Source organism: Citrobacter sp. Ca225 (assembly GCF_030337175.1).
Lineage (GTDB): Bacteria > Pseudomonadota > Gammaproteobacteria > Enterobacterales > Enterobacteriaceae > Citrobacter_A > Citrobacter_A amalonaticus.
This window is the reverse complement of the sequence record NZ_JAOWCD010000072.1, coordinates 1-111,705: the sequence shown is the minus strand read 5'-3', so window position 1 is coordinate 111,705 and position 111,705 is coordinate 1. Positions and strand designations below refer to the sequence as shown.

Annotated in this window: 129 protein-coding genes and 1 pseudogene (1 of these 130 only partly in view); 104 read left to right on the top strand and 26 right to left on the bottom strand. The window is 50.1% G+C overall.

Annotation, left to right across the window (positions count from 1 at the left end; translation table 11 throughout):
* Nucleotides 1–231: the 5' portion of a hypothetical protein gene (locus tag OGW13_RS11845; RefSeq protein ID WP_057057112.1), read on the bottom strand. It extends 150 nt beyond the left edge of the window; only the first 231 of its 381 coding nucleotides appear in the window; its start codon is at nt 229–231; the stop codon falls past the left edge of the window.
* Nucleotides 232–492: 261 nt separating this feature from the next.
* Between OGW13_RS11845 and OGW13_RS11840 the strand changes: the two genes are divergently transcribed.
* From OGW13_RS11840 to OGW13_RS11820, 6 genes and pseudogenes are all read left to right on the top strand, one after another.
* Nucleotides 493–705 (top strand): hypothetical protein, encoded by a 213-nt coding sequence (locus OGW13_RS11840; RefSeq protein ID WP_057057113.1) that lies wholly within the window; start codon nt 493–495, stop codon nt 703–705.
* A gap of 51 nt (nt 706–756) precedes the next feature.
* Nucleotides 757–3,126 carry a cobaltochelatase CobT-related protein gene (locus OGW13_RS11835; protein WP_353622478.1) on the top strand — a complete coding sequence of 790 codons (2,370 nt, stop codon included), beginning with the start codon at nt 757–759 and terminating at the stop codon, nt 3,124–3,126.
* Between the two features lie 97 nt (nt 3,127–3,223).
* Nucleotides 3,224–4,447 (top strand): AAA family ATPase, encoded by a 1,224-nt coding sequence (locus tag OGW13_RS11830; RefSeq protein WP_287116155.1) that lies wholly within the window; start codon nt 3,224–3,226, stop codon nt 4,445–4,447.
* A 175-nt stretch (nt 4,448–4,622) separates the two neighbouring features.
* Entirely contained in the window at nt 4,623–6,980 is a 2,358-nt protein-coding gene (gene dnaE / locus OGW13_RS11825) for a DNA polymerase III subunit alpha (protein ID WP_502874026.1), read from the top strand.
* A 99-nt stretch (nt 6,981–7,079) separates the two neighbouring features.
* Nucleotides 7,080–8,222, top strand: a pseudogene (locus OGW13_RS25865) (helix-hairpin-helix domain-containing protein); the annotation flags it as partial.
* Entirely contained in the window at nt 8,219–8,602 is a 384-nt protein-coding gene (locus tag OGW13_RS11820; RefSeq protein WP_072931884.1) for a hypothetical protein, read from the top strand. The pseudogene OGW13_RS25865 and the gene OGW13_RS11820, both read left to right, overlap by 4 nt.
* A 27-nt stretch (nt 8,603–8,629) precedes the next feature.
* Here the strand turns inward: OGW13_RS11820 and OGW13_RS11815 are convergent, their stop codons facing one another.
* From OGW13_RS11815 to OGW13_RS11805, 3 genes are read right to left on the bottom strand one after another with little or no spacing between them, the layout of a single operon-like run.
* Entirely contained in the window at nt 8,630–9,430 is an 801-nt protein-coding gene (locus OGW13_RS11815; RefSeq protein WP_079205299.1) for a PD-(D/E)XK nuclease domain-containing protein, read from the bottom strand.
* Nucleotides 9,431–9,467: 37 nt separating this feature from the next.
* The gene (locus OGW13_RS11810; protein WP_072931883.1) at nt 9,468–10,241 is read right to left on the bottom strand and encodes a hypothetical protein; all 774 of its coding nucleotides are present in this window, start codon (nt 10,239–10,241) and stop codon (nt 9,468–9,470) included.
* Nucleotides 10,238–10,807, bottom strand: a complete 570-nt coding sequence (locus OGW13_RS11805; protein WP_072931880.1) for a Pycsar system effector family protein — start codon at nt 10,805–10,807, stop codon at nt 10,238–10,240. Before OGW13_RS11805 ends, OGW13_RS11810 begins: the two co-directional genes overlap by 4 nt.
* A 212-nt stretch (nt 10,808–11,019) precedes the next feature.
* Here OGW13_RS11805 and OGW13_RS11800 point away from each other — a divergent pair, with 212 nt between their 5' ends.
* The 14 genes from OGW13_RS11800 (at nt 11,020) to OGW13_RS11735 (ending at nt 19,315) form a co-directional block, all read left to right on the top strand.
* On the top strand, nt 11,020–11,448 hold the full coding sequence (locus tag OGW13_RS11800; RefSeq protein WP_287116154.1) for a hypothetical protein: 429 nt from the start codon (nt 11,020–11,022) through the stop codon (nt 11,446–11,448).
* A 121-nt stretch (nt 11,449–11,569) separates the two neighbouring features.
* The gene (locus OGW13_RS11795) at nt 11,570–12,577 is read left to right on the top strand and encodes a T4-gp32 family ssDNA-binding protein (RefSeq protein WP_072931876.1); all 1,008 of its coding nucleotides are present in this window, start codon (nt 11,570–11,572) and stop codon (nt 12,575–12,577) included.
* 60 nt (nt 12,578–12,637) lie between these two features.
* A complete protein-coding gene (locus OGW13_RS11790) occupies nt 12,638–13,588 on the top strand; it encodes a 5'-3' exonuclease H3TH domain-containing protein (protein ID WP_072931874.1) in 951 nt (316 codons plus the stop codon).
* Entirely contained in the window at nt 13,585–13,845 is a 261-nt protein-coding gene (locus OGW13_RS11785) for a hypothetical protein (protein WP_057057123.1), read from the top strand. The genes OGW13_RS11790 and OGW13_RS11785 overlap by 4 nt, the downstream gene beginning before the upstream one ends.
* Before the next feature lie 5 nt (nt 13,846–13,850).
* On the top strand, nt 13,851–14,930 hold the full coding sequence (locus OGW13_RS11780) for a recombinase RecA (RefSeq protein WP_072931872.1): 1,080 nt from the start codon (nt 13,851–13,853) through the stop codon (nt 14,928–14,930).
* Between the two features lie 114 nt (nt 14,931–15,044).
* Nucleotides 15,045–15,233, top strand: a complete 189-nt coding sequence (locus OGW13_RS11775) for a hypothetical protein (protein WP_072931870.1) — start codon at nt 15,045–15,047, stop codon at nt 15,231–15,233.
* The gene (locus OGW13_RS11770; RefSeq protein ID WP_057057126.1) at nt 15,230–16,075 is read left to right on the top strand and encodes an SPFH domain-containing protein; all 846 of its coding nucleotides are present in this window, start codon (nt 15,230–15,232) and stop codon (nt 16,073–16,075) included. Before OGW13_RS11775 ends, OGW13_RS11770 begins: the two co-directional genes overlap by 4 nt.
* A gap of 318 nt (nt 16,076–16,393) precedes the next feature.
* A complete protein-coding gene (locus OGW13_RS11765) occupies nt 16,394–17,095 on the top strand; it encodes a hypothetical protein (protein WP_246814627.1) in 702 nt (233 codons plus the stop codon).
* Nucleotides 17,088–17,444: a hypothetical protein gene (locus OGW13_RS11760; RefSeq protein ID WP_256064034.1), complete on the top strand. Its 357-nt coding sequence runs from the start codon at nt 17,088–17,090 to the stop codon at nt 17,442–17,444. Before OGW13_RS11765 ends, OGW13_RS11760 begins: the two co-directional genes overlap by 8 nt.
* A 179-nt stretch (nt 17,445–17,623) precedes the next feature.
* The gene (locus OGW13_RS11755) at nt 17,624–17,788 is read left to right on the top strand and encodes a hypothetical protein (RefSeq protein WP_154816450.1); all 165 of its coding nucleotides are present in this window, start codon (nt 17,624–17,626) and stop codon (nt 17,786–17,788) included.
* A complete protein-coding gene (locus OGW13_RS11750) occupies nt 17,785–18,231 on the top strand; it encodes a DUF7238 family protein (protein ID WP_063160643.1) in 447 nt (148 codons plus the stop codon). The genes OGW13_RS11755 and OGW13_RS11750 overlap by 4 nt, the downstream gene beginning before the upstream one ends.
* 144 nt (nt 18,232–18,375) lie before the next feature.
* Complete coding sequence (locus tag OGW13_RS11745) at nt 18,376–18,561, top strand: hypothetical protein (RefSeq protein ID WP_287116152.1); 186 nt, start codon at nt 18,376–18,378, stop codon at nt 18,559–18,561.
* Between the two features lie 99 nt (nt 18,562–18,660).
* Nucleotides 18,661–19,128, top strand: coding sequence for a hypothetical protein (locus OGW13_RS11740; protein WP_287116151.1), 468 nt, complete (start codon nt 18,661–18,663; stop codon nt 19,126–19,128).
* Entirely contained in the window at nt 19,115–19,315 is a 201-nt protein-coding gene (locus OGW13_RS11735) for a hypothetical protein (RefSeq protein ID WP_057057132.1), read from the top strand. Before OGW13_RS11740 ends, OGW13_RS11735 begins: the two co-directional genes overlap by 14 nt.
* Nucleotides 19,316–19,591: 276 nt before the next feature.
* Here the strand turns inward: OGW13_RS11735 and OGW13_RS11730 are convergent, their stop codons facing one another.
* Nucleotides 19,592–20,596, bottom strand: a complete 1,005-nt coding sequence (locus OGW13_RS11730; protein WP_287116150.1) for a RepB family plasmid replication initiator protein — start codon at nt 20,594–20,596, stop codon at nt 19,592–19,594.
* Nucleotides 20,597–20,938: 342 nt separating this feature from the next.
* Between OGW13_RS11730 and OGW13_RS11725 the strand changes: the two genes are divergently transcribed.
* The 14 genes from OGW13_RS11725 (at nt 20,939) to OGW13_RS11660 (ending at nt 34,731) form a co-directional block, all read left to right on the top strand.
* Nucleotides 20,939–21,583: a hypothetical protein gene (locus tag OGW13_RS11725; protein WP_072931860.1), complete on the top strand. Its 645-nt coding sequence runs from the start codon at nt 20,939–20,941 to the stop codon at nt 21,581–21,583.
* 216 nt (nt 21,584–21,799) lie between these two features.
* Entirely contained in the window at nt 21,800–22,885 is a 1,086-nt protein-coding gene (locus OGW13_RS11720; RefSeq protein WP_287116149.1) for a metallophosphoesterase family protein, read from the top strand.
* Between the two features lie 229 nt (nt 22,886–23,114).
* Entirely contained in the window at nt 23,115–25,031 is a 1,917-nt protein-coding gene (locus OGW13_RS11715; protein ID WP_057057139.1) for an AAA family ATPase, read from the top strand.
* Nucleotides 25,021–25,737 carry a hypothetical protein gene (locus OGW13_RS11710; RefSeq protein ID WP_287116148.1) on the top strand — a complete coding sequence of 239 codons (717 nt, stop codon included), beginning with the start codon at nt 25,021–25,023 and terminating at the stop codon, nt 25,735–25,737. The genes OGW13_RS11715 and OGW13_RS11710 overlap by 11 nt, the downstream gene beginning before the upstream one ends.
* A gap of 9 nt (nt 25,738–25,746) precedes the next feature.
* The gene (locus OGW13_RS11705) at nt 25,747–26,316 is read left to right on the top strand and encodes a RuvC family protein (protein ID WP_287116146.1); all 570 of its coding nucleotides are present in this window, start codon (nt 25,747–25,749) and stop codon (nt 26,314–26,316) included.
* Nucleotides 26,317–26,393: 77 nt separating this feature from the next.
* The gene (gene nrdA / locus OGW13_RS11700; RefSeq protein WP_287116145.1) at nt 26,394–28,718 is read left to right on the top strand and encodes a class 1a ribonucleoside-diphosphate reductase subunit alpha; all 2,325 of its coding nucleotides are present in this window, start codon (nt 26,394–26,396) and stop codon (nt 28,716–28,718) included.
* A 90-nt stretch (nt 28,719–28,808) separates the two neighbouring features.
* On the top strand, nt 28,809–29,942 hold the full coding sequence (nrdB, locus tag OGW13_RS11695) for a class Ia ribonucleoside-diphosphate reductase subunit beta (protein ID WP_287116144.1): 1,134 nt from the start codon (nt 28,809–28,811) through the stop codon (nt 29,940–29,942).
* 82 nt (nt 29,943–30,024) lie between these two features.
* Nucleotides 30,025–30,882 (top strand): pyrophosphohydrolase domain-containing protein, encoded by an 858-nt coding sequence (locus tag OGW13_RS11690; protein WP_057057144.1) that lies wholly within the window; start codon nt 30,025–30,027, stop codon nt 30,880–30,882.
* Nucleotides 30,883–31,077: 195 nt separating this feature from the next.
* Complete coding sequence (locus OGW13_RS11685) at nt 31,078–32,163, top strand: thymidylate synthase (RefSeq protein ID WP_287116143.1); 1,086 nt, start codon at nt 31,078–31,080, stop codon at nt 32,161–32,163.
* Nucleotides 32,136–32,582 carry an HAD family hydrolase gene (locus tag OGW13_RS11680; protein WP_127353347.1) on the top strand — a complete coding sequence of 149 codons (447 nt, stop codon included), beginning with the start codon at nt 32,136–32,138 and terminating at the stop codon, nt 32,580–32,582. The genes OGW13_RS11685 and OGW13_RS11680 overlap by 28 nt, the downstream gene beginning before the upstream one ends.
* A 2-nt stretch (nt 32,583–32,584) precedes the next feature.
* Nucleotides 32,585–33,088, top strand: a complete 504-nt coding sequence (locus tag OGW13_RS11675) for a dihydrofolate reductase (RefSeq protein ID WP_287116142.1) — start codon at nt 32,585–32,587, stop codon at nt 33,086–33,088.
* Complete coding sequence (locus OGW13_RS11670; RefSeq protein ID WP_287116141.1) at nt 33,076–33,711, top strand: AAA family ATPase; 636 nt, start codon at nt 33,076–33,078, stop codon at nt 33,709–33,711. Before OGW13_RS11675 ends, OGW13_RS11670 begins: the two co-directional genes overlap by 13 nt.
* Before the next feature lie 61 nt (nt 33,712–33,772).
* Nucleotides 33,773–34,192, top strand: coding sequence for a hypothetical protein (locus tag OGW13_RS11665; protein ID WP_287116140.1), 420 nt, complete (start codon nt 33,773–33,775; stop codon nt 34,190–34,192).
* Nucleotides 34,189–34,731, top strand: coding sequence for a 3'-5' exonuclease (locus tag OGW13_RS11660; protein ID WP_287116139.1), 543 nt, complete (start codon nt 34,189–34,191; stop codon nt 34,729–34,731). The genes OGW13_RS11665 and OGW13_RS11660 overlap by 4 nt, the downstream gene beginning before the upstream one ends.
* Nucleotides 34,732–34,758: 27 nt before the next feature.
* Here the strand turns inward: OGW13_RS11660 and OGW13_RS11655 are convergent, their stop codons facing one another.
* Nucleotides 34,759–35,148: a hypothetical protein gene (locus OGW13_RS11655; protein WP_127353348.1), complete on the bottom strand. Its 390-nt coding sequence runs from the start codon at nt 35,146–35,148 to the stop codon at nt 34,759–34,761.
* 160 nt (nt 35,149–35,308) lie between these two features.
* Between OGW13_RS11655 and OGW13_RS11650 the strand changes: the two genes are divergently transcribed.
* The 12 genes from OGW13_RS11650 (at nt 35,309) to OGW13_RS11595 (ending at nt 42,906) form a co-directional block, all read left to right on the top strand.
* A complete protein-coding gene (locus OGW13_RS11650; RefSeq protein WP_287116138.1) occupies nt 35,309–36,112 on the top strand; it encodes a hypothetical protein in 804 nt (267 codons plus the stop codon).
* Between the two features lie 35 nt (nt 36,113–36,147).
* The gene (locus OGW13_RS11645; protein ID WP_287116137.1) at nt 36,148–36,672 is read left to right on the top strand and encodes a hypothetical protein; all 525 of its coding nucleotides are present in this window, start codon (nt 36,148–36,150) and stop codon (nt 36,670–36,672) included.
* Nucleotides 36,673–36,760: 88 nt separating this feature from the next.
* Nucleotides 36,761–37,375 (top strand): phage N-6-adenine-methyltransferase, encoded by a 615-nt coding sequence (locus OGW13_RS11640; RefSeq protein WP_287116136.1) that lies wholly within the window; start codon nt 36,761–36,763, stop codon nt 37,373–37,375.
* Between the two features lie 183 nt (nt 37,376–37,558).
* Nucleotides 37,559–37,792 (top strand): hypothetical protein, encoded by a 234-nt coding sequence (locus OGW13_RS11635; protein ID WP_057057155.1) that lies wholly within the window; start codon nt 37,559–37,561, stop codon nt 37,790–37,792.
* A gap of 606 nt (nt 37,793–38,398) precedes the next feature.
* On the top strand, nt 38,399–38,989 hold the full coding sequence (locus OGW13_RS11630) for a hypothetical protein (RefSeq protein ID WP_287116135.1): 591 nt from the start codon (nt 38,399–38,401) through the stop codon (nt 38,987–38,989).
* A gap of 179 nt (nt 38,990–39,168) precedes the next feature.
* Complete coding sequence (locus tag OGW13_RS11625) at nt 39,169–39,474, top strand: Thoeris anti-defense Tad2 family protein (protein ID WP_072931993.1); 306 nt, start codon at nt 39,169–39,171, stop codon at nt 39,472–39,474.
* The gene (locus tag OGW13_RS11620; protein ID WP_287116134.1) at nt 39,471–39,992 is read left to right on the top strand and encodes a hypothetical protein; all 522 of its coding nucleotides are present in this window, start codon (nt 39,471–39,473) and stop codon (nt 39,990–39,992) included. Before OGW13_RS11625 ends, OGW13_RS11620 begins: the two co-directional genes overlap by 4 nt.
* Nucleotides 39,993–40,266: 274 nt before the next feature.
* On the top strand, nt 40,267–40,692 hold the full coding sequence (locus OGW13_RS11615; RefSeq protein WP_250128431.1) for a TerB family tellurite resistance protein: 426 nt from the start codon (nt 40,267–40,269) through the stop codon (nt 40,690–40,692).
* Nucleotides 40,692–40,844: a DUF3927 family protein gene (locus OGW13_RS11610; RefSeq protein WP_127353352.1), complete on the top strand. Its 153-nt coding sequence runs from the start codon at nt 40,692–40,694 to the stop codon at nt 40,842–40,844. The genes OGW13_RS11615 and OGW13_RS11610 overlap by 1 nt, the downstream gene beginning before the upstream one ends.
* A 147-nt stretch (nt 40,845–40,991) precedes the next feature.
* Entirely contained in the window at nt 40,992–41,531 is a 540-nt protein-coding gene (locus OGW13_RS11605) for a hypothetical protein (RefSeq protein WP_287116133.1), read from the top strand.
* 42 nt (nt 41,532–41,573) lie between these two features.
* Complete coding sequence (locus tag OGW13_RS11600) at nt 41,574–42,176, top strand: HD domain-containing protein (protein ID WP_287116132.1); 603 nt, start codon at nt 41,574–41,576, stop codon at nt 42,174–42,176.
* Nucleotides 42,166–42,906: a hypothetical protein gene (locus OGW13_RS11595; RefSeq protein ID WP_287116131.1), complete on the top strand. Its 741-nt coding sequence runs from the start codon at nt 42,166–42,168 to the stop codon at nt 42,904–42,906. Before OGW13_RS11600 ends, OGW13_RS11595 begins: the two co-directional genes overlap by 11 nt.
* Here the strand turns inward: OGW13_RS11595 and umuC are convergent.
* Nucleotides 42,883–44,148 (bottom strand): translesion error-prone DNA polymerase V subunit UmuC, encoded by a 1,266-nt coding sequence (gene umuC / locus OGW13_RS11590; RefSeq protein WP_287116130.1) that lies wholly within the window; start codon nt 44,146–44,148, stop codon nt 42,883–42,885. The two genes, OGW13_RS11595 and umuC, sit on opposite strands and share 24 nt — an antisense overlap.
* A 91-nt stretch (nt 44,149–44,239) precedes the next feature.
* Complete coding sequence (locus tag OGW13_RS11585) at nt 44,240–44,890, bottom strand: DUF8377 family phage-derived protein (RefSeq protein WP_072931984.1); 651 nt, start codon at nt 44,888–44,890, stop codon at nt 44,240–44,242.
* A gap of 441 nt (nt 44,891–45,331) precedes the next feature.
* On the opposite strand from OGW13_RS11585, the gene OGW13_RS11580 reads away from it, so the two are divergent.
* Nucleotides 45,332–47,017 carry a DUF4942 domain-containing protein gene (locus tag OGW13_RS11580; RefSeq protein ID WP_287116129.1) on the top strand — a complete coding sequence of 562 codons (1,686 nt, stop codon included), beginning with the start codon at nt 45,332–45,334 and terminating at the stop codon, nt 47,015–47,017.
* A gap of 166 nt (nt 47,018–47,183) precedes the next feature.
* The gene (locus tag OGW13_RS11575) at nt 47,184–48,341 is read left to right on the top strand and encodes a hypothetical protein (RefSeq protein WP_287116128.1); all 1,158 of its coding nucleotides are present in this window, start codon (nt 47,184–47,186) and stop codon (nt 48,339–48,341) included.
* A gap of 455 nt (nt 48,342–48,796) precedes the next feature.
* Here OGW13_RS11575 and OGW13_RS11570 read toward each other — a convergent pair whose 3' ends face one another.
* Nucleotides 48,797–48,976 carry a hypothetical protein gene (locus OGW13_RS11570; RefSeq protein WP_287116127.1) on the bottom strand — a complete coding sequence of 60 codons (180 nt, stop codon included), beginning with the start codon at nt 48,974–48,976 and terminating at the stop codon, nt 48,797–48,799.
* A 744-nt stretch (nt 48,977–49,720) separates the two neighbouring features.
* Nucleotides 49,721–49,909 (bottom strand): hypothetical protein, encoded by a 189-nt coding sequence (locus OGW13_RS11565; RefSeq protein ID WP_072931979.1) that lies wholly within the window; start codon nt 49,907–49,909, stop codon nt 49,721–49,723.
* 129 nt (nt 49,910–50,038) lie between these two features.
* Here OGW13_RS11565 and OGW13_RS11560 point away from each other — a divergent pair, with 129 nt between their 5' ends.
* The 9 genes from OGW13_RS11560 to OGW13_RS11520 all read left to right on the top strand — a co-directional run bounded on the left by OGW13_RS11560 (nt 50,039) and on the right by OGW13_RS11520 (nt 53,580).
* Complete coding sequence (locus tag OGW13_RS11560; RefSeq protein ID WP_072931977.1) at nt 50,039–50,245, top strand: hypothetical protein; 207 nt, start codon at nt 50,039–50,041, stop codon at nt 50,243–50,245.
* A 10-nt stretch (nt 50,246–50,255) separates the two neighbouring features.
* A complete protein-coding gene (locus OGW13_RS11555; protein ID WP_287116126.1) occupies nt 50,256–50,498 on the top strand; it encodes a hypothetical protein in 243 nt (80 codons plus the stop codon).
* Nucleotides 50,499–50,659: 161 nt separating this feature from the next.
* Nucleotides 50,660–50,998 (top strand): hypothetical protein, encoded by a 339-nt coding sequence (locus tag OGW13_RS11550; protein ID WP_287116125.1) that lies wholly within the window; start codon nt 50,660–50,662, stop codon nt 50,996–50,998.
* 161 nt (nt 50,999–51,159) lie between these two features.
* Entirely contained in the window at nt 51,160–51,498 is a 339-nt protein-coding gene (locus tag OGW13_RS11545) for a hypothetical protein (RefSeq protein ID WP_287116124.1), read from the top strand.
* A 100-nt stretch (nt 51,499–51,598) separates the two neighbouring features.
* Nucleotides 51,599–52,021 (top strand): hypothetical protein, encoded by a 423-nt coding sequence (locus tag OGW13_RS11540; RefSeq protein ID WP_287116123.1) that lies wholly within the window; start codon nt 51,599–51,601, stop codon nt 52,019–52,021.
* A gap of 110 nt (nt 52,022–52,131) precedes the next feature.
* On the top strand, nt 52,132–52,413 hold the full coding sequence (locus tag OGW13_RS11535; RefSeq protein WP_256064094.1) for an ABC transporter: 282 nt from the start codon (nt 52,132–52,134) through the stop codon (nt 52,411–52,413).
* Nucleotides 52,414–52,422: 9 nt separating this feature from the next.
* Entirely contained in the window at nt 52,423–52,611 is a 189-nt protein-coding gene (locus OGW13_RS11530) for a hypothetical protein (RefSeq protein ID WP_287116122.1), read from the top strand.
* 2 nt (nt 52,612–52,613) lie between these two features.
* A complete protein-coding gene (locus tag OGW13_RS11525) occupies nt 52,614–52,916 on the top strand; it encodes a DUF5983 family protein (protein ID WP_287116121.1) in 303 nt (100 codons plus the stop codon).
* A 184-nt stretch (nt 52,917–53,100) separates the two neighbouring features.
* A complete protein-coding gene (locus OGW13_RS11520) occupies nt 53,101–53,580 on the top strand; it encodes a hypothetical protein (protein ID WP_287116120.1) in 480 nt (159 codons plus the stop codon).
* A gap of 645 nt (nt 53,581–54,225) precedes the next feature.
* On the opposite strand, the gene OGW13_RS11515 is transcribed toward OGW13_RS11520, so the two are convergent.
* The gene (locus OGW13_RS11515) at nt 54,226–54,429 is read right to left on the bottom strand and encodes a hypothetical protein (protein ID WP_287116119.1); all 204 of its coding nucleotides are present in this window, start codon (nt 54,427–54,429) and stop codon (nt 54,226–54,228) included.
* A 46-nt stretch (nt 54,430–54,475) separates the two neighbouring features.
* The gene (locus OGW13_RS11510) at nt 54,476–55,129 is read right to left on the bottom strand and encodes a hypothetical protein (RefSeq protein WP_287116118.1); all 654 of its coding nucleotides are present in this window, start codon (nt 55,127–55,129) and stop codon (nt 54,476–54,478) included.
* A 427-nt stretch (nt 55,130–55,556) separates the two neighbouring features.
* Here OGW13_RS11510 and OGW13_RS11505 point away from each other — a divergent pair, with 427 nt between their 5' ends.
* The gene (locus OGW13_RS11505; protein ID WP_287116117.1) at nt 55,557–55,979 is read left to right on the top strand and encodes a hypothetical protein; all 423 of its coding nucleotides are present in this window, start codon (nt 55,557–55,559) and stop codon (nt 55,977–55,979) included.
* A gap of 41 nt (nt 55,980–56,020) precedes the next feature.
* On the opposite strand, the gene OGW13_RS11500 is transcribed toward OGW13_RS11505, so the two are convergent.
* From OGW13_RS11500 to OGW13_RS11485, 4 genes are all read right to left on the bottom strand, one after another.
* Nucleotides 56,021–57,034, bottom strand: coding sequence for an SMEK domain-containing protein (locus OGW13_RS11500; protein WP_287116116.1), 1,014 nt, complete (start codon nt 57,032–57,034; stop codon nt 56,021–56,023).
* Between the two features lie 114 nt (nt 57,035–57,148).
* Complete coding sequence (locus OGW13_RS11495; protein WP_287116115.1) at nt 57,149–57,673, bottom strand: transcriptional regulator; 525 nt, start codon at nt 57,671–57,673, stop codon at nt 57,149–57,151.
* Nucleotides 57,674–57,775: 102 nt separating this feature from the next.
* Nucleotides 57,776–58,081: a hypothetical protein gene (locus tag OGW13_RS11490; RefSeq protein WP_287116114.1), complete on the bottom strand. Its 306-nt coding sequence runs from the start codon at nt 58,079–58,081 to the stop codon at nt 57,776–57,778.
* A 3-nt stretch (nt 58,082–58,084) separates the two neighbouring features.
* Nucleotides 58,085–59,659: a DEAD/DEAH box helicase gene (locus tag OGW13_RS11485; RefSeq protein ID WP_287116113.1), complete on the bottom strand. Its 1,575-nt coding sequence runs from the start codon at nt 59,657–59,659 to the stop codon at nt 58,085–58,087.
* Nucleotides 59,660–59,741: 82 nt separating this feature from the next.
* Between OGW13_RS11485 and OGW13_RS11480 the strand changes: the two genes are divergently transcribed.
* The 26 genes from OGW13_RS11480 to OGW13_RS11355 all read left to right on the top strand — a co-directional run bounded on the left by OGW13_RS11480 (nt 59,742) and on the right by OGW13_RS11355 (nt 85,528).
* Nucleotides 59,742–60,422, top strand: coding sequence for a ParB/RepB/Spo0J family partition protein (locus OGW13_RS11480; RefSeq protein ID WP_502874025.1), 681 nt, complete (start codon nt 59,742–59,744; stop codon nt 60,420–60,422).
* The gene (locus OGW13_RS11475; protein ID WP_057057288.1) at nt 60,422–61,099 is read left to right on the top strand and encodes a ParB/Srx family N-terminal domain-containing protein; all 678 of its coding nucleotides are present in this window, start codon (nt 60,422–60,424) and stop codon (nt 61,097–61,099) included. Before OGW13_RS11480 ends, OGW13_RS11475 begins: the two co-directional genes overlap by 1 nt.
* Complete coding sequence (locus OGW13_RS11470) at nt 61,096–61,737, top strand: ATP-binding cassette domain-containing protein (RefSeq protein WP_057057287.1); 642 nt, start codon at nt 61,096–61,098, stop codon at nt 61,735–61,737. Before OGW13_RS11475 ends, OGW13_RS11470 begins: the two co-directional genes overlap by 4 nt.
* Nucleotides 61,727–62,266: a hypothetical protein gene (locus tag OGW13_RS11465; protein ID WP_287116112.1), complete on the top strand. Its 540-nt coding sequence runs from the start codon at nt 61,727–61,729 to the stop codon at nt 62,264–62,266. Before OGW13_RS11470 ends, OGW13_RS11465 begins: the two co-directional genes overlap by 11 nt.
* Entirely contained in the window at nt 62,263–63,153 is an 891-nt protein-coding gene (locus OGW13_RS11460; protein WP_072931960.1) for a hypothetical protein, read from the top strand. The genes OGW13_RS11465 and OGW13_RS11460 overlap by 4 nt, the downstream gene beginning before the upstream one ends.
* A 12-nt stretch (nt 63,154–63,165) precedes the next feature.
* Nucleotides 63,166–63,432 carry a hypothetical protein gene (locus OGW13_RS11455; protein WP_287116111.1) on the top strand — a complete coding sequence of 89 codons (267 nt, stop codon included), beginning with the start codon at nt 63,166–63,168 and terminating at the stop codon, nt 63,430–63,432.
* 173 nt (nt 63,433–63,605) lie between these two features.
* A complete protein-coding gene (locus OGW13_RS11450) occupies nt 63,606–64,244 on the top strand; it encodes a hypothetical protein (protein WP_063160593.1) in 639 nt (212 codons plus the stop codon).
* A 2-nt stretch (nt 64,245–64,246) separates the two neighbouring features.
* Nucleotides 64,247–65,503 carry a phage terminase large subunit gene (locus tag OGW13_RS11445; RefSeq protein WP_287116110.1) on the top strand — a complete coding sequence of 419 codons (1,257 nt, stop codon included), beginning with the start codon at nt 64,247–64,249 and terminating at the stop codon, nt 65,501–65,503.
* A gap of 54 nt (nt 65,504–65,557) precedes the next feature.
* Nucleotides 65,558–67,126, top strand: a complete 1,569-nt coding sequence (locus OGW13_RS11440; protein WP_287116109.1) for a phage portal protein — start codon at nt 65,558–65,560, stop codon at nt 67,124–67,126.
* 18 nt (nt 67,127–67,144) lie between these two features.
* On the top strand, nt 67,145–68,044 hold the full coding sequence (locus OGW13_RS11435) for a DUF6651 domain-containing protein (RefSeq protein ID WP_287116108.1): 900 nt from the start codon (nt 67,145–67,147) through the stop codon (nt 68,042–68,044).
* Nucleotides 68,045–68,070: 26 nt separating this feature from the next.
* The gene (locus tag OGW13_RS11430) at nt 68,071–68,943 is read left to right on the top strand and encodes a major capsid protein (RefSeq protein WP_072931956.1); all 873 of its coding nucleotides are present in this window, start codon (nt 68,071–68,073) and stop codon (nt 68,941–68,943) included.
* Between the two features lie 83 nt (nt 68,944–69,026).
* Nucleotides 69,027–69,497, top strand: coding sequence for an Ig-like domain-containing protein (locus OGW13_RS11425; protein ID WP_287116107.1), 471 nt, complete (start codon nt 69,027–69,029; stop codon nt 69,495–69,497).
* 36 nt (nt 69,498–69,533) lie between these two features.
* The gene (locus OGW13_RS11420; protein WP_072931954.1) at nt 69,534–69,968 is read left to right on the top strand and encodes a hypothetical protein; all 435 of its coding nucleotides are present in this window, start codon (nt 69,534–69,536) and stop codon (nt 69,966–69,968) included.
* Nucleotides 69,968–70,798 (top strand): hypothetical protein, encoded by an 831-nt coding sequence (locus tag OGW13_RS11415; protein WP_353622481.1) that lies wholly within the window; start codon nt 69,968–69,970, stop codon nt 70,796–70,798. The genes OGW13_RS11420 and OGW13_RS11415 overlap by 1 nt, the downstream gene beginning before the upstream one ends.
* A 109-nt stretch (nt 70,799–70,907) precedes the next feature.
* Complete coding sequence (locus tag OGW13_RS11410) at nt 70,908–71,252, top strand: hypothetical protein (protein WP_072932025.1); 345 nt, start codon at nt 70,908–70,910, stop codon at nt 71,250–71,252.
* Nucleotides 71,243–71,713 (top strand): hypothetical protein, encoded by a 471-nt coding sequence (locus OGW13_RS11405; protein ID WP_072931953.1) that lies wholly within the window; start codon nt 71,243–71,245, stop codon nt 71,711–71,713. Before OGW13_RS11410 ends, OGW13_RS11405 begins: the two co-directional genes overlap by 10 nt.
* A 1-nt stretch (nt 71,714) precedes the next feature.
* The gene (locus tag OGW13_RS11400; protein WP_072931951.1) at nt 71,715–72,095 is read left to right on the top strand and encodes a minor capsid protein; all 381 of its coding nucleotides are present in this window, start codon (nt 71,715–71,717) and stop codon (nt 72,093–72,095) included.
* Nucleotides 72,096–72,203: 108 nt separating this feature from the next.
* On the top strand, nt 72,204–72,965 hold the full coding sequence (locus tag OGW13_RS11395) for an Ig-like domain-containing protein (protein ID WP_072931949.1): 762 nt from the start codon (nt 72,204–72,206) through the stop codon (nt 72,963–72,965).
* Between the two features lie 46 nt (nt 72,966–73,011).
* The gene (locus tag OGW13_RS11390) at nt 73,012–73,329 is read left to right on the top strand and encodes a hypothetical protein (RefSeq protein WP_287116105.1); all 318 of its coding nucleotides are present in this window, start codon (nt 73,012–73,014) and stop codon (nt 73,327–73,329) included.
* A gap of 128 nt (nt 73,330–73,457) precedes the next feature.
* Nucleotides 73,458–73,682: a hypothetical protein gene (locus OGW13_RS11385; RefSeq protein ID WP_175558187.1), complete on the top strand. Its 225-nt coding sequence runs from the start codon at nt 73,458–73,460 to the stop codon at nt 73,680–73,682.
* Between the two features lie 7 nt (nt 73,683–73,689).
* Complete coding sequence (locus OGW13_RS11380) at nt 73,690–78,288, top strand: tape measure protein (RefSeq protein ID WP_287116104.1); 4,599 nt, start codon at nt 73,690–73,692, stop codon at nt 78,286–78,288.
* A gap of 10 nt (nt 78,289–78,298) precedes the next feature.
* Nucleotides 78,299–78,631: a phage tail protein gene (locus OGW13_RS11375; protein WP_063160605.1), complete on the top strand. Its 333-nt coding sequence runs from the start codon at nt 78,299–78,301 to the stop codon at nt 78,629–78,631.
* A gap of 47 nt (nt 78,632–78,678) precedes the next feature.
* Nucleotides 78,679–79,377: a phage minor tail protein L gene (locus tag OGW13_RS11370; RefSeq protein WP_079205303.1), complete on the top strand. Its 699-nt coding sequence runs from the start codon at nt 78,679–78,681 to the stop codon at nt 79,375–79,377.
* A complete protein-coding gene (locus tag OGW13_RS11365; RefSeq protein ID WP_139300343.1) occupies nt 79,374–80,150 on the top strand; it encodes a C40 family peptidase in 777 nt (258 codons plus the stop codon). Before OGW13_RS11370 ends, OGW13_RS11365 begins: the two co-directional genes overlap by 4 nt.
* Nucleotides 80,151–80,159: 9 nt before the next feature.
* Nucleotides 80,160–80,789, top strand: coding sequence for a tail assembly protein (locus OGW13_RS11360; RefSeq protein ID WP_057057269.1), 630 nt, complete (start codon nt 80,160–80,162; stop codon nt 80,787–80,789).
* Nucleotides 80,790–80,941: 152 nt separating this feature from the next.
* On the top strand, nt 80,942–85,528 hold the full coding sequence (locus tag OGW13_RS11355) for a TipJ family phage tail tip protein (protein ID WP_287116103.1): 4,587 nt from the start codon (nt 80,942–80,944) through the stop codon (nt 85,526–85,528).
* Between the two features lie 564 nt (nt 85,529–86,092).
* On the opposite strand, the gene OGW13_RS11350 is transcribed toward OGW13_RS11355, so the two are convergent.
* Entirely contained in the window at nt 86,093–87,112 is a 1,020-nt protein-coding gene (locus OGW13_RS11350) for a hypothetical protein (protein ID WP_287116102.1), read from the bottom strand.
* A 28-nt stretch (nt 87,113–87,140) separates the two neighbouring features.
* Here OGW13_RS11350 and OGW13_RS11345 point away from each other — a divergent pair, with 28 nt between their 5' ends.
* From OGW13_RS11345 to OGW13_RS11300, 10 genes are all read left to right on the top strand, one after another.
* A complete protein-coding gene (locus OGW13_RS11345) occupies nt 87,141–89,384 on the top strand; it encodes a phage tail fiber protein (RefSeq protein WP_287116101.1) in 2,244 nt (747 codons plus the stop codon).
* Nucleotides 89,384–89,869, top strand: coding sequence for a hypothetical protein (locus OGW13_RS11340; RefSeq protein ID WP_287116100.1), 486 nt, complete (start codon nt 89,384–89,386; stop codon nt 89,867–89,869). Before OGW13_RS11345 ends, OGW13_RS11340 begins: the two co-directional genes overlap by 1 nt.
* 80 nt (nt 89,870–89,949) lie before the next feature.
* Complete coding sequence (locus OGW13_RS11335; RefSeq protein WP_072931940.1) at nt 89,950–90,240, top strand: hypothetical protein; 291 nt, start codon at nt 89,950–89,952, stop codon at nt 90,238–90,240.
* Nucleotides 90,241–90,634: 394 nt separating this feature from the next.
* A complete protein-coding gene (locus OGW13_RS11330) occupies nt 90,635–90,961 on the top strand; it encodes a hypothetical protein (RefSeq protein ID WP_057057088.1) in 327 nt (108 codons plus the stop codon).
* Nucleotides 90,962–90,975: 14 nt separating this feature from the next.
* Nucleotides 90,976–91,668, top strand: a complete 693-nt coding sequence (locus tag OGW13_RS11325; protein WP_287116099.1) for a hypothetical protein — start codon at nt 90,976–90,978, stop codon at nt 91,666–91,668.
* Complete coding sequence (locus OGW13_RS11320) at nt 91,668–91,919, top strand: hypothetical protein (RefSeq protein ID WP_287116098.1); 252 nt, start codon at nt 91,668–91,670, stop codon at nt 91,917–91,919. The genes OGW13_RS11325 and OGW13_RS11320 overlap by 1 nt, the downstream gene beginning before the upstream one ends.
* A gap of 391 nt (nt 91,920–92,310) precedes the next feature.
* Nucleotides 92,311–92,709, top strand: a complete 399-nt coding sequence (locus OGW13_RS11315) for a hypothetical protein (RefSeq protein WP_287116097.1) — start codon at nt 92,311–92,313, stop codon at nt 92,707–92,709.
* Entirely contained in the window at nt 92,694–93,449 is a 756-nt protein-coding gene (locus OGW13_RS11310; RefSeq protein WP_287116096.1) for a hypothetical protein, read from the top strand. Before OGW13_RS11315 ends, OGW13_RS11310 begins: the two co-directional genes overlap by 16 nt.
* Before the next feature lie 162 nt (nt 93,450–93,611).
* Nucleotides 93,612–94,277, top strand: a complete 666-nt coding sequence (locus tag OGW13_RS11305) for a division plane positioning ATPase MipZ (RefSeq protein WP_287116095.1) — start codon at nt 93,612–93,614, stop codon at nt 94,275–94,277.
* Nucleotides 94,277–94,669, top strand: a complete 393-nt coding sequence (locus OGW13_RS11300) for a hypothetical protein (protein ID WP_072931927.1) — start codon at nt 94,277–94,279, stop codon at nt 94,667–94,669. Before OGW13_RS11305 ends, OGW13_RS11300 begins: the two co-directional genes overlap by 1 nt.
* A gap of 29 nt (nt 94,670–94,698) precedes the next feature.
* Here the strand turns inward: OGW13_RS11300 and OGW13_RS11295 are convergent, their stop codons facing one another.
* Nucleotides 94,699–95,286 carry a hypothetical protein gene (locus OGW13_RS11295; protein ID WP_287116094.1) on the bottom strand — a complete coding sequence of 196 codons (588 nt, stop codon included), beginning with the start codon at nt 95,284–95,286 and terminating at the stop codon, nt 94,699–94,701.
* Nucleotides 95,287–95,566: 280 nt separating this feature from the next.
* Here OGW13_RS11295 and OGW13_RS11290 point away from each other — a divergent pair, with 280 nt between their 5' ends.
* The 10 genes from OGW13_RS11290 (at nt 95,567) to OGW13_RS11245 (ending at nt 102,995) form a co-directional block, all read left to right on the top strand.
* A complete protein-coding gene (locus OGW13_RS11290) occupies nt 95,567–96,304 on the top strand; it encodes a hypothetical protein (RefSeq protein WP_287116093.1) in 738 nt (245 codons plus the stop codon).
* An 85-nt stretch (nt 96,305–96,389) separates the two neighbouring features.
* On the top strand, nt 96,390–97,730 hold the full coding sequence (locus tag OGW13_RS11285; RefSeq protein WP_287116092.1) for a DnaB-like helicase C-terminal domain-containing protein: 1,341 nt from the start codon (nt 96,390–96,392) through the stop codon (nt 97,728–97,730).
* A 168-nt stretch (nt 97,731–97,898) separates the two neighbouring features.
* Complete coding sequence (locus OGW13_RS11280) at nt 97,899–99,014, top strand: DNA primase (RefSeq protein WP_287116091.1); 1,116 nt, start codon at nt 97,899–97,901, stop codon at nt 99,012–99,014.
* Between the two features lie 71 nt (nt 99,015–99,085).
* Nucleotides 99,086–99,862: a hypothetical protein gene (locus OGW13_RS11275; protein WP_287116090.1), complete on the top strand. Its 777-nt coding sequence runs from the start codon at nt 99,086–99,088 to the stop codon at nt 99,860–99,862.
* An 80-nt stretch (nt 99,863–99,942) separates the two neighbouring features.
* Nucleotides 99,943–100,401, top strand: coding sequence for a hypothetical protein (locus OGW13_RS11270; RefSeq protein ID WP_287116089.1), 459 nt, complete (start codon nt 99,943–99,945; stop codon nt 100,399–100,401).
* The gene (locus OGW13_RS11265; RefSeq protein ID WP_072931917.1) at nt 100,398–100,802 is read left to right on the top strand and encodes a hypothetical protein; all 405 of its coding nucleotides are present in this window, start codon (nt 100,398–100,400) and stop codon (nt 100,800–100,802) included. The genes OGW13_RS11270 and OGW13_RS11265 overlap by 4 nt, the downstream gene beginning before the upstream one ends.
* Nucleotides 100,802–102,124: an ATP-dependent DNA ligase gene (locus OGW13_RS11260; RefSeq protein ID WP_072931915.1), complete on the top strand. Its 1,323-nt coding sequence runs from the start codon at nt 100,802–100,804 to the stop codon at nt 102,122–102,124. The genes OGW13_RS11265 and OGW13_RS11260 overlap by 1 nt, the downstream gene beginning before the upstream one ends.
* Complete coding sequence (locus OGW13_RS11255; protein WP_287116161.1) at nt 102,121–102,291, top strand: hypothetical protein; 171 nt, start codon at nt 102,121–102,123, stop codon at nt 102,289–102,291. The genes OGW13_RS11260 and OGW13_RS11255 overlap by 4 nt, the downstream gene beginning before the upstream one ends.
* Nucleotides 102,284–102,574, top strand: coding sequence for a hypothetical protein (locus OGW13_RS11250; RefSeq protein ID WP_287116088.1), 291 nt, complete (start codon nt 102,284–102,286; stop codon nt 102,572–102,574). The genes OGW13_RS11255 and OGW13_RS11250 overlap by 8 nt, the downstream gene beginning before the upstream one ends.
* Nucleotides 102,575–102,653: 79 nt before the next feature.
* Nucleotides 102,654–102,995 (top strand): DUF6283 family protein, encoded by a 342-nt coding sequence (locus OGW13_RS11245; RefSeq protein ID WP_287116087.1) that lies wholly within the window; start codon nt 102,654–102,656, stop codon nt 102,993–102,995.
* 832 nt (nt 102,996–103,827) lie between these two features.
* Here the strand turns inward: OGW13_RS11245 and OGW13_RS11240 are convergent.
* The 8 genes from OGW13_RS11240 to OGW13_RS11205 all read right to left on the bottom strand — a co-directional run bounded on the left by OGW13_RS11240 (nt 103,828) and on the right by OGW13_RS11205 (nt 111,562).
* The gene (locus OGW13_RS11240; protein ID WP_174501489.1) at nt 103,828–105,225 is read right to left on the bottom strand and encodes a DUF4158 domain-containing protein; all 1,398 of its coding nucleotides are present in this window, start codon (nt 105,223–105,225) and stop codon (nt 103,828–103,830) included.
* 2 nt (nt 105,226–105,227) lie between these two features.
* Nucleotides 105,228–105,785 (bottom strand): recombinase family protein, encoded by a 558-nt coding sequence (locus OGW13_RS11235; RefSeq protein ID WP_001162010.1) that lies wholly within the window; start codon nt 105,783–105,785, stop codon nt 105,228–105,230.
* 130 nt (nt 105,786–105,915) lie between these two features.
* A complete protein-coding gene (locus OGW13_RS11230) occupies nt 105,916–107,403 on the bottom strand; it encodes an efflux transporter outer membrane subunit (protein WP_088244041.1) in 1,488 nt (495 codons plus the stop codon).
* Complete coding sequence (locus OGW13_RS11225; RefSeq protein WP_016236502.1) at nt 107,390–107,863, bottom strand: cytochrome c; 474 nt, start codon at nt 107,861–107,863, stop codon at nt 107,390–107,392. The genes OGW13_RS11230 and OGW13_RS11225 overlap by 14 nt, the downstream gene beginning before the upstream one ends.
* 28 nt (nt 107,864–107,891) lie before the next feature.
* Entirely contained in the window at nt 107,892–108,602 is a 711-nt protein-coding gene (locus tag OGW13_RS11220; RefSeq protein WP_004393997.1) for an ABC transporter ATP-binding protein, read from the bottom strand.
* Between the two features lies 1 nt (nt 108,603).
* Nucleotides 108,604–109,809, bottom strand: a complete 1,206-nt coding sequence (locus tag OGW13_RS11215; protein WP_022652303.1) for an ABC transporter permease — start codon at nt 109,807–109,809, stop codon at nt 108,604–108,606.
* Nucleotides 109,806–110,957, bottom strand: a complete 1,152-nt coding sequence (locus OGW13_RS11210; RefSeq protein ID WP_022652304.1) for an efflux RND transporter periplasmic adaptor subunit — start codon at nt 110,955–110,957, stop codon at nt 109,806–109,808. Before OGW13_RS11210 ends, OGW13_RS11215 begins: the two co-directional genes overlap by 4 nt.
* Complete coding sequence (locus OGW13_RS11205) at nt 110,954–111,562, bottom strand: TetR/AcrR family transcriptional regulator (RefSeq protein ID WP_004393990.1); 609 nt, start codon at nt 111,560–111,562, stop codon at nt 110,954–110,956. Before OGW13_RS11205 ends, OGW13_RS11210 begins: the two co-directional genes overlap by 4 nt.
* Nucleotides 111,563–111,705: the final 143 nt, after the last annotated feature.

Here is a 111,705-nt window from a genome sequence, read left to right as displayed (position 1 = left end):
GTATCGTTCTTCCAGCACCAGCATCATAAAGCGGGTCTCATCTGTGCTAAGAGCTTCAGCGAGAAGGGATACTTTTTCCAATGGCATCGGCAGTCGGCCGGTTTTGATATTGGAAAGGTTGTTTGCGTTTTCGTAGCCAATCTCAGATGCGATCTGAGTCTGGGACTTTGGGGAGGTCAAAATTAGCCCCTCAATAAACGCTGAAATGCGGTTACCTTTTTTAGCGACCATAATATATTTTTTTCCTGCTTACTTATGCGAAATAATTCTTAATAGAGAGGTGTCATTTGCACCATTGCCCTGAGTGTATTACCGGCTAGAAAGTAAGTAAAGGGTTATCCCTGCATAACGATAAGTAACCCACTAACTATTCAGAATACGTCCATATCTCAAGGCGTAATGAGAATTATTTTTGATATAAAACCTTTGATTTTTGTTACATACCGTATAAGATGCCGCCTCATTAAATAAGAACTGTCTCAAAGGTTGTTTATGGATGATCTAATCGCCTCCTTGAAGGCACTTGGCGTAGGTATGATTATCGCCGTTCCTTACCATTTAGTTTCTGACATTATCCTTCGCTGCAACGGTATTGACATTGACTGCGGAGACGACGCCGTCGCATGTTTTCACATCAGCATTGCGCAAATGAAGTACACCCTTGCCTGCACTGGCGAAACCAATCTGGTCACACGTTTTCTTTAATTCTCTTTAGCCTTTCTTAAAATCCAAACCTTGTTACTAGCCTGCGCGTTAATGGTCTCATTCATTGCGCGCAATGTTATTATCAACACTCAGAAAACAAATTGTTTTCATAAACAAGAAATGGAAAAGCACATGAAAAACAAACAAAAAATTAGAAAAGAGGTTCAGATATTTCGCGAAAGTGTTCGCAAGGTTGTTGTCATGCTCTCCGGTAAAGACATTCCTGTGGCAGAACGTGGAAGCCGCGCATACGTCGAATACAACAAAGATGGGACGCCTTGCATGGTGAACCTACCTTCTCTGCCAGATGATGCCACTGATGGCCTCATGAACGCGATCCGTGGCTTCCTTGACCATGAAGTCGCCCACCTCCTTTTCACCGACTCGAAGCTAGCATTTAAGCTACTCGAAAAGAAAGACAGCCCAGCTTTTCACCTCTGGAACGCTGTTGAAGACACCTTCATTGAACGACGCATGGGTGAGGTTTTTTCTGGCTCTAAACGCAACCTTGTCAACACGCAACGGCATGTAATTGAAAAACTTTTCGTTCCGAAAGTGGATGATGCACTAAAGGCTTTATCACGTAACCCGCGGGATCTCTTTCTAAAGTTCCTGTTAATGCCAGCTTTACGTGCCTGGGCGGGACAAACGCCTTTTATTGAGTTCATGGAGCCGTATTGGGCTTATGTTCGCGATCCTGTATCAAAACTAAGTAAAGGTGGTGTGCCGGCTGCTGTGCCAATGTTGATGAGCACCGAAGATTGCATCAAGCTGGCAGGCCGCATTTCACTGGCTTTAAAGGAAGAAATGGAGAAACCAGAAGGTGAATCTGGACATGGTGATTCGGAGGAAAATGATTCGCCTGATCATGTAGGTAGTGAACAACCTACTAAATCAAATGATGAATCTGTTAGTGATAAGCCTGGCAGTGATGATGAGACGCAGGAAGAAGAAGAGCCTGCTCCTGTAAATAATAGTAATGAAGATAATATAAAAGATAAGGAAGAAGGCTCTGAATCAGATACTGACTCCAGCAACGCTAATGACTCCCAGCCTAAAGATGGTGACGCTCACGAGGATGACGCCCCAGCTACATCAGGTGATGGTGATGGTGATGGTAAACCAGAAGGTGAAGAGGAATCTGATCAGTCTGAAGGGTTTGGTGGATTTGAGGGCGAGTCGGACGACAATGAACCAGATAATGAGCAGCCTGAAAGTGGTTCGGGCGGTGCAGACGATACTGATTCAGCGGCCAACTCAAATGACCAACAAAGCACACCAGGTGATCTAGAAAGTGATGGTCGTCAGGAAGCCACCCAGGGCGATCTAAACGAAGAAGATGGCGGTACTGGTGAAATTCCATTGGACGCAGCGTTTAAGGCGCTGGAAGGCACTGAGGTGGCTCCAGAGCAAGGCATGGAGGAAGCGCTCAACGAGGTAATGGCCAACGAGCTGAAAGGTGTGCCAAAAGGCTCATATCGCCCATATCAACGCTCCTACGACTTTATTGGCCCGATTGATGAAGTTGAGAACCATCTCCGCAAAACTCATAAAGCTTTTGGCCGCATCCATCTTAACCGTGGTTTAAAGAACTGGCGTATCGACGACGAAGGCACCAGTTTATTTGCCTCGAATGTCGAGCGTCGTCTCGCTGATGGATCGGCTTCAACACTGGCTAAAGACCTTGAACGTGCCATTGCGAGCCGTAACAAAGTCCAGTTCGTACCTGGTCAACGTCGTGGAAAAGTGCATAGCGCTAATTTGTACCGACTGTCTATGAACGATGACCGCGTATTCCGTCGCAAGGAAGACCATAAGGCAGTAAACGCTTGTGTGCAGCAGGTTATCGACTTGTCTGGCTCGATGCAGGGTTCGAAAATTTGTCTCGCACTGGCCTGCGCCTACACAATTTCTGACGCGCTCGATCGCATAAATGTTCCGAACATCATTACCGGGTTTACAACTGCAGGCTGTGACATCGATGCAGCAAGGAAGATGGGTCGCGGCTACAACCGCTATGAATCATTGATGCTCCCCACTATCAAGGGTTGGCACGAACGAGCAAACACGCCCACCACACGCAAACGCTTAGGCTGCTTGTCAGAGAGATTCCCCCTTGAAGACAACATTGATGGTGAATCAATTATGGCTTTAGCTCAGCACTTTGCTGGCCGCACTGAGGATAAAAAAATCATGCTTGTCATGAGTGACGGTGCGCCAGCTGGCATCGGCCATGATTTCAGCGACCATCTGAAAGCTGTGGCGGAGTCAATCGAAGGCAGTGGTCTTATCGAATTGATGGGCATCGGCATTCTCACGGATGCTCCCAGCCGGTTCTACAAGAACAACGTTGAGGTTAAAAAAGTGGAAGACCTTGGCGCCACCGTCGTGAGGAAATTGTCTCAATTGATACTTGGCTAAGTCATGCCGATGAAGATAAGTAGGCAGCTACTTATCTTTTTATCTTAAAATAATTACTATAAGCACCAGATAAACAAAAACGAGAAAGGAAAAGCACATGAGCGCCGTCCAAGTCCAAGACACCCCAGCGAAGGAAACCATCACCTGCCATTGGTGTTCTTGCGAGTTCCACCACCTTAAATCGCATCTTCAGAGCAAATGCACCGGCATTCCTGATGAGCACAAGAATAGCGCGGTAGAAGACATCATCGCGGCGTACACATCTCAGTTCCCCGATGCGCCAACGATTTCACCCCTGGCCATCAAGACAATTCAGGCTCGCAAGCAGGAAATGCAAGCAGCTGAGACAAAAGCACCGACCGTTAAGGTTGGGTACATCGGCACTGAGGAATACAAGGTCGAGATGGTGGCCGCGCACGAACTGCTTGGCGTCGATCTGAAAAACCTGTCCACCGCACTGAACCAGCCGCTCAAGGTGTCGGTGAACGTAAACACGCCATTCCCAGAGTTCGTTCCGGTGGCCAAAGACAATTACGTATACGGTGACTTTGAGCTTATCAAAGATGTCCTGATGATGATGGAGCTGGGCATTCCAGGCTATCTGTGGGGTCACGCAGGCACTGGCAAAACCTCTCTCCCAACCCAGCTTTGCGCTTTGATGAATCGACCGGTCATCCGCTCTCAGCACACCGCTTCGACGGAAGAAGCGCATATCTCCGGGCAGATTCTGGCACGAGACGGTTCAACTTATTTCGAGCCTGGCTTATTGGCTCTGGCAATGCGTCACGGCTGGGTATATCTGGCAGATGAATACGACTTCGCATTCCCTCAGATTTTGGGCATCTACCAGCCAGTGCTGGAGGGTGAAGGGCTTGTCATCAAAGAAGCAACCCCAGAGTGGCGCCGCGTAGCACCTCATAAACGCTTTGCATTCATCGCCACCGGCAACACCAACGGATCTGGAGACGAAACAGGACTGTACCAGGGCACAAACCTGCAGAACGCCGCCAACTTCTCACGTTTTGGGATTGTCTCGAAAGTTCATTACATGAGCCAGCGCGCCGAAACCAACATGCTGATCAAAGCAGGCGCTACAGATGATTTCGCTCAGAAGCTGGTGCGCTTCGCAACTCTTATTCGTGAAGGCTACGAAACCAGCGTGATCTCACAACCAATTGGGCCGCGCGAGCTGCTGCTGTCTCTTCAGGTTGGTATTCGCCGCGGTGACATTCCAGCTGGTCTGCAACGCGCATTCATCAACAAACTCCCTTCAGCGTCTGCCCAGGCAGCGCGCGAGATTGCGGATCGCATTTTCGTATGAGCAAAGGCTGCTTTGGTTCACTGATAGCAGCCTCTGAAACTAATCCCGTTTGCATGGCATGTTCCAGCAAGCGGGATTGCTTCGTTAAGGCACAAGAGACCGCTATCAAGATTTACGGGAAGTTCGCTGGCTTCCCAAACGACAAAATAAAAAAAGACAAGTAAGGCAAAAGCACATGAAAGCATTAATGGTACGAACTGACTTCTCCCTGGGTGAGTCGTCTTTGAAGGCAGAGCGCGCCGTAGAGAAAGCCCGCGAAATGGGTTACTCGTCGGTGATCTCCGCTGACAGCATGAATCTGGCATCCGTAATCCCCTTGCAGATGGCGGCTGGTGACGATGTTGCGGTCATTTGTGGTGTGAAGCTGAATCTGGTTGACGATCCTACATACGAGCACCGCGCTCGACTCGCGAAGGAGTCTAAAGGATGTATGGAATCATTAACGCGCGCGCGTAACTACAGCTTCACGGCGCTAATCAAGAACGAGCAGGGCTATGTCGATCTCTGCGAACTGATGACGCTGGCAAACACACGCGAGCAGTTTTATCACGTTCCCCGTCTTGAGCTGGCGCAGCTGCTGGCTACGTTCGCCAAAGGCAACATCATCCTGCTGACCTCGGACATGGGAAGCGTATTCCAGCGCCCGGACTTCGCGAAGATTATCGCCCAGCTGGTTCACGCTGGCGGCCGTGAGAACTTTTACTGCGCCGTTTATCCGATTGCCACCCCACTCTATGACCAGCTGAATAGCAAAGCGCTCAAGGTGGCCAGTGCTCTTAAGATTGAGCCGGTGGCGTTCTACCCTGCTTACTACGAGGCACCCACTGACGCTGACATCAAAGACATCGCGCATATGGTGCTGAACAACATCAAAATCGACCAGCTGCACCGTATGCGAATCCCGTATCAACGTGACAATGGCGTTAATGATCGCCGCCACTTACTCCAGCTATTGAAGGAGTTTGCGGTGCGGATGGGTGTCAACGTCACGCCAGCAATGGTCTCAACAACTCAGGACGCGATCATTGATGCGTGTACATGGCGCTGGCACCCGCTGGAACCCGCTTTACCAACCATGGCAGATGATGAGCCAGCCACATTGCGTAAACTCGCTGTAGAGGGGCTGAGGAAGCGCCTTAGCACCAAAGAGTTCGGCTATGCACCACCAGCCACAATGCACCGTGATTATGTTGAGCGCCTGAAGTACGAACTTGATGTTTTAACTCGCCTTGGCTTCTGTGGCTACTTCCTTATGGTTCACGACCTGATGAATTACGCTCGCGGCGCCGGGATTCCTGTTGGGCCTGGCCGCGGTTCATCCGCTGGCTCTCTTGTCGCCTGGTGCGTGGGAATCACAAACGTAGACCCTATTCGCCATGGATTGCTGTTCGAACGTTTCATTAACCCTGAACGTCTCGACTTGCCCGATGCTGATCTGGACTTTAGCCAGGCACGTCGCCACGAGGTCATTGAGTACCTGGGTGAGCGTTACGGGGAGGATTACGTCGCTGGTATTCCCAACTTCACATACCTCGGTGCAGCTTCAGCACTGCGCGACACCGCACGTATATTTGGCGTGGATTCAGCTGATATGGCGGTATCGAAAGACCTGCGCTTTGTCGATGACGATTCATTGTCACTCGAAGAGATGCGCGAAGAGCTTTCCAGCCTGGACAAATACGCAGCCAAATACCCGGACGCTTTTAATGCGGCCACCAAACTGCAAAGCCTCATGCGCGGATTCGGCCGTCACGCAGCTGGCATGATCGTAGCCGGTGTGAAACTGACAGAGCGCACACCGGTTGAGCGACGCGGGGATGCGCGTGTAATCGCTTTTGACAAGCGTTACTGCGAATCCATGGGATTGATTAAGTTGGACGTGCTCGGCCTCGCTACGCTCGATCTGCTGGCTTATGCGCAGCAATACGTGAAAGAAGCCACGGGCAGCGTGATTGATCTCGATGCAATTCCACTAACTGACAAAAAGGTTCTTGATGGCTTTGCCGGTGGCCACACTCAGGGCGTGTTCCAGCTTGAATCAGGTTCGATGCGTAAGCTGCTAAAGGATCTGGGCGGCGGCATTGATCCGATGAGCTTTGAAACAGTTGTCGCCACGACAGCATTATTCCGACCTGGCCCGATCGAATCTGGAATGTTGGACAGCTACGTTTCGGTGGCCAAAGGCTTCAAAGAGGCTGATTCCATCCACCAGGTGCTCGATGAGCTGACCTCTGAGACCAATGGGGTAATTCTCTATCAGGAACAAACCATGAAGGCCACGCAGCTGCTGGCCGGCTTCACGCTCGCGGAAGCTGATGGCGTCCGTAAAGCGATCGGTAAAAAAGACATGGAGAAGATGAAGAAGGTCGGTAGCCAGTTTATCGAGCAAGCCCAGGCTGGCTGGATAGAGGTGAAGCTAGAAGACGGAACCACTCGCCAGTTCCACCGCGCGGAGCACTTCAAATGTGCCGATGGCAAGCTGCGAACCATCGAAGAAGCAATGCACGATGGCGCCGACGTTCTGGGCATCTAACCGTTTAACGCAGCTTGGATGCCGTATCTGAGCTGCGAAAATTAATACATGGATTGTGATTAAGAGGCACCAATGAAAGTTTTAGAGACGATTTCCACGAAGCCCGGACTAAGTGATAGCAAAGCAAAAGAGATCTGGGAAGCGTTTGAGAAAAACGGGGCGTACCAGTTCAACAAATCTCACTCAGTGGCTTACTCGCTGATTAGCTATCAGTCGATGTTCATGAAAACGCACTACCCTGCCCAATTCTTCGCAGCAGCGCTGACTATTTTGGGCGATGACAAGCATCAGGGGCTGGTTAAAGACGCGCTGAGCTTTGGCATTCGCATCTTGCCACCAGATGTAAACATTTCGACCAACCGCATTGAGATCCGTCAGATGGAAGATGGTACGCAAGTGCTGTATGCGCCCTTCTCAGCTGTTAAAGGATGCTCAGAGAATGGATGCCAGGCGATCATGCGCGCCCGGGCGAAAGTGGGAGGCCATTTCACCGACATCATGCAGTTTGAAGAGGCGGTTGAGAAGCGCGCCTGCAACAGCCGTGTTCGTGATTCTCTCGATCGTGTCGGTGCATTCGCCAGCATCATTCCCGGTAGCGTACCCGCAACTTCCGAAGAGCGTCGCCGTGACCAGGCGGAGCTGATGGGTAATCTGGTGATCGATGCGGTAAAAGCGACACGCCAGTTTGAAATGAACCCGAAACGCCAGGCTGAAGTAAACGTGCTGATGACCAATATGGCCGCTGAAATGGGGCTGGGTGATGAGCTTATTCGTCCGAGCATCGGCATCAAGCCGCGTCTGATGATCATCCTCGACAACGCCAACGGTAACGATGGCAAAACCGGTTACTTCATGGAGAACGGTTACGACGACTTCAAGGCGAAGTTGCTGGTTGCCGGTGATCTGAAGATGGGCGATCTGTACGTGACCGGCGTCTGCAAGAAGGTGAAGGACAAGGAAAAGGACTACACCAAAGACGAGTTAGGCCAGTTTAACGAGTTCATCAAAGCAGAAGTGGCTTTGGTGCGACCAACGTACATCCTTACGTGCGGTGCTAAGTCCACCAGCCTGTTTAACAACAAGTCGAAGCCATCAGATCTTGTTGGCCGCAAGGAGTATCTGTCGGAGCTAGATGTCACGGTTTTTTATGGCTTCAACCCTAACATCCTCCACTTCCGCCCGGAAGAAGGCGAAAAGCTGGAGCAGATCCTCGTTGACGTTGCGGAGGCAGTTAACTCATGAGTTCAAGCACTGAATTATCACCAGAGATGATCGAGAAAGCGCGTGAAGCTATCAACCGCTCTAACTTCTGGGAGTTTATCGACCGCACCATGACACTTGAGCTGGCCGTGGCCAGCGCCAAATACGATGGCGAACGCGTCCCTAATCGTTTACGCAAGGCAGCCAAAGCAATGCTCAAAGTCGCTTACGATCCTCTTATGCGTCGATTCGTTGACAGCATCGGTAATTCTGGCAAGGCATTAGAAAAGCTGGACGAGTTGAAAGCGTACCGCGACAGCCTGGTAACAAAGGTGGCTAATGAGTTTACTGAGGCTGAGAAGTTTGGCAACGTTGCCGAGTACCGCCGTCAAAGAGCTGCGAGAATGATACAAGCAGTGTAAGCAAAAGGCGCTGTATAGCGCCTTTAATTATTTAACTCTTAGGAACGTTGTACTCAATACATTTTTATAATTATCTAAGTCGTTTTGTATCCCTATTTCATTTACTATTAATCCTGCAGGGTCATATACAAGGCAAATTAAATGCCCACAATCTGGATGTTTTGTATACTTCAGAATATCCTCTATTAACTGTTTTCCAATCTCTTTATCATTTAGACCCACCCTCGTCATTTTGCATTCGATTACAATTTTTTCTTTATGTAAAACAAAATCGATGCGGGCATTCCGATTAAATGTTGAAGAAACGCCATCCTCACTTCTAATATCATCAAATTCAATTTTTAGAAGAGCATGGAGTAGGTCTTGCACATCATATTCATCATTCATCAACAATGGTGGTCTTGAAGCATATCTGTTTTTCATAACATCCACGACCAGACCGAATCGCCTACATATATTTATGGCTTTTGAAAGCGAGTCAACATTAGCAGAACCAAACAGTTTGCCTCTATATTTATTATAATCAGATGTTATTTTATTGATTAATCCAATGGTGTTTTTTATTATATCATCGCGAACGACATTATAGTCCAGGGCTCTATCGTAAGATTTCATATCGGTTTTTTTAATAACCACTGAGATCTCCTTCCACTCACTAACAAAATCATGATCTGAAGGATATAAAGCCCTTATAGCCACCTCAATTTCATCAAAGGTCCTTTGAGTAACACGGCTTCCAAAACAAATATCTTCTTTATTTTTAATGATATTCTTTCGAGAAATCAACTCATTTATTGCCCGCACTTTGGCTTCAGAACTCAGTTCCATTATAACCTCTAAAAATAGGGGCTTCCGCCCCTTTTATTTATCCGACGTTGATCCGATAACCTTGAACGCCACCTCTGCCTATATCACTTGGTACAAATGACAACCTGCCGCCTTTTGAGGAAGGCCAGGCTGCTCTCAAATTGCTATCAATAAGAATAACATTGTTGCCACCTGAAAGTTTAGTTGCTCTGAACACGCATTCCCCATATGCTTTAGCATGTCTAGCTCCTTCAATTCCAGAAAGGCTTACCAGCGCCTTGCTAAGTGCCAATCCAATACCAATCTTCAAGGGCGGAAGGTCGTATCTATTTTCTAAGGCAGTGTTTACAATATCTAAAGTATTATTTAAGCAATCTTTAGCCGCATTGTGAGCATCGTAAATGTACTGATCCGGTTTTTCTTCTTCTTTTTTGAAAAAACCAAGCACACCATCACCTAAATATTCAGTGACACCACCTTTATATATATTTATTGTTTTTTCAAGAGCAGGCAACAGAGCAGATGTTTCATAAAAAACACGCTGTATTCCCTCAAGCCTAATCGAATTACTGGCAGTAAGCATGTGATCTGTAGAATTGCGCATGTCGGCAACAATAGCTATGAAATCGTCTACTATCGTCTCGCCTTCCATAACTATTTCATGCCCAGGTATTTGACTTGGGGCAGAGTCCATAGCACTCTTATTGAAGGCTTCGGTGCCGACTCTACTCTCTGCTATTAATTTATATCCACCATTACCCCAATGGTATTCAGCTTGATTTAGAGACCTATCAACTAAGTTAGCGATTATTGCCCGCTGATCATTATTCATGCCTGAACTCCAAAATTGAAGTAATATACAGTAGATAGAAACATACCTAAAGTAAGCCATCCCAAAGTCAAGTTAGTGCATACATTGACACGAAGATTTTTAACATTACGAATTAAAGATACTTTCATCTTTTCACTAGCTAGTTCTTCAAGTAATTTCTGTTCATCTTGAGGTAAAGCTGATAGATAAGTTTGAACATCTTGAGTTGCTCTAACATCACTGATGCTAAAGAAATCCTTCTTCCCTATGAGAGGCATGCCCCCCATATAAAAAGTATCAGCTGGAACTATGCCGATCATATGTTTTTTTATATCAGTTATTGGCGACAAACTTTTGAACAAAACAAATACCGAGGCAAGCCACAAGAGTGCTGTAATTACTGAAACAAATCCCAAGTGGTATGGAGAAGTCCAAAGCTTTGCCACCGCTTTGGAAAGACCTTCAACTGAAGTCAAAGGAAGGAAGATAACGACAAACAAGAAGCCAATCTTGACATCTGTTGCACGAATAGTGGCTTGGGTATCATTAATCGATTGATAAAGAAACTCTATCTGTTTTTCTTTCATTTTTTTTACTTAGCGCCATCCGTATTGACAAGTTAAATTTATTGAGAAAAATCCCATAGATTTAACAACTTTTTCTGACTCGAGACAACACCTTATGTTTCGTACCTAAAGTCAAAGCAACACTGATCGGCAAATCTCCAACAAATTATTAAATGCAGATCAATTATGGTAAATTTTTCAAACCATAAAATAGCTAATGAGCTACCTTAAATATGAACAATATTCTTGACCAAATTATCATCGACCTTGAGTTTAATCGCGACGACCTTGAGGCAGTCTGGCAACGACAACCAGTGCTGCTTATGCAGTACGGTGCAAGACTGGCGCAGGCTGAAAGACATGTGGCTGATGCTAAGCGCGGTCTCGATGCGGTTGAGGCCAAACTTTATGACACTCACCGTAAAGACTTGAGTATGAACGGCATCAAGTTTAACGAGTCAATCCTCGATGCCAAGGTAAAGACCAGCGTCAGCTACCTATCTCATCGACAAAAGCTGGATGATGCTCGCTACCTGGCTGACATGTACAAACATGCTGTTGCAGCCTTCAACCACCGAAAAGACATGATCGTGCAGGCATCTAAGCTCGCCATTATTGAAATCGAACGCATGGGTGCCGAACGTTTTAATCGTCCCTCTTGATACCCTGTTTTTATATCTGGATTATAGCTAGTTAACTAGCTATTATGCGCTTGCTCGTTAGCGAGTCACGACTGCCCAAAGTGCAATGCACCCTCGGCCAAAAACAATAATGGAGAAACACATGTCATCAGCATTAATGAACCTTCTCAGCAAAGCTCGCGGCGACATCGCAGCTAAGCGTGGTAACAACGTCGATATGGCTCGCCTGAAGGATGGCGATAACTACCTGCGTCTGTTCCCAAACAAAGACGATCCTGACGGCGTCTTCTATCAAACGTGGGGTATGCACTTCGTTAAGTACCAGAACGACGAAGGCAAAGAAGCAACCACCGCCTACGTGTGTGATCAGCACACCCATGGTCGTGCTTGCCAGCTGTGCGAAATGGTGATGGAAGGTAAAGCTCGTCACAAAGGAAACAAAGCAATGGAAGACCGCATTCAGGCAATGCGCGCCACTCCACGCTATCTGGTTAACGGCGTACTTTCTGCTCGTGAAGATTTCGCTGATGCGAAAGAAACCCAGCTGATTGAACTGCCAGCAACCGTGTTCGATGACATTCTGAAAGTTATCGGCGAAGACCTTTCCGATGAAATTGGTAACCCGCTGAGCAAAACTGAAGGCTATGCGTTCTGCATTACCCGTACCGGTTCTGGTCGCGACACCAAATACAGCGTCTCTCCTAAGCGCAAAGTCTTCAAAGGCAACATCGAAGACAAGTTCTGGAACAAGCAGCATGACCTGATTGCTTTCGCAAACCAGGCTGACGAAACCAAATTGCTGGCTACCACGCGTCACATGAGCCGTCAGATTGGAATCGCTGCACCTTCTGCGATTGCCGCTGTTAAATCAACAACCACCTCAGCAGCAGCACTGCCAGGTTTCGGCTCCATCACCGGCCACGACGACGCCCCAGCGACTACTCACGGTGCAGCAGCTGTTGCGCGTGAGGAGACCCCGGCGCCATCGTCCATCGTTGATGAAGAAGTTGCTCGTGCGGTTGAAGCTGAGTTCGTGCCAGAAGCTGAAAAAGTTGCTGAGCCAGTGGCGGCAACAACGCCAGCGGCAGAAGCACCTGCAGCAGCAGATCCGGCACTGGATTCACTTCTGGCTGAGCTGGAAGGTCTGTAATCGTCGAATAGACGGAAAGTAGGCGTCTTCGGACGCCTTACTTTTTGGAAGGAGCATACCTTGAACTACTTATTCGTCGATGGTAACAGCCTCGGCTACTACCACCAGCAGCAGAAAGAGAAACTTCACAACGGTGAAATGGAAGTGCAGGCGATTTTCGGCTTCGTCAAAAACGTTCGTCGTTACGCCTCCATCCTTCGCGCGCGGCCAATTGTCTTTTGGGATGGATTCAGCGATCGCCGCCGTTCATTTTACCCAGAGTACAAAGCCAACCGAGACGACAACCCAGAAATGCTGAAGATGAAAGAAGGCTTTTCCAAGCAAAAGCCTTACATCGTCAACATGATGAAAGTGCTGGGCGTAAACCAGTTCACGGCCAAAGATGGCGAAGCTGATGATCTGGCCGGCATGTTCGTTGAGAAGTTAGTTGATTCACCTGCAGTCGAGCACATCTATCTGCTCACTGGCGATCAGGACTGGCTTCAGCTGGTTAGTGAAAAGGTTACATGGGTGACAGTACGAGCCGATGCCCAGCATAAACAGATCAACTTCGAACAGTTTTCGGAGCTTACTGGCTATGCAACTCCCCGCGGCTTTCTCGAAGGCAAAGCACTCCAGGGCGACAAGTCCGACAATATTGCTGCTGTAGGTGGCATTGGTGACGGTGGCGCCAAGGAGATCATTGCGGAGTACGGCAGCGTTGTAACGATGGTGCGGGGCATTATGGACGGCAGCATTGTCATCGACAAAGGTCGCCATAAAACAGCATTTAACAACTTGGCCAAGAACGCTTTCAACGAGAAAACCAAATGTCGGATGCTCGAAGCCTTCAAGCGCAACATGTCACTGATGAACCTCATCAAAACTCAATTCCCACCGACTGTAATCGAGCCAGTAAAAGCTGAGCGCGACCAGAAAGCATTTGAGCAAATGTGCCTGGAGCTTAACTTCCGGTCGTTCCTTGAAGATATGGACGTGTTCAAGCTGCCATTCGAAAGGTACTGCGCATGATCCGCTCTTTGTTCACCGGACACCCATCAACCTACACCGCGCTGGCCAAAGAGGTCGTTTTCCTTCATGGGGAAAGCGCAGTGACCTGTCTGCCAACAATTCTGTCACGCGCCGGGATGAGCGTTACCAAACGCGAGCTGGGGCAGGTTTCAGATCAGGTTGTGAAAATGCTGTCACGCGTAAAGAAAAACCTTAATTGCGACTCGATTGAGTGGAACGAGGCGAAAGCCGCAGAACGTATAAAACCACAAGGATAAAACACATGGCTAAATCAAAACTCGCTCAGGCGCTGAATAAAGCGATGGGCAAAAATGACACTATCCAGAAAGTCGAGCAGTGGCTCGATACCGGATATGCTCCGCTGAATCGCGCCATTTCTGGCCGCTACGATGGAGGTATGCCAGCTGGTCGCATCGTTGAGATCTTCGGTCCACCTTCTGCCGGCAAAACGTTTCTCGCCACCAGAGCGATGATTGCTGCTCAGCGTATGGGTGGCGTTGCAGCCTTCTTTGACCACGAAAACAGCTTTGATGTTGGCCTAGCGGTGGGCATGGGATTAGATGCTGACGAAGATGAAGGCTTTTGGGTGTACAAACAGCCAAACACCTTCGAGGACTCAGTGGAAAACATCGGCATCCTGCTTAACACCATCCGTAGCAACGAGCTGATCCCCAAAGATGCGCCGATCGTCATCGTGACCGACTCACTGGCATCAATGGTGCCGCGCTCGAAAGCAGAGAAGTTCACCAAGATGGCTGAAGGTACTGCGAAGGATAAAGACGAGCTGAACATGAACGACAACACGGCTCTGGCGCGCGCAACTTCAGCGAACTTCCCTACCCTTGCCCAATGGTGCCGCCAGTACAACTGTCTTCTGATCGTGCTGAACCAGGTGCGTACCAAGATTGGGGTGATGTTTGGCGATCCGACCACTTCACCCGGTGGTGATTCACCGAAGTTCTACGCTTCTGTGCGCATCCGTTTGGGTGCAAGCCAGCTGAAGGATGGCAAAGAGAAGATCGGCCAGTGCGTAGGTGCTGAAGTCGTTAAAAACAAAGTGGCGCCGCCATTCGAGAAATGCAGCTGGAATTTCTATTACGACACTAACCGCGGCCTCGATGTGGTGGAGTCACTGGTTGAGCATATGCTTGAAGAAGGCTTGCTACCAAAGAACTCTTCTGGCCGCGTTGAGATTGGCGATAAGAAATACACCAAATCTCAGATCGTCGATATGTACCGCCAAAAGCCGATGGAAGAAATCGTTGCGGCGCTGGCCAAGATCGACAGCGATAAGCGCGCCAAAGTCGAGGCCGCGAAAGAGACCGCTGAAGTAGAGTCATAAGGCTAACAAATAGCCATTTAATCGAGGGGAGCTAACGCACCCCTTCTTTTTTGATTGCAATTAGGTAGGTAACTACCTATTTTATATAGACATTATAAAACATCGGAAAAACACATGATTAAGTTCTACACCTTCACAATTGGAGTGATTGCATCTGCCTTAGCGGTGTATCGATTCATTGTGCCAGCACTGTTCTCACTGAGTGATGATTTCGCCATGGTTTTGGCCGTTGTTATCGCTCTTTCTTATCCGGTCGCCCTGGTGACCATTTCTAAAAATGTATGGAAACGCAAAAAGAAATGAAAAAGGTAATTGTCGCGCTGCTATTAGCAGCATCCGCATTCACGCTGACAGGGTGTGATCGTGAAACCGTACCTGCGGGCTACGTTGGTGTGAAAGTCGATCTGTATGGCACTGAGAAGGGCGTACAGCAGCAGGTTGTTGGTGTTGGCCGCTACTGGCTGACCATTAACGAAGAGCTGTACAAGTTCCCAACATTTAACCAGCTGCACACGTATCAAGACCCGTTCGTCTTCCAGACTTCGGACAGCATGACCATCTCCGCGCATGTTGGCGTTGAGTACGCTGTCGAGCCTGACAAGGTGGCCAAAGTCTTCCAGACGTACCGCAAAGGCGTTGATGACATTACCACCAGCAATCTACGTCAGAACATTTCGGACGCACTGATTAAGCACTCCACCGACATGAACATAACTCAGCTGGCTGCCGGTGGAAAAACCAAGCTGCTCGATGAAGTGACCAAGGATCTGCGCGCCGGCCTTGAGCCTATTGGCATTCACATTGTGAAACTGAGCTGGACGACTGACCTGGATTATCCAAAGCAGGTTAAAGACTCCATTAACGCCAAGATCGAAGCAAACCAAAAAGCAGCGCGGGTAGAGAACGAAGTCGCTCAATCCAAAGCTGAAGCCCAAAAGGCTATCGAGTTGGCGCGAGGTGAAGCCGAATCCAATCGCATTCGTGCTGAAGCGGAGGCTAACGCTATCACCCTGCGCGGCCAGGCGCTTCGTAGTAATCCTGAAGTGCTGCAACTGGAGGCGATCAATCGCTGGGATGGTAAGACGCCGGTTTATGTCGCTGGAGGCGGCAACAGCGCCCCACCATTCGTACAGTTCAAGCCGTAACAAACACAAGGCGTCCATTTGGACGCCTTTTTCTTTCTGTCATTATGACCCATAAGAAAACAACTTGTTTGCTGAGTGAATATGAAATTCAAACACATACCACTTATTGACGTTACAACGCCCCGCTCCTTTCGGATCGCGATAGTTGACTGCTATTGGCTGACCAAGGGAGAGAACGTTGTAACTAATGAGCGTTACGGGAACTACATGTACAACTCAGACAGACGCGTTGTGGAACGAGTATTCGAACGCCACATTCAAGAGGATGGTTACAGTGTCACACATATCCCCCTCGCGTTTATTGAAAGGAGAGATTAAGTGTCTTTTGCATTAGAACCCATTGAACCAGAAATGACCCAGGTTCGGGGCGATAACGTTTCAAATCACCCTGCTTTTGGGATGGTTTCAGTAAACCGCATCCACTCAACCGGCACGACCTTATTCGCTTCTGACCTTCGCCATGCTGAAATCATAGAGCTGGAGATCTACGAAGGCCAGATGGTTGAAAGGGATGGTGTGCAAAACCCGGCGCGCGCTACACGACGCCCTATAACATCCATCAGCCTCAGTTCAGCTCAATGGGCGACTCTGGTTTGCAGCTTTGGCCTCGGCGAAGGTGTTCCATGTACGCTCAATCGCACTAAAACCGGCGATAGCGTTCGCATCCCTCCCATCAAACGGATGGAGTCCACACGGCAGCGATTTGACCGGAACATTGAAGAAGCAGCCCAGCGCCAGCTGGCAAACCTTGCTGAAGATCTGCAATCCCTCAGAACTTTAATGGCCAAGGGAAAAGCCGGTAAGCGCGAGCTGGAAGAATTGTACCGTTCAATGTCTGCCCATCTGGGCAACCTGCCTAAAAACCTATCGTTCTCAACCCAACTAATCCAAGAGTCGATGGACAGCATTGTGTCTGCCGGAAAAGCCGAATTAGAAGCGTCAGCCGTTGGCGTGGCACTTCGCCTGGGGATCAAAGAAATTGGCCGCCTGGCCGAACTGGAGAACAAAACTGATGAGTAACATCGAAGGTATCAAATGGGTGGCTGATGGTGAGCCGAATTTCTACACGCTGCTTTCAGACAAGAACTGGTTCGGGAAACTCCAGCTGAACGGAGAGATGCACCCCGTCGCGCAGGAGAAGTTTTTAAATGGCCTGTTCCCACACTTGAAAGAAGAGGCGAGTAAATCAGTAACGCCGCTCACACCGGTAAAAATCATCGAAATCATGATCGATTGGCTGGAGTGCAACGTGGATATGGGCACACCGATCATCTTTGACAATGATGATGACAAAACTGATTCGGCAAAAGCCTTACCTGCCATGTACGAAGCTCTGCGCGTACTTCGAGGTATAGGGGGGCAATCTTGACTGTTGTATGCGAAAGCGTGTGGCCGGGTGTCGATTGGTTTACTCCGGGTAAGGAGTATAGCGGTGTGTCAGATTCTGATGGCCAGGCGCTGCATACCACTGACGACTTTGGTGACGATGCCCTGATCTTCATTGACCACTCTCATCACGGCATCTTCAAAACCAAGAAGGATTAACCGATGGTAAGCCAGCAGAAAGATGACAAGGCAGCTGAGCACCAGAGATGGATTGCGGAAGGCGTAGAACTAGCCATAAGTCACCTTGAAAGGTCTGACTTTGGTGAAGAAAACGACATTCGCCTACTTCGCGAATTGTCTCTAAAACTCAAAAAGGAAATGCCATGACCAGTAAACCAAAGGGAAGCGCTCTGACAGCGCTATACAGCGCTTCTAACGCTGCGCTTGATGAAGTAGACCAGCTAAGAGCGGATGGCTTCCCGCAGCCATTGTGGGCTGAATCCATGCGCACTGCGATTGGGGAAATGGGCGCCCCCGATGTGGCTGAGAATGAGCAGCCCTGGCAAAAGCTGATCCGCGTGTATGCCGAAGAGATTGGGCCGACACCAGAACCAGAGCAGGCATTGCTGCTGAAGCTGTTCAAGGAGGCAGGTGAGAACTTACCAATTTGGCCAGGCACTTGCCACGAGGTTTTTCATTCGCAATTTAGAAAGATCGACATCTTTGAAAATTCAGTAGATGGCAAAGAGGCGATCGTCTGGTTCCTCCTTCACCTGGATGATTGCTTCCCCCGAGTAGCCGCGAAGATGTGGCCTGTAGATAACAATTAATCGCCTATTTAAGTCAAATATAATTAAGTAACCAACAACTTATAACAAGGGTATAAACACATGATAATGCTTGTCAGAATCCACTCAAGTTGTGATTTCTCAGTCTTCCCTCTGTTCATTGTTGAAGCAGAGAATGAGGAACTGATGGACGAGGCCATTGAACGCGCTATTAACAAATGCACCGGCTATGACGATGACCAGATAACCATCGACGAGAGCAATGTACGCTGGCGCGGCAGCCAATGTTGGTATCAGGAAGATACCCAACCGCTCTCCAATGAGGATGCAGAAACACTGGTGAGGATCTTATCGTTAGAAACCTACAGCTAACGCTTTCCTTACATTTCAAAAATAGGTTACTATCTACCTATCTTATGGAGTTCGCATGACAGTAGCTTTGCAATTAACCTCTCTCCTTCTGGTAGTTTTATGCCGTCAGATGAAGAAAGCCTTCGAGCCAATGCCCGGGCGCGTTTATTACGCCTTCATGCTCAGCACCGCATTATTCATGTTCCTGTCGCCGGTGCTGAAATGAAACGGATCTCGTTAATCGCATTATTGATGCTTCCCACTTTAGCCCAGGCTAACAGTCTGAAAACGTTGCAGTGTCACGCTGCCATCGTTCATTCAGTTGGAGAGCGAATTACTGGAGTTTCAGAGCGGATGACCGGTGTGCTGGTCGTTGACAGCGGTATGGAGTTTTACGCCCTGCTCGGCTCTACGATTTACAAGTCTCCCCCGCTGAAATCGCGGAAGAAGATGAAATTTGGTGTTGGCTCGGATGGCCAGACATTTATTAAAAAGGATGCCGTGTACAGCGTGTCTTCTCAGGACACCAGTATCATATTTGACGAGTGTTCCGAGGTTAGTAATGATTTACACCATGCAGAAAAGTGAGATCCAAAAAGAGAGCGGTTACTGGCGCGCAAAGGGCTTTAAGCGTGAAGGGAACGAAGAGCTTCTGGATCGCTGGGACTGCACCATCACCTTCAAGCGCAAGCAGTGGCAGCACTTCGATAAGCTGAAAAACGAAATGACGATCACAGCACCGACACTCTTTGGGCTTCTTAAGAAAATCATCTAATTGGTTATCAAGAATTGACTGAGGTATGTAGCTTTTGCATACCGCAGTCAATGGCATTTGCCGAAGTACGCAACTCTACATACCGCAGTCAAGAAATCACATATTCTGGTTGGTTCAGGGTGGTTTTCATTGACTGCGGTATGCGTATTACGTATCGCAGTCAAGATGGGATGTGAGACGCATATCTCAGTGAAGATTGCATACCGCAGTCAATATTACATACCGCAGCAAACAAACCGCATATCGCAGTCAATAAACTGCATACCTCAGTCAATTTTAGGGTTTGGATTTAGCGAGAGCTTCTGCCAGTTTGACGGGATCTATACCTGCAGTTTTCAAAGCCTTAATGACTTCGTCGTAGTTCTCTTCTGACGGCGGCTGCTCTTCAACCTTTTGTTTAGGCAGCTTAGAAGTCTGGATCAGCTTAGGATTGCGGTAGTGAACGACGAAGAAGGTGGAGTTTCCGCGTTTGGTTTCGGTGTATTCGAGGTACCCGATTTCTTTCAGTTGCTCCATGGCCTTTCTAACAGTGTGATTTTGCGTGTAAACGCTTGAAGTCAGGTTAAGCCGGTCACGAAGGCGCTTCATCGAAATGGGAGCGTGGTTCTGGGGTAGACTTTCAATGAAGGTGTACAGAGCCTGGGCTGATTCTTTACGTGGCAGTGCATCAATGGCTTTAAGTCGAAGCAGCACACGCCTGTCCATGTCATAGAGTTCGAAAAGCTTAGGCTCAGCTTCTATTTCAACAACGTTTTCAACGACATCGTATGAGGCTGATTTTACCAGGTGTGTCACCCACCCTTTCGTATCGTTCTGGAACTTAAGCGTTACGGATGCCAATTTAAACAGGGAGTTACTGATACGATCTCGCATCTTCTGGTTGGAACGTCGGCTATCGAACCCACACATCTTAACGAACTCGACAAACGTGAGCTTAAGCGCACTTCCCTGCACCCCATGCTCAGCCATTGAGCGAACGATCCCCAGCCATACCTTGAAATCAGTGTCCATATCCAAACGTGACCCTGTAATTTTCACGTCGTTGTAGCCTTCGCTCTTGGCTATGGACAACTGGACAAGTTCTTCGGTCGCATCTGTGATATTTTTACGGTTGGTCTTGCTCTTACTCGTTGATTTTAGGGTAGGAACAAACAGGCCGAGACGCATGAGAGGAACCGGCTGAACAGTGCTGGAGCTGTTAATATCCAGTGAAACGATCTCACCTGTCGATTTGTTTGTTTCTTCCAAATTCATCGGTAAGGTTTTGGATTTCTTGACCATTTTATGCACCAGCAGTTGTTCACATGCCGTAAGTGTAACTGCATATCTCAGTCAAGGTAAATACATACCGCAGTTAATGGATTTGCATACCGCAGTTGGTAGGTTCACATGTCGCAGTCATGATTCTGCACACTACAGTCAATATCGATCCTGTCTCAGCCCTGTGGTGGCGTGGGTTTGCGGCGATCGGGGATCTCTTTTGGATCTCCGTTGGGATCACTTTAGGATCAATTTATTGGATCGACACTGTGGAAATTGGGGATAAACAAAACAGGCAGTTACAGCCTAACGCCAAATTTATGCGCTACAGTCGCAAATATTTCCACCGGCAAGAGTAGACCAATGGATCTGAAACGTACACGCTGGGTTCGCCGTCTCGAAGATGGCACCTATACCATTGAGCCAGATAGCAAACTTAACTCCCAGAAAGAACTATGCGACCTCTGTGGCATTGCGTCAAAATGCCCAATCAATGAGGCACGGCACAAGTTCAAGGCTACAGGGGCTGACTTCCACTTAAATTCTTGTCTGCGGTATGTGCCACTTATCGCGTTTCGTAAACCGATCATCGGATTGAATGAGCCTTACTTCAACACGCTCCGCAGCGGAGTAACCTGGGTTAACCGTGTAGAGCCAGGCAAAATCGTGTGTCTGGTAGACGCAGCGAACGGAGAGCGAATCAGGTTCGCAAAAGTGGATCGAGTCTGTTCGGGGCCATACGAAGAAATGCTTCGCAAACATAGCCGATTCAATCACCTTTGCATGGGTGGAGAAAGCGTGGAAAAGGTTTCTGAAGTGATCCGCAAGTCCTATGGGCATTTTCTGAAGCCTGATAGTCAGTTGACGGCCATTTATCTGCGGAGCATCAACCGTGAACATGACGTTGAGTATCACACGGATCATGAGCTTGAATTAGAAGATCCTCGTGCAAAAGCACCAGTGATAGATATGGCCTCGCTTCGCAGAAAGCACGAGAAGACGATTTAACCCCCTCCAATGAGCGAACGTACCAGAAATTACGTTCGCCCTCTCTCAGAAGCATACAGAGCGAATTTAGCGATCCTCTATTATAGGTAGTTAGCTACTTATAAATATTGCATAATAGCCAGCCTGCGAACCAACCCAATAGCCTGTAGCTCTGAATTGATGGCCTATTCAGTGTTGGTAACATTGCGTTTAATTTATAACAAGCTGGAAGAACACATGACTATACCGTATGGCGTGATCTCTGATCCCCACTACCACAACTGGAATACTTTCGCGGTTTCTGACGCCAACGGGCTTAATTCCCGCCTGGCCATTCTGCTTGAATCGACAAAGGAAGCAGCCATTGCCATCAAAGAGGTTGGCGCAAAGCATCTTTTTGTTGCAGGTGACACGTTCCATGTACGCGGCACTATCACGCCATCTGTACTGCACTATGTGACGGAAACCTACAAGTGGATCATCAATGAGCTTGGCCTTGAAGTGGTCATGCTGGCTGGCAACCACGACCTCGAAACCAACGATTCTGTCTACAGCGCTAACGCAGCTGCCTCACTGCAGTCGATCGGGGTGCATATCGTTTGTGGGCAGCAGCCGTTCAGCATTGAAGTTGGTGATGTGAATGTTCATTTCATCAGCTGGCGTAACTCCCACGCCGAGCTTTTGAGTGATATGAAGGCGTTGCGAAATCGTCTTGAGGGCGACAACCACGACATCATCATTCATACCTCAGTCAATAAAGCTATTCCGACCATGCCCGATGTGGGCATCGATGCGCAGGAGCTGAAGGACATTGGCTTCCGCCTTGTTTTGTCTGGTCATTATCATAACCACAAAGAAGTCCTGCCCGGTGTCGTCAGTGTTGGTGCGTTAACGCACCAGAATTGGGGTGATGTAGGGGCTTTGGCCGGTTACATGATCGTACAGCCTGATGGCAGTTTTACCCAGCACGAAACCTCCGCTCCAAAGTTCGTCAATCTCGAAGAGGGCGTTGATGACAGCGAAGTACGCGGCAATTACGTTCGTTTCTACGCGACTATTGAAGCTGACGAAGAAGGCGTGAAGATAAAAAACACCCTCAACTCCATGGGCGCCAAAGGCGTCGTGTGCAACTTCGTTCGTAAATCCTCAATGATGACCGGCTCCGCCAGCACTTCTGCTACGTCAAAGATAGATAGCCTTGGAGAGTCAGTAAGCGCTTACTGTCAGATCATGCACGACACTGACGGCGGTTTTGATGTGAAGGCATTGGGCGCGCTTTGCAGCGACATCCTGCTTGAAGCGGAAACCGGTACTTCAGAATGATCACCGGCAAATACCAGTGGGCTGTAAATATCCTGAACAACGGAGGGACGGTCACACTCCATCGTTTTACATACCGCAGTGAACGAGTGCGTTACAAGCTCAACCGTCTTTATCGTGACGGAGTCTTGGATCGCGCTTTGTACAAAACTCACCTGGAGTTTCGTCTCAAGAAAGATCAGCCAAAGCTGACTAAACTGGCATCCAAAATAAAACATACAGAGAAAAGCACATGAAATTTTTGTCAATGAAGGTTGAGAACTTCATGGCGCTGGCCGAAGCGGAAGTTGAACTCTCCGACCGCGGGCTGGTGCTGATCCAGGGTATCAACACTGACGACTCATCAGCTTCCAGCAATGGCGCTGGCAAGTCCACCCTCATGAACAGCTTAATGTGGTGCATCTATGGCGAAACAGCACACGGTGTGAAGGGCGACGATGTGCTGTCAACGGGGAACGAGAAGAACTGTCGCGTTCAAGTAACCATTGAGGACGAAGGCAAGAAGTTCGCGATCATCCGTCACCGTAACCATAAAGAGTTCAAAAACCGTCTGATCGTTCGTGGTGAAGATGGCGACATGACTAAAGGCAAAGACACGCTTACGCAGGAGCTTGTCGAACGGCTGATTGGCGCATCGAAGGAAGTGTTCACCGCATCGATTTATGCAAGCCAAGAGGCTATGCCAGACCTGCCGGGCATGACTGACAAGAACCTTAAAGCGATAGTGGAAGAAGCTGCTGGCGTAGACCGTTTGACCCGGGCGTATTCAATTGCTCGCGAACGAGCAAATGCAGCTGCCGCGCGCGTAGATAACGTTAAGACCAAGATGGAAGGCACGCTTTCGCTGGTGGACTCAGCTGAAACAGAGCTGAAATCTGCAAAGGCATCCTCAGAAGAGTGGGAAAAGAGTCGCAGCCAGCGTTTGGAAAAGTCCCGCGAAGATCTGACCGGCGCTGAAGTTGAGCTGGCAGAGGCTGAGCTGGAGCTGCGAACCATTCCAGAACAGATCCGTGATAAGCAGAACGCCATTACCGCAGAGCGCGAAAAACTAGCAACTAAAGATGAACACGACAAAAAGCTGGTTCGTGTCCGGGCTGTTATTTCCGAAGCGGAAGGCAACATCCGTTCCGCAGAGACGTTGAAAGCGTCAGCGGTTAAACGTGCCCACAATAACAAAGCGCAGGCTGATGCCATTGATTCCAAGGTTGGCACTCCGTGCCCAACATGCGGAAAGGCTTATTGCAGCGAAGATTTATCAACCGTTAAGGAGAACTATATTGGCCAGGCACGCAGTGAAATTGCAGAAGCGCAGGCATCAGCAGCGACAGTGGCTGAACAGCAAGGCCGTCTTGATAAAGCGCGCGGCATCGAGCGGGCACTTATCGACGCAACACCAGACGTCTCAGCCATCGTTGCCCGAATCCAGCAGCTGAATGGCGAGCTAAGCACCCTAAATAAGCGCTCCGGTGAGCTGGGTTTGCTTGAGACCACCTTCCGCCGCGCTAAGGCTGAAGTGGATCGTGTCATGGCAGAAGTGAATCCGTTTCTGGCGAGCATTACGCGCCATGAAGAGAGCCTGCGCGCCAATAAATCTAAATACGCAGAACTTAAAACAGAACTTAAAAACCATCAGGATCAGGCTCAGCTGCTTGAGAAAGCGCGCCAGGTATATTCCCCAGCCGGTGTGCGTTCGCACATTCTCAGCTCAGTGACGCCGTTCCTGAACATGCGCACCGCCGAATATCTCAACACGCTGTCTGACGGCAATATCGTTGCTGAATGGTCAACCATGGAGACCACTAAGAAAGGTGAGATCCGCGACAAATTCAACATCAATGTGTCGAAAGCAGGTTCCAGCAAATCATTCATGGGTTTATCCGGTGGTGAGAAACGAAAGGTGCGAATTTCTTGCTCACTGGCATTGCAGGATCTGGTGGCCAGCCGCGCCAGCAAAAACATCCAGCTGTTTATCGGTGATGAAATTGACGATGCGCTGGACTCAGCAGGGCTTGAGCGCTTGATGGGCATCCTTGAGACCAAGGCGCGCGAGCGTGGCACCGTGATGATCATCAGCCACAAAGAAATGAAATCATGGTTCCGCGAAACTATCACCGTTGAAGTGAAGGATGGCCGCAGCTATGTCAGTTAATGAGCTGAGTTACATCCAGTTCCGGCAAGTGGTTTCTGTACTGGCATCCATTAACCTCCTGTCGGATTACGTGGACGAGCCGGTACGGCCTAAGTGGTACTTCGAGCTAAGCGAGGTAGATGACGCGCAGCGCGCCGCGTTAACGGAGTTGCTTGACGCCAGCCCGGTCATGACGACGCTGACGCATGAAAGCAACATAAAGCCGCTTATGATCAACTTAGCAGATCCGAGCGGCTATCTGCCTCGTGAGTGCGGTCTGGTCACTCTGAGTGACGTAAACACGTTGACCATGAGCATTGGCGACCCGTCACTATATCTGGATAGCCAGCAAATCAGCGCGTTCAACACTTTCATCCGCCGTCTAAAAAACAAATCGGAGCTGGTGGCCAGCGGTGGCGCTGCATTCGAAAGCGTTGCTATCAAATTCGAAGAAGGTGATGACCTCATCCGAAACACTATTGTTGAGTTTAAGGATGGCAAAGGTGAGACCATTTTTGTCGCTGACGGCGATACACATGAAAATGTTAAGCACAATCTGCCGAAGAACTACTTAAGTGAATTGTGTGAGTTCGTTGCGCAAACAATGATGACCTCAGAGGATGATGATTCATTGTTCAATGAGCTGCTGGGCGTACCATCAAGAAGCCAGCAAAAAGATGAACCGGTTAAAACGCAGGAAGCCCACCCTCAGTGGGGAACATGGTAAGGAGACCATATGAGTAAGTTGATTAAAATCGTCGGGTTAGACCCCAGCATGAGTAACTTTGGCATCGCTGCCGGCACACTCGATCTGGACACCAATGAAGTTAAGGTCACGCGCTTTGAGCTGGCTGAAACGAAGGCCGGTGGCAAGAAGAAAACGGTTCGCGTGAACAGCAACGATCTGCGCCGCGCTGGTGAGATTTGGGCGAAAGCAAAGCCAATGATTGATGAGGCACATATCGTTTTTGCTGAGCTGCCGGTGGGTAGCCAATCGTCTCGTGCTCAAACCAGCTATGGCATTTGCATCGGCGTTCTGGCAAGCATTCAAAAGCCGTTAATTCAGATCACCCCTGACGAAATCAAGAAGTATGTCGGCGGTAAAGCGAGTGTTGCTAAAGAGGACATCATTGAGTGGGCTACTCAGGAGCAACCAGACGCCCCCTGGCTGCGCCACAAGTCCAAAGGTGAAATGGTGCTGACCGGTAAGAATGAGCATCTTGCTGACGCTGTAGCGGCGATTTACGTCGGTTTAGATACTGATCAATTCAAACAGGTGGTAAGCGTACTCAAAGCAATTTTATGATTTATCGTTGATAGGTAGTCAACTACCTACTATCATGACGGCCACTATATGTAGTGGCCTTTTTATTGGGAAAACACATGATTAACATCCAGAAACGTGACGGGCGATCGGAGCCACTGAGCGAAGAAAAGTACAACCGCGTGGTAATGTGGGCGGTCGATGGCGTTGAAAACGTTAGTGCATCAGCCATTGCCCTCGGTGCTTCTGCCAGCATTTTTGACGGCATGACCACCAGCCAGTTGCATGAGGCGCTGGTGAAAGCCGCAGCTGATTTGATCAGCCCGGAAACTCCGAACTACTCCCAGGTTGCAGCCCGTCTTAATCTGTTCAAAATGCGCAAAGATGCGTTTGGTCAGTACGAATACCCCGACCTGTTCATACACATCGTGAACCTCGTTAATCGTGGCATTTACGATGAAGATTTGTTGAAACGCTATCATCCAAACGAAATTAACGAGCTGGGCAAATATCTCGATACCGCTCGCGATGATCTGTTTGGCTACGCGGCCACCGTGCAGCTGCAGGGCAAATATCTTGTCCAGAACCGCGTCACTGGAAAAATTCACGAAGCACCGCAACACATTTATATGCTGGTGGGCATGTGTCTGTTCCAGGATTGGCAGGACGGCACCAGTGGTAAAACTCGTCTGGAAATGGTCAAAGGCTTCTATGATGTCACCAGTACATTCAAGCTCTCATTGCCAACCCCAATCATGGCAGGCGTTCGCACACCGACGCGCCAGTTCTCAAGCTGCGTACTGATTGAATCTGGCGACAGTCTGAAAGCCATTAATGGTACAGCTGCCGCGATCGTCGATTACGTTTCTCAACGTGCCGGCATCGGCATTAGCTTTGGCCGTATCCGTGCGCTGGGAAGCGAAATCCGTGGTGGCGAAGCGACCCACACTGGCGTTATCCCGTTCCTGAAGCATTTCCAGACAGCCGTTAAATCCTGTTCTCAGGGCGGTGTCCGTGGCGGCGCAGCTACTGCGTATTATCCGTTCTGGCATCTGGAAACTGAAAGCCTGCTGGTGCTGAAAAACAACCGCGGTGTGGATGAGAACCGTGTACGTCATCTTGACTACGGTGTGTTGCTGAACCGTCTGATGTACCGCCGTCTTATTCGTGAAGAGAACATCACTCTGTTTAGCCCGAATGATGTGCCTGGTCTGTATGACGCTTATTTCGAAGATCAGGATCTGTTCGAAGAGCTTTACCTGAAATACGAAGCTGACCCGGCTATTCGCAAGAAGAGTGTTTCCGCCGTTGAGCTGTTCTCTTCCATGATGCAGGAGCGCGCCTCTACCGGTCGTATTTATATCGGCAACGCTGACCACATGAACGAGCATAGCTCCTTCATCCAGAGCATTGCGCCAGTGCGTATGTCAAACCTGTGTGCTGAGATTACGCTGCCAACCAAACCGCTGGTGAAAACTGACGATCCCAACGGCGAAATCGCTCTTTGCACACTGTCAGCGTTTAACCTCGGCGCCATCGATTCTCTGGGTGACCTGCAGGAAGTCGCATTCTTTGCAGTCGCGGCACTCGACTCACTGCTTGATTACCAAAACTACCCAATGGAAGCCGCAGAATGTGGAGCAAAAGCGCGCCGCAGTTTGGGTATTGGTGTAACCAACTTTGCGTATTACCTGGCGAAGAATGGCTTTAAATACTCCGACCTCGAAGGCAACAAGCTGGTTCACGAAACGTTTGAAGCGATTCAGTATTACCTTCTGGACGCCAGCTGCAAATTAGCCGAAGCGAAAGGCGCGTGTGAGTGGTTCGACGAAACCAAATACTCTCTCGGCCAGCTGCCAATTGACCACTATCGCAAGTCCCTTGATGGTCAGGAGATCAATGCGAAGCATCCGCTGCTACTCCCATGGGAACAGCTGCGCCACCGCATCAAAGTGCATGGTCTGCGTAACTCTACGCTGACAGCTCAGATGCCGTGCGAAACGTCGAGCCAGATCACCAACTCTACGAACGGCATCGAGCCGCCGCGCGGCGCTGTGTCCATCAAATCCTCTAAAGAAGGCGCCATCAAAATGGTTGTGCCTGATTATGAGAACCTGAAAGGGCAATACGAATATCTGTGGGATATGCCGAGCAACTACGGCTATCTGACCAAAGTGGCGATCATTCAGAAGTTTTTCGACCAGTCTATTTCGACCAACACGAACTATGATCCTGAGCGCTTCCCTAATGGCAAAGTCCCAATGGAAACGCTGCTTGATGATCTGCTCACCGCCTACCAGCTGGGCATTAAAACTCTCTATTACCACAACACGCGCGACGGTGCCGGCCAAACGGAAGACACCAGCGATGTGACCAGCGCGCTCCAGGCTAATCAAGAGCCAATTCTTGACGACGAGCCTGATTGCGACACCTGCACCATCTAAGCGTGGGGCAGCCGCCCCACCGTCTCCAATCAATTGAACACCTGTGCCAGCGCATCACAATGCTGGCACGTAAAACAACGAGGAAAACACATGAGCCAATATTCAACGTTCCGGCTTGGGGCGAACGACGCGACAAAAGAACCTATGTTCCTTGGCCTGTCAGTAAACGTATCTCGCTATGACCAGCAAAAATATCGCCTGTTTGAGAAGCTGATCGAGAAGCAGCTCTCTTTCTTCTGGCGCCCTGAAGAAGTGGACATTTCTAAAGATCGCATTGAGTTCAACAACAAACTGCAACCGCATGAGCGACACATCTTCCTGAGCAACCTCCGTTACCAAACTCTGCTGGACTCCGTACAGGGTCGCAGCCCGAACGCTACATTGCTGCCGCTGGCGTCCATTCCAGAGCTGGAGACGTGGATTGAAACGTGGTCATTCTCAGAGACCATTCATAGCCGCAGCTACACGCACATCATTCGTGGCATGGTCGATAACCCGGCTGAAATTTTCGACGGCATTGTGAGCGATGAAGAAATTGTGAGCCGCGCCGCATCGGTTACTGAGCAGTATGACGCCCTGTATCAGCTGATCTGCGCTCGCGAGTATCTATCAGAGCAGGAAGGCCGTTTTGATGAGATTTATGGCGAACTTGCCATGGAGAAACAGGTTTACCGCACCCTGGTAGCAGTAAACGCTCTGGAGGCAATCCGCTTCTATGTCAGCTTCGCCTGCACGTTTTCTTTTGGTGAGCGTGGACTACTGGAAGGCAATACAAAAATTATGCGCTTCATCGCGCGTGATGAGGCTCTGCATTGTCACTCTACAGAAATGATGATCAAGTACATGCGCGTCGGCAAAGAGGGTGAGCAGTGGAAGGCTGTGGCTGATGAGCTTGAGCCCTTTGTTTACCAGACCATGAAGGACGTGGCTGAGCAGGAGATGCGCTGGGCAGAACACCTTTTCAAAGATGGCTCTATGATCGGTCTTAATGCAGAAATCCTGAAGCAGTATGTGAAATATCGCACTAACGTTAGCCTGCGTCGCATGGGGCTTAAGCCAATTTTCGAAGATGCTTTGAATGATCCACTGCCGTGGATGAACAAATGGCTGCTGAGTGACCAGGTGCAAGTGGCGCCGCAAGAAGTTGAGGTTGGCTCATATCTGGTTGGGCAGATCGACTCAACGGTGAGTTCGAAGAGCCTGAAGAAGTTCGCCGACATTTGATGAATTTACGTGTTGGATGCCTACGTCCAACACGTTACTATGTTGAAAATAAAGTGATTGTTTATATAAATAAGGAAACAAGATGTTTACTGGCATTATGGACAAAGTGAAGCTGTTCGGTGACAAAGTTGTCGGCTTCAAGCCAGATCTTTACGAGCTGCATCCGGGTTATGGCGATCATACTCTGGACATCTATGAGATGGTTAACCAATTCCACGGGCTGTTTCAGCATCCTCAGCGTATAGCTGCAACACCGGCGCTGCTTCGCTTACGTGCAAAACTTATTCGCGAAGAAGCTGTTGAAGAAGGCATCCCAGCTGCCGATAACTCAAATTTAGAGAAGATATTGGATGCGATGGCCGACTTCCTCTATGTCGGTATTGGCACTATGGTGGCGATCCGCGGCGGCGCACCTATGGGGATGAGTATTTATACCCAGGATCAAAGCGTAGGTCGATTCCATGAGACTTTGTCTATGACTTCCGCAGCGATCGATGATGTGAAGCTACCGTTTTATGAAGCTGGCAAAGTCGCTGATGAGCTTGAGGCTCTTGCGACCAAAATTGAGTCAGAGAATTTGTCAGAAGGTGCTCTTATTAACGAGCTGCGCCGAGTCCTGAACATGCTTTATGTCGCCTGCAGCATGACCTATCGCCTGGCTGATTTAATGGACATCAACATTGTAGAGCTGGTGGCGGAAGTTCACCGTTCCAACATGACGAAGCTGTGGCCGGGTGACGATGCAGAGCGGGCTGTGGCGGTGGATCGCTGCCAGTACGACCATTCAGATCTGGGCTTCCGTGCTTGTGAAGGTACTGATTTAAGAATCGGATTCCGCATCTCAGATGGCAAAATCCTCAAGTCACCAACCTACAGTGAAGCTGATCTGGTTGGCTTTGTTGCGACGGCTAAGACGTCTACTATTGTGAAGGAATTATGAAGATGCGCCTTGTAGTTAAATGGCTATAAAGGTATATTTGATTCTTATGCGAAATAAGCCTTATCAGAATATCTGATTTATAGGCGCCCTTCTGGGCGTCTTTTTTTTTGCTTTTAAGTTATAGGGTTGCTTTGATGGCGCTCTTTTTTTACTTATTATAAGATAGGTATTCACCTACCTATCAAAGAAACCAAGATGACAAGTTTACTCAACAAACCTTTCACTAATGGCCTGGCGACGGATTACACATACCGTTCACTAATTAGCCGGGTTCAATCAGAAGGCATGGCCTCTGGCGACAGAACTGGAACCGGCACAAAAGGAACCTGTTTCTTAGCAACCGATTACCTGCTGACTGGTGCATCAGTGCCACTTGTTTCCAGCAAAAAAACCAACCTCAAACCTCTTCTGGTTGAGCTGGAGTGGTATCTCAAAGGCACTGGCAATATCGGCTTCCTGAAAGAGCATGGCGTCAAAATCTGGGACGCATGGGCCGATGAGAACGATGACCTCGGGCCGGTCTACGGAAAGCAATGGCGCAGCCTGGAAGACACCCGGATTATTCTTAGCAGCGATCTACAAAAATATCTTGAGCGCGGTTACTTGCTTGAAACTGAAATCGACGACAAACGTTCCCTTGTCACCAGAAACGTTGACCAGTTGGCGCGTATCGTTAACACGCTTCGCACTAACCCATCCGATCGCCGAATGCTGATGAGTGCATGGAACGTGGCTCAGCTGGAAGACATGGCACTGCCACCTTGCCACTTTGCGTTTTACGTGTGGAGTCGTGAGCTGGATTTCCCAACCCGTTTGTCGATGGCGAGTGATGTCGGCCGGACGCACTCTCAGTACGGGCATGAAAGCATGTATAGCCGCCTGCTTGAGCTGCTGGATTCTGGCACTGAGATTAATGACGAGCTGATGGACAGCCTGGGTATTCCAAAGCGAGTTCTTTGCTCTACGGTAATGCAGCGCAGCGTTGATGTGTTTGTCGGTATGCCTTTCAACATTGCTGGGTACGGCATCCTGACTCACTTCATTGCCCAAATTACCGGCCACATGGCCGCGTCTCTGACTCATTACGGATGTGACGTCCATCTCTATGACAATCACCAAGAGGCGGTTGAAGAACTTCAGGCGCGCGAGATCCCCAAAAGCTCTGACCCGGTGGTCATCCTTCCCGAAGCATGGGAAGAGATTGACGATTTCCGCTGGGATGGCGTCGTGGTTGAAGGCTATGAACCACTGCCATGGATCAAGGTTCCGGTGGCGGTGTAGCAATGGCCAGGGGAATGATTGTTTTTTGTGAGATCGACAATGTTTTGGCTGAGGTAAATCACCGCAGCTCATTGTCGGCCGAGGATGATCGTCTGGTAATGGGCGATGGTCTTATCTTCCCCACCAGCCGAATGCTCCGGGGCTTCATGCGCTCCGGGGCAGAGATTGCTTTGGTTTCAAATCGCTCAGCCAAATTGAGTGAGGCTACGAAGCAATGGTTAAAAGGGGCTGGCATTGATTACGACTGGCTTTACTTCGGCGGAATGACGCCCAAGTACGGAGCTTTTTTGAAAAAGACTTTGCAGGAGCATCGGGTCGATCGACTTATTGCAGCGGTAGGCGCCAGCCAAGAGTTTGTCAGCGTAATGGCAAGCCACCCAAACCGCCCTGTTTGTTATGTCGTCCGAAAGGGAGAGTGACCATGTTTATGATTGCTGCGGTGGCCAAGAACGGCGCCATCGGAAAAGGGAATCAGCTGCCATGGCGCAGCAAAGAAGATCTGCAAATTTTCAAGCGCATGACGACCGGTAAGATTGTTGTTATGGGGCGTAAAACAGCGGAAAGCCTGGGTAAGCCACTGCCTGACCGTGTCAACGTTGTTATCAGCCGTGATGCAGCTCGTGTACCGGCTGGATTCGCCCATCTCAGAGGTATGTCAGATGTGGCGAAGCTGTTGGTCTATTCAAACTGCGAGGTGGCCATCATTGGTGGAGCTGAGGTCTATCGACTCGCCATGCCATACGTCTATCGTGTTTATCTGACGCACCTTGATGTTGAAGTGCCCGATGCAGATACCTTTTTCCCCATGGAAGAAATGGCCGCCGCAAATCTGATTTCCCTTGAGACGTTAGTGGTGCAAGAGGAAACGGAAACAACGCCAGCCTTTAAACAAGTTGTTTATGGAGATAAAGAATGGATCGCATAGGTTTGGCTGGCGCCCAGGGAACGGGCAAAACGACTTTAGCCAAGCGTCTCGCACTTAAGTACGGTTACAAGTTTGTCGATGCTGGCGTTGGCGCGCTGATGAGTAAGCTAGGCGTTGTGGTTGGCAAAGAAATGCCTCTCTTCGAACGACTGCAGGTGCAGCTGGCCGTCGCAAACCACATTGCCGACAAATCCAATGGCTCAGGCAGTTTCGTTATGGATCGAACGCCAATTGACGTTATGGCCTACACCATCGACCTCTTACACCAGGTTAATGATGATCGTTGTGTTTCGCTGTTCAATGAGATTCAACAGGTGTGCTCGCGAACCGCAATTGCGAACTACAACGTGATTGTTGGTTTGCGCCCGGGGATCGAGCTTTCTCAAGAGGACAAAGATCGAGAGCAGCGAGGTTCTCTCGACCCTTTGTATGTTCGCCGAATTGATGCGCTGGTGAGCGGCGAACTGAACAATCTCAACCTCTTTGAGAACAAGCGGAATCTTACAGTCGGCTTTTTCCCGCCAACTTTAACGGATCTGGATGCGCGGATTACTTCATTTAGCCAATACATCCGAAGTTCCGCAGAAGCACACAAGCGGCCAGTCGATAGCGCCTTGCACTAAATGTTGAACCCCTCTCGTGGTGCGCAACAATACGCGCACCACATGATCACGGAATACAAGCATGACCACCGACCTTCTCTTGCAAGATGAAATCGACCGGAAGACGGTTGAAGCGCTCGAACGAGTGGTGACCGAATTTGAGTCAAAACTTCTGACTTCTCGTGAGGCAAGAATTGCCATCCGCGCAGTGTTTGAGAGTGTTCAGGGGCTGCTGACTGAATCCATCAGCGAAATACTAAATCAGGTGATGACTCAGTTTGCTAACGAACCAGGTAAGCCCATTTTTCCCATGCACCTGGCAATGCCAGGCGGCAATACTATTTTCATCAGCGTTGATCTCGACGACAAAACGATGCGTGTTCTAAACGTCACCACCGGTGCTGAGCTGGCCAAGGTCGTGTGCGACACGCAGACCGAGACAATCAAAAAGGCAGCTGCGTTTGTCAAAAACGCCATTGTCAAAGGAGCTAAAAAATTATGATCGCAACCGGGCTGGACATTGAATCAACTGGGCTGGACTTCCGCGGTGGCCATCGAGTCATCGAGATCGCCATATCCTCCTACAACATCATCACCAAAGAGAAGATAGCAAGCCTGGAGATGCGCTTTAACCCGCGGCGAACCATCCAACCAGAAGCGCAAAAGGTGCATGGCATCTCATTAGAGATGCTGGCCACCGCCCCACTCTTTGAAGACAAAGCCCCTGAGCTTATCGCGATGTTGGACGCCAGCGACTTTTACATTGCTCACAATGGAGAAGGCTTTGATGGCCCGTTCCTGCAACATGAGTTCAATCTCTCTGGTCACACCATGCCAGACAAGCCCATGTTTGACACGATGTTAGAGGGGCTGTGGGCTACAGAAGAGGGGAAGCGCCCTCGTCTGCAAGAGCTGGCTTTTGCGTTGGGGCTGGTCTATGACACGGAGAAAGCGCATAGCGCTCTCTACGATGTAGATCTGATGATGGAATGCTTCTTCCTTGCGCGCGAGAAATACGGCCTATTCCAACTATCTTTCTAAGCTTGCACAATGGCCGCGCTAAGCGGCCTATTTACATGGGTAAATAGTAATAAAAGCTTTGAGAGCAGCAGCTTCAAGTGGACTATCTCCCATATTCTTTATGACACGTTGACCTTCTTCCCCCTTGAGGTAGCTTTGCAATGTCAACTCCAACATATCTCCATTAATAATTAAACTATTCGGTGTACAAAAAAGTGGCTTTTGATTAATGACGTCTGAAAAGGCATTTGAAGTATTAAAACCACTGGCGACACCATTAAGGTATGCCTTGTAAATTTGCACATTACTATTCGTTACGCCTTTGGATGCAACTTCATGATATTTAAGGTAATCATTTACAGAAAAAATATTTGCTGAGGATGAAATTGCAGGGAAGGAACAGAGGGCTGCAACCAAAAGGAATATTGTTTTTTTCATACTTAAATTAAATTTTATAGAGAGGGGATAACTATGTTAAACCAACCTATGACGGTTTCAAAATATTTCTGAGCCTAACTTAATTGCTTTTTCCCCTAACTCAGTTTGGCAAAATAGTTGTCATCACGAAGTACATTTAAAACAAAGAAAGGAAAAGCACATGTCCAACGCAGCCCAAACAAACGTTTCTGATCTCGATGCTCTGTCTGCGATCTTGGCATCCCTTGATGAAACCCCAGCCGCCGCTGACAGTCAGATGAAAGGCATCGATTCTTTGCTCGATGAGCTGGAAACGAACGCAGCTGAGGCCGCCACATCGACACCAGAGAGCATCGCGGCAAAGATCGAAAACGAATTACCGGTTACGCCAGCTGCTGCTTCAGGTGATATGGAACAGGTGATCATTGATTTAGAAGAGTCGAACACGGCCACACCGCCAGAGAAATCAACGGAGATTTTGGCCGGTGGCGAAGAGAATATTCTCCCGGTGATAGAAGAACCGGCCGCACCTGAAGTTCAGGAGGAAAAGCAACCTGAACCTAAGCCTAAAAAAGCCAGCACACCTCGTGGTGCTCGATTCACCTTTGACGGTAAGGACGATGCCTTCTTTGAGAAAGCTGGCCTGCAGCGCGAGGATTTCATGAAGTGCTACAACGAGGCTCCAGTGAAGGCAATGGACAAAATCCAAAACATTATGCACTGGTTCAGTGGTGGCCCAGATCTGAGCGTGTATACCCGTATTTCGTTACACTCATTAATCGCTGACAAAACGGCCAGCAGCAATAGCCTCAAATTGGCTATGATGAGCTATCCAGAGAAGCCCTATCCAGTTGGCACTGCCTCCACTCAGGCTGGCCAAATGATGGCAGTATTTCCGGCGCTGGGTATCGCTGAGAAAGATGGGAAATCGTTAACCCTTAATGCTGATTCTCCTATCGTCAAAAAGTTTATGGCGGAAGAGTAAAGAGACCATCTAAATTCGCCCACGGGAAGGACGCTGTGGGCTTAACGCAAATAAACAATACAAACCCATCCACTTCGCTAGAAACGCTTCCCTCGCGCTTCCCTGAACGTATTTTTCATGCTGATATAGTCAAACAAAAACAATACCACTCTGGGGTAGAGGGAATGACAACAGTAACCACTGAGAAAGAACTCGCACAAGCAATAAAATCTAACCAATCCACTATTACCATCACCGGCGATCTGTCTAAGAAAACATTAAAAATTCACGCGACAGGCTCAGTTGCATGGGCGGTCGTAGCCGCCAGTCTTATCGTGGCGGGAGGCGCAGCGTTTGTAACCATGGGATCTGGTGGAACCGCGACCCCCGTTGCAGCCCCCACCGCTGCACTGGCAGGTGTTGGCGCAACGTCGGTGCTAGGTATTGGCGCTACCACGTCAGCCATCAGTGTGATCTTGGCCTCTGGGGGCGTAGCTGCTGGGATGAAAACCCTTAAGTCCCTTAGAAAATATAAAGTCGTCGAGAAATCAGAAGGTATGCTTGTCCTAAACCGTAGATAACATGAGGGCGCTTCGCGCCCTTATTGCATTGCGAACGGAAAAATAATTTGCGATCATGTAGGTAGTTAACTACCTACCGAGAATTATCATGATTGCCGCAGAGAAGATTAAAAAGCGCGAGCGTGACAAAGAGCTGCGCGACCTGTGGCGCACTCCACGATGGCTATTTGAGGCCATTCAGAAATACCTGGGCATCCAGTTTAACGTTGACGTGGCTTGTGATGCCGGCAACGCGCTGCTGCCTGGCTTTATCGGCAGGGAAAGAGACGCGCTTGTTTGTGAGTGGGGCGAGCCAGGCACAAATGCTTTTCTCAATCCGCCTTATTCCAAGATTAAACCCTGGATAGAGGCTGCTATGCGTGAGCAGCGTCGCGGCGTATCGACAGTAATGCTGATCCCCCAATCACTTGATACCGCCTGGTATGAGTTCGCTACTGAATCAGCTAATGAGACGGTGGTGCTGACCGGTGGGCGTGTAGCCTTTCTGGAACCAGACGTGGAGCTGGGGTTGGTAGAAGTACGTGAAAACCCAGGTGGTAGTATGCTGGTGGTCTTCCGCGGCCACTGCCACCAAGCTGGGCACATTCTTCGCAAGGTTTCACTGCCAGTAATGAAAGAGCTGGGTGGTTATGATCCTTCAAAAGCAATCAGAAAGAAGCGCCCCTCCAAGAAGAAACAACCCACGTTGGAGCTGGCAGCTTAGCACCACCACAAACCCAATTTATCCAACCTGCTTCCGTATATTTATATACTGGTTAGTTATTTATTTATAGAGAAGCAGGTCGGTCGTAAGCAACCCACCAGCCCTTGTCATACCTGGTTTTTTTGGTAGATCACCTTCCCAGAAAAATTATGATCGCTGGACATCAATCAGAAGGAATTACACATGGCACACCCTACCAACGTAGTGGCACTGATCGACACTGATTTTCTCGCCAATGCACGTCAGCTACTAAAAAGCCGCGATCAGTCATTCACGCTTTATGAGTGGGCGCTTAAGGCGATCCGCGGTGGGCAGCATACAAATGAAGTTGAGCAGCTGATCGGCGAGTTAATCAACGAAGTTCATGGGCTGAATGTTCAACTTCACGGACGCACTGAGCAGAAAGCCACCGCTTAAAATAGTAACGCTGTTAAATAGTCATTTAGCTATTTACCGTCTGATCTACCAGTGCTAACATCCCGCCGTCATTTTTCGGAATGGCTCGGCAGATGGGTGGAGGATTATGGCGCTGGCGTCTGCTTAAAGGAACCTGTTACCAGCGATCGAACCGGGACGCGAAAGCCGCTCGGGGAGAGGGAGAATCAAAGCAGGAGAGAAAAGGAGTCACTGTAGGTTGTCGAAACCAGACGAGTTCCAAGAGGTTGGTGTCTGGTGTTCCCCTCCTACAGTGAGGAAGGATCTCGATTCTGGGGTATTGCTGCCCACAACCTTCCTAACCGGGACTGGCATTAGATCTCGGTCATAGTTTCTGGCTATGATTTGCTCAGGTTAGCGTGGGTTTCAGCACCCTGCTTCCCTGGGTGAATTATATCCAGAACACACAACCTCTCACTCCGTTCGAGGGAAACCTCACATTCGTTCGGTTTCTCACTTCTAAACCCATTCTGGGTATTGTATATATTTTTCAATTAGTTAATTGTTTAGCGCGAGAAATTTCCGAATTTCCTTGATCTATGTCATTCATCATATATGATTTGGTTAATGGAAATTATGGGGTGTTACATGAAAAAGTTAGACATTAGTGATCACATTTATACCAGGTTGGCTAAACACGCAGTTGGCTTTGAAACCCCTGAAAGCGTAATCGAACGACTGCTAGATGCTTATGAAATTGTTCCGGGGCAGAAGCCGAAATTGACCTTCATACCTGAAAACGAAGAAGAATTTAAAGCAAGACTAGTTGAGTCTCGTCATGCTTACGTCGAACTCAGAATGGAAGATGGCACGATTCAGGCCGGTGAATGGAGTGCTCATTCATTCCAAGATAGCTCGAACTTAAGAGCGAATATCTGGTCGGGTTATCTTCGGAACTGGTCGAAAAGGGGAATCGTTGCAGCAACTTTTGAGGTCGTAATGTCCCCAAACAGTGAAGACAAAATAGTACAATCCGCTGAATTCGAAAAGTATGTAATTAACCAACACGCAAGTGGCTCCATTTCCGTTAAGGTTAACGATATGGATGCAAGACCAGTCAAACCAATGCTGAGGAAGATAGCTGAGGCACTCGATGTCAGCATCGTCAATTCAAACAACAATGATCTAAATACGCGCCAGCTTGGGGCATCCATTATCAAAGCTCTTACCCCCCCATGAGGGGGTTTTTAAACAATCATTTAATAAGTAGTTGACTACCTACATTTAAAATATTAAATTGACCGCGTCAGGACGACGACGGCGCTGGTTTAGCGCTTGCTCCATGGACGGAGCACAAACACGGCTGGGTTCGCCCAGCCGTAACTCTTTGTGTCTCAAGAAGGGATTCGTTTGTGAACATGTTGTTGTCTTACGCAGACGTTTTGACCGGCATTAAAACCGGCGCCTCCTTCGCACGTCAGAAATGGCCTGCCGACACATCCATACGACTCCGCACCGGGGTGATCAGCTCAAGCGAATACCAGAAAACTGAAGGCAAAGTGTTCTTCGGCCTTCCACTCAACCTTTTTGAAGTCCACCAGCCAGACGGTTACACCGTATTTCCTGGTTTAGAGATGGTTCTTCCTAATGGCAAGGTGGTTGATTACCTGGCTTCGATGATTGACCAGCTCGCCTGCGATTGGAAACGAGTGGAAACTAAATGATCAGCTATTTGTTCTTCAAGCGCCGCTTCGAGCGCCAGCTTCGGCAGATGGAAATCCGCATCCGTGAACTTGAGTCACGTTGCGATCGCCTGTCCGATGCTTTGGTTACGTTCGGCACCGCAGCCGGTGTTAAGCATGTCGAGAAGCAACGTGGCCGTTCTGAAGTGGAGTTGTGGGGGTTGTCCGATCCGCCAGTTTTTCTAGGGAAGGAAAAATCTCATGCAGCAGTACCAGCTTCAACGACTTCGGCGCGCAGCGCAGCCCCTGTTAGTGATGTTAACCATGTGCCTTTTGTGTACATCGATAACGACGATGTTCCAGCTCGCTCCAACGTCTCTCCAGGTGCCAGCAATACGCACCATAGCAGCCCCGCAAGCAATTGCTCGGCCACCAGCGACCATTCAAGCAGCTCAATCCACCACTCTTCCCACGGGAGCCATGGTGGATTCGACCACGGCGGTGGAAGCTATGACTCAGGTGGTTCCTTCGATTCAGGCGGATCGTTCGGCTGTGATTAAGGGAGATGCGTGATGTGGATTAGAGGCTTCTTTCTCTTAGGCGTTGTGATCATTGTTTCGTGGATCACCAATCTCGTGAAGGTGTTCACAACAGACATTCCGGTGCCTCTCTGGGGCGGCAAGGAGATTGCCAGAGTCATTAGCATTTTTATCCCACCGCTAGGCGCCGCTCTCGGATTCTTTTAACCCGTAATGTAGTGCTTTTACCCCGTTTTGGGCGCGCTACGATATGACCACTTAGAAAACAAGTTGTTAAATAAACAAAGGAAAACACATGTTTGGTTTGCTGAAAAAGAAAACTCGTAAAGCAGTAATCGAAGTTAAGAAGATGGAGAACCGCGATGCAGTTGAAGCGACTGTCTGGGGCGGTTACTACATTTCTTATTTTGATGGTGACTGCTCGCCTGCAGAAGTTGCTGTGCTTGAAAAGACTATGGCTGCTACCCCTTCATTTGCGCCGTTCGCTGGTGAGATCGCTCAGCTCAGCTCTAACGTGCGCCAGCAATTCGAAGCAAGCGCGCGCCGGGCGGCTGCCCAAGCTCTTCGTGAGTTAGAAGATATTGCCGGCACTACGGATGCTGTGGACGTTCTGTGCCTGTGTATCGATATTGCTGACAACGATGGCATTGGTGAAGATGAAATGAAAGCCCTGAAGAAGATTGCTCAGGCACTTCAGCTTTCACTCGATCCTTACCTCTGATGATCCGCAACATTCGCCTCGGTGCTGCCGGATTTTTTGCACTGCTTGCGGTCATGGTTGATTTTGCCAGCCGGCTGTTGTCTGTGCTTACCGATGGCGCATTGCTGGCGGTAGCAGTTGTCATTCTTCTACCGCTACTGAAAAAGCAGTAACCAAAGGCGTCTTCGGACGCCTTTTTAGTCGCTCTACCCCCCTGCCCAAGCCGAATCAAATTGCTTAGTGGCCTTCTCCGATGGTGGCAATATACATCCATCGAGAAAACAAATTGTTATCACCAATAAGAAAACAAGGAAAAGCACATGTGTATTTTATGCGAATTAAAAAAAGCTGCCGCCAAGCAATCTGAAGAGCACACCTCTGAAATCAACCTCTCAGAAGTGGCCAAACATGCTCGCGCGATCGTCAGCAAAGAGAATGTGCATCCTATGCAAGCTATTGCAGCACTGCAATTCCTGATGCCGGTAATGAAAGACCCGGAGATGATGCTGGAGTTGCTTATTAAAGCTGACGATGAAGCCCAAGCAAACAAAGCACCGCGTACTGGTGATAGCACTGTAGGCTCAAACCAACGTGCAGAAGAACTGGAAAAAGAAGTAGCCCGTCTTAATGCCCAGACCAATCTGCAGGCCACCAATGGCAAAGCAATGGGTGACGCTCTGGCATCGTTAAGCGCGAGTATGAATATCGAGCTGCCGGTTCTGGATGGGTCAAACCCTCGCTCCACGGTAAAAGCTTTGTCGGCCGTGGCTGACAAACTCGAAAGCCATAAAGCAGGCATTGAGTTCTGGATGCGTGAAATCACCAACCGCTACGATCTGAACAAAACGACCTCTCATTAATTTAAAATGGGCGCTACGGCGCCCATCTCATTTAGGTAAATTATGGACATCATCATCGACAAAGCTCGCACTTATGCGACCGCTGCTCACGGCGCTGTTGGTCAACGCCGCAAGTACACTAACGAGCCATACATCACCCACCCAACCGCTGTTGCCGAGCTGGTTCGTGCGCATGGCGGAACCAGAGACATGATTGCGGCCGCGTATCTTCACGATGTCATTGAAGACACTCAGTTGACCTTTGACGATCTGAAAGAGGCGTTTGGCGAGAGTATTGCCTGGAAGGTTGAGGCGTTGACCAATAAAGCCGGCAAAGAAGATGGCAACCGCATACAGCGTTTTGTTATCAACTGCCGCGCGCTGATTAATAGCCTCGATGAAGAAACGATGGTGATTAAGCTGTGCGATCTGCTGCATAACACCTCTTCCATCGTTGAGCATGACCACGGATTCGCTGCGATCTACCTCGCTGAAAAAGAGTTCATGATGGATGAAATCTTCGGCCTGATGGAAGGCGGTCTGGCCGACATTGTCCGTGCAAAATTAGTGTGGGGCTATGAACAGTTGAGCACCAGCTTCAAGGCGCGCCATTTGAAGCATCTGCGCACCATCCAGACTGCGTGGAGTGAACAAGATGCAGCATGAGACCACCAGCCCCCTCGATCGCCAGGCATTGATGGAGACGTTTCTAAAGGGTGTGCCAACCGAAGAGCTTCTCAACCACGATATTAACAGTTGGTATGCGCACAAAGCGCAAGAGCAAGCCGAGGAAATGCGTGAGGAAATGGAGTCACCTGCTGGTGGGCTTTTAAAATTCCTCAGTAGTGGACCGATGTCAGGTATGGCGGCAATGATGTTCGCCAAGGAGTTTAAGGACACACCGGCCACTAATTATTATGAGCTGGCGTATCAAGTGCCTGATATGGGCGCCTTCACGGTCACAATCCAGCGTAACGACGGAGAGACACCGGCTCTTCAGCTGGCCGCAGCTAAAGAGCGAATTGCCATGCTCGAAGAATCACACGCTCAGGTGATTCAGGCTCGTGATTTGTACAAACAGAGCTGGCAGCTGTCATCTCTACAATCGATGTCACGTTCATTCCGCGAGGCAGTGAGAGCTGCGCGTAAGGTATGGCTGGACGAGAATGACCCGAAAGATGGCACTGACTGCGTCACCCCATTCGACCAGTTCCTATACACGGAAGTTGTTTCTGGTGAAGATGTTGATTTGCCAGACCTCTTCGAGTTGATGGAGTGGGCGAAATATCCAGCCGATGGGCGCGATCTCAACTCGGTGGCCAAAGGCAAGATGTCTCGTCTTATTCTTTCCGCGACCGGTTTGGGTGATGCGTCACTTACAGTAAGCGATCGGTAAATCCTTCAGGCAAGTGGTGTAGCGCGGGGAAAGCATCTCGCGCTTCATCTGCCACTGATTATCAACCCCCTGCCCTGCGAACCAAACCTTCCCCAATCCTGTTTTATTAATCTTCTCGATAACGCCCATTAGCTCATCTGCTTTGGCTCGCGGCTGGTGTTCGCTGAACATATCCAATTGAGCGACACCGCCCTGGAAGAAGTCACCAAGCATGATACCCGCGCGCGCGTAACGGTAACCATCACGCCATATTCTTTTCAGACACTGCATGGCAAACGCTACAATGTCACGCGTGTCGGCAGTCGGGTATTCGCAGGTGATCGAAGCGCTGTTACCATATTGAGTCTCATTGGCGTAGCGGCTCGTTGCAATGAAAACAGTAATAAGCCGGCAACGTGATTTTTGTTCTCTCAACTTCTCTGACGCGCGTACGGCATAAGTGCAAACGGCATGTTCCATGTCCTCCAGGCACTCAACACGCCGCCCAAAAGATTTGGAGGTGACAATCTGCTGCTTTGGTGGCGGCTGCTCTTCAAGCGGGATGCACGATTCACCATTTAGCTCACGAACGGTGCGTTCAAGCACCACACCGAAATGTTTGCGGATCATCGTCGTGTTGGCCTGTGCCAGCTGTAGCGCCGTTTCGATGCCCATCTGGTTGAGCCTCTTCGTTAATCGGCCCCCAACACCCCAGACATCACTTACATCGACCAGAGCCATCAGTTTGCGTTGTCTCACCTGGCTGGATAAGTCCAGTACCCCGTTTGTTTTTGACCATTTTTTTGCAGCATGATTTGCCAGTTTTGCCAAAGTTTTACTTTGCGCAAATCCCACACCTACGGTGAGAAACGTTTCTTTTTTGATGCGTTCTCTAAGTTGGCGCCCAAAATCTTCAAGAGGTATACATCTGGAAATGCCTGATACATCAAGGAAACTTTCGTCAATACTGTAAATCTCTTGGCCTGGAGCCATCTCACCCATTATGGTCATCATACGCTTGCTCATGTCGGCATAGAGAGCATAATTGCTGGAAAAGACGACTACGCCCTTCTCTTCAAAGAAACGCTCGTTTTTGAATAGTGGATCACCCATTTTTATGCCTAATTTCTTTGCTTCGGCAGATCGAGCAACGATGCAGCCGTCGTTGTTAGAGCAGACCACAACTGGCTTCCCGCGCAGATCAGGTCGGAAAATTGTCTCACAAGAGGCATAAAATGAATTAGCATCGACGAGGGCAAACATTCGGCTATCTCTCGAAATAACTGTGCGTATATACAGTATAATAGATCGACTTTTGCGATTAGCCAAATGGAAGGGGCAATCCGCCCCTTAATTAGTAGTTGGTGAATTGAGCATAGGGAACTCTAAGCCCACCGCGAACGCCAAAAGACTGCGCATATGTTGGCTGCTTTTTGCTGACGTATCGGCATTGAATTTGAGTGCCTGTCCACTTGGTAATAAGCCCAGAGTAACCTACAACCTCGCCATCGTCAGATATGTTCCCAGGCAACGCATTCATTAAAATCCATGGGTTAAAGTTGACGTTAAAGGACACAGTAGATGAATCCACCGGCGAGTTGGTAGGAAGGTCAATAAAACCTCTGATGCGCGGCGCAAGCTCCGCGCTTTTAGCACTCCAAACCAGCTGGCCGCTGGCGTTCAATACATCAAGATAACCACTCTGGATCGCAACGTTTCGGCTGGTTCTAATAATGCGACCACTATTGTTTTGAAAGCACCAGGCGCCAGGCATCGCGAACGCACCGGGATTTAGCTGATACCAGTAGAGATAACCAGGTTGTGGCCAACTGTTACTTGGCAAAAAGCCAAAAGGATAGTCGCCGCCAAATGGGTTTTTGACTTGGTAATAGCCTATGTCAGTTAGGCCAGTAATATTTCTGATGTCTGAAAAAAGCGTGGTTCGATTGTCAGAATCGACCATGACCGCCCCAGCATTGTTGAATAACTCAAATCCATATGACATGTAACCTCCTTATGCGTACCGGTACACTTCAACCGTGAACGTCTCGGATGAGTAGTAGCCGTTCATCTGGTACAAAGTGAAACTGTTTGTGCCTGTAACACAATAACAATCGACGAACCCTCCGAATGAGTTGTGCGTGATGATGGCGAATGAATTTGAAGCATTGATCCCTGGTACAGATTGGGTAAACGATTTAGCCCCTGATGCCATTTTCGCAGTGTATGTGCCAATAAAACGACAATTGTAATCGCTAAGATCGACGACAAGCCTGCCGCTCCCATCCCAGCACTGAAGCCCGAAAGCCATGGTTAAAATCCTTTTCAACCGTTGAAAGTCTTGACATTTTACAATTAGCATAACGCCGTAAACAAATTGTTTTATGCCTTATCTTATATGGAATAATAACACCAATAAGAAAACATTTTGTTTAATGGTGAGCAAATGAGCACAGCACTTTCAATCATCGAAGCATCATCCCCTGGCAGCAGCGTGGCATTCCGCGAAGAGCTGGCGATAATCAATAACATCGTAGCCGAGTGCGATCGGGAGATTGCCCTGATGCACGAGGTGCACGACTACGTTTATGGTGATGACCGGTATCAGATGATTAATCGACTGTTGGAGCTGAACCACCAGCCAGATTGCAGCGCGCGCCCCGGAAGCACCCTTTCCAAAGTTAACTTGCAGCATGTGAAGGAAAACATTCACGCCCGTTATTGGCAGCGGGTGACGGAAATGACGAACGTTCTGATGATCATGCCAGCTGCGCGCCGTGAGGAATGGCGTGAGCAATTCATCTACGGGAAGATGGAAGTAACCGAGGAACGTAAAACGGGAATGTTCAAGGACACTTACCGTGCCAAGAAATATGTGGGCGTTCCAGAGTTCACCCTTAACACTGTTGTGCCAACCATGGTGTCATTGCTCAACGACCGGCACAAATATCTGGTTGAACGTGTGCATGGGCTATTCAAGGCGCTGAGTCCGAACCACAAAACGAACAAGGTTTTTGGCTTCTCAGAAAAGATGATCATCTCCTATGTCTTTACCGACTATTGGAATGACAGTATTTCAATCAACTACCGCAAAGAGGACGTGCTCGACGACCTGCGTGTGATGCTTCACTTCTTCGCGCATCAGGAAATTACAGAGGTGGCACCGTCACGTCATGTGTTCAGCGCGCTTTACCGTGACAACAAGGCAATGAACACTTGGTACAGCATCGACGGTAACTTGATGCGAGTGAAGATGTTCAAGAACGGCAACCTGCACATTCAGGTTCACCCGGACGTAGCCTGGAAACTCAATGAAGTTCTGGCGGTGGCAATGCCAGCCTCGATCCCGTCAGAGCTTCGTAAGCCACCTGCAAAGAGCGCCCCGCCGAAAGAGTTTGGGCATGTTCACACGGAAGTGAGCAGCCAGGCGAGAAGAGCGTTATCAACGATGAGTAATCGTTACGGCAGCTGGTCGTATAGTCATCATGGTTTGTCCAAATCAGAGATAGAGAAGGCTGACGCTGTCATTAAGCGGATCGGCGGCGTTCAAACCAGCAGCCATTGCTTTATATTCCCATATGAGCCTGGGAGCATTATCAGCATGATCATGGCCACCGGCCAGATACCAGATGTCGTTGCTCACCAATTCTATCCAACCCCTCTACCAATCGCCGAGTACGTTGCGGCCGCATTGAATATGCAGCCGGGTGAAAGCCTGCTTGAGCCTTCTGCTGGGCGAGGTGACTTGCTTGCGGCGGTTCCGCTGGCACATGAGTTTGCGACCTGCGTTGAGGTGGCGCCGCTATTTGCGGAGATCCTGAAGGAGAAAGGCTTCACTGATGTGCATAACCTCGATTTCATGGCCTGGACAAAAGACTACTCCAAGATGAAGTTCGACAAGATAGCCATGAACCCGCCTTACTCCGAAGGTCGTGCCAAAACACATACTCTCGCCGCTCTGGAACATTTGAATGTTGGCGGCCGGCTGGTGGCTGTTCTCCCTGGTTTGCCAAACCTAAGTGAGTGGATTGACGACCGCCGATTTGCATGTGCGATCGGGAAAACATTTGAACGAGAGTTCGAGGACACCGGCGTTACTGTCACCGTCTGCATTTTCAAATGTCTAAAGTGAATGATTTGTTTAAACAAATAAGTAAATAATATATCTGTTTAAATTTGTGTGTTCTTAAACCTTAGATGCCATGAATAGTTGTTCGAGTGATAATATTGCAAGGTTGCAGTAACTATAAACATATGGGAGCTGATTGATGACTGACACAGCGTTTTCGAAACATCTTATGAAAGAAGTAGACCCTGAGCAGTACGTTGAGCTTTTAGGTATTGAAAAAAGCCAAATACATGAGTTTGCACATCAAGATATAATTTGTCCGGTCTGTGAGGCTAGTGGAGGCACCTATGTAAGAGCAACACAAACTGGCATTTATCATAAAAAAGCTCATTTTCGCTTCATAGGTGCCAACGGAGAAAGTGCTCATCATCCATCATGTGATTTTTATGGCGATCGTTTGTCGCACGAAGTAGGCCAACATCTGGTTCGCTATACTACAGATAGGACGAAAATCACACATGTCATCAGGAAGTTAGTATGCGCTGGTATCCAAGAAGGTATCTTTTCACAAGAGACTATGAGGCTAATGCGTCAGTGGTTTTTTGAAAAACGCACGTCTTCAACGTTTGTTATTGATATCACTGAAGATGATCTGAATTGGTTAGAATTTATCATTCGCCTCCAGAGATACCCATATGCTAACGGAAGGGACACATTGTTGCCATTTACTCCAGTACAAGCAACCGTCCCTGGCTTTTCCTGGGAGGAGGCCATTCAACGAGAAGCCGTAAGGATTCATCAGCCCACGTTGATAGTGCTAGATGAGCTAAAAATTTGGCCAAAACACATTATCGATTTACAAAAATATCTACAGAACGGCAAACAAAAATTACTTATCGACCCGGCCCTGCTTCGAGATGAGTACAAAAAAACCCTTCAACTGACGTCATTCATAGTCAACAATTTCGCAGAATTCAAAAGCAAAGCTGTGCGTGACAGAGCTGACGGTGAAGAAAAGTTGTTAGCTTTTGCTGCGCTTTTACTTTTTGTTTCCGGTTGGAGCATTGATACTGCAATCGAGAAATTTGCAGTCATAGCAAATGTGAAACAAGTAGATGATATGCTCGCAGGCAATTTCATTGGCCTAAATCCTTATCTTAAATTTTCTATTGCTGATACGGTAAGTAAACTTCAGAAAAATGGTGGCGTAGCTTTCAAGGAGATTGAGCTTTGGGAGGTTGAGACAAACATGCGTGACAGCTATGAGCAGTTCAGCCGAAGCCATACCCCCCCTTTGCCGCCACTTGGTCCGGACTTATACATTCAAAAGCATCTCGAAGACCTTGCGTTTGAGAAGAGAATTTTAGGCTTGGCTGAAGGGCGATGAAAGTCAATAATTGACCTTTTCTATAAGAGCAAGTTGACCTGGCTATTTTACACTAAATTGATAAGCCCACACCAGTAACCACCGTGGTTTGTGGGTATATTCACCCATAAGAAAACAAATAAATAACCGATCAACAAAAAGTCAACGCTACCCCCTCTTTTCGCCCCTAAAGTTGATCTGTTGCAGCCACCCCACTTATAGCCGCCAAGGAATCGCCAGAACCACGCCAGGGAAGAGACATCTCTTCAAAGCAATACCATTTGCCACATACAATATAGATACACTGAGAATGGCTCCCGTTGCGTTATATGCGATAGCAAAACAATTTGTTTCACAACATAAGAAAACAAGTTGTTATGGCAATAAAGAGCTGGCACAACTGGCATTACCCACACTCCCATAACCGCAAATACCCACCTCACTTTCGTCAGGCTATAAGAGAACAACCCTCCGACTTACTGCAGGCAACCCAGAAGCTGAAAAGCCAGAGACAGCAGCGGAAAATGGAAAGAGAGACACGCCATTACCCACATGCCCGGAAGATTCAGCCAGCCCAGATAATCCAGCACCAACACTGGCGGGAGAAGCAACCCGCATAAGCTAAAGAGAGAATAAGCCATAGGGGGAACTGCCATTACTTTCTCATCCGCGATTCACAACGCACCCAGCCACCGAGAAGCGAAATCCTCAAGAGGTAACTGGAGAGGCGAATACAGGAAAAGGAGACATGCCATTACCCACACCTCCACGATTACCAGCAAAGAAACACCCAGACACCACAACCAGCTAATCACCACTAACCGTTATAGGGAGTAACGAATACACCAGAAGGAAGAAAGCGAATCACAGACAAGAATAGACCGCGCTAATAAGCGTTGTGGGAGAGAAACACATAGGGATTGCTCACTATAGTGGTCAGTCGATATGGGGATGTTTACCAATAGGGAATGGGGGAACTGTAAGGGAGTGAAATGGTGGAGGGCGCGCTTCAATCACCGTATTTATTTAACCCCTAAATTTCCGTCGCCTTCACATAGTCCCCTTCGCTCGATACACCCGCAGGGAGAATGTCACCGCCGCCCCAATCCCTCGATTCGCCGACCGTCACCTGAGCACACCGATGATTGACACCAGCCTTCGGGAAGCGGCGAGGAACCGGTATAGAAACGGTCAGAGGAAATTTTCGGGAAACGGGTGGATGCCGGTATAGAAAAAAAGAAGGCGAGTGGTGGCTCGCCCAGAGAAAGGTCAGGCTCATATCTCTATAGTTGATTTTCGGCTAAGAGCCTGTGGTCATCCATGACCAGTGGGTATTGTTGGATACACTCTTAAGGGGTGCAAGTCCTATTGTACGGGTCGAGGGTGAGGAAATGCTGAAACTACCTACGTGACTTTTTCTCTTCCCGCAGGCGTCGCGCCAATTGTTTGATTTCGTCGTCCCTAGCTTTTTGCTTTTTACCGGCAGGAGTCTTGGAGTGTTTCCACCCTTTCCAGCTCATGTAGACGATCACCAACACTATCACGGTCATGTCCCATGACAGGAAGCCATGTTTATACAACCAATCCATTTCAGCTCTCCGGGGATTTGTTTGCGCCATATTAGCACCGATGCCACTGGCGCACCCTTGAAGTTCAGCTTTATCGCCTATCCGTTGTTGACATAATAAGACCCATAAGAAAACAACGGAATAAAGCACATGTATAAACATCTAAATATCAGCATCACATTGGAAGGCGTGGACACTGATGAGATCTCACTTGATGACGTTATCCGCTCTGAAGATGTAGCCCAACGTATTGGCACCCTCATTGGTCATGGCTACAGAGAAGGCTCATTCCCACTGCCAATGAATGACCAGCAAATGTCAGTCGCCTGGAACTGCACTACTTCTGATTCTAATTGAGGGGAATACTATGTCTGTGAAAATGCCTGGGCTGCTGGAACACTGGAGCGTTGACGAGCTGGCCGAATGTCTGGATGGCGTCGGCAAAGAGTTGTACGCAAAACTGTGGTCATACATCCCCGAAAAAGGAGATGGCCCGAAAGGAGCTGAGGTCTGGAATGAACTGACCGAAGAACAACAGCAGCATCTTGCTGATGCGGTATATCGAGAGTTCCCGGACTTGAAAGCGGTAGACGAAGAAGATTCACTGTAATCGGAAGGCCACCAGCGCGGTGGCTTTTCTTTTGCCCACTCCCACCTGCGGCCACCAGCACCCGATCATCCACCAGCACCCGATACGTTATGCTTTGTGCCCTTTTGAGACACTGTATTATTTACACCAACGAGAAAACAAATTGTTTACATGGTGTGAATATGAATCTGATGCAAGCTATCGCTACCTACCATCGCAGCACGTTCAATCCGGTTAAGCGCTCTATCTCCCGCGTGAATCTGGTGGACATAACTGCGAACGGCGTAGTCATCGGCGTGTTTCGTGAGAAGATTTTTGAGCATAAGTCGCTTGAGAGCGGCGAGTGCAAACGCTACAAAGTGGGCGAGCGCCTGTCCATTTCTGTTACGCGCACTAATCGAAAGTACAGATTCGCAAATATTCAGCACTTCCCTAAAGACCAACTTGAGCGGGTGCTGGTTCTTGTTAACCAGATTGCCCAGATGGAGATTCAGCGAGCGACGATCGCCGTAGCAGTATAATCATGTGCCTTTGACTAATTCAGTCAGCCCACCTCTAATCCTTGGTGGGCTTTTTTTGGTTCGTTCACCCCGCATCTCCCCTGACTCATTTTGTTTACTGCCTTTAAACGCATGCGATAATAAGACACATAAGAAAACAAGTTGTTTAAAAGGATATGCACATGAACGAATCAATGTCTGATTTCCGCGAGATCACTAAAGAAGAGTACAACGATTATGAAGAGCTGGTGGATGGTAACTTTACTGTCATTGATGCGCGTTGGGTGGTGAGCATCGACATGCGCGATGATGAACCAACCTTGGTCATTGCAGATTGGAATAATGGCGATAATGATGAAATTGGCTCGTTGTTCGATATGAGTCATGCTAGTGGCGAATATTACAAAACTCTAAAATGTCGCTATTTCGCCGGATGCCAAGCGACTGACGCGATCTGGATAACTTATCTCGACCTCGTTGCTCATCGTGATGTAGAAGCATTCCTCAAGTCATTCGACTAAGCCCCATCTGGGGCTTTTTGCATTGGTTAGCGCCCTTCGACTTGTAAGTAGGTAGCTACCTATTTACAATGACCGCGACTAAACATGACATGGAGGTCATATGACATACAAGGCAACAGAACTGGTTTACGACATGTATTACGCCTCTGAGCGCACCGAAGATGGTGGCAAGGTTGCAAAGATTACTGTCCAGATCCGTGACGCATCCGTAGGGCTTGAGAAGCAGATTAGTACCCTGGTTCGTACAACCCCGAAAGACAAAGCGCAACCTGCGGTGTACTCCATCGGTGCGCAGACTGTTATGGATGGCAGCGACCCGCTGCTGGTGGCTATTGAGGGTCATTACCGTGCTTCTGGTAAAGACCTGTTCGAAACCCTGATGGGTGAGGTTACTGACTTCATTGAGACAGGCATCGACAACACCAGCACCTGGATCGGCGCATATGGCATGAAGATTACCTCCGGCGTAACGCTGGATAATTATCTACCTGCCGATGTGCTGGCCACAGGCCAGCCTGCTTAAACCACAATGGCGCGCTAACCCGCGCCATTTTCTTATGCCCGTTAACAAATTGTTTTCTGCCGTGTGTCACTTGCGATAATTAGTCCAACAACAAAACAAGAGAAAAGCACATGACCGAATTTAACGTTACACCCAAAGCAGAAAACGTCCACCTGCTTTCCTGGCTTGACCTGAACGAAGCCGAGCAGAACGAAATGGATCACGTCGAATATGACGACCAGGGCAGCACCCGCTTCTTCCACCACGAGGGTGCACTCTTCGATGTGGCCGACTTCATGATTGATGACCGTGCTCCTGAATGGCACGCCGGTTATCCACTCAATGCCTTCGCAATGCTGATGATCCGCCTCACTGAAGGTGGCGATAGCGTAGACATCGGCTTGATGCACTGAGAGGGCGCCATGAAATTCCAACCAACGCCAGCAATCCAGAACCCGGAGACGGAAGCCTTCTGCCAGAAAATGGCAAAGGAGTATATCGCTCAGGTTCAGCCCCACCAGCGCGGGAGCACCATTTATGCCCAAGCATATGGGGTATGGAAGGCCAAAGTCGATGTGTGGCTACAGCAGCGTTCACTCGTGCAGGGGTAATCATGAAAGTCGTCACAATCAAAACAGCAATCATCTCAACCGCTCACGTTCGCGAAGAGGACATGCGCCTCATTGAAGAGAAGTGCCGAAACGTCAATTACGGCTGGTGGATTCACGACACTGACGGCGGGGCAATTCTCCGCATCGATGCAACCCAGGGTAGTGGGCTGGACGATCTGAAGTCCGATGGCCTGACCGATTTCGGCTACGCAAACCTGAAAGCCATTTATGACGCCGGTTATGGCTACATCCACCTCGATATGGATGCGCCGGTCATCGAAGAGCTTCCCTACGAAGAATGGTAAACAACCAACCTCACCAGCTCAGGCTGGTGGGATAACCCACCCACATTCCCGGAGGCTAACCGACCATCCGGCTTACCGCAGGCCACCAGCAACGCCGTAAACAACGTATTTACTGCCGTGTGACCATTGCGATAATTAGACCAATAACAAAACAAGTTGTTAAGACGAATAACGAGAAAAGCACATGAATCAGATTTACCAGATGGACACCCGCCTGGGTAACGCACAAGTCTTGTTTAACACCATTCATCACGACGTGCGAAGCGTGACAGTGGACGGGAAGGACGTAACAAGCACTCTGGGGGCATATGAGATTAATGACCTGCAACTGGCGCTCAAGTCCAATCGCTTTTACAAGCGGGATATTGGCAATGCGCTGGTGGTTAGCACCGGTACTGGATTATTCGTCTTCCCACTGCGCGGCCGCAACTGCGCATCCCGTCGATTTGAAATGGCTGTCCAGATCGCAATGCACTTCTACAACACGCGTACCGGATTAGACCCTGATTGGGTGACATCCACTGCAAAGCGATACGCGGATCAAGCAGAGCGCTATACCGGTGTCATTCTGGAAGCGGGTGACTTTGAGTGGAAGCTGAAATTGCCAGAAATCACGTTTAAGACCCGCAATAGCCACGAGCTGATAATGCTGGAAGGGAAATAGCGAGAAGAGGAGGGGAGAGCGTCGGAAACGGCGCTCTTTTTGTTTGGAAACCGTGGCCGCAGGGAAATTTTTGAAAACGGCCATAGCCCTCGAAGGGGAGCCGCAGGGAAACGGGTAGGGGAATTTTTCGGGAAACGGCCAGCTTTCGGTATAGGGATTCAGGTACAGAGTAGGTTTGACTTTAGGAGTGGGGTAGGGCGGTGGCCAGGGATACCCCAGAATCGACCCCAGCCATTTGCCGAGCATCCACCTGAATGGCTTTCCACCTATGCTTCTTTACCACTGGATCGCCAGCCAGACACCCCAGCCAGTAAGCGCACATTGTACCAGCGCCACGCGATGCCAGCGCACAATGCCGCACCATACCGACATATAACAGCGCGCCCATATTGGCAACGTTACACCAGACAACGATCACAATTTAAACATGGCGATTTAAACGCGCTGTAAAGCGATCTAAGCGCTTGAGTCTATAACGTGTGGTAACGCATTGCCCAACGTTAAAACGCGTCTCTGTGATCGTCTCATAGCGTCGATTTTGGGGCTTGTCTCGTTTGCTGCGACACAACGAAAAAAGCGCCCATAGTGGGCGCTGAAGTGGTGCGGATCTGAAAAGCAAAAAGCGCCCATAGTGGGCGCTTAACATTAGCAAAAAAGATCGCGTTTTAGTTTTCCGATTGTATCGACTAAAAACATATAACGTTTTTTTCGTTCCGTCATATAACCATTAATAACATCGAAAAAATTTAAATTCATTGCGTCAACTTCCGCTTGTAGTTCCGCGCAAAGCTCCGCTTTAAATTTCAAATATGCTTTATTTTGGCGCTTTAAATATTCTTGCTTAGTCATTCTTTTGTGTCCATTTAAAAGCGCCCATAGTGGGCGCTATATTCCTTTATTGAGCTACTGCGAAAGCATCACGGATATAAGACACAAAATCATTATCTAACAGTTTATATTGTTGTGATCCGTTTTTGGCTGCGCCAGCTCCTTTGATCTTCTCAATCAAGCCCAAACGTTCACACATAGCGATTAACTGATTTGCTTGCGTATAAGTTTGATCCGCTTGCTTCTCGTTTTCTTTCTTCGCATCATCCATCAGCGTTTTAATTGCGCCATTGGTGAAAACTTCCATTTCATCTTTGATGATTTCAACAATTGCAAAAACGCGTGAACCAGATTGATCCGCTAATGAGTATTCGCAACGTTTAGCGCGGATAGAATTAATCAAGTAGACCAGTTTTTCTAAGCTATAGCTATTCTCCATTGCTTCGCGGAAAAACTGCTCTGGCGTTTGCTTGCTTGCTTTAATCGCATAATAAAACACGCTATTTGCTTTATCGTCTGTCAGTGGCTTGCAAACGTTGTTAGTGAAGTATGCAAGTTTAGTTTTAGCAGCTTGCATAGCTTTTTTATCTGCTTTGGTATCTTGTCCAGCATTATAGCGAGTAGTGTAATTTTGTTCGACGCTTGCAACAGTTTCAGCTAATTCAGTTGCAACAGTGGTAGCAGCTTCAAGAACAGATTTTTTTGAGATGATATTAGACATAATTTTTAATCCTATATATTTGCGCAAAGCGCTGAAAGTTTTGTTTATCGTTAGCGTGTTTGCTTTCGATGTGTTGCATTATGGATGAGTTAAAAAACCGTGCAAGTCCTTTTTGTGAATTTTTTTAAAAAAGATGAAAAAAGCAAAGTCCTAGAAATAAGCATATAAGGAAGGAAGGTGTTCCCTCAATAAATCCCCTATTTCGGCTACTACCCTTATATATAATTTACCAGTTGACCATGCCGACCAATAAAATATTGCAGCCACTGATGCTATTGGCCTTATATATAATTGACCGACTCAACAATTAACCACTTGACCGCTGCAGCATGGATAACCTTATAGCTTGCTGATATGATGCAACGGTGAATAACACGCCTGCACTACATAACTTAAATTAGATTGCCCTTATAGATTCGGGATGAATATGAAAATTGCCTATTTCGCTGCATCAGCTGCTGCACTCCTTCTCTCCGCTTGCTCCAACCAGCCAGTAGCTACCGGTGAAGCAAAAGAAGTACCATCGAAGCAGATCATCGATCGCACCCTTACACAATCCGCCACCGGCACGGTGCTGACGGTCGTTAAACGCGATTCTGGAACTAAGGGAGCATTCTGCACCGCGACGGTTGCGGTTGATGGGAAAGATGTGGCCGAAGTGGGGATGTCTGAGAAGGTGAGTCTTTACCTTGCGCCCGGGGAACACATTATCGGTGCTCGACTTTCAAGAGCTATGCCATTCTGTGCCGGTGAGAACGTTGAGACAACTGTGGATGTGAAATCGGAGGCCGCTTACAGATTTGGCAGTAATGCCGGTGGCGACTTCTATCTGAACAAAACTGCTTGGTAAGATAAATCGCGCGAATGTAATTAATTCGCGCGATCATTAGCTTAATCTAGTATGGAAAAATCACATTCATATATTATCTTTCTGAGGTCACTAACTGTACCTCTAACTCTTAGGTGCTCGACGATTCCAGTTAGATAGTCGAACTCAGGGTAATTCCCTTTAAAATAAACGGTATAAGTAGCACACCCGAGTGAATAATTTTCTTCATCGTAATAAGCCAGTCTAATTTGCTCTAAGTAATCTGCTACTTGTTTTATGGCGTATTTTTCGTTATATTGCCTGCCGCTCATGAATGCGCTAACCGGAATTTTACAAGATTCAATGTATTTGCTGTTATCATTGGTGAGAGTAAATTCCATTACTCGGAAAATAAACATTCTCTGCATTTCATTAAGTTCTGATAACTTGGACTTCAAAATTATTAAGTCGTCCCTGATATCACTCTCTGAATATTTATTATCATCATAGCTTAGGTCAAGTTGATTGTTTTTGACGAAGTTTGCCACTGATTGATTCGGGTTAACACTTGCTACTTGAGTTAGCTCCAAAATGTTGGTGTTTTTCCCAGGGAAGTAATCTCCAAAATTATTTTCGCAAAAAGTGTAGATTCGATCAAAATCAGCGCCGGGTTTTTGACAAATGCAACTCGCAACATCAGATAAATTTCTTACATGAGTAGAAAACCCCTTACGAGTGTAGCTCTCGTACTTGTCGTTAGAAATTAGCATAATCCAGATGTTATCATAGTCAGCATCCAAACCATGTTTGACTAACATATCCATGGTTTTATCAAACTTCGCTTTTGAGCCATCAGATGTTACTTGGATAGCGATGCGTTGAGTTATATCACCTAAATCTATTGCGGGATGGTTGTGTTTGATTAAATTCAAGTTAACCAAAGAAAGGTTGTACACATCATTCAAAAGGTCTGTAAGTACCAACTCCATTGTTTTGTTAATATCAAACATGCTCTGTTTGCTATTGAATGTGATAACTGTGCTAAGTAGAGAAAATGCAAAGGTCAAATTATTATTTTTTACTTGTCTAGTTAACATTTATTTCCTTCTTATATTATCCACAACATTTAGGTTGGTTAGATAGGAAGGGTCGAAACACTCCCTATAAGTAATTCAATAAAGAATAGTATTGCTATGTTCGGATTTTAGCAATCAAAACGGAATGATGCGCTCAACCCAATCGAATAGCACCACCACCTGCTTGCCTCCTTCTTGTCGGATATTCACTTGGCAGGCAGTGACACCCGCTGATTCGCCTTCTAATTCTCTGCCATCGGCCATGTACACGCGAATCAGCTTTTCGCTTTGATGCGCCTGGCGACAAATTTTAAAGAAGTCGCGCTTTGATGGCTGATTTTGGTGATCATCAGCATTGATCGTCATTCTGCCTTCAAAGTTAGTTTGTACCTCTTCTTGCTTAATTGTCTCAATCGTCGCCACACGCTCCAGCGGCACACGAACTCGATGATCATTGGCGTCGAATCTCGGTGTCAGGTCAAGTTTGTTGCGCGCTGACAGAAGTCCATATACGAAGAGAGAGAATACCTGGCCATCCTCTAAAGACACTTTTACAGGAACACGCTTAGCGCGGTAATACTGAAGCGAGCGCTCAACATCTTTGTAATCTCGCGGCCAGACCTCAGCAGGTATGCCATATGTAATGTCGGTGATAGTCATTTGGTGTCCGAATAAGTGTTTTGAGTAGGGTAACACGCAATCTAATTGAGGTGGGGGAGATGCCGAGGTAGCGGGCTGGTCGAGACCAGCCCCATTGTGAAATTAAGGCTTCGGTTCTTGGGTGTTTGAGTGTTCCAAACCAGCGAGCAGAATATCCCGATCTTCTTCGGTCATGTCGGTGGTGTTGTACAGTTCAATAATCCTTTGTGCGGCTTTACTGGTGGCCATTGCCCTTTTCGAGTACCGCGCGAAGTCGGCCATATTTACTTCTGCGATGATCATGTCGATTACCTCAGACTTGGTCATCTTGACGCCAGATTCTTTGAGTTTATCTTTAAACGCTTCGACTTTGTCGTTAGCGCGAGGACTCAAAGCGACCTGGCAAAAAACAGGTTTTGGTTTTTCCATGTATCAGTTGCCCAGAACATTAAAATCAAACTTCCCATCGACCGGTAACACGCCTTCAGCGAAGCCGGGTGTAGTGTCAATGATGTTTTTGCGCTCGTAGGAATGAGACATCAGGTACTTATTGGAACTATCAATAAAGTCAGAGATAAAACAAACATTTGCCTGATTCTTTTTAGCACGTAGACCGCGCCCAACACGCTGACGCATCTCGACTTCTGCCTTACCACCACCAGCTAGGATCACCGCGCCCACACTTGGGACATCAACGCCTACATCGAGTATGGTGGAGCCAATGAGAATGTCTATTTTGCCTGCAGCCAGGCTCTGCAATTTTGCTTGTCGTACTTTCTGGGATGATTCACCGTAAATGAAGTCAACCCGCAATCCCTCTGCCTGCATCATCTCCATTAAGATCTGACCATGCCTTTTGTGCTTTACCAACGTCATACAGTTTAACTTGTGTGACCTATACATTACAGCGGCACGAACAATCGCTGCATTACGGTTTAGGTTATAAACGATGCCTAGTTGGTACGCCTTTTGGTATGGCGTGCTCATAACAACCCGGAAATTCAGGTGTTTTGATGCAAGTTCAGCCTTAATCCTAGCCTCATCTGGAGTGTACGCGATTTTATGATATAAGAAGTAGGGTTTTGCCAAAATACCTTTATCAATCAAATATTTTTCCGTCACCTTTATCTCAATTCGGCCGGCAACAGCCATCAATCGCATGTTGGCTTCCGTGGAATCCTTCATAAACGGAGTAGCGGTCAAAGCCAGACGATAATCAGCGTTGTGACAGAGTCTGGCGATGTCGTAAAAGCTGGAGCCGGATGATTCGTGCGCTTCTTCCAAAATAAGGAGGGAAACGCTGGCAAGCAGCTGTTTAATAAGCTCTCTTCGCTTGAGGTGCTGGGCGCGTTTCTCGGGAGAGAGGTCAGAACCAGGCTCATTTATAAAACTGGAGAGTGTTTGAACGGTCGCAACGTTGATATGACGTGATACCTTCAGTTCGCCCGAGCCAATCACACCAACCTTCTGCCCCTTAAGCCACGGCTCGCCATTATCAGCGCGATAGTCGATGGATTTTTGAAAGTTATCTGCCATTTGGAACATTAGGACAGATCGAGTCGTAATGAACAGCGTCATACGACCGATACGTGCAGCTGCCTTGCAGGCTATATTCGATTTTCCGCCACCGGTTGCGACCTGGGCAATCATCCCGCCCACTTTTACCATGGTTTCAACAGTCTGATCTTGATATGCGTAGTCTGGATTGTAGGGGAATGGGTTAACCGCGGGATTTGGCTTGCCAAGAGCAGAAACCATCGGTTTCCGAATGTGAGTTGCAGGAATACCAGCCCGGTTTAGCTTTGCTGCGATAGATCGAGCAAATCCAGCCGGAAACGAGCATTTTGACCAGTTGAACATGGTGCTGCGACCATCCCATCCACCACTACCTGAAAATGAGGCGCCATCAACATCGTAGCTCAACATGTCCTGAACTATCTTTTTTACGTTGTCATCCGCCCCTGAAATTAACGCGTTCACTGCGTTTGATACAATTCTAACGCTCATGTGTCTTTCCTTAGTGCCTTTATTGTGCTAACAGTCTATGATTTAATAAGTAGTTGGTTACTTAATAGATTATATCAAAAACATGGACGTAAAAATTAACATCTTGCAGGTGGAAGTAGGGCGACTGCAGCCAAACCCGTGGAATACAAACGCCGTGGGTCTTCAGAATTTTGAAAAGCTGAAAGGCTCAATCGACCGCCTGGGTTTCTTTAAACCGATCCTGGCTCGCGAGCTGCCAGATGGCTCATTCCAGATCCTCGGTGGTGAACACCGCTGGCGCGCAGCCATTGAGCAGGGCATTACCACTGTGCCAGTTATCACCGTTGGTCAGATCAGCGACGTGGTGGCAAAGCAAATGTCTCTCGTTGATAACGAGCGCTACGGTGAAGACGATCAACTCGCTTTGCAGCGTCTGATTGAAGAAATCCAGTCAGAAACTGGCTTCAGCCTTTCAGAAATAGCCCCATTTGATGACGAGATGGCAGCGACACTGGCCCGAACTGCGGCTTTCGATATGGCGGAACTGGAGCGACTGACTGATGGCGACGAGAAAGCGGCAGAAGAGGATAAACGCGAGAAGGTTGAGCGTTTGGGTGTGGAGCACCAAACGATGCGCTTCAAAGTCACCTTCGACTCTGCTGATTCAGTCACTACAGCCATTAAATCGATCATTGCCGAGCAGGGCATTAATACTGGCAGCGACATGGAAGACGCTGGAGAAGCCCTGGTGTGGCTCGCAGACTTTTACAAGGAACGTAACTGATGAGCACCCCATTTGAGATCGTGTATCTCGACCCTAAAACTCTGGTTCCATATGAGGCCAATGCCAAAAAACACGACGAAACCCAGATTCGTGATTTGGCTGCGGCAATTTCCAAGCGTGGATTTGACCAGCCAATCACCGTTGATAAAGACATGGTGATCATCACCGGCCACGGCCGCCGAGAAGCTGCAATTTATGCAGGGCTTGACCTGGTGCCGGTAATTATCCGAGCCGATCTCGACGAGGTCTCTGTTCGTGCGAAGCGTCTGGAAGACAACCGTCTGGCCAGTACCGATTACGATGCCATCAAGCTGCAAAAAGAGCTTGAAGAGCTGGTGCTGGGCGACGAGGTGGTGATTGGCTTCGACGAGCGTGAGCTGAGCGTTTTGGTTGGTAGCATGACGGAAGACATGGCCACCGACTCTCTGGTGATGGACTTGGGTCATGAATCCGTGCGCCAGCATGAAGAGCATGAAGAGATCTCCCGGGAAGTGGCGGAGTCAGAATTGCGAGTGATCGACGTGTTGGGCTTTAAAACGCTTCCCGCTGGCTCTGCGCTGGTTGTTGGGGATTTACTTGCCCACATGGAAGAAGTGACGGGAGAGAGCGGGGCAGAAGCATTTGTGGCTTATGCGAAGCGTGTTTCTGAAGAAGCTGTCGATGAGGAAGGGGCATGAGCAACTACCTCATCAATGTAGCTTTCCAAACGCGTGTCACAAAGACCACCCGAACGCTGGAGATCGCTGAATCGTTTGGCCTGGGTCTGGATGAAAAAGAATGGTCTCTTTACGACAACCTGGAGCTGGAAATCCGCTCTGGTGATGTCGTGTACATCACCGGTCAATCAGGATCTGGTAAATCGGTGGTGTTGCGCGAGCTTCAGCGTTTGATGAAAGAAGAAGGTCAGGATGTGGCCTCAATCGAAGACTTTGCCTTTGACGACAGCAAGAACGTCATTGACCAGCTGGGTAAAACCACCAGCGAGGCATTGGGGCTGTTATCTATGGCTGGGCTTAACGATGCCTATTTGTTTGTTCGCAAACCTTCTGAGATGTCAGACGGCCAGCGTTACCGCCTGAAAATCGCAAAGCTAATCGAAACCGGCGCAAAGGTATGGGTTGCTGATGAGTTTGGCGCTGTTCTGGATCGAGTAACTGCCCAGGTGGTTGCATCCAATCTCCAGCGCGCAGCGCGCAAAGCCGGGGCAACTGTCATGGTGGCAACCACGCATGAAGACCTCAAAAATGCTCTGCGCCCGGATGTGCAGATCACCAAGCACTACAAAGAACGTGTGAAGGTGGATTATGCAGCTTAAAAAGGTTTTCCCGATTTATGAAGGGGCTGAGCTGCGCCGCCGCTGGACACACGAGGCTGAATGGCAAGATTGGCTTCGTGCCCATGGCTTCCGTGTCGCCCCATATTACAACCGCTGCGTCGTGGTTTTTGGTGAGAAACGCTATGTGGAGGTGATCAAACAGCTCTATGGGCTGGATGAGAGTGAATATGTGGCGGGGGTTGGTGGCATGGTCACTGACCTGGGCTATATCCAGTACGACACCAATGTTCACTGCGTATATCTGCCTGAAAACTACAATGAGTCGGTTTACTGGCACGAAGCCTTGCACATCGCGCTTATCACTGGTCAACACCATGATTTGATGCCTTCAGATCAGGAGGCTTTCACTTATCTTCAGGGCTACATCGTTGAAGAGTTCGTAAAGGCTCGCGTTAAGTTCCTGGCCGACAAGAAGGCGGGTGGTTTGCCGGCGATCGAGGATATTGTGACGCGTCACCCCTCAACCATTCGTCGCGGTGGTTATGGCAGTCGGAAGGTGGTGCGATGAACGACGTAACCATCAAACGCTACAAGCCTGAAGAGTTTCCGAAGCATTTGGATTTTCTGGAGCGTATGACTGTGACGCGCGGCACTGTGGATGATTGGAATGCTTTGAAGTCGCTGCATTATAAAACTGACGGCAAACCATTCGCACCAACCTATTACCGCTGCGAGCTTGATGGTCGGCTGGTGGGCGTTGTTGTTGTGGCTTTTCCAAAACTGCTTCTGGCGCCGCGTCACCGCATGTTCCCCAAACTGAAGCCCACCACTAACACGACGGTGGCCAATCAGTTCTGGGGGCGTTACGTGAACAACAATTTCGCTGTGATCAGCCGTTCAGTGGTGGACACCCAATACCGTGGCGTGGGTGTTTCATATCGCATGATTAACCTGGTGAGCCGAATGCACAACAGGCCGATCATCGAAATCCAGTCCTCGATGAGCAAATACAACCCGTTTGCGATGAAGGCAGGCTATCAGTTTATTCGACCAGAGCGTCCGAAGAGTTACGAAAGTGCGCTGCGCGTATTCCATCGGCATTTCCGTGCCGACCCGGGCGACAATGAGAGCATTGTGAAAGAGCTGTTCTCTATGAGCGAGAATCGCCGCCGCCGCGCGCTGGTGGATCTCGTTGCCGACTACCACAAGAACTCATCGTTGGCGAAAGCTGGGCGCAACCGAGGCACAACCGTTCAAGACATCGCCGATTCTCTGGTGGATGAAGCCAGTATCGTGAAATTGCTGAAGGACATTCACAACCTTAGCTTTACTTCGCCGCTCTATGGTGTTTACCGCAACCCGGATTTTGGCAGGGATTTGCCTGACGTGTTGCCACTACTGGCATTCGACAACCAACCATTAAATGCGCCGCTGGATCTGGCGCGTATCTCGTAAGGAAGCGAGCAAATGATTTTGACAGATAAGCAGAAAGATATTCTGCGCACCATTTACCTTGGCCACGATCGCGGCCATTTACTTGACCTCGATGAGCTGCTGGAGGTTCTTCCATACAAAACCATAAAGCAGAGTATGCAGTTCTCTCTTCGAGCGCTGATTAAAAAGGGACTTGTCGAGAAAGGTGAGTTTCGTGCGCGTGGAGATGATGGCTACCAGCGACGCACACTCGGTCTGACCGTTATGGGTAGAGCAAGCGTAAAGCTGATGGTGGCATGAGAAAGACCTGCTTCCCATAAATAATTAATGGCTGGTTATTTAAATATACAGAAGCAGGCTTTTAACCACTCCCCAATTAAGTTGTTTTCTAACTGTAGAAACCAATTTGTTTAGCAACTCCAGAAATGATTTTACTCGGCGCAAGGAAGCGCCGTGGTGGTTTAGAGGGAACTATGACGACCGAAGCTGAAGAGGTAAAGGTCAAGGTCACGCCAGCTATGTGGGCGGAGATCGAGGCGAAATGGGCGTCCGGCGAGTACACGCTTTCAAGATTGGAAGACGAGTATGGGCTGCGCCGCGAGACCTTCTCTCGTTATTTCAAAAAGAAGGGTTTGGCCAAAGGAGCCGACTCAGTTGGCAAGATGGTGCGTGAATCCCTGAAGTCAGACGCAGAGATCCGCGCTAAAGAGCGCGCCGACAAAATTGATGATCGTCGTAACAAGTATGACAGCTGGGCATTCACTCTTGGCAGAATGGCGATGGGTCAGGTTGCCGAGGCAAAGTCCAAAGGCACATCGCTTGCTGTAATCGAGGGCGATCTAAAGTCAATTCAGCGCGCCAGCAATATTCTGGCTAAGTGCTTTGATGTGTCATCCAAAGCCCTGGGCATGGATAAAGACGAAGGTTTGGCCGACGAAATCCCGAACCTGGTGTTCGGCGAATTGACACCAAATCAGGTGGCAGAGCTGCGTAAATCAGAAGAACCAGATCTGATTGACGATGATGAGCTTGAGGCACTTGAAGAGGAAGCAGCAAAAGACGCTGAGAGCGTTTTGGAGAGTGAAGCTGACGATGATAGTGGGGAAGCATAACCATGGCCATCCCGTCATCGCTGAGCTTGATTCAGCTGCATTCTGGGCAGATGTCAGTGTTCCAATCACCCCATCGTTTCAAAGTGGTGTGTGCTGGCCGACGCTGGGGTAAGTCTCGACTGTCAATTTCTAAAATTATTCGTGCGGCCGCTTCTGGCCGCAAACAGCGTGTTTGGTACGTAGCGCCAACGTATCAGATGGCCAGGCAGATTTTGTGGGATGACCTTCAGGAGACAATCCCGCGCAAATGGGTGGCTAAAAAGAACGACACCACAATGACGATCGTTCTCAAGAACGGTTCGGAAATTGCACTAAAAGGTGCGGATAAGCCAGATACATTGCGTGGTGTTGCGTTGAACTTTGTCGTGCTTGACGAGTTCCAGGATATGAAGCCTGACACCTGGTACAAGGTATTGCGTCCAACGCTGTCTTCTACCCGCGGTGGTGCGCTAATTATCGGCACACCGAAAGGCTTCTCTGAGTTCCATAAACTTTGGACGATCGGGCAAAACGAAGATTTGCAGAAGAAGGGACAGTGGAAGAGCTGGCAGTTTGTGACAGCCGATTCACCCTTTGTTCCAGAGGCGGAGATCGAAGCCGCGCGGAATGATATGGACCCTAAATCATTCGCTCAGGAATACCTTGCGTCGTTTGAGAACATGTCAGGTCGCGTGTATTACCCGTTCGACCGCAAAACGCATGTTAAGGATGTGGCCTTCAATCCGAAGCTGCCAATCTGGGTTGGTCAGGACTTTAACATCGATCCAATGTCCTCGGTCATCCTGCAGCCGCAGCCGAATGGTGAAGTTTGGGCGGTGGATGAGCTGGTGCTGTATTCTTCAAACACCGCAGAGGTATGTGATGAGCTGGAACGCCGGTACTGGCGCTCGAAGTCTCAGGTAACAATCTTCCCAGACCCTGCAGGCGCATACCGACAACATGCGCGCGGTGAATCGGATGTGGACATCTTTAAGGAGAAGGGTTTTCTGCGCATCGATCACCCGAAGAAGCACCCGCCGATCGCTGACCGTGTGAATGCAGTAAACCGTATGCTGATGACCGCGTCTGGAGATGTGAGAATTTATATCAGCCCGAAGTGTAAGGGACTGATTGAATCGCTGGAAAAGGTGATCTACAAACCGGGTTCGCGTGATATGGACAAGTCAGGTGGTGTAGAGCATAGCGCTGACGCCCTCGGCTATCCAATTCATAGAAGATTTCCGGTTAAAAGTCGTGTTATTCTTGGTGGCTCTCGATAGGTGGTCAGCTACCTATCTTAAAGCGGTGTTTATATTAAATTGGGGTTTGGTCAAATGGAATTGACTGACAAAGTAATCAAGGATCTGGTTAAACGCCGGCATCCTGAGTACGAAAAGAAAAAGGAGCATTGGGACTTTATTTCGGCCACCTACGCGGGTGGCCGGGCATGGTTCGATGACAACGTTTTCCGCTATTTCAAAGAAGGTGATCAGGAATACAAAGAACGTGTAGAGCGAGCATACCGCTTCAACCACACGCGTGAAGTTGTAAACCTGATCAACAAATACATTTTCCGCGAAGATATTCACCGCACTGAGGAAGATGCACCAGAGTTCATCCGGGATTTCTGGCGCCGCGCGACTCGTCAAAACGTTTCCGTTAACGAGTTCATGGCCGCCATCGATCTGCAATCCTCCATCTATGGGCGAATTTGGGTTGTGGTGGATAGCACAATGGAAGCTGGCGCTGAGTCGGTTGAAGACCAGAAGAAGCAAGATGGCCGCGCCTACGCTTACTGGATTTCACCGCAGCAGATGCTGGATCTGGCATGGGATGACGACGGCAATTTACTGTGGGCGCTGGTGGTGGAAGTCGCCCGTGATGATGCCGACCCGTTTGCTTCTACCGGACAGGAGTTCCAGCGTTATCGCTTGTGGACTCAAAACGAATGGTATCTGTTCCGCGAAGAGGTGAAGAAGGGTGGTCAGAAAGGTAATGCTAAGGTTTACCTCGAAGATAGTGGTGAGCATAACCTGGGTGTTGTGCCGGTGTTCCCCGTTGACTGTATTGGTCAAAGCGAATCGCCATACTTCAGCCCATCGCTAATTGATGACATCGCTTACCTTGACCGTGCGGTGGCCAACTACCTGTCGAACCTTGATGCAATCATTCAGGATCAGACCTTCTCCCAGCTGGCGATTCCAGTTCAGGCAATGCTGCCTGGCGATGAGAACCACGGCAAGGTATTGGAAATGGGAACTAAACGAGTGTTTACCTTTGATGGTGAAGGTGGCTCGCAGCCGTTCTACATGTCGCCAGACCCGAAGCAAGCCCAGATGATCATCACCACGGTTCAAACTGTCATCAACGAGATTTATCACTCTGTTGGTGTTGCCGGTGAACGAACTAAGCAGGACAACGCCAAGGGCATTGATAATTCATCTGGCGCAGCCAAAGCATACGACTTCCAGCGCGTGAATAGCTTGCTGGTGACGAAAGCTGAACGTCTGGAACGTGCAGAGCGCCAGATGCTTGCCCTGGTTGGCAAATGGATGGGTGAAGAGCTGGAAGACGATCACACATTGGTTAGCTACCCGGAGAGTTTCGACATCCGTGGTTTGACTGACGAATTTGCTGTTGCTCAGCAGTTATCAGAGTTGCAGGCGCCGGAAAGTGTTCGTCGTTATCAGATGGAAATGCTCATCGATAAGATCTTCCCGAACGTCACGGAGAAAATGAAAAAGGAATTTGAGGCAGATCTCTTGAAATTTCCTCCAAAAAATGCATCTGCGGGTATTGAAAATAGGTTGTCAACTACCTATGATAAGACATCTTCTCAAGAAACCGAGAATACTTCTTCCCAAGGATCAGGGAACTCATCTGCTCAAGCAACCGAGCGATAAGGCGTAAAAAGGAATTTTATGAATCTGTGGCAAATGATGATGGTCAATCGTGGCCTGATGGACGTCGCTGGCAAGGAAGAGCTGGGCGGTGGCGGTGGCGGTGAACCTTCCAAAGAGCAGCAGGCTGAGCAGCCTGGTGGCGAAGGCAAGGAGCACAACCCAGGCACTGATGACGTACATAAACAGGCACGTCAGCCGGAAACTGAAGACGAATACGCAGGTCTGTCGCAAGAACAGCTGATCGCAAAGTTGCGTGACGCTAAGAAGTCAGGCGCTGAGCTTTTGAAAGAGAGCATGAAGCGCAAGGAAAAACTGGCTGCTTATGGTGACATCGACCCAGAACGTGCTCGTCAATTGGTGGACGCGGAAGCTGCGGCAGAACGTGCCCGTCAAGAAGCGGAGCAAACTGAGCTTGAGCGCCGCGGCGAGTTTGACGCGGTCAAAAAGCAAATGGTTGCCGCTCACCAAGCGGATCTGCAGGTAGAGCGTGACGCTCGAACTCAGGTCGAAGCTGAAAATGCCACTCTGAAGGCGCAACTGCTTGAGATGACCGTAGGTGCATCTTTCTCTGGTTCCGGTTTCTTGCGTGATAAGGCTCTGATGACACCGGCCAAAGCTCGTGTGATTTATGGCAACCACTTCGAAGTAGGCGAAGACGGCAGCGTAGTCGGTTATGACAAGCCTGCAGGTCAGAAAGACCGCGCGGTGCTGGTCGATGGCCACGGCCAACCACTCGCGTTCGAATCAGCGATTGAGCGTATTTTACGTGCAGATCCTGAAGCCGATGCTCTGCTGCGAAGCGAAGCAAAACCCGGTGCTGGCTCACAAAGTAAGCCAAGCGCCAAAGTAACCACCCCGGTGAACAAGTCAACGATTGACAAGTTAACTGCGGGGCTGGGAAAAATCGTTACAAAATAACATCTTAATCAAAAGGAATTGAAAAGATGCCATTACTGCGAGACGAAGCTGAAAAGCTGTCTAACAACGAACTGGAACAGGGCGTAATCGAAACTATCATCGATCGCGATGACCTGTTTGCCGTTCTGCCTTTCATGAAGATCAACTCTAAAGCGTATCTGTACAACCGCGAAGATTCACTGTCTGAAGCCAGCTTCATTGACGTGAACGATGTGGTTCCAGAAGGCGCTGCAACGTTCACCGAGCATGTGGCTAAGCTGCGTATTCTGGCTGGCGACGTTGACGTTGATAAATTCCTGGCAACCACCATGGCCGACACCAATAGCCAGCTGGCTATCCAGGTTCGTTCCAAAGTGAAAGGTCTGGCGCGCGCATTCCGCCGCAACCTGATCCAGGGTGACTCCACCAAAGACGCCAAATCCTTTGACGGCATTGCCAAACTGATGGCTGCTGATCAGGGCATTGTTGCCAACGCTTCCATGACCTTCTCCATGCTCGATGAGCTGGTTGATGCCGTGAAAGATCTGGGCGCTGATTGCCTGATGGTTCGATCTGAGCATATGCGCGCCTACCGTGCGTTGCTGCGTACCGTAAACGTCGGCCCGTCTGAAGTGATGATCGAGAACTTTGGTCGTCCGATGCTGACCCACAACGGCATTCCGTTCATCGTGAACGACTTCATCCCTGTTGTTGACGGCGCTGCCGACATCTACGGCCTGCACCTGTCCGAAGAGAACGGTCTGACCGGTCTGTACGGTGGTGATAATGCCGGTATCGTGGTTGAGTCCATCGGCACCGTTCAGAACAAAGACGCCCTGCGTACTCGCGTTAAGTGGTACTGCTCTCTGGCGAACAAGCACGATAAAGCGATCGCAGCGCTGAAAGGCGTTAAGATTTAATCTTAACTATAGGTAGTTAACTACCTATCAACGATCACTAGCAAGGGTGGGCAAGTCGCCCACCCTTTTTTTATGGAGTAAACATGGCAGACAAAAAAGTACGTATTACCGAAGAAGTGCTCTCGGATTACACGGGTCACATGTTCGGTGTGCCTTTCGTTAATAGTGTGAGCGCGAATCCGGTTGGTGAGCGCCGCCAGGCACGAATGCTGGCAGCTCTTCGCGGAGAAGTGATTGACGCTGGTCAGCAGTCTGGTTCAGGCAACACCGCCAGTTCCGGTGGTTCCGGTCAGCAAAAAGTGGCGATCAACGCCATCTACATGAACCCGGCTTCTACCGGTCTGAAAGTGGGTGAGTCTCGAACTTTGACCTACAACACTGCGCCAGATAACGTCACTGACAAGTCAGGCGTTTGGAGCACTAACAACGCAGCGATCTTAACGGTTGATCAAAAAGGCAAGATCACGGCTGCAGGTGTAGGTAATGCCGTAGTTACTTTCACCTCAAACGATGGCCCGTCTTCCACCTGCCAGGTTGCAGTAACCGCGGCTTAACAAACGTGGCCGCTTGCCGGCCACTCAAGGATGAATATGAAATCTGCAAAAGTACGACTGCTCGAATCATGCTTTAAGGGTTATACAGGCATGTTGTGTGGCATCCAGTTTGAAGATGGCATCTCTGTATCAGAACTGCCATTCGTGGATCAGCAGCGCATTTGCTCATCGATGCGCGCAGAAACCATTGAGGGAACCAATGTGTCTCCTTCTGGGATTTATAGCGAGCGCCATGGGTTATCCGCTGACAGCGTAAAAGAGACCGCAGCGCCAGTTAATGAGCGTATGGAGCGAGTGACCACGCAAGCCCATGTAAGCACTCAGCCTAAGTTCTCTCGTGAAGAGCTGGAAGCGGTAGCCGACAACGAAGGAATTGCCGGTTTACGCCAGATCGGAAATGAGCTGGGTGTAAAGGGCAAGGGCATCGTTGAGATGATCGAAGGCATTATGAAAGCCCAGGGCGGTGAATGATGGCTCAGCTCGGCACGTTTAAAAGCAGCGAAGCTGTTTCGCTGTCATTCACTCTCAATGTGCTCGATGCGGCATCCGCAACGTACACCCTGAAGGACGGCCGGGCGAACATTGTGGCGGAAGATGTACCAGTGGAGTTTGAGGCTGGCCAGATGTCCGTCACTGTTGTCGTGCCAGCTGAGTACAACCAGCTTGTAGATCGTGAACGGGATTTGCGTCGTTTGGTCTTGACGATCAATGACGGCACTATCAATCACCTCAGTGAGCAGCTGTATGTTCTGATGGCAGACTTTGAGCTGGCGGTTCCACGGCATTCGTTTGCCACAATCGCTGACGCCCAGATGCAGGCAATCGACATGCTGAATGGGGATGCGTTACTTGCCGATGGTGACAGCCTGATGCGCAAGCGTCTTATTGAGGCCACGAATCGCATCAAGACAATGCCTTTCTCAATTCGTCGAATCTTCGGTATCGATTATGACGATTACGACCGACCGCAAAACATGTTGAACGTCACCACAATGCCGTTTGGCGCAGCAGGACAGTACCGCGTCGATATGGTGGATTGGGATGAGCTGAGCGATGAGGATTTTGCCGCTTTCCCGGATGTCTTCAAGCGCGCTGTGATGTTGGCTGTGATCAACGAAGCGTGTGAAATTGCCAACGGCAACGATGTAGCTGCCGCGCGCGAAGATGGGATTCTCTCGGAGTCGATTGGCGAGACGACCAATATGTACCGAACCGGCAAAAGCGCACCTAAGACGGTGGCCAGAACCACCTGGCGTTTGCTGGCTAAGTATACCAATAACCGGTTTATCGTTCGTCGGTAGTCAAATTTCGCGCCAGCGACCACCAGCATGGGAGCAGGGTTTAAGTCATCATCGATGCACCCGCACCAGTTGGATGGTGCTGGCGTTGTTTATTCACATGGAGGTGAATATGCACGTAGCCTGGCAAACAGAACTCGCTGTTTATCGAAAAGGTGGGATGAACATCTATGGCGAGTCGAAATACCAGTTTGTGAGAAGCACCAAAGTAGGCGTAGTGAATTTTACAGAAGGCGTCGTTAAATCGTCGGTACGAGCTGATAGCTCTGGCAGTCGTGGCAAAGCTGACGTTGAGACATTCAATGCTGTGCTAATTGTGCCCCTGGCTGCTGATGTGAAGCTGGATGACGTATTGGTGATGTCTGGCACTAAGTTGCTGGTGGCGAGCGTAGAGCGTCGTTGGGGGCTTCGTGGGCGCCCTGGTCATTTGGAAGTCGGGGCTAACGTATGGGTCTGAGTTACGACGCATCTAAGTTACGACGCCAGGCCAATTCTCTCGATCAGCGTCAAAAAGCGTTTAAGCGCTATCTGCTTCGCGATATGGAGAAGGTGGCGAAAGTGATGGAGCGATTAGCCAGAGCGATGGTGCCGATTGAAACCGGATCATTGGAAAAGGCGATCTACGCGCGCGTCATCAATAACTTCTCTGAGGTGAAGGTTGAGCTTTATGTCTCCGGTGCAACATCGCGCGAGGGACACCCGGGCGTGACGGTTGGGCAATATGCGGATTACATGCACAACGATCACTACCGGCTTGGCCGATTGTCGAGAATGAAGAGCGTCACCAACCCGCCGATCGAGGGAATGCGAGCGAGGGTAGGGCGTCTCTACATGGAACGTGCGATTGAAATGGGTGAAAAGCGGTTCAGGGAAGCTGTAACGGAAGCAGCGAGAAAAGCTGGGTTCACAAGGGGGTGACATGTTTATTGAAGCGTTTGCCAAATTTCTTCAGGACAAGAAGCTAGGCGTGATTGGTAAGGACACTTTCGCACATCACATGCCAGCTTCAGTCAAAAGCGGAATTTTACTGGTGAATCCCAATACTGGTATTGCTATTGACCGCGAGCTTGAAGGCTTTTATCAGGATGTTTTCACTGTAATCATCAGAGAGCCGACATTGTCTGCGGTGTCGGCCAGAGCTAACAAAATCATGGCTGTTCTGCCGCTTCTTGATACAGAAGTTCAGGGCATCCGGTTTAAATATGTTAAGCCTCTGTCTCTACCGATTATCTACCCGCAGGATGATGGATCACTGTTCGAAGCTGGTATTCCCGTCGAATTTGCAGCATATCCGGTGTAATCATCATTAAAATAGTCATATGGTTACTTTTTTAAAGTAAAAAATAGCTATATACTTACTTTTGCCGCAAGGAATGCGGCAACCAATGCAAAAAGGAGTTTGTAAACAATGGCTAACACCCATGTTAAAAATATCAAATTAGGCGCTTGCAAAGTGTCTTTCGGTGGCCAGGATCTTGGCTACACCAAAGGCGGCGTTGAAGTCGAGGTTTCTACCGAAACCCTAAAAGTCACCGTTGACCAGCTGGGTCAGACCACCATTTCTGAACTGGTGCAGGGTCGTAACGTAAAAGTTACCGCTCCGCTGGCCGAAAGTGTTCTGGCGAACCTGGTTAACCTGATGCCTGGCTCAACCATGTCTGCCGACAAAAACACCCTGTCTATCAGCTCCGCTCAGGGCGTCAACCTCGTTGACGTTGCTCAGGAGTTGATCCTGACTCCGCAGGATGGCACCGATTTCGTGCTGACTCTGCCGAAGGCGGCAACGGCGGGTAACTTCACCATGGCCTACAAATCCGATGACGTTCGCGTGTTCTCCGTTGATTTCAACGCATACCCGGACGACGACGGCATTCTGGGAACCATGACCAACCCAAAGCCTGATGCCGGTGATGCGTCTGTCGCAGTTACCGGCGTAGCTGTTAACCCAACCACCGCGAACATCGCTGTGGGCGGTACTACCCAGCTGGCCGCAGTATTCGCCCCTACCAACGCCACCGATAAAACCGGTACGTGGGTATCGAGCAACACTGCTGTAGTCACTGTTGATAGCACCGGCAAGGTAACAGGTAAAGCTGCGGGTAATGCCCAGATCACCTTCACCACCACTGACGGCGCGAAGACTGCAACAGCAGCCATCACCGTAGCGTAACCCTAAAGAGGCTCAGGACGAGCCTCTTATTTAAACGGAATTGAAAATGACCAAATTACTCGACCTGGATGCCATTTCGCCTCCACAAAAAACAGTCAAGTTCGGCGGCAAAAAGTACCCGATCGTTGAAATGACCGTTGGCTTGTTTGTTGCCATCAAGCAGATGGAAGGCAAAGACCTGGCGGCTCTGTCTATGGCAGATCAGGTAACCGCATATGCAGATTTGGTGCAGAAATTACTGCCGACCGTCACGTCTGAAGCGCTCCAAAAGCTGACTTTGCCTCAGCTGCAGCAAGTCTTCACCTTCGCAATGGAAGTGGTTGAAGAAGAAAACGAAAAAGCTGCTGGTGAAGAAGCAAAGTAATCACCCGCGATGAGTCCGGGCAGATGGTGACGGTTTCCATCGATCTCGGATTCTATTTCAGTCGTGTTGTTGCTCACTATGCCGTCTCGCCGATAGAGCTACTCCAGCTACCGCTGGCCATGTTTTGGATGTTAAGCCGAAACATTGATCGTCTCCGGGCTGAAGAGGATGTCCGTAGATTCCAGGTGGCAAGGGTCGCCCAGGCAGATGCGGATAGCGGCAAGGCGTTTATGGAGGGTTTGCAACACCGTATTGGAAGACCAGTCGTTACCGATAAAGTCTACGATCCAAGTTATGCGAAAGCAGACCCCGACGCCAAAGAGCAACTGATGAAAATATTTGGCGCAGGATGACAAGGGAATGTCTGACAACGTAGAGTTTATTCTGTCGCTGGACGATAAAAAGTTCACCGCGGCAATCGACCGGGCGGGAAAACTGCTGGTCAGTTTTGGCGAGAAGGCCACAAAGCCAGCGCAAAAAATCGCAACACTTGAGCGTTCTCTGGGTTCCGTTGCCGGGATTCTGGGTACGCTCGACAAAAAGCTGGAATCGGTCGCCAATGGTCTTCAGGACTTAGGCGCCGGTTTCGAGCTTGTCTCTAAGGCAATGCGCGACACCAGACAAGAGCTGGTGACGTTTAATGCCAACCTCAAAACCTACACCACACGTATTGACGCCGCCGACAAAGCCACGAAGGGGTTTCATCATTCCTTGCAGGCTGTTCAGTCAGAGCTGAGCGACTTCTCTGATTGGGCTAATCACGCTGGACGTGCAGCCTCATCCTTTGGCCATGAGGTCAAAGAGGCTAATACAGCCACCTCCGGTATGAACACTCGTTTGTCCACCTCCAGCAAGCGAATGGAGAATTGGGCTGCATCGTCCACCAAAGCCGCTGCCCAGATGAAAAAGGTCGTGGCGGAGATGGATGCGCTGATTAACCGCCAAAGAGAATTGGGCAATCTGCGAGCGGATGTGCGTGGCCCTGGTCGTGGTGGTTCCGGTGGAAGTTCGAGCGGTTCCGGTGGCGGTTCCGGTCGTGGTGGTCGTCACTCAAGCGGCGGGCTGATGGACGGCATGAAAGGCAATATCTTCATGCTCGGTGAAATCGGTGATGCAGCTTATACCGTTCAGCAGATGTTGTTTGGTTGGCAGGTGCCGATCGTCGAAGCAGCAGCCCAGATGCAGAAGATGCGCATCTTGCTTGAAGGCATGAACAAAGAAGCTGCCAACCCGAAGCTGGCTGCGACTAATGACATGAATTACATCGTGAACATGGCTAAAACAGCCCCGTTCGCAATGGAAGCTCTGACAGACGCATTCGTTAAATTCAAATCAGCTGGCATCGATCCCGCCAATGGCTCTCTAAAGTCGCTGGTTGACTCTGTGGCACGTTTTGGTGGCGATAGTGAGCTGTTGAAGCGAGCAGCTGTGGCAATCCAGCAGATGTCCGGTAAGGGCGTCATTTCGATGGAAGAGCTGCGTCAGCAATTAGGTGAAGCCGTTCCTACCGCGATGCAGGCAATGGCAGATTCCGCTGGCGTTACCATGGGGCAACTGACCAAGGCGATTTCTACCGGTACTGTCTCAGCGAAGCAGGGTTTAGAGCTGTTATTCCAGGGGCTTGATGCTCAAAGCCGTGGTGCAGCCGAAAATCTGATGCAGGCATACAGTGGGGCGCTGGCGCAACTCCAGACCTCATTCACTCTGTTTGCTGATCGTATTGGTCGTGCCGGCTACCTCGAATCCATCACTAAAGCCTTCAAAGAGCTGTCCAATTACATGAACAGCACTGACGGTAAGGTGTTTGCGCAGGATCTGGGCGAGGGGTTGTCCACTGCGGTAAATGCGTTGATGGACATGGCGAAGTGGGCGGAGCGCAACAAAGAGCTGCTTCTCACTCTCGGCCAGGCTGCTATGGCGTTGATCGGCTTTAAGGTGCTGAAAGGTACTGTGACGGGGCTGGCCACCGCAGGGACGCAAATGGGTGGTAGCCTCAAAAAAGCCTTTGAGGTCGTAAATGGCGCTGGCGCGAAAACAATCAGTGTAATTGCCGGTGTGGTTAAAACATTCCGTGATTTCGGCGGTACCGCGGCGATGATCATCTATGTAGGTGAGGCCATTAAGATGGTTCGCACTGCATGGCTGGCATTCCAGGCAGTGATTGTGGCTAACCCTGTGGGCGCAGCCATTACAGCGATCGCTGTAGCGGTCGGTGGCTTAATCGCCGTTATGACGTCGCTGCGTGACAAAACTGCCGAAACAGTGGCGGAGATTCGTAAGATCCCTGAAGCGATGACAGCCGCCCAGCGATCTCAGATGACCGCTCGTATCAAGCAACTGGAGAGCCAGAACAGCGGCGATCAGCAGACTCTTGAAGCGATGAAGAGTGGCGGCCTGTCATCCTCAGCAATTGGCGTAGATCAGAAGGCACTTCAGTCGCGGTTAGAAGCAAACCAGAAGGAGTTGGCTCAGCTTAAAGAGACCGTTGGTATGGGGGATAAAGCCCAATACGAGAACCTGGCGCGCGACATTGTCACCAAACGTCTGGAAGACGTAGACAACGGCATCAAAGCGGGGATGGCGCAGTACAGCACAACCACTCTCAAGGATGCGCGTAATAAGCGCACGGTGCTTTCGCAAGACCAGAAAATGTCTCCTTCTGAGAAAAGCGCGCAGCTGGAATCAATCAACGCTGCCGATCGCGATGCTCATCTTAAGCCATTCCTTGAAGGGGCAGACAAAACCCAAAAGATCGTCGATAGCCTTGGGCAAGAGGTTGTTCGAATTACGAAACTGCTGGAAAACCCGAATCTGAATGACAGCGATCGCTCGCGTCTGCAAGGTCAATTAAATGGCCAATCTCAGGCATTTAACACCGCGCAGGAGTCACTCAGCAGCCTCCAGGGGCAAATTAAGAACATCCGTGAGCAATCTGGCAAGGGTTTGCAGATGCTGGATGGCTCTTATTACACCGGGGTTGGCGGTACCAAAAAGCAAGATGATCGTCTGAACTCACTGTTTGTTAATTCCCAGCTCGGTACTGGCAAACAAACTCGAATGAATCCAGACGGCACAATCATGCGTGATATTGCCGGTGATGCTGTGATGGGTGATGCCCAGCTGAAGGCCAACACTAAGCTGCGTTCCATCTACGGCGAAACCATCAAGATGGAGCAGCTGACCGCAGATCAGCGCGAGAAGATCTCTTCCATCCTGACCGCAGCAAAGCTGAAGGATGAGCAAAAAGCGCAGCGCGCAGCTGAGCGAGCGGGGAAATCGGCTGAGGCAGCTGCTAAGCGTGAGGAGAGTGCGCGTCAAAAGGCAATTAAGGCCAATGAGACGTGGATCGGAAAAGCGGAGCAGATGGCCGGTCAGCTGGGGCTGTCATCGAAAGCGAGCGTTGAGTTCGACCAGAACATTCAGGAAGTCACCAAGCACCTGACTGAGATGGCTAACGCAGTGCCAAGCGATACGCTTTCCAAGGGGATGATCGACAACGCCAAAACTATGCTGGCGTTCATCAACCAGAACAAGGACGCCTACTCCAAGCGGCTGAATCAAGACGCTGCCGAGCAGAGCATTACCAAGTTCGCGCCGATGGCCAATAAGGTGATCAGCTCAGGCTACACCCCGGATTATCAATCTGCCGCGGCCGAGTGGAATAAGAAGTTTAACGAAAGCCTTGCTTACCTCCAGAGTCAGTCGAAGAACGCACAAGACCAGGGCATGAAAGAGGTGTACGACCGTGCAATCTCACAAATGTTGGCTGGCCGAAATAAAGCGTTTATTACCGAAGTTGGTACGTCCCAGCAGAAGTTGGCGCAGGAATACAGCGATGTAGCCTCGCAAATGGAATCTGTGTGGACGAGTTGCTTCGAAAACCTGACCGATAAGCTGACCGAGTTCGTCAAAACCGGCAAGTTCAGCATCGCTGATTTTGGCGATTACATCTTTGACGAGATGTTGAAGGTTAGCACCAAGGCTCTGGTTGTTGAGCCGCTTATGCAGTCGCTGGGCATGGGTACAAACTCAGGTGCCAGTTGGGGCGATAAGCTGTCGGGAGCCAAAGATGCGGTCATCGGGAGCTTCACTAAAACCCAGCAGTCAGGTTCGCCAGTTGAGGCAATGTCTTCACCAACCAGCGCCGGTAATGATTCTGGCAGCATGTTTGAGGGGCTGAAGAACTCCTTCAAGTCACTGACCACATCAGTATCGGATCTGGCGTCATCAGGTTTGAAAAGCCTGAAAGATGGCTTCAACGAACTGACCGGCAGCACCAAAAACTCGACTTCGGCGGTGACGCAGAATGCAGTCTCTACCCAAGAGGCGACTTCTGCAACGCGCGGATTCACTTTGTCAGCTAGCACGGCTGTAACTGCGATCGGGGCGACGATTTCAGCGCTAGGCGCTGCTACAGGCAATAAGTGGATGGGGTATGTGGGTGCGGCCGCGAGCATCATGGGGCTTGCATCATCTGCGTATGGCGCGATGTCCTCTGCCGGTTGGACAGGAAATTCGGCCAGCACGGTGCAGGATGGAACCAAGGGATTCCAGGTCAAGCCAAACGCCAACCAGTTCCAGGTGACGGCACACGCAAAGGGTGGGGTATTCGGTCCAGACGGTGTGGTTCCTCTCAAAAAGTATGCCAAAGGCGGTATTGCATCATCCCCGCAGCTGGCGTTGTTTGGCGAGGGCAGTCACAAAGAAGCGTATGTGCCACTTCCAGACGGCCGTTCAATTCCGGTGACGTTTACTGGTGGTGGCGAAGGGTCTGGCGGCGACAGTGTGGCAATTTCCATCACTGTTCAGAACTACGGTGATGGCAGCAGCAAGTCATCTGAGGAATCGGACAACGGCTCTCAGTGGAACGATATGGCCCGCAAAGTGAAGGCGGTCGTGCTTGACACGCTGACCGACGAAAGCAGACCGGGCGGAATGTTAAGCAGTACAAGCAAATAAGGAGTGGGTAATGTCACGGACGACATTTACCTGGTTCCCGTTGTTTGATTCCGAGAAGGAGATGAAGCCGGAAGTAACCCGGCTCGCCTTCAACGAAGGGTATGAACAACGTGTAACCAGTGGTTTGAACTGGCGCAAGTCCAGCTGGGATCTGCAATTCCAGGGAACACGAGCTGAGATGCAGGAGATCGACGACTTCCTGTATGCGCGCGGCGGGGTGGAGTCATTTAACTGGACTTCACCAAACGGGCAAAAGGTTGTCGTGGTGAGCGATAGCCATAAGGTCAAAAACTCACGAGGGTACGCGACCTTGACCACAACTTTCCGCCAGGTATTTGAGTAATTAAAGCCCCCAAGGATGGGGGCAAAACTTCAAGGATGAAGGTAAAAATGGAAACTATTGCATCGAGCATTCAGTCACTGCAACCGAGTGCGCTGATTGAAGTGTTTGAGTTGGATATGTCAGTAACCACCAGCGGTGGGAAGCTGTACTTTCACGCAGGCACCAACGAACTCTCTGAGCCAATCATTTGGCAGGGGGTAACCTATAACCCATGGCCAATTGCGGCATCGGGCTTCGATAAAAATGGCCAGGGCAAGTTGCCACGGCCAAAACTGCAGGTGAGTAACCTCGATGGCATTATTTCGGCTGAAGTGCAGTCGAATGAGGATTTGATCGGCTGTAAGCTGATTCGTCGGGTCACGCTCGCTCGATTTTTGGATGCTGTCAATTTTACTGAGGGCAACCCTACAGCTGACCCTAACCAGCATTTTGCCGATGAAATGTGGTACATCGACCAGAAGACTTTTGAGGATCGCGAGATTGTTGAGTTTGAGCTTGCCTCAGCATTCGATTTGATGGGAGTTATGCTGCCTAACCGCCAGATCGTCAAAAACTCATGCCAGTGGCGGTATCGAAGCGCTGAGTGCGGTTATACCGGTCCCTACTTTGACAAAAATGATGCGCCAACCAAACTGGCCAGCGCCGACTATTGCACCAAGCGATTGTCATCGTGCCGTGCTCGGATTAATTACTTTGCCAACGGCATCATTGCGTTTGGCGGGTTCCCCGGAGCAAACCGCGCATGATGAAGAATGAAATGATGAATGAAAAGTTGCTTGGCGCTATGCGCCTTGCAGCTTTGCAGGAATATCCGAATGAGGCTTGCGGCCTGCTTGTTAATACAAGAGCGAACAAATATGAGTTAATTCTATGCCGAAACGTCGCTGATGATCCTGAAAACTATTTTGTCATGCACGCCGAAGACCAAATTGCAGCTGAGAGAGCTGGCGAGGTAGTGGGTGTTTGGCATTCGCATACTGACGAGGATAATCAGGCATCTGAGGCAGATATGTCTGGTTGTGAAGCATCAGAGTTGCCGTGGTTTATTGTCAACATCAGCAAAAACTACAATCCTGAAATTGATGCAGAGTATCGTTTTAGTGATGTAAATGTGATCAAGCCATCTGGATTTGAAATGCCTTATGAGGGAAGGCCTTACGCATTTGGGGTATTTGATTGCTGGTTGCTGTGCCGAGATTATTTAAAGCGTGAGAAAAATGTGGCTATTGGCGTCTGCCCTGAGTTGCATATCCCATCGTGGTGGGAAAAGGGGGTTGATATTTTAAACGACAACTTCCAATCGCAGGATCTTGTAAGATTGCCACCGGGAACCCCACGTCAAAATGGCGACATTTTCTTCATGCAGTTAGCATCGCAAGTTCCTGATCACTGTGCAGTTTACATTGGCGATGGTATGATATTGCATCATCAAATGGATAGATTGAGCTGTAAAGCAATTTATGGCGGGATGTACGAAAAGCACACTACGCACCATTTGAGACACAAGGATTTAATGTGAGGGAAGACAATGAGTGAAATGGCTATGGATAAGCCTGAACTTGTCACTGTCGAATTAGGTGGAGTTTTAGGTAAAAACTTTGGCAAGGTTCATCGCGTTGCTGCAAATACTGTCCGGCGCGCAGTAAGTATTATTGACTGTAATCGCCCTGGTCTCGTAACCTGGATGAAGATGAACGCTAAGAAATATCAGAAGTATCATATTTCAGTCGAGCGTCATGATGGTGCAGTCTACGATATGAGTGAAGCCGAGTTCCAAATGGAAAATAACGGAAGCATGAAATCGATCAGAATCACACCAATTTATCGTGGCTCTGGATCAAAGGTTGTCGGTGCGGTTCAGGTTGTTGTTGGTGTTATTTTGATGGTTGTGGCAGTGTTTGCATCGTCAGTAACCGGTGGTGCTTCATTGGCAATGTTTTCTGCTGGTTTTGCTATGGCCTTCGGTGGTGTTGCAGCGCTCTTGTCCAAGCAGCCATCAAATAAAATGACGACCGTTGACAATAAAGACTCGTACTACTTTGATGGGCCGCAAAATACAGTATCTCAAGGCAACCCCGTACAGCTGATTTACGGTAAAGAGATTTTAGTCGGCTCCCAGATTGTCAGTGTCAAGATGTCTGTTGAGCAGATGCTTTAGTGCAAAACACTATGCCAAGCTTAGACGTTTGCGGTGGTGGCTAAGGTAGATTAAGTAAAACAGTTGGGCATTGACAGGATGTTGATGCCCAGCCAATCGCCGGCAGGATGCCAGCGATCACACATAAATTGCACCAAAAAGGGAGATTTTCGGTGGCAACTGTTAAAGAAAAACGCCTGCTCGCCGGTTCTGGCGGTGGCAGCAAGGGCGGCGGTTCCGCTCGCACACCTGTAGAAGACAAAGACAATGTTCAGTCGCGATCACTCGCCTCAATCCTTGACCTTCTTGGTGAGGGAAAAATTGGTGGATTGATCAATGGCGGCCAGTCAATTTTCCTCGACAATGTCCCAATTCTAAACCCGGACGGCACCAGTAACTTTAATGGGGTTACCTGGTGGTTTCGTGATGGAACCCAGAATCAGGCAGTGATCGAGGGCTTTGATGCGGTTGAAACCCCGCATGATGTTGGCGTCCAAATCAAGCTGTCTACCCCTCGTACCATTCAGATCGACAACGATGATTCTGACCAGGTACGTGTCATTATGATGTTCCCGAAACTGACCAAAACGGATCGGAAGTCGGGTGACACCCACGGTACGACCGTTCAATTCCAGTTTGAGATCGCATACGGCACTACATCGTTTAAGCCAATTAAACCGCAAGGATATGCATCACATGTCGTTACGCTGAGCAAAAAGTCCAGCGGCAAACACTATCGTGAATATCTTTTTGACCTGCCCAAGCCAGGCTCAAACTATCGCATTCGCGTAAGCCGCGTGACCGCTGATAGCACCACTGACTATATCCAAGATCAGACCTGGCTCAGTCAGTACGGTGAAATCGTCAGCACAAAACTTAACTACCCAAACAGTGCGCTTGTTGGTCTTAAAATCGACTCGCAGCAATTTGGTAGTTCTGTGCCGGCGCGTTCCTACTTGGTCTCGGGTATGGAAATCCGCGTTCCGTCCAACTATGACCCGGTGCTTGGTACGTATTCGGGAGATTGGGATGGAACCTTCCGTTTAATGGTATCTGAAAACCCTGCCTGGATTTTGTACGACCTGCTCACCAGTAAGCGCTATGGCTTGGGAGAGTACGTCACTGAATCAATGATCAACATCGGCCAGCTTTACCAGATTGGGCGCTATTGCGATGAGCTGATCAATGATGGATTCGGGGGCAAGGAGAAGCGCTTCGCAATTAACACCGTAATTAACTCACGCGGTGAGGCGTACAAGGTTCTTCAGGATATTGTATCAACTTTCCGGGGGATGATTTTCTGGGCTGGTGGCATGGTTAACATCATGCAGGATAGCCCAAGTAGCCCGGTCATGCAGTTCAGTGCTGCGAACATCATTGGCAAAGTATCTTACAAAGGCTCTTCCCGCAAAGACCGCGCAACTGTAGCTCTCATCACCTACAACGACAAAGATGACCTTTACAAGCAGAACATCGAGTACGTTGAAGATGAAGAGGGTATTAAGCGTTTTGGTGTACGTAAAACTGAATCAGTAGCTTTCGGATGTACAAGCCGTGGCCAGGCTCACCGTGTGGGGCTTTGGACGCTTTATAGCAACCGCATGGAAACAGGTCTGATCACCTTCACCTCTGGTATGGACGCATCGTTACTCATGCCTGGCGAGCTGGTGAAACTGCAAGATAAGTTCCGATCAGGGAAACGAAATTCCGGGCGTCTGGTGAACTACACCAAAAACAGCATCACACTCGACGCCTCTGTAAAACTGACTAAAGCCGGGAACACCGTCTCTTTCCTAAGTGTTAAAGGGAAGATGATTGATCGCGACCTTATTGAAGGCGCTGGCGAATACACTGTTGTCACCTTCAAGAAGGCATTAACTGAAGAAGAATACCCAGCGATTATGGGGATCTGGTCAGTCATTGAGCCTAATCTGGAGCCAATGCTGCTGCGTGTGCTGGCCGTTAACCAGAATGAGGAGAAGGGCGCCTTTGACATCGTGGGTGTGCAGCACAACCCTACGAAATTTAACGCTATCGATGAAGGGGCCACACTCGTTCCATCGAAGACGACCATTCTCGACCCGACTTTCTCAACCCCTGAAAACCTGCAGGTGACCGAAGGCACATATGTTTCTTCTCCAGGTAACCTTTCGGTAAAACTGATGGTGAGTTGGGAGGGCAAGTCACCTTCGTATGTGCTGCGTTACCGTCGTTCCGATGTTGTTGAAGATTGGGTTACAACAGAAGTTAAGACCGAGCAGTTCGATATTTTAAACGCTGCTGAGAATGGCATGTATGACATCGAGCTATACTCGATTTCAGCCACGGGAAGACGTTCCAGCGTCATTTCCATGGTGTACACCACTCTTGGAACGATGACGCCACCAGACGCGCCCACGCTTCTCACAGCGATCGGGGATTATCGCGTCAACGTTCTGGCATGGCAGTTGCCTGGCACAATCGACATCGACAAAATTAACGTTTACGCCTCTCGCACCAACGATCTCACCACCGCGTCTCTTATTGCGGCGGTTGCCTCGACGACATTTACCCATAGCGGTCTCGGCGATGACGAAACTTGGTTTTATTGGGTGCGCGCAGTAAACAAGCGCGGAATGCTGAGCCAGCCAAACTCTTCCCTTGGCACCGAGGCTACTACCAAAGATGTTCTGTCGTTCCTGAAGAACAAAATCACCTCTTCTGAGCTTGGGCAGGATCTTCTTGCTGACATCAACCAGTCAGCGGCAAAAGAAGCTGTTGAAGAGGTCAGCAAGAAGATCGACGAAAGCGTGGGTGAGCTGCATAAAACCGTCGATGAGATTGAGCTGTCTGTTACAGGTGTTAAGCAGTCAGTGACCGACATGCAAAACTCGTTCGACGGCATGGAGAAAGAGCAGAGTGACCTGAAGGCAAACGTTCAGGACACGGCAGATAAAGTTGGCCAGGCGCTCGGTGAACTAGACGATGCCACCGCCAATGTTTTGGCTCTAAAGGAGACCGTCAAGAAGCAGGGTGAGTCCGTTGCCAGCACTCTCGATGCGGCACAGGCAGCTTTGGACGGTAGCAAAACGCTTATCGCCGAAGAGAGACAGGCTCGTGTTGATGGTGATACAGCGATCGGCAAAAAAGTTGACACTATGCAGTCAGTGGTGGACACCGGCCAGGCCAACATTGATGAAATGAAACAGACGGTGGCAGGCGTCGAGCAAACAGCATCACAGTGGTCAACGAGTTTGGAGGCAAATGCAAAAGCGAATATCGATCTGGCACTTCGTCAGGAAGAAGACAAAAAGCAGCAGGCGTCAACTAACGCATCGGTGACCACCAGCCAGCAGGCTTTGGCAGACTCTGTTTCATCGGTGGCCAAGCGTGTCGATGAGATGAAAGCTGAAATCGGTGATGACATCGCCGCGCAGTTGCAGGAAGAAAGGGAGACCCGAGCTAGTGCTGACGAGGCGGTCACTACCCAACTTACCCAGCTGAAGGCTCAAGTTAATGATGATGTTAAAGCGTCGCTGGCAACCGAGCAGCAGGCTCGTGCTGACGCTGATAGTGCTTTGTCGAAGCAGGTCACAAATCTGCAGTCGCAGGTTAATACTAACGTTAAAGCGCAGATCGCAGCGGAGGCCAAGACGCGTGCGGATAAAGACAGTGCCTTATCCAGCCAAATTACCGCACTCAGCGCGCAGGTTAATGACGATGTGACCGCCCAGATCGCAACCGAGTCAAAAGCACGAACTGCTGGTGACACCGCAATCAGTACCAAAGTTGATACACTGGCAGCCAAGACCGCCAGCGACATCAAAGCAGCGGTAGCCACGGAGACTAAAGCCAGAACAGACGGCGATACCGCATTGGGGAGTCAGATTACGTCACTGAAAGCCCAAACGGCTTCCGACATCAAAGCGGCGGTGGCCACTGAGACCAAAGCAAGAACTGACGGTGATTCAGCACTCAGTAGCCAAATTAGCTCTCTTAAGACGCAAACGGCAGCAGATATTAAAGCCGCGGTAGCTACTGAGACAAAAGCTCGTACCGATGGCGATACTGCGCTGGGAAGCCAAATTACGTCCCTAAAAACGCAGACTGCGGCTGACATTAAAGCGGCTGTTGCTACAGAGACGAAGGCTCGTTCAGATGCCGATTCGGCTATGGCCAGTGATATCACCGCGCTTAATTCCAGAGCCGGCAAGATTGAGTCGTCGGTCACCTCTGAACAAACTGCGCGCGCTAATGGTGATACAGCATTGGGCAAGCGAGTTGATACGGTCAGCGCCAAAGCTGATTCGGTTTCATCCACCGTTCAACAAACTTCTCAAGCCGTGGCTAATGTGAACTCTAAGGTTTCTGCATCTTGGACGTTGAAGATGGAGACCTCCACCTCAAACGGCCAAAAGTATGCTGCTGGCATGGCGCTGGGGATCGACGGATCAGGGCTGTCACAGTTCCTGATTCGCGCTGACCGCTTCGGGTTGGTTAACTCCGTCGATGGCAAGGTGACCACGCCATTTGTGGTGCAAAACAGTGTTGCCTATATGAATGGCGCATACATCAAAGACGGCACAATCGTGAATGCCAAAATTGGTGATTTACAATCCACTAACTACGTTTCGGGAAGGACTGGTTGGCGAATTGCAAAAGGAGGAGCTTTCGAGATGAATGGTAACAGCGGAAGCACCGGTCGCATGGTGATCAACAATAACCGAATCGAAGTGTATGACGAGAATGGACGTCTTCGAGTACGAATGGGATTGATGTAATAATTTTGCCCCGAATATATCGGGGCAATTTTCGCCATCAATTAAAAGCTATGAAAATCATGGTCTTTTGTGTTGCTACTAATGCAAAAATAAGTAACTATTCACCTACTTTATGTAAATGCGCAGGAGCGTAGTGTAACCGCTGAAGCAAGGAATGCTGACGCGTTAAGGAGAAAATATGTGGTACAGGGAAGGTACTAAGACCTTGACCAATGGTTCTAACATCGTTACCGGTGTTGGCACCAGTTGGTCTAAGGCTGAAAATGGCGTTCTGCCGGGCATGATTTTGCTTGGTGAAAAAGGCGAGCCATACGAAATCAAGTCAGTTGAGTCAGATACATCGCTTACGCTCGTAGAACCTTACGATGGTAAAAATGTGAATGGTACGCCATGCCGTATCATCACCACCTATCAGGGGGACATTAGTCAATTTTCAGCGCGCTTTGCGGCTCAGTTGCAACGCATGAATATTGATTCAGGCGTTATTCGTTCTTGGCTTACTTCGGGGCAGGACGCCCAGCTGTTAGCTGAGGATGGAACTCTGATCACGCTGAAGGCTTTGCGTCAGATCATATCTGAGCACGAAGGGGCAATGGCTTGGTTTTCCGCAAACAAGGATTCGATCCTGAAGGCCGCCGCTAACGCAACAGCTGCTGCTTCAAGTGCGTCAGCCGCATTGTCCTCCCAGAAGGCGGCAAAGACTTCAGAGACAAACTCAGCGGGATCTGCGAGTGCGGCTACATCCTCCAAAGCGGCAGCTGCTGCTTCCGCTACCAAAGCGGCAGTTTCAGAGAAAAACGCCAAGGCATCTGAAGTTAACGCCAAGACATCCGAAACCGCCGCAAGTGGTTCGGCGATCGCCGCAGCCACCTCAGAAACTAGCGCAAAAGCCTCCCAGGACTCTGCAACTTCCTCTGCTGGAAAGGCTGCAACTTCGGAGAAGAACGCCGCAGCATCCGCCACCAGCGCAGCCAGCTCAAAGAGTTCGGCAGCAACGTCGGCAACAAGTGCCGCCACCTCCGCAACTAACGCTAAAACATCCGAGAGTAACGCGAAGAAGTCCGAAGCAAACGCTAAGGATTCTGAAAATGCAGCAGCAGGTTCTAAATCCGCAGCGGCGGCTTCAGAGGCTAACGCCAGTACCTCGGAAACAAATGCTGCATCAAGTGCGACTGCGGCTAAGGCATCTGAGATCAGCGCTGCCAGCTCAAAATCGGCCGCAGCCACCTCTGCTAGCAATGCTAAATCTTCAGAAACAAGCGCAGCCAGCTCTAAAACAGCGGCGGCCACCTCTGCATCGAATGCGGCCACCTCGCAATCGAATGCCTCGATATCCGAAGCTAACGCAAAGAAATCAGAGACAAACGCTAAAGCATCTGAGAATGCCGCAGCGGGTTCAAGCTCTAACGCAGGCAAATCAGCGTCAGCTGCCAAAACCTCTGAAAACAATGCTGCCGCCAGTGCCTTGTGTGCTGCGGCATCGGCCAAAAGCATCGATGCCGATAACTTATGGAATAAATCAACTTTAACTAAAGCGGTATTGGTCGGCTTAGGGTTGGCTCCAAGTGACGCTCCTTCCTTCACCGGTGGTGTCACCATTGCCGGTAGTATTTTGAATACTGGAGAAGTCCAAACAAAATCCGCTAACTCTTACCGAATGGTTGGTAGTAAATACGGGCTTTTCCAACGCATTGATGGTTCCAACTGGTACATGATGCTGACCAACCTCAATGACAATTATGGAACCTATAACGCTTTCCGCCCTCTTTCTATCGCTCTTACAAACGGAAGAGTAACTATGGGGAACGGTTTGAGCGTGACGGGCGATGTTAGGCTCGCTTCCGACCTATCTGTGACGGGCGCACTCAGCGCTTCAAAAGGTGGCATCATTAATGCGCCCGGGGCAGGAGCTGTAGCTGACCTGACCAAAGCAGCACTATTTGTGAATGGCTCTGCAAATGATGGCTCTCAAGGTATCACGATCAACAGCTTTGCACCCACGCTGTCCTTTATTGATCGCAGCACATCAAACGCTGGTTTCCGCTGGCGTGGTGATGGCAACTGTTTGCGCTTAGATGTCGATAATCGTGACAATGGCGCAACATGGAACAGCAATCTAGTTCAGATTGACGAGCAGGGCGCGCTGAGCATTGGTGGTGCAGTAACAGCTGATTACGCTGAGTCATTAACCTATCGCGATCAGTGGAAAACCAAAGCCCCTTTCTTCAACGAGGTTTCTTCGAGTGGGGCAAGCGAGTATCACCCACTTGCGAAGCAGAAAGTGACCGCTGGAGATAAGAGCTATGTAGCGTCTCTCGGTTGGCTGGTAAATTCAATGGTGTTCGAGCTGAGCATTACTGATCAAGCCGGTATAACCCAAAACTTTACGTTCCGACCTAATGGTGAGTTCGCAACCCCGGCCAGGGTATTGCCTGGAGATTATTCAAACTTCGACACCCGGTATTTGGGTATCAAAGCGAATGCAGTTAGCGCAAGTAAATTAGCCACGGCTCGTAAGATTGCAGGTAAGGCTTTTGATGGCACATCTGACATTGCGATCAGCGCTGGTGACGTAAAGGCGTTACCTAATACTGGAGGCACTGTAGCCGGCCAAGTGACCGTTACAGCAAATGGCGCCGCTCTTGTATTGAGAAGGATGGCGGCGTCTCAGGCAGTTTACCTCATGGGGCGTGACGAAAAAAACGCTGCACGTTGGTACGTTGGCAATGGCGGCACGGATGATGTTGTTACCATTCACAACTACATCCAGAACACCACCTTGCAGCTTAACGCCAGTGAGTTGTACACCAACAGAAACATTCGCGCAGCCGGACGTTTGACTATCAATGGCACTGGCGAATCGAATGCGGTAGTAGGCTCAGGATCTGCCGACGTTTTCCTGCAAAACACAAAGTCCGGCAAGTATCTTCAACTTAAAGATACCGGCGATCTGATGTACTCAAATCAGAAGATTTATCATGCAGGTAATAAACCTACAGCGGCAGAAGTAGGCGCTTTGTCTTCATCGGGCGGCCAGGTGAGTGGAGAGGTAGTTACCACTTCAGCTAATGGCTTCCGCATTAAATACGGTTCCATCAGCTCATTCTTCCGCAGCGATGGTGCTAATAGCTATTTCCTGCTCACAAATTCAGGCGACCAGGATGGGGCATGGAATGGGCTTCGCCCCCTGGCTTGGAACAACACTACCGGTGTTGTGACTATGTCTCACAACGTAACGGTAGGCGGCGCTTTAACTGCTAACGGTGGGATTGTGTCGGGCAACGTTATCAATGTTCCGACGGCCAGTGGTTCATGGATCAGTATGCGAACCGGCACTGCTTTGCAAGGTAATGGCGCTGTAGGCACCAGCTCTGCCGCAGCAGTCGTTCGACAGGAGCACGCCGATCGTCATTACGTTTTGGGTGGCCTGGGCAACTCTCAGTTCGGCATCTATATGATCAACAAATCGCGTACTGACAATGGCACTGATGCGTATGCGTATCTGGGTAGCGATGGCACTTGGACGTGTAGTGGCAATGGTAACTTTAACGATGTGTACATCCGTTCTGACCGCCGCAACAAGCGAAACATTAAGAAGATTGATAGCGCACTGGACAAGCTGGAGAAAATCGACGGTGTTCTTTACCAAATTCAGAACATGGATGGGTATGATCAATCAGCTGGTCTCGTTGCTCAGCAGGTGCAGGAAGTGCAGCCAGAGTTGGTAACATCAGACATCGATCATGCCACTCAAGAAGAGCGCCTTCGCTTGAATTACAACGGTGTCATCGGCATGTTGGTTGAGGCGGTGAAGGAGCTGCGCGCCGAAGTCAAAGAGCTGAAGGAGGCCAGATAATGACGGTAGGATCTGGGTGGATTGGCTCAAGTGCAGTTGGGGAAACCGCTCAGCGTTGGATGTCGGCCGCAGGGCCGGCAATCAATGTCGGGGTTCCTTTTTGGATGAGTACATTGGCAGGTAAGAGTAAAGGGGTAAAGTTGACTGTGGTGCAAAAGCAGGTGGGAATTTTGCCACCTGGCGTTCGTGGGCCTCAGCCTTTCCCGATTGTAGAGTTCGGCTATCACAAAGCGCAAGGTTTTGGTGGTATCACCGGAAACTACAATGGTCGCGAAATCATTGCCCTCTATTCAAGCACACAATTTGGTGGTCTTTTGTTCCAGCTAAGTGGCGCAATGTCAGGCTCGGTCGTCATTAAAATTAACGGGGCGGCATTTACGTTGCCCTATAACTCATCATTAAGTGCCTATGCGATTTCAAGTAATAATGCGGCCTACACTGCTTTGCAGACAAGAGTAGGCCAAACGGTCGATGTGACTTTTTAACGGTGATAGTAGGTATTTGACTACTAATCTGTATCAGGTAATGGATAATGCACCCATTCAAACCGAATGGGTGCATTATAATGAAATGTTTAAACTTATCCTTCCTTGCATTGGCTCTTGCCTCGCTAACTACTACTGGCTGCGCCGGACTTCCCGGCTCAAAAAGTGAGAAAGTTGATTGTGTTGCGAAATACATCTCTGGAACTTGGCCTGGTGGCGAGCACTGGGTGAAGGTTGACGAACGTCGTGTTAATCACGTTGGGCATCGTTACGTTCACGTAAGAAGTGATTTAGTCCTGCACTTCTATGGCCGCTGGCAACGAGAAGAGTTGTTCGCTGATTACCAGTGCAAAAAGGCAGGTGCGGTATGATTAAACTAGGCTCAAAGCTCCTTGTCGCCGCTCTGGTTTTAAACGTGGTAGGGTGCGCAGATCTGCAAAAATTCGAGAGACACAAGGTAAGCTGCTACGGTAAGTACGGTTCGAACTTTACAGGCTTTACCCGTTATAAGTGGATAAAGATTGACGCTATCAGCGTCAGTCAAAACGGCACTCGATATGTTCACCCAGAGCCAGACCTCGATGTGAGTTTCGAGGCCAATTGGGTCTCGGACAGAGTGTTTAAAGAAATCCAATGTGACCCCCATCCAAAATAATCCCCAAAAGCGCCTGTTGGCGCTTTTTATTTGGTTGTTAGCTACTTACTTTCTTGTTGCATTTTGCTACTATTTCGCATATCGAGATTTGACTTTTCATGGAGGAAAAAATGTCAAATGAGATGGGAGGCGTGACACCAGACCAGGTGGAGCGCATTGCCCAAATTGTCGCCAGAGAGGTCATGGGGAACTTGCGAAAGGATCTCCGTGATGACATCGGCGCAGAAGTGAAAGCACAGCTTGGGGCCTATTTTGGTGACATGACTGCCGCCCAGCACAGCATCCAGCACTCAAATCTGGAAAAGCTGCTGACGCGGTTAGACAGCATCTCAAGTGGATTCTTCGGCGGCATCATCTCCAAGATCACATCCATTCTAACCGCTGCTCTTCTTCTGGGGCTGGCGGCGTATGGCGTTAAAAACGGTTTCGGCAACTAAGAGGAAAGCTAAGGATGGCTACTCCAAGAGGTATCAGAAACAACAACCCAGGTAATCTTGACCGCGGTGCGCCGTGGCAAGGTCTGGTGGACAACCCTGCAGAACCGCGGTTCTGCACCTTTAAGGACGCTACCTGGGGCATCCGTGCTCTGGCAGTAACGCTCATCACCTACCACGACAAACGTAAAGCGCGCGATGGCTCGCCGATCGATACTGTCCGTGAAGTGATCGAACGTTGGGCGCCGCCGCATGAGAACGACACCGAGGCTTACATCAATGCGGTGGCCAAGGCAGTCGGCGTCTCTCCTGAGATGATTGTGGATCTTCACGACTACAGCACCCTACGTCCCTTGGTAGAAGCGATTATTCGCCATGAGAACGGCAAAGGCCCATTAAAGACGGCAAACAGCTGGTACTCAGTGGAAGCCATCGATGAGGGTCTGCGTCGTGCCGGTGTAGTGCGAGTGGTTAAAGCTGTAAAAGCAGTTCCAGTCACTAAGGAATCTGCTGGCGCAACGATTACTGCCGGCATTGGTGTCGCGCAGCTGGTGGACGTAGCACCGCAGATCACACATGCAATGGATAAGGCTCAGGACAATATCTCCAGTGGCGATACCATCCGCATCGTGTTCGGTGTTGCCACGGTAGCAATTGCACTTTTCATTGCCTGGTCTCAGGTTCGCAAACACCAGAAGGGGATCGCGTAATGCTTCTTGGCCTTTACATTAAGGTCAAGCAGTACCTGTTGACGGCTGCGGCCGTCATCATGGTGCTTGCTGGTGCCTATTACCTCGGTGGCCTGGCTGCTCGCCGGTCAATGGAAATCAAAGCAGAGCGTGAAGACAACAAGCGCCTGCAACACACACTGGATGTGAAAAATGACGTTATCAATGCAGTCCGACGCTCGGATGATGCTACCGTTGATGCTCAGCTTGCTGCTGATTGGATGCGTGATTAAGCCACCAGCCCAAGGGGTGCTGTTCTGCGACGCAGCAAACCCCATTTACGTTAGCCATAGCGATCAGCTAACGCAGGAAACAAAACGTGAGATCCTTTCCCACAACGTTCAAGGCGCTACGTTGTGCCATTGGTCTAACCATCGCAACAAAGGGTAATTTTGGATGTCTAAGTAGCTTCAAAAAAGCAACGATAACCCAGCAAACCTCCCTTTGTTTGCTGAGTAACTGACAACCACTTGCTTGATCATTTTTGAGTAATGACGTAGATTGGTTAGACACACACCATGTGTGTCAAATATTTTCTTGAACTACGAAGCATCCTCGTAGCCTCTAAATCCCCTGGGTGGGGGTCGCCGAACACGCTGCATAGCATTCGGCTAAGGTGGAAACATGCGTAACTCTCTGAACATTAAAGAAGCGAAGCGCTCAATTCAAACCATTCGTGATTGTACGAGTGTCATCGCTACTCACATCTTCGGTAACTCGAAGCTGCAGGTGCGCACACTCAACAATGAAGCGTTGGCACCTAAAGACCTCAAATTCATCGTTACCTTTGCTCACGATGTAGAGACAGCTCGCGCCACGGTAAAACCGCTGGCTGAAGCTCGTTTCCTCGACGGCGAAATTTGCTTTACGGTGAACCCAGCTAAGCAATTCCCTGAGATGGCTAATAAAATTTCGTCTTTCTCAGAGGCAATTGAAACTTCTATTCGCGAATTTTTGGGCAAGCATGATAGTATCTTTAGCACCAATTCTGCTAATGATACTGCTAAATGGCTCCTACACTAATAGCGTCATCGTTATTCGATAAGAACATAGGCAAGTTTGCTCATGAGGGCGAAACTTGCCTTCTTCGTTTCGGCTATTTGTTCACTGATGATGCGCTCTATAAGCTCTCTCAGCTGGAGTTAGTCGATCCCGAAGATGAGATTCATACCTACATAACGATTGAATGTGTAGGTGCTGCTGACGACGATAAAGCCCGTATCACTAAAACCATCGCAAAAATGGTAGACGAAGACGCCTCTGATGAAGAGATCATCAAGCATCTTCTCGACTCTGGCTACGTCGATGAATCCAAAAACGTTGATGCCGGCAGAATTGCACTCAGATCCTACTTCTTCACCGATGACGCTGGTCAAGAGGTGGAAGCCCCTCAAGTCGCTGGCGTTAAAGTTGAGCGACCTTTCCAGCAGCAAGGTCTAAGCAGCCGCGCATATATGTTCATTCTGAATTGGTTTGAACACCTGGTGTGCGACGAAGAGCAAACAGTTCCAGGCGCAAAAATCTGGGCTGGTCGTCTTTATGACCAATGCGACGTGCGCATCTATAACGGTAAGGGTCAGGTTTTTGAAGATCGCCTGAGCGAACTCGGTGTTGGCGCTAAAGGCTTCCTGCCGTGGAACAAGGGCATGTTGGTAGACCTCAGCGGATGGAAACCGAACGAAGTTCAGCAGAAGGTTCAAAAGTTCATCGTTTTAATCATATCTCGCGACACGTCTCCGTCAGTCGGCTACTGTCCAGCCTAATTCTGAATGAACCCGCTTCGGCGGGTTTTTTTATTCCCAAAATTCAGCTCATTGCCTACAAACTGGCCTTTACACCGTGGCCGCCCCGCATTAGGCTAATAGCCACATAAGAAAACAACTTGTTTTCACATAATTATTATTTCGCATAACAAGGAAACAACAATGGCTAAGATCATTGTGATTGGCGGCACCAAAGGTGGCCCCGGAAAATCTACGGTTGCGCAGCAGGTAGCCGGTGCGCTGGTTCTTAAAAAGCAGAAGAAATGTCACCTGACCGACATCGATGGGCAGATGACGACCGCAGGCTGGGCTGAAGAGCGCCGCGAAAACGAAGACCTGGCACTTATTCCATTTGAGTTTGTGGATCATGACGTTGTAAAGCACATCAACGCGGTTAGCCAGCGCCATGACTTCGTAGTTATTGACGCCGGTGGTTTTGACTCCGAAATCCAACGTCAGGCTATGCAGATGGCCGACATCATCCTTCTTCCATTCCGGCCAAAGCGCCGTGACATTAAATCACTGCGTAATCTCGACCCTGTTTTGGATAACGTGCGTAATACCAATCACAAGGTTCGAATTATTGGGGTGATGAACCAATGTCCATCTTTGCCAAACCAGGCTCAGCGCATCATTAACGCAAAAGGTGTGATCGAGTCATTTGGTATCGAGCCGGTGCCAGTAAACCTCTACACTCGTAACGTGTACGACGATGCAGAAGAGTCTGGGCGTACCATCTTTGAAATGGCCGGTTCTGACCGCGACACTAAGGCTGAAGCAGAAATTATCGAGCTGGTGGATTACCTGCTTAACCTGGAGGGTAAATAATGGCTAAGGGTATGGGTGATTTGACTAAGCGTGTAACGCCACCAACAGCTCCAGAAGCGCAGCAGCAAGAAAGTCAGCCAGTGACACCAGCTGCACCACTTCGTAACCCCGTGAAGCCCCAGGGGCGTCCTACTCGTGGTAAAAGCAAGATTCAGTCTCGCACCATGTCGATGGAAGATGAGTACATCGAGCTGATTGATATGCTGGCCGTCATTCCTCGCTTCGACAAGTTCACGCGTTCTGATGTGATCCGCGCGGCCATCTTCCAGCTATCAGAGAAAACCCCGGCTGAAATCGAAGAGGCTATTAAGCTGAACATTGAAGCGGTGAACGCGAGTGATGTTTCATTCCGCACCGAAGAGATAAAGCGTAAGCTGATGGGTAAGAGTTAAAAAAAAGGGAGCCGAAAGGCTCCCTTTTTTCATTGCTTGTTAAATAGCGAACTTCCGTTCGGGAAGACTGGAGGGGCGATAGGTTTTTGTCGCTCCAACAAATTGATAGGTTTGTACTCTGCCTGACCTAATGGCCAAAGGTTGGCAATGTTTGCCATGTACAAATTAACCTTTTCGCTCTTATCGTTCACGATACCTGTTAACGCAGGGTTATCGTCAAACCCATACTCAAAATTCCATATATCATTTGCATATCCAGCTTGGCAAATTCTATCCCACTCTTTGAGCATTGGTGACAGCACCGTCTTGCCTAATGTTTTGATGCTGCTATCAAAAACCACCATCAAACAGCCTTTCCGCTCGCCAACGTACTTTACTGCCGGCATAAGGTTAGCCATGTAAGCAACCACAAGAACGTCAATTACTCTTTCGTCGTGATCTTCATCCCAGAGTAGCGCGAAAGTATGGATTCGAGGCTTAGCGTGATTTGCGTAAAGGGGAGATTTCCATTGGACGGCACTTAGTACGGAATAGTGTGTTCCACGTCCTAAATTTCCAACTGGAGCTTGTTCGTCGTAAACGGTTTTAAAATAGGGGGAATAGCTAGGCATAGCCATATTTATGACCTCACGTTTATGTGTTTCACCACAAGAGACAAACCTTTCGGGTCTGCCAGATTTCGACTTTTAAGTTAACTGAAGACGTTCTGGGTTGGCAACAAATAAAGCCTGCTTCTCAATAAAATAATAAGACCAATATATTAAAATATACGGAAGCAGGTTGCTTGCAGCCAACACAACCCAGCCTTATCACCACCAAACTCCCTGCATTCACTGCTTTAAAAAAGATTGGTAACTAGCTATCATCCAGCAACGGATAACTAACCAGCCACCTACTATGAGCAATTTCTTTTACCAATGCTTAGGCAACGACGACCAGTATGGATTCATGGAAGAGTGGGATTCGGCCGTCATGGATGAGTGGGTCGCTAAGAACATAGGGCTGTCTCGCTGTAAAGGCGAAGCTGACCTCTTCGAGACTAAGTGGTTTGATTACCGCGACATGCACCCACTCCAGGCTACAGCTGTCTTTACCGAAGAGTACAAACGCCAGTACGCCAACATCATGCTCACTCACGGTCGTGAAGACTTCCAGAGTGCGCCTTTCAACACCGGTTTAAAACGAGTTCCGTTTCAGGATCAATCTGCCGCCAACAAGACATCACTTTGGAAAGCGCGTCAGTTTGCTGATCGCTACTGCGTCAATTACGGCTATTTCATTGGCACCGTTCTGTCGATCGCCGCATCACGTCTCTGGGATAAGCTGCCACGCCCTCAACATCTTTGGCAACCAGAGCTGATAGAGATCTTCGAAGACAGATTAAAGAAACGCGCGCTAACCCGTCTGGATAGCTCTCTGTGGGGTTCTGGCTCTTCTGGGGTAATCGTGCAAGGGGACAACGTTGAAATCCAGCGAGACTACTTTGAGTGGCTTCTCACGCAGATTGAAAATCGTGAGCCATCCCGTCGCGTTCTGATTATCTACTCCGCCGTTTGGCTGACAGAGCTTCTGCCCGAACACATAGCGCTTCAGCGCTTCCCTAACGAAACCATGGAAGCACGGTCACTGAATTGATTGCCTTCGCCCACTTAGTAAACTTAATAAACAAGTTGTTTAGAACGATGGAAAAGCACATGAACATGATTAAAGAGGTGGCGCAATGACCACCATTTGCCATACCGGACGCCCATTGTCGGAAGAGTTTGATGATGACTTCCAGAACCGACTAACAGCCTACTACTGCAAGGATCAGGAGTTCCTGATGCGCGCCGGGGATTTGGTTGATCCGAGCCAATTTGAAAACGCGGCTAACGCAATATTGGTTAACCTTGTTTCGTCCTACTTCCGCATGTACAAGAGCGCACCATCCAGCACCGCCATTCTCGACCAGCTGAAGCGCGCGAAGAAAGATAAGACGATCCGCGAAGAGCTGTTCCCGGATGTGGTCGGCGCCTTCAAGCGTGTGTTGGGTGAGAAATTGACAGACACCAAATACATGGTTGACCGCGTGGCCACATTTGCCCGGAGCATAGCTTTCGATGACGCGCTGATCAAAGCCGCCGAGCTGAAAGAGAAGGGCGACTTCGAACGCGCCATGGAAGTGATGGCCAAGGTGCAGCTGGTGGGCGCGAGTGACACCATAGGCATCTACAACTATCTGGGCGAAGCGGCCGAGCGTTTAAAGCAACGTGAGTATGAGGCGTCTGAGGATTACGTGCCAAACAGCATCACAACAGGCATACCGTTGTTGGATCGTCTGCTGTATCAGAAGGGCTGGGGGCGTCGTGAGATGGTTCTCTTTATGGGCTTCGCAAAGTCTGGTAAATCGACGGCCATGGGTGAGTTCTCCATTAACGCGACTTTAAAGGGCTTCAACGTCCTGTACGTCTCGCTGGAAGTTCACACGGCAATCTTGTCTGACCGTTTCGACGCACGTCTTTCTCAAACCGAAATGACGAAGCTGATCGAGAAGCGTGACGATGTTCATAAGAAGCTGGCCGACCTGGGCGCCAGTACCGGCGTAGGTAATTTGTGGGTTGTGGAGAGACCGTCTGGCAGCTTGTCACCTGCAGACCTCGACCGCTTGCTGGAAGGCATGAAGTCGAACGGCATGATTCCTGACATGGTCGTGGTGGATTATGCCGACCTGATGAAGCCAACACGACGCAGCGGTGATGAACGTGCAGATGTGAAGAGCATCTATACCGATCTCCGTGCAGTCTTCGACAAACACAACGCCGCTGGCATAACTGCATCCCAGACAAACCGAGAGGGTGGGGCGTCTGAGGTAGCCACGATGATGCACGCCGCGGATAACATTGAAAAGGTGCGTATCGCTGACCTGGTAATCTCAATCAACAAAACGGAAGAGGAAGCGACGAAGGGGGAAGCGCGCTTGTACTTTGCAGGCTCTCGTAACCAGAAAGGCAACATCAGCATCCGAGTGAAGCAGAACCTGGAGCAGATGCGGTTCATTCAGGAAATTCTCGACGTTATCTAAAAAATAAAGGCGTGGCAAAAATCGCCACGCCTCATTTCCAATTCGAGAAATCAAGTTTCTCGCCCTGTTAAAAACAACAAGGGAAAAACACATGAGCGGCCATCATACCCCATCTTCCCTAATACACACAAAATTGCCTTCAAATAATGACCGGAGAGGATTGCTGGCATGAGCGACATTAAAGAGCTTTTGACCGAGCTGGACTTTGAGCAGTGGCTCGATACAGAGGGAATCATCTATCGCCGTGGTGGTGTCAGCGCGCGCGGTCGTGAAATAAACATCAAGGAATGCCCGGTTTGCAGCAGCTCCGGTTGGAAGGTGTATTTCAATCTGACCAACAACGTCGGTAAATGCTTTGCTGGTGATCACCCAGAAGAGATCCAATTCAACAAGCTGGTATTCCTGAAGCATTACAGCGGCAAGTCACGCCGTGCATTTGAGGAATACGTGAACAATGCGCTGCTGGAGCAGGGCTGGGCGCCGAAACGAGAAGAGGTAAAACTGACCAGCGCCGTCGAGCTGGAAGGGCCGGTTTCGTTGCCGCGTCACTATGAGCTTCCGATCGAGGGTCAACTACCCACTTATCTTGTGGAGAGAAATGTAACGCCTGAGCTGGCCAAATATTTCGACCTTAGATACTGCGTAGAGGGCAAACATGCTTATGTGGATGTCTACAACGACCAGGTTCGTGGCCAAGATTTCGGTATGCGTATTCTGATACCAATTTACGACCTCGATGGCGTGATGAAAACCTTCCAGGGGCGTGACGTTACTGGCACTGCGGAGCGTCGCTATCTCTTCCCCATGACGTTGCCGGCTTCAGGTAAGTTTCTCTATAACGGCCACAACGCAGTGGGTAAACAGACTGTCGTGGTGAGCGAGGGGGCATTTGACGTTATTGGGATCAAGCGAGCGCTGTTCGATGAACCAACGCTGCGGGATTACGTTGAGCCAATCGGGACGTTTGGTATGCACTTGTCTGGCGTAACGACGCAGGACGAAGAGGATCAGTTAGGTGCATTCCTGACGCTCAAATCGAAGGGGCTGAAGAACGTCGTAATGATGTGGGACAGCGAGAAGCAGGCAATCCGAAACACAATGGCCGCCGCGCGTAAGCTGGTGGGGATCGGACTTAACGTGAAGATAGCCTGTTTGGGTAAAGAGGGCGTTGACCCGGGCGACGCATCTGTTGAGGAAATCATCAAAGCCTACTTCCGAGCGAAGCCCTACACTCGCCAGCTTGAGTTAATGGCAAAGGTAAAAGGAATAGCGGCTTTGGTCTGACCTAAGAAAATAAGTAGCTAACTACCAATCATTAATTATAATGGCGACCAAAGTCTATAAGAGAGATGAAGATGCACCCGAATATCACTCATGAAATCACAAAGCTGGTTAGAGACTCAAAGCTGCCGCTGAGCGAAGAAGAGTTCGACTCGGTTGTTGTCCAGGCTATTCAGGCTGGAGCTGACAGAATCGCGACCGCAGAGGCTGGCAAGTTACTGCTGGCCGAATACCCATATTTGACGGTCACCATGGTTGTTGGCGATGTTCGCCCAAGCGTAAGTAACGAAGCGCCTCGATGCGCGGCGATCGTCAGTTTTATCAGTCGAATGGGGGATTCACCTGTCACCCATACAGCTGCTTATTACAACGGCTACATCGTCCAGACCCAGACGGTTCTTGAAGAGCTTCATCGTGACGACCTATGGAAGTTCTTTGAGTTCATGGATGAAAAATGCGAAAGCGTTGAATCGTCGTCGGCCATAAACGAACTCTGGGCAACGAGTGTGGTTGGTGACGACAACACTGCAAATATGAGTGTCCCGGAAGGCATGGTTGACCTGGTTCTGGAAGGGCGAGGAACCGCCACCAAAGCAGCCAATGAGAAGAACTTCCCAGCGTTAATGAAATTGACCGGTGGGGATCGTCGCAAGCAGGACATTATCAATGCCTGCAGTTCAGCCTGCGATGGCGTCATGGGTGAGTACGAACGCCGCCTGGTGAAGATGTCGAACGAAATGCCAATGTTGATGCAGGAAGCTAAATCATACGCTCTGCACACCGCGGAAGAGCTTCTGAAGCCTTTCCGTGACCGACAACACGCCGTCATGTCTGGCTGGGGAAGCTGGTAGCCTGACAAAAAAGCTATAGCCCCGTTTGGGGCTTTTTTATAATTGCGTTAATAAGTGATTAGCTATTTTGGTGATACAGAATGACAGCTTCAAAGACCGACTTTTCCAAGATCCCATCCATATCGGGCAACAACATGTTCAGCCTGAAGTGCGAGGAAGTGCTGATCCGCAAGGAACCAACAAGAGCGAGCTACACGGTCTGCCAGCACACGATTCTGGCATTCAATGAGGGTCGGCTGCCGCCCGGCTCATTCAGTGAATGTGTAACGGCTATCCGCGGCGGCAAATGCAAAGCGTTGAAGATGATGGTCGAGGAAGTTCGTGCCGGTGAATCACTCTACTTCGAAGACTACGGTGCTTTGGTTGCTGAAGTTGCAGCTCGTAACAATCAGAGCAGTTTCGGTGGCCAGCGCAAGACCAAATCCGCGATGTCACTTCTGCCGTCGCGTAAATCAAAACCAGAAGACACAACAAAAAATGGCGAGTTCGAGGCTATTACTGACCTCCACTCAGCCTTAGTGCAAGAGGAAAACACATGAAAGTTTCGGATCTTAAAGAAGGGGAGCGCGCTTATTTCATGGTCGATTTGGAGGGGCAAAGAACGTGGGAAGAGTGTCGCGTTCTGGCTGTTTCAACATACGGCTTTGCGCTTGAGCACAAGGTGAATGGCCAGACTGTGCAGAAGTGGTACGACGCTATTGGAACCGGTGCAGCGCTTCGATTCCGACGCCTCATCGAATATTGGCATCAGTGGACGAATAAGAAACACGGTGGGCTTTACGAGCTGGTTATGTTCGCTAACCAAAAAGCCACCATGGAAGGCTTCGTTCCTACCGCAGTTTTCAAATCAACATCGACCGGCGACATCTACTCGCTGCCGATCGAACAGTTTCACGCTGAATTTACACAACACGAGCCAGTACAAGGAGTGCCGTTTTAATGGAAAAGCTGATTGCCCTTCGAACCAAGCTGGATGACATCAAAGCGATGGGAACCAATGCCAAGAAAGAGGCTTTGGCCAAGCTGGACGACTTCGAGCAAAAAGCCGTTTCGCTGATGCTCAATCCATTCATCCGCTTCGGCATCAAGAAGTATAACGTAGCTCCGGCGCAGCTGGTGTCCACGCCAAGTGACCAGAAGGTATTGGATATGTTGGAGCAGCTGGCAACGCGTCAACTGACAGGTGGAGCAGCTGTAACCGCGGTTGAGTCCATCGTTGGCTCTATGTGTGAGGCTGGTCAGGACGTATTTCGCCGCTTCCTATTGAAAGATCCGAAGGCAGGTGTAGGCATTAGCCTTTGCAACAAAATTTTCTCGGCGCCGATTCCAGTGTTTGAAGTTCAGCTGGCCACCGCCTACAAAGAAAAGGGGGACAAGTTCCCGTTCAAGCCGAACAAACACGCCAAATGGCCGATGATTGGAAGCATCAAGCTCGATGGGATGCGCGTTATATGCGAGGTGATTGTGGGCGAAGAAGAGGTTAACTTCCTGTCGCGCACCGGCAATCCAGTAACGTCACTCGATCACCTTAAACCGGCAATGCTGGAGTTGGCTCGCGCCACCAGTCATCAACATGTCTTCTTTGATGGCGAGGCAACGGTCGGCTCATTCAACGGCACTGTTTCAGCGATCCGCAAAAAGAATGTGAAAGCAGTTGGCGCTCAGTTCCACATCTTCGACTTCTTCTTGCCAGAGTGGAAGGCGTTGGCCAAGACCAAAGAGTATAAAGCCAATGGCATGAAGCTGAAGGAACGTAAGGCTGCGCTGGTGGCGTGGTTCCGCAATGAGAGAAGCGAAGAGTCAGCTGGTGATTTGGTGCTGGTTCCCTTTGAAATCTACCATAGCCACGAAGAGTATATTGCTCGATTCATGCAGCGTTTGGACGAGAACGAAGAAGGGGAGATGGCTTACGATCCCAACTCGGTGTACGAATTTAAGCGCTCTCGTGCCTGGTGGAAAATGAAGGATGAGAATGAGGCAGATGGTGAAATCATTGGCTTCCTGCCTGGCGACCCGGATGCCGGCTTCGCACACACCCTCGGTAAAATCGTTGTCCGTTTGGAGGATGGTACGGAAGTTCGTGCTTCAGGTTTCAAGCATCAATACCTCGATGAGATCTGGCTGAATCAGGATAAATACATGGGGCGCATCGTGAAGGTCAATTTCCACGAATACACGCCAGATGGAAGTCTGCGCCACCCTCGGCTTAAGTGGCCAAGCTGCCTTCGTGATACAGAAGACCGTATTGGGGATAAAGAGTGATGCACAACGTGATTCCATACATCCTGTTAGGGTTGATCGGTGGTGTGCTCGGTTCGGCATATTTCATCGTTGATATGCTTAAGCAGGAGTTGAAGACCGGCACTGTCGTCATGGGGCGCCGAGTGTACAAGGTTGTTGAAGTTAAGGAATTTAAACGCAATGGATAATATTTCAATTTCTGACAGCCTGTTGTTGGCTTACTTTCTACTGAGCGGCTTTTACGCTGCGTTCATGGTGGGAGGGAAAGGAACCAAACTGATTATCTTATGGTTGTTCTGCCGCACTGCAAAGTTAGAAGACTTGGCCTGGAAGCTGTTTACCATCATAGAAATGAGATACGGCAAATTGAAGGGACAGCAGAGCTACACGATTCAGGGTAAAGAATATGCTGTAAGGATCATGAGGAAGACGCCTGAGCCAGCAGCTGCTTCCCCAGAGCCGAAAACATAACCATCACCGTCAACTATCACTTAAGCGCCTCTCGTGGGCGCTTTATCATTTCTGCAATGCCCATCAAAGAGTAACCACAATGGATTTTAAACGCTTTCTGTCTATCAAGAAGCCCTGCGCAAACTGTCCGTTCCTGAAGGAGAATGGCATTGAGATCGGGGAAGAGCGCCTTGCGGAAATCAAACAGAATTTGCTGGACGACGACATGACCCCGTTCCAGTGTCACAAGACAACGCATCCCACTGGTGGCTTTCACGACAGTGAGGGCATCTATCACCCTTCTGGGAAGGAGAAGCATTGTGCTGGCGCAATGGGCTTCCTGTATGCAAAAGGGCGCATGAACGTGCCAATGCGTATAGGTTTAATGTCTGGAGTGCTGTCTCTTTCCGAATTAGAAGAAATAATCCCATTGCTTAGGTAGGTGATCTGAAACTGATCAAACGAACCGTCAAAGTGAAAAATCTGTAAGATAGGTATTTACCTACCTACTTATATCAATTATAGTCACTCTCGTTTTCGGCGGTGAGCGATTATTTTTACTTTTAAAATAAATGCAAACGACTCTCAGTACCTGGCAGTAGCGTAATAGCCAAACACCAGCAGGGTCAGTCTCCAGCCCTGTTATCGAAATGGAGCAGACTGAGCGAGTCTGATTACGGAACGCAGGGACGGTGGCCACGGCCACCCGACCGATGGGGTAACGAGATGGGTGGGGGTAATTCCGACATGAACACCCGGGTTTTAAAGGCACTTCCGCCCATCTCGTTACGTCATTCCATATTACTTATGTCATTTATTCTTGGGTTGAATAATCGTAGACGTAGCCCGGCTGGCATGGTTAGCCAGCACAAATTCAGGGATCGATATGCAAGACGTTGATGAGCTTAAGCGAGCGGCCGCAACACTCTTTGTCAAAGCTCTTCAGCAGAATCGTGGTGATTACGGCTCCACGAGCACTGTAGAAGCGGTAAAGCAAGGGTGTTCGACGATGACAATAAGCCACGACGGAACTATATCGGCCTACAAAGATGGGGTGCTGAGAGTGCGAATGGGTAGCCTTGTTGGTGATTCGTAATGATTCCATACATCTCAGAGTTTAGATCCACACCACGCACCTAACCTTGGTGCTCGTGACAAGATTTTTTAGCTTTGCAGTATCAATGCCCCTAGAAGGGCTACATATAAAATACAAAGGAAAAACACATGTCAGAAGTCAAAAAGGGGTCGTCTCAGAAAACGGAAAATAAAGCACGCTAAGCCGGTGGCAGCGGTCGCAATGGCCTGAACTTCCCCGCACCGACCTTGGCACTGCTGCGCCATAGGTAATCGCCGGTCAGGTTGATATGCTCCCACCCCAGCGGGGACAGATATTGCAGCAACGTGTCGTCCAGCGCCTTGCCGTGGGCACGCAAAGCACTGGTGGCACGCTCCAGATAGACCGTGTTCCACAACACGATGGCCGCCGTCACCAGATTGAGGCCGCTGGCCCGGTAGCGCTGCTGCTCAAAACTGCGGTCGCGGATTTCACCCAATCGGTAGAAGAAGACCGCCCTGGCCAGCGCGTTGCGCGCCTCGCCCTTATTCAGCCCCGCATGGACGCGGCGGCGCAGCTCCACGCTTTGCAGCCAATCCAGAATGAACAGCGTGCGCTCGATGCGCCCATACATCCGCACCTTGTCGTTGATCGCCTTGCCGGAAGCCTGGAACTGCTGTTGATGCTTGTTCTTGGCCGCATTGAACAGCTTGCCGATGATACGGTCGTGAAGGTCGATGATTTCATCAGTGACGGTGGCCATGCCCTCGATGGCCAGTGCTACCAAGGTGGCGTAACGCCGCTGCGACTCGAACTTGGCCAGGTCGGCGGGCGTCATCTGGCCGCCTTCGCGGGCGATCTTGAGCAAGCGGTTTTGGTGTACCTGCCGTTCGATGCCAGCAGGTAGGTCAAGCGCCTGCCAGGCTTTGAGGCGTTCGATGTGTTCAAGCATGTGGCGCGAGTTCGGCTTGGCGGGCGATTGGCGCAGCCACGCTAGCCACGTCATTTTGCTACCATCCTTGCGCTTGAGCAGTTCGTCCAGGCGCTGGCGATGGACAGGTATCAAGGAATCGGCCAATGCCGCATGGATGCTTCGGTTGGCACGGGTAATGGCCTCGGCGCTTGCGCGCTCGATGGCATTCATGGCGGGTAGGATGATGCTCTGCCGCCGCAGGTTTTCAACAAGGGTGCTGGCCAGCACAATGCCTTTGTCTGTTTGCAAGGCCAGTTCGGTCAATGTATGCACGGCTTGCCGGTAATGACTCATGGTGAAGGGCTTGAATCCAAACACCGTTTGCAGCTCGACCAAGTGCTCCCGCCGTGTCTGCTCGCGCTGGCCGTAATGGTTCCAGCTTTCCACCGGCACCTTGAGTTGTGCGGCCACCATGCGCAGCAGGGGCAGAAATGGAGGATCATCGACGCCCAAGAAGATGCCAGGGAATCGCAAGTAGCAAAGCTGCACGGCGAAGCCCAATCGATTCGCGGCGCCGCGACGCTGACGGATCACCGACAGGTCGGTTTCGTTGAACGTGTAGTGCCGTATCAGTTCGTCTTTGGCATCTGGCAGTGTCAGCAGACTTTCGCGCTCGGTGGCGGACAGGATTGAGCGGCGTGGCATGGTCAGTCTTCCCGCAGGTACTGGTACAAGGTTTCGCGGCTGATGCCGAAGTCACGGGCCACCAAGGTTTTCTGGTCGCCTGCCGCAACTCGCCGTTTCAACTCGGCAATTTGTTCGCTGTTCAGCGATTTCTTTCGTCCCCGGTAGGCCCCGCGCTGCTTAGCCAGCACGATTCCCTCGCGCTGACGTTCGCGGATCAGAGCGCGCTCGAACTCAGCAAAGGCTCCCATGACCGACAGCATCAGATTGGCCATCGGTGAGTCCTCGCCGGTGAACGTTAGCCCTTCTTTGACGAACTCCATGCGCACGCCCCGTTGTGTCAGCCCTTGGACGATGCGGCGCAGGTCATCAAGGTTGCGTGCCAACCTGTCCATGCTATGCACCACCACGGTGTCGCCCTCGCGGACGAAGGCCAGCAGCCTTTCAAGTTCGGGACGTTGTGTGTCCTTGCCTGAAGCCTTATCGGTGAATACCTTGCCGACTTCTATTTGTTCCAGTTGTCGATCAGGATTCTGGTCGAAGCTGCTGACGCGAACGTAGCCGATACGTTGACCTTGCAAGATGCCTCCAAAGGTAAAAATGTCAGGATGAAATCTATTACCCTTGGCTGAATGTGTCAATAAATATAAATTAATACCCTACTCTGACGTTGTTTGTGCTCAACATCTGACATCAGGTTAGGGTATAGTCTTAACTGACACCACCTCCCAGGGCCTGATATAAAACAACACTATCGACTAGGCGTTGTGCCTGGACCGCAACCATATTGATCCGGATTGACTGTGCCTGTTGCTGCGCGATGAGCAGTTGCAGGTAGCTGGCCGCGCCCAGCCGGTATTGCCGCTCGACCGACTGCAAGGAGGCCTGTGCAGCCATATCAGCGGCAGCGAGGGCAGTCAAAGTTTGTGCATCGCTTTCCACCGCGCGCAGGGTGTCGGCGACGTTACGCAAAGACTCCAATACGACGCTCTGGTAATTGGCTACGGCGGCATCAAAAGCGGCGAGCGCCGCTCTTTTTTCAGCGGGTAGCCCTGGATTAAAAAGAGGCTGGGTGAGCTGCGCAACCAGGCCCCACACTGCCGAGCCACCACCGAACAGGGCACCGGTGGTCAGCGCCTGAGAACCAAGGTTGGCGCTCAGGTTGATCTGTGGGTAGAGCTTGGCGACAGCCACACCATAGTCTGCATTGGCCGCATGCAACAGCGCCTCTGACGCCTGGATATCCGGTCGGCGGCGCACCAGTTCTGAGGGCACGACGAGCGGCATCTCGACGGGTAGAGTGAAATCGGCCAGAGTGAAGGCCGGGATGCCACCCGTGCCTGGGGCACGACCGGCTAGCACCGCCAGTAGATGTTCGGTTTGTTGCAGTTGTTTACGCAGCGCAGGCAGTTCTGCCCGCGTTTGCTCCGCCTGAGCTTGTAGGCTCAACGCTTCATCAGGTGAGGCCTGACCGATACGCACGCGTTCATGGGCTAGGCGCAGTTGCTCATCCTGCACGCGCAAAATGGCAGTAGTGGCTTCTAGTTGCGCGGCGAGGCGTGCTCGGGTAATGGCAGCGGTTGCCATGTTGCCGGCAAGGGCCAGGCGCGCAGCATTCAGTTCGAAGCGACGGTAGTCGGCGCGAGCAGCCAAGGCTTCGAGTGCGCGCCGGTTGCCGCCAGCCAGATCGAGGTTGTAATGCACGCCAACGCTGGCGTTGTAGAGGCTGAATTGACGTGCGTCTCCGCTCAACCCTTGGCTACTGGGACTCATTTGCTGGCGCTGAGATCCCAGTGCGACATCTACCTGTGGATATTGCGTCGAGCCCGCCTGTGCGGCAAGAAGCTCCTGCGCCTGTCGCAAATTGGCGCTGATGCTCGCCAGCGTCGGGCTGACATGGAAAGCTTCGTTTATCAGTCCGTCGAGTGCGGATGAACCCAAGCTTTGCCACCATTGCGTTTCGATCGGAAGCCCTTCGACTAGACGTTGTGTTTCGCCGAACTGCGTGGGAGCGGACACGGTTCTATCAGCTACCGGTGTTGCAGTGTAGCGAGCCACATCGGGTGCGGTGGGACGCTGAAAATCAGGGCCGGCGGCGCAGCCGGCCAGACCGGCGGTGACCAGACCAGCTACCAGGTAAGTTGCCGCAAGCCGTCTTTCGAGGCTGATGGGGCGCTGGCATGTTTTAGCGTGCTCCATAAAAATGCTCCACGAAAGGTTTACGGAAAGCTTGGTGGCAGCCCAAGCAGCTTTCCTGCACGTGGGCGAATGATTGGGTCACCGCCTTGCCGTCGCTGCTCGCAGCAGCCAGCTTCATGGCCAGCGCCGCCTCGTGAGTCTGCGCGTCAAAGTTTCTGAACTTGGTCGCATCAGCGCCGAGGTAAGCAAGGATGCGCATTTTTTCAGTAAGCGGTGGCTCGGGGTGTGCAGCAACTTTTGGGGCGAGCTGAACGACCTGAACCCATTCCTCCTGCGAAATCGCACCGGTAATAGCCTGCATGTTGCGCCCGAGTTCCTGCATGATCTTGCGTAGCGCCAGTGGCTCAACCTGGGTAGCGTCACCAGCCCAAGCTGGCAACTGAAAACCCCATAAAAGCAGGCAGGCCGTAACGGTCAGGGTGATAGTTCCAAATGCGTGGCTGTGTTTGCGGTGGGTCATGAAATTCTCCTGTAATTCAATCGTTCTCTCATTCGAACTCCCGCCCTTCGCCAGCTTCCTCATGGGTCACGCCGTCGCGGATGTGGTAGATGCGCTTGAATGTGGGGATGATCTTTTCGTCATGGGTGACGACGATGATGGCGGTCTCGAACTTCCGGGCCATGTCGTTGAGGATGCGGATTACAGCCATGGCGCGCTCGGAATCCAGCGGCGCAGTGGGTTCATCGGCCAGGATCACCGGCGGACGATTGACCAGTCCGCGCGCGATGGCGACCCGTTGCTGCTCGCCACCGGAGAGTTGCGAGGGCATTGCGCGAGCTCGGTGTTGCACATCAAGCGCTGTGAGCAATTCCAGTGCCTTCGCGCGCGACTCTCCATTCGCGACGCCTGCAAGCATCGGCAGCAGCGCCACGTTGTCGGTGACATCGAGAAACGGAATCAGGTACGGCGCCTGGAAAACGAAACCGATCTTGTCACGCCGTAAGGCGCGCAGGTCGCGGACTTTCCAGCCATCGGCGTAGATCACTTCATCGCCCAGCGTCATGCGACCGGCGGTCGGTTCGATCACCGCACCCAGACACTTGAGCAGCGTGCTCTTGCCGGACCCGGAAGGGCCGATCAGTCCCACCACTTCACCAGGCGCAACATGCATATTCACGTCTCTCAAGGCAAAGACAGCGGTGTCACCATCGCCATACCGCTTGCTTAAACTTTCGATGTGTATCCCTTTGCCACTCATCTCAACCTCCAATGGCTTCGGCCGGATCGACCTTGAGTGCTATGCGAATGGCGACGAGGCTAGCTAGAACGCAGATCACGAGCACGGCAAAAAAACCGGCGACAGAATCCATTGGCGTGAGCAGGACATATTTTGGAAAAGCCGGTGCTGAAAAGGTGGCTGTGATCTTGCCGACCACGAAGCCAATCACGCCCAGGGCGAGCGCCTGCTGCATGATCATCGCGGCGATGGTTCGGTTGCGTGTGCCGATGAGCTTCAACACCGCGATCTCACGGATTTTGTCCATCGTCAGCGAATAGATGATGAAGGCAACGATGGCCGCGCTAACGATGGCCAGAATCACAAGGAACATGCCGATCTGCTTGGCCGAGGTGGCGATCAGCTTGCCGACGAGGATGTCTTCCATCTGTGCCCGGGTGTAGACCGTCAAACGCTTCCAGCGCTGGATGGATTCGGCAACCTCGTCCGGCGCATGACCAGGTTTCAGAGTGACCAGCACGGCATTGACGAACGCGTTGCTGCTCTGTGAAGCAATCACGGCATCCAGCAAACCTGGATCACCGGGTCGATTGAAGACCGGGTTGGCTTCGGTGCGACGCCGGCTTTGCCAGATGGCATCGTTGTCCTTGAGGAACTGGGCCTCCTGGGCATCTTTGAGCGGAATGAATACCATCGGGTCGCCGCTGGACGACACCATGCGCCGTGTCAGCCCCACGACGGTGTAATGATTGCGGCGAATGGCAAGACGATCTCCCAGTTTGAAGCCGGTGGCGATGTCGGCCACAGCCTCGTAGTGACCGCGCGTGATCTGGCGTCCAGCGACGAGATAAGGAGGCCATCCGGGTGTAGCCCCCAACGCACCGGGCGCGATGCCGACCACCATGGTGCGTACATCACTCTCGCCCTTGCGTACCTGCATGGTCAGGTAGGTCGCGTTCGCTGCCTGTGAGACTCCCGGCATGGCGAGAATGGCGCGATACACGTCATCGTTGAGGCTGGACGACTCCGCATAAGGACCCAGAGTATCCTTTTGCACCACCCAAAGGTCAGCGCCACTGTTGTCGAGCAACGCCTTGCCGTCGTCCACCATGCCTCGGTACACCCCAGCCATGACTAGGGTGACGCCGATCAGCAGACCCAGACCGATGCCGGTGAAGACGAATTTCCCCCAGGCATGGAGAATGTCGCGGCCGGCCAGGCTGATCATCGTGAAACTCCCGGGATATGCTCGACCACATGGATGCGGCTGCGCGCCGTCAGTGCCTTTTCGCTATAGGTCACAACCTGGTCCCCATTCTTGAGCCCTTCGCGCACCTGCACGTAACCATTGAGGTCGGAAGTGCCGAGCTTGACCGGGGAGAAATGCAGATCACCATCCACGATTTGCCAGACACCAACTTTATCGCCTTCACGCTGGACGGCAGCGTTGGGGATCAGTGGAGCGGCCGGGAGCGCCGGCAAGTCAACCGTGACTTCGGCCAGTTCACCCACTGGTGGCAAAGGTTCTGGTTTGTTATCGAATGTCACCTTGGCAAGCGTTTCCTCGGTTACCGCGTCGGCCTTGGGTTCCACCCGCAGCACGCGACCTTTCAAGGTCTGGCCACCACGCGAACGCAGGACGATATGAGCCGGCAGCCCCCCAGCCAGCCCCGATGCGCTGATCTGGTCGAAGCGCACATTGATCCACAAACTCTTGGGGTCGATCACTTCCACCACGGCCTGGCCCGCGACGATGGTCGTGCCGGGATCGGCATCGCGCACGGCGACTACACCGTCGACCGGCGCGATCAGGCGCAGATTGCTCCGCTGCGCGACGAGTGCTTCGCGGTCGGAGCGTGCCCGGGCAATATCTTCCCGAGCGGCGGATAGGGCGGCATCGGCGATCTGCAGTTCCTGCCGCTTGGTGGTGACGATTTCCTCGCTGGTCGAGCGCACCGCAAACAATTGCTCATAGCGGCGCGCCTGGGTTTGCGCGTAGGCTTGCCGGGCTTCTGCCTCGCGCAAAGCCGCTTCCGCCCGCTTGAATACAGACTCCTGTGAGCGCACCCGATCATCAAGGTCGACCGGCTCCATCTCGCCGAGCACCTGTCCGGCCTTGACCTGGTCGCCTACATGCACCTCCAGGCGTTTGACGCGCCCGGCAAACGTCGGTCCGATCTTGTAGGTGTAGCGCGCCTCCACCGTGCCGATGCCGAACAGCGCCGGTGTGATAGCCTGTGATTCCACGCTTGCCACCGTCACAGCGACCGGGGCGAGCGGCCCTGATCGCAGACCGACATAAATAAAAAGCACCAGCAAAGGAATGATGACGGCAAGCAGTGCCAGGGTGCGGCCTTGCAAGGGTAACTTTTTCATTGCGCACTCCTTATGCCACGCCGATAAATTGCAAAGACGCGCGGCGCATCGCGGTGCATACGTCCCACATCACCCGCCAACAGCGATTGCATGACCAAGCCCTGGATCGTGCCAATGAACAGCGTTGCCGCCGCCTCGTTGTCAAGCGAGGGAGACAACTCGCCGCTGGCCTTGCCTTTCTCGATGAGACGATGCAAACGTTCGCCGTAGCGCTGAATCAAGGTTTGCACCATGCGCTTGGCCGGTGTCGATTCGGCACGCTGAAGCTCACCAAACATCATTCTTGGCACGCCTGGGTGCTCAGCTACGAATTCGATATGACTCATGAACATCGCCTCCATGGCTGCCAAGGGCGACTCGATTCCTTGTGCGGATCGATCGATTCTGGCTAATAGGCGCTCTGCTACCCACTCCATGACCGCCTGCCAAATGGCTTCCTTGTTCGGGAAGTGCCGAAACAGCGCACCCTGGGTCAAGTTCATGTGTTTAGCGATAGCCGCAGTGGTTATCTCGCTTGGGTTTTGTGAACCGGCAAGCGCCACGACGGACTCGACAGTTACGGCACGACGTTCATCGGCCGGCAGATGCTTTGGATGGGTGTCCACGAGCACTCCTGGTAAGATAGTAATTGATTACTATCTTACCACAAGAGGCAACTCAAACAAGAGAAAACCCGACGTACTCGTCAATATCTAGAGTCTGCAATGGGCTTAACGTGCTTTATTTTCCGTTTTCTGAGACGTCCCCA

Bases quoted from the DNA above. Each gene is read 5' to 3' on its own strand.
- OGW13_RS11325 (WP_287116099.1), top strand. From the start codon at position 90,976: ATGGCTACTCCAAGAGGTATCAGAAACAACAACCCAGGTAATCTTGAC.
- OGW13_RS11525 (WP_287116121.1), top strand. From the start codon at position 52,614: ATGAAAGTCGTCACAATCAAAACAGCAATCATCTCAACCGCTCACGTT.
- OGW13_RS11715 (WP_057057139.1), top strand. From the start codon at position 23,115: ATGAAATTTTTGTCAATGAAGGTTGAGAACTTCATGGCGCTGGCCGAA.
- OGW13_RS11375 (WP_063160605.1), top strand. From the start codon at position 78,299: ATGTCACGGACGACATTTACCTGGTTCCCGTTGTTTGATTCCGAGAAG.
- OGW13_RS11740 (WP_287116151.1), top strand. From the start codon at position 18,661: ATGCCGTCAGATGAAGAAAGCCTTCGAGCCAATGCCCGGGCGCGTTTA.
- OGW13_RS11455 (WP_287116111.1), top strand. From the start codon at position 63,166: ATGATTTTGACAGATAAGCAGAAAGATATTCTGCGCACCATTTACCTT.
- OGW13_RS11680 (WP_127353347.1), top strand. From the start codon at position 32,136: ATGGATCAAGGTTCCGGTGGCGGTGTAGCAATGGCCAGGGGAATGATT.
- OGW13_RS11710 (WP_287116148.1), top strand. From the start codon at position 25,021: ATGTCAGTTAATGAGCTGAGTTACATCCAGTTCCGGCAAGTGGTTTCT.
- OGW13_RS11565 (WP_072931979.1), bottom strand. From the start codon at position 49,909: ATGGATTGGTTGTATAAACATGGCTTCCTGTCATGGGACATGACCGTG.
- OGW13_RS11300 (WP_072931927.1), top strand. From the start codon at position 94,277: ATGGCTAAGGGTATGGGTGATTTGACTAAGCGTGTAACGCCACCAACA.
- OGW13_RS11675 (WP_287116142.1), top strand. From the start codon at position 32,585: ATGTTTATGATTGCTGCGGTGGCCAAGAACGGCGCCATCGGAAAAGGG.
- OGW13_RS11610 (WP_127353352.1), top strand. From the start codon at position 40,692: ATGATCCGCAACATTCGCCTCGGTGCTGCCGGATTTTTTGCACTGCTT.
- OGW13_RS11400 (WP_072931951.1), top strand. From the start codon at position 71,715: ATGTTTATTGAAGCGTTTGCCAAATTTCTTCAGGACAAGAAGCTAGGC.
- OGW13_RS11460 (WP_072931960.1), top strand. From the start codon at position 62,263: ATGAACGACGTAACCATCAAACGCTACAAGCCTGAAGAGTTTCCGAAG.
- OGW13_RS11830 (WP_287116155.1), top strand. From the start codon at position 3,224: ATGAGCGCCGTCCAAGTCCAAGACACCCCAGCGAAGGAAACCATCACC.
- OGW13_RS11750 (WP_063160643.1), top strand. From the start codon at position 17,785: ATGACCAGTAAACCAAAGGGAAGCGCTCTGACAGCGCTATACAGCGCT.
- OGW13_RS11690 (WP_057057144.1), top strand. From the start codon at position 30,025: ATGTTTACTGGCATTATGGACAAAGTGAAGCTGTTCGGTGACAAAGTT.
- OGW13_RS11310 (WP_287116096.1), top strand. From the start codon at position 92,694: ATGGCTCCTACACTAATAGCGTCATCGTTATTCGATAAGAACATAGGC.
- OGW13_RS11660 (WP_287116139.1), top strand. From the start codon at position 34,189: ATGATCGCAACCGGGCTGGACATTGAATCAACTGGGCTGGACTTCCGC.
- OGW13_RS11390 (WP_287116105.1), top strand. From the start codon at position 73,012: ATGACCAAATTACTCGACCTGGATGCCATTTCGCCTCCACAAAAAACA.
- OGW13_RS11585 (WP_072931984.1), bottom strand. From the start codon at position 44,890: ATGTCATATGGATTTGAGTTATTCAACAATGCTGGGGCGGTCATGGTC.
- OGW13_RS11520 (WP_287116120.1), top strand. From the start codon at position 53,101: ATGAATCAGATTTACCAGATGGACACCCGCCTGGGTAACGCACAAGTC.
- OGW13_RS11730 (WP_287116150.1), bottom strand. From the start codon at position 20,596: ATGGTCAAGAAATCCAAAACCTTACCGATGAATTTGGAAGAAACAAAC.
- OGW13_RS11285 (WP_287116092.1), top strand. From the start codon at position 96,390: ATGACCACCATTTGCCATACCGGACGCCCATTGTCGGAAGAGTTTGAT.
- OGW13_RS11335 (WP_072931940.1), top strand. From the start codon at position 89,950: ATGAAATGTTTAAACTTATCCTTCCTTGCATTGGCTCTTGCCTCGCTA.
- OGW13_RS11720 (WP_287116149.1), top strand. From the start codon at position 21,800: ATGACTATACCGTATGGCGTGATCTCTGATCCCCACTACCACAACTGG.
- OGW13_RS11810 (WP_072931883.1), bottom strand. From the start codon at position 10,241: ATGAATAATGATCAGCGGGCAATAATCGCTAACTTAGTTGATAGGTCT.
- OGW13_RS11260 (WP_072931915.1), top strand. From the start codon at position 100,802: ATGGAAAAGCTGATTGCCCTTCGAACCAAGCTGGATGACATCAAAGCG.
- OGW13_RS11380 (WP_287116104.1), top strand. From the start codon at position 73,690: ATGTCTGACAACGTAGAGTTTATTCTGTCGCTGGACGATAAAAAGTTC.
- OGW13_RS11240 (WP_174501489.1), bottom strand. From the start codon at position 105,225: ATGCCACGCCGCTCAATCCTGTCCGCCACCGAGCGCGAAAGTCTGCTG.
- OGW13_RS11655 (WP_127353348.1), bottom strand. From the start codon at position 35,148: ATGAAAAAAACAATATTCCTTTTGGTTGCAGCCCTCTGTTCCTTCCCT.
- OGW13_RS11755 (WP_154816450.1), top strand. From the start codon at position 17,624: ATGGTAAGCCAGCAGAAAGATGACAAGGCAGCTGAGCACCAGAGATGG.
- OGW13_RS11495 (WP_287116115.1), bottom strand. From the start codon at position 57,673: ATGACTATCACCGACATTACATATGGCATACCTGCTGAGGTCTGGCCG.
- OGW13_RS11835 (WP_353622478.1), top strand. From the start codon at position 757: ATGGTCTCATTCATTGCGCGCAATGTTATTATCAACACTCAGAAAACA.
- OGW13_RS11430 (WP_072931956.1), top strand. From the start codon at position 68,071: ATGCCATTACTGCGAGACGAAGCTGAAAAGCTGTCTAACAACGAACTG.
- OGW13_RS11535 (WP_256064094.1), top strand. From the start codon at position 52,132: ATGACCGAATTTAACGTTACACCCAAAGCAGAAAACGTCCACCTGCTT.
- OGW13_RS11475 (WP_057057288.1), top strand. From the start codon at position 60,422: ATGAGCACCCCATTTGAGATCGTGTATCTCGACCCTAAAACTCTGGTT.
- OGW13_RS11280 (WP_287116091.1), top strand. From the start codon at position 97,899: ATGAGCGACATTAAAGAGCTTTTGACCGAGCTGGACTTTGAGCAGTGG.
- OGW13_RS11470 (WP_057057287.1), top strand. From the start codon at position 61,096: ATGAGCAACTACCTCATCAATGTAGCTTTCCAAACGCGTGTCACAAAG.
- OGW13_RS11580 (WP_287116129.1), top strand. From the start codon at position 45,332: ATGAGCACAGCACTTTCAATCATCGAAGCATCATCCCCTGGCAGCAGC.
- OGW13_RS11435 (WP_287116108.1), top strand. From the start codon at position 67,145: ATGAATCTGTGGCAAATGATGATGGTCAATCGTGGCCTGATGGACGTC.
- OGW13_RS11445 (WP_287116110.1), top strand. From the start codon at position 64,247: ATGGCCATCCCGTCATCGCTGAGCTTGATTCAGCTGCATTCTGGGCAG.
- OGW13_RS11485 (WP_287116113.1), bottom strand. From the start codon at position 59,659: ATGAGCGTTAGAATTGTATCAAACGCAGTGAACGCGTTAATTTCAGGG.
- OGW13_RS11385 (WP_175558187.1), top strand. From the start codon at position 73,458: ATGTTAAGCCGAAACATTGATCGTCTCCGGGCTGAAGAGGATGTCCGT.
- OGW13_RS11620 (WP_287116134.1), top strand. From the start codon at position 39,471: ATGATCAGCTATTTGTTCTTCAAGCGCCGCTTCGAGCGCCAGCTTCGG.
- OGW13_RS11805 (WP_072931880.1), bottom strand. From the start codon at position 10,807: ATGAAAGAAAAACAGATAGAGTTTCTTTATCAATCGATTAATGATACC.
- OGW13_RS11230 (WP_088244041.1), bottom strand. From the start codon at position 107,403: ATGGAGCACGCTAAAACATGCCAGCGCCCCATCAGCCTCGAAAGACGG.
- OGW13_RS11545 (WP_287116124.1), top strand. From the start codon at position 51,160: ATGAACGAATCAATGTCTGATTTCCGCGAGATCACTAAAGAAGAGTAC.
- OGW13_RS11365 (WP_139300343.1), top strand. From the start codon at position 79,374: ATGATGAAGAATGAAATGATGAATGAAAAGTTGCTTGGCGCTATGCGC.
- OGW13_RS11275 (WP_287116090.1), top strand. From the start codon at position 99,086: ATGCACCCGAATATCACTCATGAAATCACAAAGCTGGTTAGAGACTCA.
- OGW13_RS11290 (WP_287116093.1), top strand. From the start codon at position 95,567: ATGAGCAATTTCTTTTACCAATGCTTAGGCAACGACGACCAGTATGGA.
- OGW13_RS11820 (WP_072931884.1), top strand. From the start codon at position 8,219: ATGAGTTCAAGCACTGAATTATCACCAGAGATGATCGAGAAAGCGCGT.
- OGW13_RS11785 (WP_057057123.1), top strand. From the start codon at position 13,585: ATGATCCGCTCTTTGTTCACCGGACACCCATCAACCTACACCGCGCTG.
- OGW13_RS11425 (WP_287116107.1), top strand. From the start codon at position 69,027: ATGGCAGACAAAAAAGTACGTATTACCGAAGAAGTGCTCTCGGATTAC.
- OGW13_RS11360 (WP_057057269.1), top strand. From the start codon at position 80,160: ATGAGTGAAATGGCTATGGATAAGCCTGAACTTGTCACTGTCGAATTA.
- OGW13_RS11515 (WP_287116119.1), bottom strand. From the start codon at position 54,429: ATGACTAAGCAAGAATATTTAAAGCGCCAAAATAAAGCATATTTGAAA.
- OGW13_RS11410 (WP_072932025.1), top strand. From the start codon at position 70,908: ATGCACGTAGCCTGGCAAACAGAACTCGCTGTTTATCGAAAAGGTGGG.
- OGW13_RS11840 (WP_057057113.1), top strand. From the start codon at position 493: ATGGATGATCTAATCGCCTCCTTGAAGGCACTTGGCGTAGGTATGATT.
- OGW13_RS11630 (WP_287116135.1), top strand. From the start codon at position 38,399: ATGAAAAAGTTAGACATTAGTGATCACATTTATACCAGGTTGGCTAAA.
- OGW13_RS11295 (WP_287116094.1), bottom strand. From the start codon at position 95,286: ATGGCTATGCCTAGCTATTCCCCCTATTTTAAAACCGTTTACGACGAA.
- OGW13_RS11670 (WP_287116141.1), top strand. From the start codon at position 33,076: ATGGATCGCATAGGTTTGGCTGGCGCCCAGGGAACGGGCAAAACGACT.
- OGW13_RS11725 (WP_072931860.1), top strand. From the start codon at position 20,939: ATGGATCTGAAACGTACACGCTGGGTTCGCCGTCTCGAAGATGGCACC.
- OGW13_RS11735 (WP_057057132.1), top strand. From the start codon at position 19,115: ATGCAGAAAAGTGAGATCCAAAAAGAGAGCGGTTACTGGCGCGCAAAG.
- OGW13_RS11225 (WP_016236502.1), bottom strand. From the start codon at position 107,863: ATGACCCACCGCAAACACAGCCACGCATTTGGAACTATCACCCTGACC.
- OGW13_RS11330 (WP_057057088.1), top strand. From the start codon at position 90,635: ATGTCAAATGAGATGGGAGGCGTGACACCAGACCAGGTGGAGCGCATT.
- OGW13_RS11800 (WP_287116154.1), top strand. From the start codon at position 11,020: ATGAACAATATTCTTGACCAAATTATCATCGACCTTGAGTTTAATCGC.
- OGW13_RS11245 (WP_287116087.1), top strand. From the start codon at position 102,654: ATGGATTTTAAACGCTTTCTGTCTATCAAGAAGCCCTGCGCAAACTGT.
- OGW13_RS11265 (WP_072931917.1), top strand. From the start codon at position 100,398: ATGAAAGTTTCGGATCTTAAAGAAGGGGAGCGCGCTTATTTCATGGTC.
- OGW13_RS11815 (WP_079205299.1), bottom strand. From the start codon at position 9,430: ATGGAACTGAGTTCTGAAGCCAAAGTGCGGGCAATAAATGAGTTGATT.
- OGW13_RS11530 (WP_287116122.1), top strand. From the start codon at position 52,423: ATGAAATTCCAACCAACGCCAGCAATCCAGAACCCGGAGACGGAAGCC.
- umuC (WP_287116130.1), bottom strand. From the start codon at position 44,148: ATGTTTGCCCTCGTCGATGCTAATTCATTTTATGCCTCTTGTGAGACA.
- OGW13_RS11305 (WP_287116095.1), top strand. From the start codon at position 93,612: ATGGCTAAGATCATTGTGATTGGCGGCACCAAAGGTGGCCCCGGAAAA.
- OGW13_RS11315 (WP_287116097.1), top strand. From the start codon at position 92,311: ATGCGTAACTCTCTGAACATTAAAGAAGCGAAGCGCTCAATTCAAACC.
- OGW13_RS11615 (WP_250128431.1), top strand. From the start codon at position 40,267: ATGTTTGGTTTGCTGAAAAAGAAAACTCGTAAAGCAGTAATCGAAGTT.
- OGW13_RS11480 (WP_502874025.1), top strand. From the start codon at position 59,742: ATGGACGTAAAAATTAACATCTTGCAGGTGGAAGTAGGGCGACTGCAG.
- OGW13_RS11370 (WP_079205303.1), top strand. From the start codon at position 78,679: ATGGAAACTATTGCATCGAGCATTCAGTCACTGCAACCGAGTGCGCTG.
- dnaE (WP_502874026.1), top strand. From the start codon at position 4,623: ATGAAAGCATTAATGGTACGAACTGACTTCTCCCTGGGTGAGTCGTCT.
- OGW13_RS11505 (WP_287116117.1), top strand. From the start codon at position 55,557: ATGAAAATTGCCTATTTCGCTGCATCAGCTGCTGCACTCCTTCTCTCC.
- OGW13_RS11555 (WP_287116126.1), top strand. From the start codon at position 50,256: ATGTCTGTGAAAATGCCTGGGCTGCTGGAACACTGGAGCGTTGACGAG.
- OGW13_RS11395 (WP_072931949.1), top strand. From the start codon at position 72,204: ATGGCTAACACCCATGTTAAAAATATCAAATTAGGCGCTTGCAAAGTG.
- OGW13_RS11795 (WP_072931876.1), top strand. From the start codon at position 11,570: ATGTCATCAGCATTAATGAACCTTCTCAGCAAAGCTCGCGGCGACATC.
- OGW13_RS11575 (WP_287116128.1), top strand. From the start codon at position 47,184: ATGAAAGAAGTAGACCCTGAGCAGTACGTTGAGCTTTTAGGTATTGAA.
- OGW13_RS11450 (WP_063160593.1), top strand. From the start codon at position 63,606: ATGACGACCGAAGCTGAAGAGGTAAAGGTCAAGGTCACGCCAGCTATG.
- OGW13_RS11250 (WP_287116088.1), top strand. From the start codon at position 102,284: ATGGATAATATTTCAATTTCTGACAGCCTGTTGTTGGCTTACTTTCTA.
- OGW13_RS11210 (WP_022652304.1), bottom strand. From the start codon at position 110,957: ATGAAAAAGTTACCCTTGCAAGGCCGCACCCTGGCACTGCTTGCCGTC.
- nrdA (WP_287116145.1), top strand. From the start codon at position 26,394: ATGATTAACATCCAGAAACGTGACGGGCGATCGGAGCCACTGAGCGAA.
- OGW13_RS11510 (WP_287116118.1), bottom strand. From the start codon at position 55,129: ATGTCTAATATCATCTCAAAAAAATCTGTTCTTGAAGCTGCTACCACT.
- OGW13_RS11595 (WP_287116131.1), top strand. From the start codon at position 42,166: ATGCAGCATGAGACCACCAGCCCCCTCGATCGCCAGGCATTGATGGAG.
- OGW13_RS11770 (WP_057057126.1), top strand. From the start codon at position 15,230: ATGAAAAAGGTAATTGTCGCGCTGCTATTAGCAGCATCCGCATTCACG.
- OGW13_RS11340 (WP_287116100.1), top strand. From the start codon at position 89,384: ATGACGGTAGGATCTGGGTGGATTGGCTCAAGTGCAGTTGGGGAAACC.
- OGW13_RS11540 (WP_287116123.1), top strand. From the start codon at position 51,599: ATGACATACAAGGCAACAGAACTGGTTTACGACATGTATTACGCCTCT.
- OGW13_RS11465 (WP_287116112.1), top strand. From the start codon at position 61,727: ATGCAGCTTAAAAAGGTTTTCCCGATTTATGAAGGGGCTGAGCTGCGC.
- OGW13_RS11500 (WP_287116116.1), bottom strand. From the start codon at position 57,034: ATGTTAACTAGACAAGTAAAAAATAATAATTTGACCTTTGCATTTTCT.
- OGW13_RS11760 (WP_256064034.1), top strand. From the start codon at position 17,088: ATGAGTAACATCGAAGGTATCAAATGGGTGGCTGATGGTGAGCCGAAT.
- OGW13_RS11405 (WP_072931953.1), top strand. From the start codon at position 71,243: ATGGGTCTGAGTTACGACGCATCTAAGTTACGACGCCAGGCCAATTCT.
- OGW13_RS11490 (WP_287116114.1), bottom strand. From the start codon at position 58,081: ATGGAAAAACCAAAACCTGTTTTTTGCCAGGTCGCTTTGAGTCCTCGC.
- OGW13_RS11320 (WP_287116098.1), top strand. From the start codon at position 91,668: ATGCTTCTTGGCCTTTACATTAAGGTCAAGCAGTACCTGTTGACGGCT.
- OGW13_RS11605 (WP_287116133.1), top strand. From the start codon at position 40,992: ATGTGTATTTTATGCGAATTAAAAAAAGCTGCCGCCAAGCAATCTGAA.
- OGW13_RS11440 (WP_287116109.1), top strand. From the start codon at position 65,558: ATGGAATTGACTGACAAAGTAATCAAGGATCTGGTTAAACGCCGGCAT.
- OGW13_RS11635 (WP_057057155.1), top strand. From the start codon at position 37,559: ATGGCACACCCTACCAACGTAGTGGCACTGATCGACACTGATTTTCTC.
- OGW13_RS11705 (WP_287116146.1), top strand. From the start codon at position 25,747: ATGAGTAAGTTGATTAAAATCGTCGGGTTAGACCCCAGCATGAGTAAC.
- OGW13_RS11685 (WP_287116143.1), top strand. From the start codon at position 31,078: ATGACAAGTTTACTCAACAAACCTTTCACTAATGGCCTGGCGACGGAT.
- OGW13_RS11640 (WP_287116136.1), top strand. From the start codon at position 36,761: ATGATTGCCGCAGAGAAGATTAAAAAGCGCGAGCGTGACAAAGAGCTG.
- OGW13_RS11775 (WP_072931870.1), top strand. From the start codon at position 15,045: ATGATTAAGTTCTACACCTTCACAATTGGAGTGATTGCATCTGCCTTA.
- nrdB (WP_287116144.1), top strand. From the start codon at position 28,809: ATGAGCCAATATTCAACGTTCCGGCTTGGGGCGAACGACGCGACAAAA.
- OGW13_RS11420 (WP_072931954.1), top strand. From the start codon at position 69,534: ATGAAATCTGCAAAAGTACGACTGCTCGAATCATGCTTTAAGGGTTAT.
- OGW13_RS11650 (WP_287116138.1), top strand. From the start codon at position 35,309: ATGTCCAACGCAGCCCAAACAAACGTTTCTGATCTCGATGCTCTGTCT.
- OGW13_RS11745 (WP_287116152.1), top strand. From the start codon at position 18,376: ATGGACGAGGCCATTGAACGCGCTATTAACAAATGCACCGGCTATGAC.
- OGW13_RS11780 (WP_072931872.1), top strand. From the start codon at position 13,851: ATGGCTAAATCAAAACTCGCTCAGGCGCTGAATAAAGCGATGGGCAAA.
- OGW13_RS11625 (WP_072931993.1), top strand. From the start codon at position 39,169: ATGTTGTTGTCTTACGCAGACGTTTTGACCGGCATTAAAACCGGCGCC.
- OGW13_RS11665 (WP_287116140.1), top strand. From the start codon at position 33,773: ATGACCACCGACCTTCTCTTGCAAGATGAAATCGACCGGAAGACGGTT.
- OGW13_RS11550 (WP_287116125.1), top strand. From the start codon at position 50,660: ATGAATCTGATGCAAGCTATCGCTACCTACCATCGCAGCACGTTCAAT.
- OGW13_RS11415 (WP_353622481.1), top strand. From the start codon at position 69,968: ATGGCTCAGCTCGGCACGTTTAAAAGCAGCGAAGCTGTTTCGCTGTCA.
- OGW13_RS11220 (WP_004393997.1), bottom strand. From the start codon at position 108,602: ATGAGTGGCAAAGGGATACACATCGAAAGTTTAAGCAAGCGGTATGGC.
- OGW13_RS11560 (WP_072931977.1), top strand. From the start codon at position 50,039: ATGTATAAACATCTAAATATCAGCATCACATTGGAAGGCGTGGACACT.
- OGW13_RS11215 (WP_022652303.1), bottom strand. From the start codon at position 109,809: ATGATCAGCCTGGCCGGCCGCGACATTCTCCATGCCTGGGGGAAATTC.
- OGW13_RS11600 (WP_287116132.1), top strand. From the start codon at position 41,574: ATGGACATCATCATCGACAAAGCTCGCACTTATGCGACCGCTGCTCAC.
- OGW13_RS11570 (WP_287116127.1), bottom strand. From the start codon at position 48,976: ATGGCAGTTCCCCCTATGGCTTATTCTCTCTTTAGCTTATGCGGGTTG.
- OGW13_RS11270 (WP_287116089.1), top strand. From the start codon at position 99,943: ATGACAGCTTCAAAGACCGACTTTTCCAAGATCCCATCCATATCGGGC.